We start from the raw sequence: 113795 nt of genomic DNA, 5'->3' as shown, positions 1-113795 counted from the left end.
GCAAGCCGCACATCGTCGTCTCCCGCGTGATGTTCCTCGCCGTCGGCTTCGTCGCCCTCTTCTTCGCCGTCAGCGCCTGGGCCCTCACCGTCGCCACCGGCCCCTCCGAGGTCGTCAAGACCTCCGCCGAGGCCGGCCCCACCCTGCTCTTCCAGCTCACCGAGAGCCGCCTCGGCACCACCTTCACCGATGTCCTGCACGTCCTCTTCGTGACCGGCATGTTCGCGGCCATGCTCAGCTTCCACAACGTGGTCGCCCGCTACGCCTTCGCCATGGGCCGCGAGGGCCTGCTCCCGGCCACCTTCGGGCGCACCAACGCCGGCACCGGCGCCCCGGCCACCGGCTCCCTGCTGCAGACCGGCGTCGCCGCCCTCGTCGTGATCGCCTTCGCGCTCACCGACGACAAGCCGGCCGGCGACCCCACCACCCCCGTCCTGCACCTGTTCACCTGGATGGGCAGCGTCGGCGCCCTCGGCGTGACCCTTCTCATGGCCGCCGCCTCCTTCGCCGTCATCGCCTTCTTCGTCCGCCGCGGCACCGCCGGCGCCCAGGTCTGGCGCCTCGTCGCGGCCGGCACCGCCGGTCTCGCCCTGCTCGCCATCGCCGTCTACACCGTCAAGGACTTCGGCGTCCTGGTCGGCGCCGAGAAGGGCTCCGCCCTCAGCTGGGCGTTGCCCGGCGTCATCGGCGCCGCCGTCGTGATCGGCCTGGTCTACGGAGCCGTGCTGCGCCGCAGCCGCCCCGAGACGCACGCCCGTATCGGCCTCGGGAACGAGGCCTTCCGCCTCGACCAGGCGGCGGAGGACACCCCGGGCGCCTGACCTCGATTTCCAGCCCCTACGAAGCCCCCGACACCCGTTTCCATGGTCGTCGGGGGCTTCTGCGTGCAGGGGGTGCTTTTGGAAGGGAGCGGAGCCTCATGGTCTCCTGTTGCGACCAAACCACCCGGATCGCAGCACAGGGGACACCACCCAGCTCCCCTGCGCGGTGGTCCGGGCGCTGCCTTGTCCCATCCACGAAGGCGAAGTCCCACATGAGTGACCTGAGTGACCGCACCTTGACCGAGGCACCCGCCCCGGCGCCGACCCGCCATGTCGACGCCGGTGACGAGGGCTACAGCAAGGACCTCAAGTCCCGCCACATCAACATGATCGCGATCGGCGGAGCCATAGGCACCGGCCTCTTCCTCGGCGCGGGCGGCCGCCTCGCCGGCGCCGGCCCGTCCCTCGCGATCGCCTACGCGGTCTGCGGAGTCTTCGCCTTCTTCGTCGTCCGGGCCCTCGGCGAGCTCGTCCTCTACCGCCCCTCCTCCGGCGCCTTCGTCTCCTACGCCCGTGAGTTCATGGGGGAGAAGGGCGCCTACACGGCCGGCTGGCTGTACTTCCTGAACTGGTCCACGACCACCGTCGCCGACATCACGGCCGCCGCGACCTACGCCCACTTCTGGTCGCTGTTCACCGACGTCCCCCAGTGGGTCCTCGCCTTCATCGCCCTCGCCATCGTGCTCACCGCCAACCTGATCTCGGTGAAGTACTTCGGCGAGATGGAGTTCTGGTTCTCGCTCGTCAAGGTCGCCGCCCTCGTCGTCTTCCTGATCGTCGGCATCTGGCTCGTCGCCACCAGCCACGACATCGGCGGCGCCACCCCCGGCCTCGCCAACATCACCGACAACGGCGGCCTCTTCCCCGCCGGCGTCCTCCCGATGCTCCTGGTGATCCAGGGCGTCGTCTTCGCGTACGCCTCCGTCGAGCTCTGCGGCGTCGCCGCCGGCGAGACCGAGAACCCCGAGAAGATCATGCCGAAGGCGATCAACTCGATCATGTGGCGCGTGGGCCTCTTCTACGTCGGCTCGGTCGTCCTCCTGGCCCTCCTCCTGCCCTACACGGCCTACAGCTCCGACCAGAGCCCCTTCGTCACCGTCTTCGACAAGCTCGGCGTCCCCGGCGCCGCGGGCATCATGAACCTCGTCGTCCTGACGGCCGCCCTCTCCAGCCTGAACTCCGGCCTCTACTCCACCGGCCGGATCCTGCGCTCGATGTCCCTGTCGGGCTCCGCCCCGAAGTTCACCGGCGTCATGAACAAGGGCAAGGTCCCCTACGGCGGCGTCCTGTTCACCGCCGCCTTCGGCCTCGCGGGCGTCGGGCTGAACGCCTTCATGCCCAAGGACGCCTTCGAGCTCGTCCTGAACTTCGCCTCGCTGGGCATCCTCGGCACCTGGGCGATGGTCATGGTCTGCTCGCTGTTCTTCTGGCGCCGCGCCCAGCAGGGCCTCGTCGAGCGCCCCTCCTACCGCCTGCCCTGGGCTCCGTACACGCAGATCGTCACCCTGGTCTTCCTGCTCACCGTGCTGGTGCTGATGTGGTGCGACGGCGGCGTCGGCCGCACCACGGTCCTGTTCGTCCCGGTCATCGGCGCCGCACTGGTCGGCGGCTGGTACCTGGTCCGCGGCCGGGTCGCCGCCCTCGCCGCCACCCGCGGCTGACCCCACGACCGCCTACGAGGCCCCCCGCGCCGGACACCGTCCCGCGCGGGGGGCCTCGCCCCGTTCCACCCCCGGCGGCCCGTACCGATCAGGACCGGTGGGCCGACGGCCTGCGGCTCAGTGCCAGCAGGCTCAGGGCGAACATCAGCACGCCCAGGGGGACGTGGACCGACGGCACGCGCGCGATGCCCAGGACCACCTGCACCGACGCGAGGACCAGGAAGCCCGACGAGTACAGAATGGGCCGGGGCGACCCACCGCCCGGCCGCCACGCCAGGATCGCGGCGATCACGTACAACATGGTCGCCCCGTACATCACGCGCGCCCCGATGCCGTGCAGCAGCTCGCCGTGGGTCGAGGACAGCAGCATCCCGGCGGTGACCGCCTGGAAGAAGATTCCCAAGGTCTGCAGCCCGACGGCGACCTGCAGGAACGTGAAGGTGCGCGGCTTCTCCGTCGTCAGTGTGGCCATGGTGGCGGTCCCCTCTTCTGCCTCACGGCGTAGATCGATAAGGTCTCGGTAGTCCGACGACGTGGGCCCACGAAATGTGAGGCGAGACGCCGAGGGACGGACCAGGGGGAGCGGTCGTGAGCATGAGTACGTCGTCCACGCGTGGGGGTGGCCGGTCCGATCCGGGCCTGGACGCGATCCTCGAAGAGCGGAGCCACCTCACCAACCTCGCCTACCGGCTGCTCGGTTCGTTGGCCGAGGCCGAGGACGCGGTACAGGAGACCTACGCGCGCTGGTACGCCATGCCGAGGCAGAAACAGGAGGCCGTCCAGTCGCCCGGCGCCTGGCTGACGACGGTCGCCGGCCGCATCTGCCTGGACCTGCTCGGCTCGGCGCGGGCCCGGCGCGAGCGCTACGTCGGTGAATGGGTCCCCGAACCGCTGCCCGACCGCGCGGAATGGATCAGCGGCCCGGCGGGCGGCGGGTCCGGGCCGGTCGACCCGGCCGACCGCGTCACCCTGGACGAGTCGGTCAACATGGCCTTCCTCGTCGTACTGGAGGCGATGACACCGGCCGAACGCGTCGCCTTCATCCTCCACGACGTCTTCCGCTACCCCTTCGCCGAGATAGCCGTGATCGTCGGCCGGACGCCGGCGGCCTGCCGCCAATTGGCCACGTCGGCCCGCAGGCGCGTGAGCGCCGCGCAGGCCCCGACGGCCCCGACGGCCGGCCAGGCCCCGCTGGTGAGGGACTTCAAGGAGGCGTGGGAGGCCAGGGACATCAAGGCCCTCGTCGGTCTGCTGGCCCCCGACGCCGCGATGATCGCCGACGGCGGCGGACTGGTCGGCGCCGCCCTGCGCCCGATCGAGGGCAGCGCGCGCATCGCCGAGTACCTGATCCAGATCGCCGACCGGGCCCCCGGGCTGCAGCTGCTGGAACGCTCGGTCAACGGCCGGCCCGGCCTGGTCGCCCAGCACACGGGGGTCACCGTGACCGTGGCGGCGTTCGAGCTGAGCGGCGATCGCGTCACCCGCATCTGGGCGGTCCGCAATCCGGAGAAGCTCCGCCCCTGGCTGGAGCACGGAGAGGCCTGACCCGGCACGTCCCCGCTGCCGGACCGCGGCCGCCGGCGGGGATCACGGTCGCCACCTGCCGGAGGAAACGAAAGAGCCGGTCGGAGCGATTTCGCGTCGCTCCGACCGGCTCTTTCAGGTCGTCTGACCATGGTGTCCGAGGGGGGACTTGAACCCCCACGCCCGATAAAGGGCACTAGCACCTCAAGCTAGCGCGTCTGCCATTCCGCCACCCGGACAAGGTGTCTGTCTCGCGTCCCTCGCGGGCCGTTCCGACGTGGAAAACATTACCAAACATTCCGGGGTCCTCGATCACACCCCCCGACGACCGAGGATCGCCCTTGGGCAGAGCGTCCCGGAGCGGGAGGATGGGGGTCCGGTACTGATCAGTGGGAGGAAGCAGCGTGAGCGAGTCGAGCACGGGCAGGACCGTCTCCGGCGAGGACGAGGTGGTCGACCTCTGCCGGGACCTCATCCGGATCGACACCAGCAACTACGGGGACCACTCGGGCCCCGGGGAGCGCAAGGCGGCGGAATGGGTCGCCGAGAAGCTCGCCGAGGTCGGGCTGGAGCCGCAGATCTTCGAGTCGCACAAGGGGCGCGCCTCGACCGTGGCGCGGATCGAGGGGGAGGACCCCTCGCGGCCCGCGCTGCTGATCCACGGGCACACGGACGTGGTTCCGGCCAACGCCGCCGACTGGACGTACGACCCCTTCTCGGGCGAGATCGCCGACGGCTGCGTGTGGGGCCGCGGCGCCGTCGACATGAAGGACATGGACGCGATGACGCTGGCCGTCGTACGCGACCGGATGCGCAGCGGACGCAAGCCCCCGCGGGACATCGTGCTGGCCTTCCTCGCCGACGAGGAGGCGGGCGGCATCTACGGGGCCCGGCACCTCGTCGACAAGCACCCGGGCCTGTTCGAGGGCGTCACCGAGGCGATCGGCGAGGTCGGCGGCTTCTCCTTCACCGTGAACGAGAACCTGCGGCTCTACCTCGTGGAGACCGCGCAGAAGGGCATGCACTGGATGCGGCTCACGGTGGAGGGCACCGCGGGCCACGGCTCCATGACCAACAGCGACAACGCCATCACGGAGCTCTGCGAGGCCGTCGGTCGACTCGGGCGCCACCAGTGGCCGGTCCGCGTGACCAAGACCGTACGCAGCTTCCTGGACGAGCTCTCCGACGCGCTCGGGACCCCCCTGGACCCGGACAACATGGACGCGACGCTCGCCAAGCTCGGCGGCATCGCCAAGATGGTCGGCGCCACACTGCGCAACTCGGCTGCCCCGACGATGCTCGGCGCCGGCTACAAGGTCAACGTCATCCCCGGCCAGGCGACGGCCCACGTGGACGGCCGCTTCCTGCCCGGCTACGAGGACGAGTTCTTCGCCGACCTGGACCGGATCCTCGGCCCGCGCGTGAAGCGGGAGGACGTGCACGCGGACAAGGCGCTGGAGACGGACTTCGACGGCCGGCTGGTGGACGCCATGCAGGGCGCCCTGAAGGCCGAGGACCCGATCGCGCGGGCGGTCCCGTACATGCTCTCGGGCGGTACGGACGCCAAGTCCTTCGACGACCTCGGCATCCGCTGCTTCGGCTTCGCGCCGCTGCAGCTGCCGCCGGAGCTGGACTTCGCCGGGATGTTCCACGGTGTGGACGAGCGGGTGCCGGTCGACGGACTGAAGTTCGGTGTGCGGGTGCTCGACCGATTCATCGACAACGCCTGAGATTCGAGAAGGTGTGCGCATTCCACTGAGAAGAGTGAATGCACTCATACGCTCGTAGCCCCGGTGATCCCTCCTCGTTACAGGTGTTGCGGTCCGCGGCTGGGACCGCAATTGCCTACTAGGAGGAACAATGATCAAGAAGGTTGTAGCCGCTGCGGCTGCCACGGGTGGCCTGGTTCTCGCGGGTGCGGGTCTGGCTGCCGCCGACGCCGGTGCGCAGGGTGCGGCCATCGGTTCGCCCGGTGTCCTGTCCGGCAACGTGCTCCAGGTTCCCGTCCACGTTCCCGTGAACGTCTGCGGCAACACGGTCTCCGTGATCGGCCTGCTGAACCCGGCCTTCGGCAACACCTGCGTCAACGCCTGACGCGTCTGAAGTCTTCGGCCCCGGAGCGCATCCCAGCGCTCCGGGGCCACCGGGCTTTTCGGCCCGGATTTCTCTCACTTCCGGCGTACCAGGCGGGGGAGCCAGGACGGCCGGGCCGTCGAAACGACGGCCGAAACGCACACACCAGGGGACGAGTACAGATGCGACGACCGGCACAGGTCACCAGGAAGACCCTGATCACCATGGCGGCCGCGGGGGGTGTCCTCGCGATGGGCGGGGGCTACGCACACGCGGACTCCGGCGCCTCGGGGCACGCCACGAACTCTCCGGGCCTGCTGTCCGGGAACAACCTGCAGGTGCCCGTGGACGCACCGGTGAACGCCTGCGGGAACACGATCTCCGTGGTGGGACTCCTCAACCCGGCCTTCGGGAACCACTGCGCGAACGGATCGGGCCACGCGAAGCCGAAGCCTCCGAAGCCCACGCAGCCGGAGCACCCGGGCGACGACGAACCGTGCGACGACCACCCGGGCAACCCCGGTGGTCCGGGCAACCCCGGCGGTCCGGGTACGCCCGGTAATCCTGGCGGTCCGGGCAACCCCGGCGGTCCCGGTACGCCGGGCAACCCCGGTGGTCCGGGTACGCCCGGCAACCCTGGTGGTCCCGGTACGCCCGGCAACCCCGGCAACCCCGGCGGTCCCGGTACCCCGGGCAACCCCGGTGGTCCCGGTACCCCCGGCAACCCTGGCGGCCCCGGCAACCCCGGCGGTCCCGGTACCCCGGGCAACCCTGGTGGTCCGGGTACGCCCGGTAACCCCGGCGGTCCTGGTACCCCCGGCAACCCGGGTACGCCGACCAACCCCGGCAGCGGTTCCGGCACCCCGGTCACGCACCCCGGTCCCGGGACCGGGAACACCCCGGGGCAGGCCGGCGGGCTCGCCGCCACCGGCTCCGGTGACGTCCTCACTGCCGGGCTGCCGCTCGCGGGCGGCCTGCTGCTCGCCGGCTCGGTGCTCTACCGGCGGGCCCGCAACGCCGCCTGACGGATGTTCACGACGCGGGCCCCGCCCCCGGGGCCCGCGTCACCAGGTCGCTCGGACCTGACGGATGATCCGGCGGCGCAGTCGCACACGACGACTGCCGTCCCGGTACAGGCTCAGCCGGTCGAGTTCCCAGTTCCCGTACTCGGCATGGTCGGTCAGCAGGCGGGTCGCCTCCTTGCGAGGAACACCGCGGGGCACGTACACGTCGACAAATTCGTATTCCGGCATCGCATCTATTGTGCGGGCAGAGCCCTGCTACGGATAGCGTCTGCTCTATGTCTGATGCCGATCTGCCCACTGTTGCCGAGGTACGCGCCGCCGCCGAGGCGGTCAAGGCCGCGCTCGACCGTCACCTCGCCGCGGTCGAGCGCAGGATCGGGGACGAGGATCCGGACGTCTACGCCGCGTTCAACGAACTCGCCGCCGCGGCCGAGGTGTACGACGAACTCCTCTACGACCGCTACGACGAGGTCACCCCCTTCGAGATCCCCACGCCCGAGGACGGCGTCCCGTACACCGGGCCCGCCGAGCCCGCCGCCTTCAGCGTGCTCATCCGCCGCGACTACGCCGTGGTCGAACCGGCCCGGCTGATCGCCCAGGCCGAGCGGGTCGCCGCACACGACCGGGACGCCGAGTTCGTCCAGGACGGCGGCAGCGCCGACGCGCTGGGCGTCCTCTTCGGGGAGTACGAGCCCGACGAGATCGCCTCCCGCTACAAGGACTTCGGGCTGGAGGAGGGGGACTCCACGCTCTGGATCGCGGCCTCCGAGGAGGTACCGGAACCGGGGGAGTGGCTGGGCTCGCCCTTCGCGCACATCGATCCGCAGGACGTGCTGCACCGCTTCGACGTCAGCTCCGTCTTCGACGAGGAGACCGACGAGTTCGACGAGGACGAGGCCGCCGAGCCGGGGCTGACCCCGGCCTGACCCGGCCCGACTCCGACCCCGCAGGTCCCGGACTCCGTGGCCCCCGCCCTTCCGGACGGGGGCCACGGCCGGTTCACCGCTGCTGCGCGCCCGCCGTCGCGAGGGCCGTCAGCAGGCCCGTCAGTCGCGTCGTACGCGGCTTCGCGGGCACCTCGGCCACCGCCTGCGGCAGTGCCTGGTCGACCCCGTGCACCACGGACAGGTGCCGTTCGCCCCGCCCGAACGCCGTGTAGACCCAGTCCCGCGACAACGCCTGCGCCGCGTCACCCGGCAGTACGACGACCACCGCCGGCCAGCGCGTGCCCACGGCCTGGTGTGCCGTGACCGCCCAGCCGTGCCGTACCTGGGACTCGACGAGCTCCTTCGGCACGACGATCCGCACGCCCTCCCGGTCCAGGTGCAGTCCCTCGGCGTCGGCCGACACCACCCGGGCCGCCAGCGCGCGGCCGGCGGAGGGCACGTGCACGACCCGGTCACCGGCGTCGAAGCCGCCGAAGCGGCCCGGACCGGGGTTCAGCCGCTCCTTCAGCGCGGCGTTCAGCGCCCGGGTGCCCGCCGAGCCGCCGTGGCCCGGGGTGATCACCTGCACGCTGTCCGCCGGGATGCCGAAGGCCCGCGGCACCGACTCCGCCACCAGCTGCACGGCCCGGTGCACGGCCTCCCCGGCGTCCTTCACCGGGACGATCACGACCTCCTTGCCGGGGGCGTCGACCTGGTTCAGCTCCCCGATGCCGACCCCGGAGACGAGTTCGCCGAGAGGGCCCGGGTCCGGGGTACGGGAGACCAGCTGCGGGCAGGTACGGGCCGCCAGTACATCGGCGAACACCCGCCCGGCCCCGGCGGACCCGAGCACACCGGGGTCCCCGGAGAGCACCAGCCGGGCCCCGTCCGGCACGGACTCCACCAGCGCGGCCGCGGTCTCCACGTCCAGCTGCGGGGCGTCCAGCACCACCAACAGGTCCAGCGCGAACTGGCCGTCCGCATCCCGCCCGGGCCCCTCGGCCCCGGACAGCAGCCCCGCCACCGTCACCCGGTCCGGGCCGCCGCCGGGGGCGTGCGCGGCCACGCAGACCCGCAGGCCCGACTCCCGGGCCGCGTTGGCCAGGGCCACCGGTTCCGCGCGGGCGGCCTCGCCGCCGGTGTGGGTGACCAGGCCGTGGCCCGCGACCGCGCGGATCAGTTCGGCGGCGGAGGGGCTCGGCGCGGACCCGGCGGCCCGCTCCCAGTCCTCGGACGCGTCGAAGGTGCCGGCGGCCAGCCGGGCCAGGCCGTCGGCCAGGCTCTCCTCGGCCATGGCGGCGCCCTCCAGGCCCACCAGCACCCTGACGGGCTGCTCGGTGTCTTCGGTGTCGTCGGCGTCCTCGGCCGCGGCGGTTCCGGCGACCGGCGGTCCGAGCGGCTCGTGGAAGATCAGCACCGAGCCTTCGGCGATGGCCAGTTCCAGCGCTTCGGCCGGATCCGGTACGCCGTACTGGGCCAGCGCCTTCTCCAGCACCGGAGCCTCCAGCGCGGTGTGCCCCTTCAGCCCGGCCTGGGCCAGCAGCCAGCCCACCAGGACCGTGGTGCGGCGCTCGTCCCCGGGACCCGCCTCGGCGCCCAGCAGCGCCCGGGCGAAGCCGTCGGCCTGGGTCGGACGTACGGCCGGCAGCGACAGGAGCCGCCACGGGTTCTCGGTGAGCTGCCCGGCGGCGTCCTCGCCCAGGGCCGCGGCGGCCTGGCCGGCCAGCGCCTCGGGGGCGCCACCGCGGGCCAGCACGGCCCGTACGCCCTCGACGGTGTCGGCGGAGGGCGCGGGGGTGGCCACCGCGGCCGGGGCGGCGGGGCGCGGGGCCGGGGGCGCGGCCGGCGCCTTGCGGGGGGCGGCCGGAGCCTCGTCGAAGTACACGGTGGGGGGCTTCGCGCCGCCCTCCACGGCCCGTACGGCGGCCAGCAGGTCGGCGGCCTTCCCGCTGAGCTTCGCCCCTGCCTCGACCGGCGCCTCCCGCTCGGCCTTGCGCCGGGCGATCCGCTCCCGCTCGATCTTCTGGGCGGCCAGTTCGGCTTGCGCCTCGCTGAGGGCGGGAGCCGCCGCTTCGCCTGCGGCGGGCCCGGCGGATCCGGCGGCCTCGGCATCCGCGCCCGCTTCGCCTTCGGCGGCCTCGGCGTCCGCTCCGTCCTCGCCTTCGGCGGGGCCGGGACCGTTCTCGTCCTCGGTGGCCATGTCGTGCACCGCGCCGGCCTCGCCTTCGGCCGAGCCCGGACCGTCCTTGTCCTCGGTGGCTTCGTCGATCGGCTCCGCCGCCGGCCCCGTGGCTTCGCCCTCGGCGGGTACCGCGTCCGTGGCCTGCTCCGCTTCCGCTTCGGCGGCTGCGGACGGCTCGGCCTCCGGGGTGGCCGGGTTCTCCGCGGCAGCGGTTTCGGCCTGAGGGTCCGTACTCACAGCGTGCTCCAGTCCTGATCGGGGTAGCGGTGCACCGGAACCGAAACATCGTCCAGCGCCCGGCAGATCTCCTCCGGAAGACTAAGGGCCTCCACCGACAGCGCCGCCGCGAGCTGCGCGGCCGTCCGCGCGCCGACGATCGGCGCCACCACCCCCGGCCGGTCCCGGATCCACGCCAGGGCCACCTGGAGCGGGGTCACGGCCAGCCCTTGGGCCGCCGTCACCACCGCGTCCACGATCCGCCCCGCGGCCTCGTCGAGGTACGGGTCCACCAAGGCGGCCAGCGACTCCGAGGCGCCCCGGGAGTCGGCCGGGGTGCCGTCCCGGTACTTGCCCGTCAGCACCCCGCGGCCCAGCGGGGAGGACGGCAGCAGGCCGATCCCGAGATCCAGCGAGGCCGGCAGCACCTCGCGCTCCACCCCGCGCTGGAGCAGGGAGTACTCCATCTGCGTCGAGGCGATCCGGGTCCGCACCCCGGGAGCCGCGAGCTGCCAGGTCGCCGCCTTCGCCAGCTGCCAGCCGCAGAAGCCCGCCAGTCCCGCGTACCGGGCCCGGCCGCTGCTCACCGCCAGGTCCAGCGCCTGCAGGGTCTCCTCCAGCGGGGTCGCGGGGTCGAAGGCGTGCACCTGCCACAGGTCGACGTAGTCGGTGCCCAGCCGGTCCAGCGAGGCGTCGAGGGCGGTGAGCAGGTGCCCGCGCGAGCCGTCGAACCTGCGGTCGGGGTCCGGCACGCTGCCCGCCTTGGTCGCGATCACCAGGTCCCGGCGCGGGACCAGCCCGCCCACCAACTGCCCGAGGAGGTACTCCGCCTCACCGCCGCCGTACACGTCGGCGGTGTCGACGAGCGTGCCGCCCGCCTCCCAGAACGTCTTCACCTGCTCGGCGGCCGCTTCCTCGCCGGTGTCGCGGCCCCAGGTGAGGGTGCCGAGGCCGATCCGGGAGACGCGCAGTCCGGTGCGGCCGAGATGCCTCTGCTCCATGAGCGCTGAGACTACTGGGGCGCTGACGCGAAGCACCTTGGCGCGCTACAGTCCCCGCACACCAACGTTACTGATCGGTAAACCGGTAAGGGGACGATACATGCGGCTCGGCATCAATCTTGGTTACTGGGGCGCGGGCATGGACGCCGACAACCTCGCCGTCGCCCAGGAGGCCGACCGCCTGGGTTACGACGTCTGCTGGGCCGCCGAGGCCTACGGCTCCGACGCCCCGACCGTGCTCGCCTGGGTCGCCGCCCAGACCGAGCGCATCGACGTGGGTTCGGCGATCCTCCAGATCCCGGCCCGCCAGCCCGCGATGACCGCCATGACCGCGGCCACCCTCGACTCGCTGACCAAGGGCCGCTTCCGGCTCGGCCTCGGCGTCTCCGGCCCGCAGGTCTCCGAGGGCTGGTACGGCGTCAAGTTCGACAAGCCGCTGGCCCGCACCCGCGAGTACGTGGAGATCGTCCGCAAGGCCATGACCCGGGAGCGGCTCTCCTACGACGGCGAGCACTGGACCTTGCCGCTGCCGGGCGGGCCGGGCAAGCCGCTCAAGCTGACCGTCCACCCCGAGCGCGAGCACATCCCGCTCTACATCGCCGCCATCGGGCCGAAGAACCTGGAGCAGACCGGCGAGATCGCCGACGGCGCGCTGCTGATCTTCCCGGCCGCCGAGCACCTGGAGGCCACCGCGCTCACCCACATCCGGGCGGGCCGCGAGAAGGCCGGGCTGACGATGGAGGGCTTCGACGTCTGCCCGACCGTGCCGCTGGCCCTCGGCGAGGACGTGAACGCGCTCGCGGACATGTTCCGCCCCTACACCGCCCTGTACGTGGGCGGCATGGGCAGCCGGAAGCAGAACTTCTACAACCAGCTGGCCCAGCGCATGGGCTACGAGAAGGAAGCCGCCGAGATCCAGGACAAGTACCTGGCGGGAGACAAGAACGGGGCCGCCGAGGCGGTCCCGCACTCGCTGATCGACTCGACCACGTTGCTCGGCCCGGTCGCCCGGATCGCCGACGGGATGCGGGCCTACGCCGAGGCCGGGGTCACCACCCTCACCCTGGCCCCGGCCGGATTCACCCTGGACGAGCGGATCGCCGCCCTGCGCGCCGGCACCGAGGCCATGGAGCTGGCGGGTCTCGCCTGATCGGGTCGATCGCCTGATCCGGCGACCCCGGATGCCGGGCGGGTGGCGCCGGCACAGGTGAACGCTTCTGCGGCCGTGGTGGGGGCTCGGGGGGTCTTCCCCGCCACGGCCGACACAGCCAACAACGCCGGGAACGCCCACCGGGTTACGCACGGCGGCCCACCCCCCGATTTCGTTCATTCGGACGAGTAGTGCGACCTATCGGTTGCCCGCCCCGCCCCCCGGCGTTTGACTCGTTCCATGCTCTCTGCCCGCAGCCTGTTCCAGGAGATCGTCGACAACGACGACTCCTTCCAGCTGTTCTGCTCCATCGCCGCCAGCGGGGAGACCCAGGGCGGCTGGGAGAACGCCCGTATCGCGGCCCTGGTGCCGGACGGCATGCGCCACCTCGCACCCAAGATCACCCGACACGGCGCCGACGAGGACAAGCACGGCCGGATCTTCCACGCCCTGCTCCGCAAGCGCGGCCTGCCCGCGGTCCCGGTACCCCCCGAGACCGACTACACGATGCTGCTGGAGCGTCGCGGCATCGGCCTCGCGCACGAGAAGCTGCGCCGGGAGGTGGCGCTGACCGAGGAGGACATCGTCGTCTACCTCGCGCACAGCCGCGTCACCGAACAGCGCGCCGCCGACCAGATGGACATGCTCGTCAAATACTTCGGCGACCACGTCGAGGTGGGCAAGGCGATCCACATGATCAGCCACGACGAGGACAACCACCTCGCCTACTGCCACGAGGAACTGCTGCGCCTCGCCCGGTCCGGATACGGCCGCACCATCCAGCGGGTGCTCCGCGAGAGCGCGCTCGCCGAGATCTCCGTCTACCGGGACGTGAGCCTCGCCGTCATGAGCCACATGGGACGGCTGCTGCACTGGTCCGCCCCGAAGGCGGCCGCGCTCGCCACCGGCATCCGCGCGATGTACGCCTACGAGCGGTTCAGCGGCTGGCACCGGATGGTCGACCTGCGACTGCCGGAGCGCCTGGACCCCCTCGGCGGGCCGCCGGTCGCCGCGCCCGGACTCGCCCACACCACGCGCGAGCGGGAACTCAGAGCCAGCCCCGGCGCTTGAACATCCGGTGCAGGCCCAGGCACGCACCCGCCATGACCACCAGCACCGCCGGATAGCCCCAGGTGTGCCGTAGTTCCGGCATGTGGTCGAAGTTCATCCCGTAGATGCCCGCCACCATCGTGGGGACGGCCGCCATCGCCGCCCAGGCCGAGATCTTGCGCATGTCGTCGTTCTGCCGCAGACCCATCTGCGCCAGGTGGGCGGCCAGCGCGTCCGACAGCAGCCGGTCCAGGCCCTCGATGTACTCGTTCGCCTTGGTCAGGTGGTCGGCGACATCGCGGAAGAACGGCTGGGCGTGCTCGTGGACGAAGGGGACCTCCCCGAAGGCGAGGCGGTCCATCGGTTGGAGCAGCGGGCTCGTCGCCCGTCGGAACTCCAGCACCTGCCGCTTGAACCCGTAGATCCGGGCGGCGGTGTTCTTGGTGTCCGAGGCGTTCGGGGCGAAGACCTCGGCCTCCAGCTCCTCCAGGTCCGCCTGGAGCTCGGCCGCCACCTCGATGTAGTGGTCGACCACCGCGTCGGAGACCGCGTACAGCACCGCCGTCGGCCCGTGCCGCAACACGTCGGGCTCCTGCTCCAGCCGGTGGCGCACGGCGGCCAGCGGTGCCCCCTCGCCGTGCCGGACCGTGACGACGAACGAGTCCCCTATGAAGACCATCAGCTCGCCCGCGGTCACGGTGTCCGTGTCCTCGTCGTACCGCACCGGCTTCAGGACGACGAACAGCGAATCGTCGTACACCTCCAACTTCGGACGCTGGTGCGCGGTCAGCGCGTCCTCCACCGCCAGCGGGTGCAGCCCGAATTCCTGGCTGACGTGGTCGAATTCCTTCGCCGTCGGCTCGTGCATGCCGATCCACAGGAAGGCGTCACCGGTCGCCCGGGCCTCGTCCAGGGCGTCCGAGAAATCGTCCGGTCCCTCGGTACGGCGGCCGTCCCGGTAAATCGCGCAGTCCACAATCACGCGGGGCATTCTTCCCTGCCCACCGCCCGCCCGCACACCCGCGGCAGCGCATACGCTGGCCCCATGGCCACGCTGATCCTCGTACGACACGGGCGGTCCACCGCCAACACCGCTGGGCTGCTCGCCGGATGGACCCCCGGAGTGGCCCTCGACGAGCGCGGTGCGGAGCAGGCCGCCGCACTGCCCGGCCGGCTGACGGGCGTCCCGCTCACCGCCGCCGTCACCAGCCCGCTGCAACGCTGCCGGGAGACCCTGGCACCCCTGCTGGCCGCCCGGCCGGAGCTGGAACTGCACACCGACGAGCGGATCGGTGAGTGCCACTACGGCGAATGGTCGGGCCGCAAACTGTCCGAGCTCTCCGACGAACCGCTGATGAAGATCGTCCAGCAGCATCCGTCGGCCGCCGCCTTCCCCGGGGGCGAGTCCATGCGCGCCATGCAGGCGCGCGCCGTGGAGGCCGTACGCGACTGGGACGCGCGGATCGAGCAGGAGCACGGCAGCGACGCCGTCTTCCTGATGTGCTCGCACGGCGACATCATCAAGTCCCTTGTCGCGGACGCCCTGGGCATGCACCTGGACCTCTTCCAGCGCATCCACGTCGACCCCTGCTCGGTCACCGCCATCCGGTACACCGCCACCCGGCCGTTCGTGTTCCGGCTCGGTGACACCGGGGACTTCGGCTCGCTCGTGCGGCGCCCCGCCGTACCGGAGGCCGTCGCATCCGACAAAGACACCGAAGACGCCGGGAACGCCGTCGTGGGAGGCGGCGCGGGCGCGGCGTGATCGCCCGGAGCAGTAGGGTGGACGGGCCAACACAAGGGCGCAGACCTGCCCCTGCCGCCGAGACTTGGAGACTGGACGTGCCCCGTCAGGTGTTCCTCTACGACCCCCCGGACCGCTTCGTGGCCGGCACGGTCGGTCTGCCGGGACGCCGTACGTTCTTCCTGCAGGCCTCCTCCGGCCCCCGTGTCACCAGCGTCTCCCTGGAGAAGACCCAGGTGGCGGCGCTGGCCGAGCGGATGGACGAGCTGCTGGACGAGGTCGTACGGCGGACCGGCGGCAACGCCCCGGTCCCGGCCGTCGCCCCCGCCGAGGCCGCCGACACCGCCCCGCTGGACGTCCCGGTCGACGAGGAGTTCCGCGTCGGCACCATGGCCCTGGCCTGGGACGGCGAGGAACAGCGCATGATCGTCGAGGCCCAGGCACTGGTCGAACTCGACGCCGACTCCGACGAGGACCTCGCCGAGGCCGAGGAGCGGCTGCTGCAGGACGAGGAGAACGGCCCGCCGATGCTGCGGGTCCGCCTCAGCGGCGCCCAGGCCCGGGCCTTCGCCAAGCGGGCCCTGGACGTCGTCAACGCCGGCCGCCCGCCGTGCCCGCTGTGCAGCCTCCCGCTGGACCCGGAGGGCCACGTGTGCCCGCGCCAGAACGGCTACCGGCGCCAGGCGTGACGGACACGGGGGAACTGGAGGAACTGCTCGCCAAGGGTGAGCTCACCGTCATAGGTCGGATCCGCGAGGCGTCCAACGCCGTCCTGCTGTGCAGCGTCACGTACGGGGGCGTGAGCGCCGACTGCGTGTACAAGCCGGTCAAGGGCGAGCGACCGCTGTGGGACTTCCCCGACGGCAACCTCGCCCGCCGGGAGGTCGCCGCGTACCTGATCTCCGAGGCCACCGGATGGGGCCTGGTCCCCGCCACCGTGCTGCGCGACGGCCCGTACGGCGAGGGCATGGTCCAGCGGTGGATCGAGGCGGAACAGCCGGACGAGGACTCTCCGCTCGGCGCGCTCCTCGGGCTCGTCGACGGCGAGGAGGCGGGGGAGGGCTGGAAGGCCGTCGCCCTCGCCGAGGTCGGTGAGGGCCGCACCGCGCTGCTCGTGCACGCGGACGACCCCCGGCTGCGCCGGCTCGCCGTGCTCGACGCCGTGATCAACAACGGCGACCGCAAGGGCGGCCACCTGCTGCCCGCACCCGACGGACGGCTCTACGGCATCGACCACGGTGTGACCTTCCACGCAGAGGACAAGCTGCGCACCCTCCTGTGGGGCTGGGCGGGCGAGCCGCTGACCGACGAGGCGCGCGAGGTGTTGGCCACGCTGGCCGCCGGGCTGGCCGAGGGCGCACCGCTCGCCACCCGGCTGGCCGAACTGATCACACCCGTCGAGCTGGCCGCCGTACGGGACCGGGTGGCGGACCTGCTGCGCACCGGGACCCATCCCCGCCCCTCCGGGCAGTGGCCGTCGATCCCCTGGCCACCGGTCTGAATCAGCCACCGGCCGTACGCACAGAACCGGCCAGACCGCAAGAGTGCCGATCAAGACAACAGTGCAGGTCCAGTTCGTTTCCGGAACATCAGTCCGGTTAGGCTCGACACATGCATGCCTGGCCCGCTTCTGAGGTCCCCGCCCTTCCTGGCAAGGGCCGCGACCTCCAGATCCACGACACCGCGACCCAAGGGACGATCACCCTCGCCCCCGGTCCCGTCGCCCGTATCTACGTCTGCGGCATCACTCCGTACGACGCGACCCACATCGGTCACGCGGCGACCTACAACGCGTTCGACCTCGTACAACGCGTGTGGCTCGACACCAAGCGGCAGGTCGTCTACGTCCAGAACGTCACGGACGTGGACGATCCACTGCTGGAGCGGGCGCTGCGCGACAACCAGGACTGGACCGAGCTGGCCGAGCGCGAGACCGCGCTCTTCCGCGAGGACATGACCGCCCTGCGGATGCTGCCCCCGCAGCACTACATCGGCGCCGTCGAGGCCATACCCGGCATCGTGCCGCTCGTCGAGCGGCTGCGGGACGCGGGCGCGGCGTACGAGCTGGACGGCGACACCTACTTCTCGGTCGAGGCGGACCCGCACTTCGGCGGGGTGTCCCACCTCGACGCCGAGGCGATGCGGCTGCTCTCGGCGGAGCGGGGCGGCGACCCCGACCGGCCCGGCAAGAAGAACCCGCTGGACCCGATGCTGTGGATGGCCGCGCGTCCGGGCGAGCCGAGCTGGGACGGCGGCTCGCTGGGCCGCGGCCGGCCGGGCTGGCACATCGAGTGCGTGGCGATCGCCCTCGACCACCTGGGCATGGGCTTCGACATCCAGGGCGGCGGTTCCGACCTGGCTTTCCCGCACCACGAGATGGGCGCCTCGCACGCACAGGCACTGACGGGCGAGTTCCCGATGGCCAAGGCGTACGTGCACGCGGGCATGGTCGCGCTGCACGGCGAGAAGATGTCGAAGTCGAAGGGCAACCTCGTCTTCGTCTCGGCGCTGCGACGCTCCGGGGTGGACCCGGCGGCGATCCGCCTCGCGCTGCTCTCGCACCACTACCGGGCCGACTGGGAGTGGACGGACGAGGTCCTCGCCGAGGCCGTGGCCCGGCTGGAGCGCTGGCGTGCGGCCGTCTCCCGGCCCGACGGCATCCCCGCCGACGCCCTGGTCGAGGAGGTCCGCGAGGCCCTGGCCGACGACCTGGACGCGCCCGCCGCGCTGGCGGCCGTGGACCGCTGGGTCGAGCGGCAGATCGCCACGGACGGCGACGACGAGTCGGCCCCCGGTCTGGTCTCCCGCACGGTCGACGCCCTCCTGGGCGTGGCCCTGTAACACCCGTGGCGATGCCCCCGACCCCATCAGGGTCGGGGGCATCGCCACGTCCGGACACCGGTCCGGGACGGTCCCGCTGCGCGGAGCCGTCCCCTACCCGCCCTTCCACCGTTCCCCGGGCTCTGCCCGGACCCGGTCCTCAAGCGCCGGACGGGCTGATCGTCAGCCCCGGCCGGCCCGGCTAGGGCTCCGGGGTGTCGTCCCCCGGCTCCGCCGGCGGAGCCGCGGGCGGCTCCGGTTCCTCCCCGGAGGGGTCCGGCTTGCGTTTCGGGGGGCGGGGCAGGCCCCCGCTCGTGTCCCGGAGGTACGAGCCGTCGCCCGGTTCCGCGGCCGGCCCCGCCGCCGGGTCACGCCGCCGCAGGTACCGCTCGAACTCGCGGGCGATCGCGTCCCCCGAGGCCTCCGGCAGGTCGGCCGTGTCCCGCGCCTCCTCCAGCGTCTGGACGTACTCCGCCACCTCGCTGTCCTCGGCGGCCAGTTGGTCCACGCCCAGCTGCCACGCCCGCGCGTCCTCCGGCAGCTCGCCCAGCGGGATCCGGATGTCGATCAGATCCTCCAGCCGGTTCAGCAGCGCCAGCGTCGCCTTCGGGTTCGGCGGCTGCGAGACGTAGTGCGGCACCGCCGCCCACAGGGACACCGCCGGGACACCCGCGTGCGTACAGGCCTCCTGCAGGATGCCCACGATGCCCGTCGGGCCCTCGTACTTGGTCTCCTCCAGGTCCATCGTCCGCGCCAGGTCCGCGTCCGAGGTGACCCCGCTCACCGGCACCGGCCGGGTGTGCGGGGTGTCCCCGAGCAACGCGCCCAGGATGACCACCATCTCCACGCCCAGCTCGTGCGCGAAACCGAGGATCTCGTTGCAGAACGACCGCCACCGCATGGACGGTTCGATGCCCCGGACCAACACCAGGTCGCGTGGCTTGGCGCCGCCGATCCGGACCACCGACAGCCGGGTCGTCGGCCATGTGATCTTCCGTACCCCGTTGTCCAGCCACACTGTCGGCCGGTTGACCTGGAAGTCGTAGTAGTCCTCGGCGTCGAGTGCCGCGAAGACCTCGCCCTTCCACTCCCGGTCCAGGTGTGCGACCGCACCGGAGGCCGCGTCACCCGCGTCGTTCCAGCCCTCGAACGCGGCCACCATGACCGGGTCGATCAGCTCGGGCACGCCCTCAAGCTCGATCACCCAGGTCTCCTTCCGAAGTTCCCTTGCGTACGTGGTCAGCCTAAGCCTTGATGAGGCACCGGCCACAGCCCACGACAGAGGGGCGGTTCCCCTCGGAACCGCCCCTCTTCCCCACCTGCGTGGGACCTATGCCTTGCGGCCCAGCATCTCCTCGACGCGGGTCCGGACGGACTCGTCGTCCAGGCCGCGGATCGTCACCGTCGTACGGCGGCGCAGCACGTCGTCGACCGTCTCGGCCCACTCGTTGTCACGGGCGTAGGCGACCTGCGCCCAGATCTCCGGACCGTCCGGGTGGATCCGCTCGGCCAGCGCCGGGTCCTCGTTCGCCAGGCGCGCGATGTCGAAGGCCAGCGAGCCGTAGTGCGACGCCAGGTGACGGGCCGTCAGCGGGTCCATCCGCGTGCCCGGCTCCCGGTCCACCAGCAGGCGGTGCGCGACCGCGTTGGGGTTGGCGACACCGGGCAGCGCGATCCGGCGCACCAGGGACTTCACCGGCTCCATGTCCTCGGTCAGCGGGCTGCCCGGGAGCTTCGCCAGCTTGTCCATGACCACACGGCCGATGTGACGGTACGTCGTCCACTTGCCGCCGGCCACCGACAGCATGCCGCCGGCGCCCTCGGAGACGACCGTCTCGCGCTTGGCCTTCTCGACACCGCCGGGGCCGCCGGGCAGCACCCGCAGGCCCGCGAAGGCGTACGTCATCAGCGAGCGGTCCAGGTCCGCGTCCTTCACCGAGAAGGCCGCCTCGTCCAGGATCTGGGCGATGTCGGACTCGGTGGCACGCACGTCCGCCGGGTCGCCCTCGTACACCTCGTCGGTGGTGCCGAGCAGCAGCTGGTCCTCCCACGGGAGGGCGAAGGTGATGCGGTACTTGTCGATCGGGGTGGCCATGGCGGCCTTCCACGGCGACTTGCGCTTCATGACGATGTGCGCGCCCTTGGAGAGGCGGATCGACGGCATGGAGTGCTTGTCTTCCATGCGCCGCAGGTGGTCCACCCACGGGCCGGTGGCGTTGAGCACGACGCGCGCGTCGACCCCGAACTCGGTGCCGTCGAGACGGTCCTTGAGCTCGGCGCCGGTGACCCGACCGCGCGTCTTGCGCAGTCCGGTGACCTCGGCGTGGTTGAGGACGACCGCACCCGACTCGACGGCCGCGCGGACCGTCATGACGGCGACGCGGGAGTCGTTCATCTGGTGGTCGTAGTAGACCGCGACGGCCTTGAGGTTGTCCGTCTTCAGACCCGGGTTGTCGGCGGCGGCACGGGCCGGGGATATGACCTTGCCCATGCCGTCGCCGAAGGCCGAGAGGGCGGAGTAGGCGAAGACGCCCGCGCCCAGCTTGGCCGCACCCACCGGACCGCCCTTGTAGACCGGCAGGTAGAAGGTGAGCGGGTTGACCAGGTGCGGGGCCACGTCCTTGGCCAGCACCCGGCGCTCGTGGTGGTTCTCCGCGACCAGCTTGACCGCGCCGGTCTGCAGGTAGCGCAGACCGCCGTGGACGAGCTTGGAGGAGGCCGAGGAGGTGGCGCCGGCGAAGTCGCCGGCGTCCACCATGGCAACCCGCAGGCCCGACTGCGCGGCGTGCCACGCCACGGAGGTACCCAGGATTCCACCACCGATGACCAGCAGGTCGTACGTGGCCTTCGACAGCTGCTCACGGGTCTGGGCGCGGCTGACGTTGGCACCGGCGGTCGGGTGCGTGCCCAGTGCGGGAACGCTCTGCAAGCTGCTCATATCTCTCTTAGCTCCTCGTCGATTGACTCAGCTGAGTGCGGTCAGCTGGCGTCTTCGTCGTCGACCCAGCCCATGGAACGCTCCACGGCCTTTAGCCAGCTCTTGTACTCGCGGTCCCGCTGCTCGGCGGGCATCCGCGGGGTCCACTCCGCCGCGCGGCGCCAGTTGGCGCGCAGGGCGTCGGTGTCGGGCCAGAAGCCGACGGCCAGGCCGGCGGCGTAGGCGGCGCCGAGGCAGGTGGTCTCGGCGACCATCGGGCGCACCACGGGGGCGTCCAGGAAGTCCGAGAGCGTCTGCATCAGCAGGTTGTTGGAGGTCATGCCGCCGTCGACCTTGAGGGCCGCGAGCTCGACGCCCGAGTCCTTGGTCATGGCGTCGGTGATCTCGCGGGTCTGCCAGGCGGTGGCCTCCAGGACGGCACGGGCGATGTGCGCCTTGGTGACGTACCGGGTGAGGCCGGCGACCACGCCGCGGGCGTCGGAGCGCCAGTACGGGGCGAACAGGCCGGAGAAGGCCGGCACGAAGTAGACGCCGCCGTTGTCCTCGACCGAGGAGGCCAGGGTCTCGATCTCGGCGGCGGACTTGATCAGGCCCATCTGGTCGCGCATCCACTGGACGAGCGAGCCGGTGACGGCGATGGAGCCCTCCAGCGCGTAGACCGGCTTCTGGTCGCCGATCTGGTAGCCGACCGTGGTCAGCAGGCCGCTGTAGGAGTTGATGATCTTGTCGCCGGTGTTCATCAGCATGAACGTTCCGGTGCCGTACGTGGACTTGGCCTCGCCCTCGGCGAAACAGGTCTGGCCGAAGAGGGCGGCCTGCTGGTCACCGAGCGCCGAGGCGACCGGGACACCGGCGAGGACGCCGTCCTTGACGTGGCCGTAGACCTCGGCGGAGGACCTGATCTCCGGAAGGACGTTGAGCGGGACGCCCATGGACTCGGCGATCTTGTCGTCCCAGGCCAGGGTGTGCAGGTTCATCAGCATGGTGCGCGAGGCGTTGGTGACGTCCGTGACGTGCACGCCGCCCTGCGGGCCACCCGTGAGGTTCCAGATGATCCACGAGTCCATGGTGCCGAAGAGGATGTCCCCGGCCTCGGCGCGCTCGCGCAGGCCCTCGACGTTGTCGAGCAGCCAGCGGACCTTCGGGCCGGCGAAGTAGCTCGCCAGCGGCAGGCCGGTCTCACGGCGGAAGCGGTCCTGGCCGACGTTGCGACCGAGCTCCTTGCACAGGGCGTCGGTGCGGGTGTCCTGCCAGACCAGCGCGTTGTGCACCGGCTCGCCGGTGTGGCGGTCCCACAGGACCGTGGTCTCGCGCTGGTTGGTGATGCCGACGGCCTTGACGTCCGCGGCGGTGATCTCCGCCTTGGCGATCGCGCTCGCCACGACCTCCTGGACGTTGGTCCAGATCTCGGTGGCGTCGTGCTCGACCTGGCCCGGCTTCGGGAAGATCTGCTCGTGCTCCTTCTGGTCGACGGCGACGATGCGGCCGTCGCGGTCGAAGACGATGCAGCGGGAAGAGGTGGTGCCCTGGTCGATCGCGGCGATGAAGGGGCCGGTGCTGGTGGTCATAGTGGCTGCTCCTGGCAGGTCAGGTGAGTAGGCGGAATCAGGAGGGCGGTGCGGATCTTACGATCTTGCCGGTACTGCTGATCAGGCGAACGCGATGTTGTACAGACCGCCGGCGAGCGCGGCACCGACGAGCGGGCCGACCACCGGGATCCAGGAGTAACCCCAGTCGGAGCCGCCCTTGTTGGGCAGCGGCAGCAGGGCGTGCACGATACGCGGACCGAGGTCGCGGACCGGGTTGATGGCGTAGCCGGTCGGGCCACCGAGCGAGAGACCGATGCCGACGACCACGAACGAGGTGATCAGGACGCCGATGACACCGAGGCCCTTGCCGTTGTCCTGGAGGCCCTGGGTCAGGATCGCCAGGACCAGGACCGCGGTACCGATGATCTCGGTCGCCAGGTTCTGCACGACGTTACGGATCTCGGGGCCCGTGGAGAAGATGCCGAGCACCGGACCGGCCACATCGTGCGGGTGCGGGTCCTCGGGACCGAGCTTGGCGTCGCGGATGTGCTCCGGGTCGGCCAGGTGGACGCGGAACTGCCCGTAGTAGGTCACCCACATCAGCACCGCGCCGAGCATCGCGCCCAGCAGCTGGCCGGCGAAGTAGATGGGGGTGTCGCCCCACTCGCCGGTCTTGACGGCGAGGCCGACGGTGACCGCCGGGTTGAGGTGCGCACCGGAGAGCGGCGCCGAGACGTAGGCGGCGATCAGTACGGCGAAACCCCAGCCGAACGTGATGGCGAGCCAGCCCGCGTTGCGGGCCTTGGAGCTCTTGAGTGTCACTGCGGCGCAGACGCCACCGCCGAGCAGTGTGAGCAGGGCGGTACCGATGGTCTCGCCGATGAAGATGTCGGAGCTGGACACCCGCGACTCCTTTGTACGTCCAGGGGTGGGCGGAAACCGGGTCCCTCCGGTGGTTCCGCGCACTCGGTGAGTGCTGCACCGGTCCGTGGCCTTGTCGCATCCTAGCGCGTATTGCCGGTAGGTGTTCGACAATGCCGACCGATGAACGGCAGTTTTCCGCCCAAGTGAAGAACGCGTCAAGGGTCGGCCAGGCCAAAGTGTCGGATCGTTACCCATAGGTGCGATCAGCCAAAACCAGCCATCTCGAGGCCGGGATGTGGCGAAAAACAGGCATAAAGAGGCCAGGGTGTGGCCAGGACCTGTTAAAGGAAGCTCAGAACCGGCCTGCGCCGAGATCGCGTGAAACCGCGCGCGCACAGTCCCGCACCGATGCCACGAGGGCCGCACGGGGCTCCCCGGACTCGCCGCAGACCCGTTCCACGGCGCCCGCGACCGCCACCGCGCCGACCGGCATCCGGCGCCGGTCGTGGATCGGCGCCGCCACCGAGGCGATGCCCTCCCACGTCTCCTCGACGTCGCTGGCCCAGCCGCGGGCCCGGGTCAGGCTCAGGAGGTGCTCGAAGTCGGTGCCGTCCGTGACGGTGCGGGGGGTGAAGGCCTCGCGCTCCACCTCGTGCGCCTGGGTGTGCGCCACCGGGTCGTAGGCGGAGAGCACCTTGCCCAGCGCGGTCGAGTGCAGCGGCTGCATGGCCCCGACCTCCAGCACCTGACGGCTGTCGTCGGGCCGGAACACGTGGTGCATGATCAGCACCCCGCTCTGGTGCAGCACGCCCACGTACACGCTCTCGCCGCTGGCCCGGGCCAGGTCGTCCGTCCACACCAGGGCGCGGGCGCGCAGCTCGTGGACGTCGAGATAGCTGTTGCCCAGGCGTAGCAGCTCCGCGCCCAGCTGGTACCGGCCGGAGGCCGGGTCCTGCTCCACGAAGCCCTCGGCCTGCAGGGTGCGCAGGATGCCGTGGGCGGTGCCTTTGGCCAGGCCCAGCGACGACGCCACGTCCGAGAGTCCCAGCCGGCGCTCGCCGCCCGCCAGGAGTCGCAGCATCGCAGCGGCTCGTTCGAGCGACTGGATGTTCCGTGCCATCGCGCAGCCTCCTGCAGACCTTCGGTATTACTGACCATCTTGACGCGGTTCGACAATGCTGAACAGTATCGGTCGATGCCGACCTTGCGCACCGTCGGACAGCTGTTCGCCGTACCACCGGCGGGACACCCCCCGAGAAGTCCCCGCCACAGAATGCAGTCCGCCACGTGGGACACCCACACCGGGGCGGGTGCCTCGCGGTTACCCTGGCCGCGTGCACCCTTGACACAGAGGGGGTGCAAAGCCGACAGCCGTCGCATCCCAGGGAGCACAACCATGGCTTCGTTGCCCACCTTGCCCGCTGACACCCAGACCCGGGCCGATGCCCTCCGGGAGGCGCTCGCGACCCGCGTGGTCGTCGCCGACGGAGCCATGGGAACGATGCTCCAGGCGCAGGACCCCACCATGGAGGACTTCCAGCAGCTCGAAGGCTGCAACGAGGTCCTCAACATCACCCGCCCCGACATCGTGCGCTCCGTGCACGAGGCGTACTTCTCGGTGGGCGTGGACTGCGTCGAGACCAACACCTTCGGCACGAACTACGCGGCACTCGCCGAGTACGACATCGCCGACCGCAACTTCGAACTGTCCGAGGCCGGCGCGCGCATCGCCCGCGAGGTCGCCGACGAGTTCACCGCCTCCACCGGACAGCAGCGCTGGGTCCTCGGCTCCATGGGTCCCGGCACCAAGCTCCCCACCCTCGGCCACATCACCTACGCGCAGATCCGCGACGCGTACCAGATCAACGCCGAGGGCCTGATCTCCGGCGGCGCCGACGCGCTGCTCGTCGAGACCACCCAGGACCTCCTGCAGACGAAGTCCTCGATCATCGGCGCCCGCCGCGCCATGGACGCCCTCGGGATCACCGTCCCGCTGATCTGCTCCGTCACCGTCGAGACCACCGGCACCATGCTCCTCGGCTCGGAGATCGGCGCGGCCCTGACCGCGCTGGAACCGCTGGGCATCGACATGATCGGCCTGAACTGCGCCACCGGCCCCGCCGAGATGAGCGAGCACCTGCGCTACCTCGCGCGCAACGCCCGCATCCCGCTCTCCTGCATGCCCAACGCCGGCCTGCCCGTCCTGACCAAGCAGGGCGCGCACTACCCGCTCAGCGCCCCCGAGCTGGCCGACGCCCAGGAGACCTTCGTCCGCGAGTACGGGCTCTCCCTGGTCGGCGGCTGCTGCGGCACCACCCCCGAGCACCTGCGCCAGGTCGTCGAGCGCGTCCGCGGCACGGCGATCACCGAGCGCACCCCCCAGCCCGAGCCCGGCGCCGCCTCCCTCTACCAGACCGTGCCCTTCCGCCAGGACACCTCGTACATGGCGATCGGCGAGCGCACCAACGCCAACGGCTCCAAGAAGTTCCGCGAGGCCATGCTGGAGGCCCGCTGGGACGACTGCGTGGAGATGGCGCGCGACCAGATCCGCGAGGGCGCGCACATGCTCGACCTCTGCGTGGACTACGTGGGCCGCGACGGCGTCGCCGACATGGAGGAGCTCGCCGGCCGCTTCGCGACCGCCTCCACCCTGCCGATCGTCCTGGACTCCACCGAGGTCCCCGTCATCCGGGCGGGCCTGGAGAAGCTCGGCGGCCGCGCGGTCATCAACTCCGTGAACTACGAGGACGGCGACGGCCCCGAGTCCCGCTTCGCCAAGGTCACCCGACTGGCCCAGGAGCACGGCGCCGCCCTCATCGCGCTGACCATCGACGAGGAGGGCCAGGCTCGCACCGTCGAGCACAAGGTCGCCATCGCCGAGCGGCTCATCGACGACCTGACGGGCAACTGGGGGATCCGCGAGTCGGACATCCTCATCGACACCCTGACCTTCACGATCTGCACCGGCCAGGAGGAGTCACGTAAGGACGGCATCGCCACGATCGAGGCGATCCGCGAGCTCAAGCGGCTCCACCCGGACGTCCAGACCACCCTCGGCCTGTCCAACATCTCCTTCGGCCTCAACCCGGCCGCCCGCGTCCTGCTGAACTCGGTCTTCCTCGACGAGTGCGTCAAGGCCGGCCTGGACTCCGCCATCGTCCACGCCTCCAAGATCCTGCCGATCGCCCGCTTCGACGAGGAGCAGGTCACCACCGCCCTCGACCTGATCTACGACCGCCGCGAGGGCGACTACGACCCGCTGCAGAAGCTGATGGCCCTCTTCGAGGGCGTCAACACCAAGTCGCTCAAGGCCGGCCGCGCCGAGGAACTCCTCGCCCTGCCGCTGGACGAGCGACTGCAGCGCCGCATCATCGACGGCGAGAAGAACGGCCTGGAGGCCGACCTCGACGAGGCGCTGCAGACCCGCCCCGCCCTCGACATCGTCAACGACACCCTCCTGGAGGGCATGAAGGTCGTCGGCGAGCTCTTCGGCTCCGGCCAGATGCAGCTCCCCTTCGTCCTCCAGTCCGCCGAGGTCATGAAGACGGCCGTCGCCTACCTCGAACCGCACATGGAGAAGACCGACGACGAGGGCAAGGGCACGATCGTGCTCGCCACCGTCCGCGGCGACGTCCACGACATCGGCAAGAACCTCGTCGACATCATCCTCACCAACAACGGCTACAACGTCGTCAACATCGGCATCAAGCAGCCCGTCTCCGCGATCCTCGAAGCCGCGCAGGAGCACAAGGCCGACGTGATCGGCATGTCCGGCCTGCTCGTGAAGTCGACCGTGATCATGAAGGAGAACCTGGAGGAGCTGAACCAGCGCAAGCTGGCCGCCGACTACCCGGTGATCCTCGGCGGCGCCGCCCTCACCCGCGCCTACGTCGAGCAGGACCTCCACGAGATCTACGAGGGCGAGGTCCGCTACGCCCGCGACGCCTTCGAGGGCCTGCGCCTGATGGACGCCCTCATCGCCGTCAAGCGCGGTGTCCCCGGCGCCGCCCTGCCCGAGCTCAAGCAGCGCCGCGTCGCCAAGCGCACGGCGACACCGGGGGGCCCGGACCTCCAGGTCGAGGAGGCCGAGGAGCCCGGCGGACGCTCGGACGTCTCGATCGACAACCCGATCCCCACCCCGCCCTTCTGGGGCACCCGCGTGGTCAAGGGCATCCCGCTCAAGGACTACGCCTCCTGGCTCGACGAGGGCGCCCTGTTCAAGGGCCAGTGGGGCCTCAAGCAGGCCCGCGCGGGCGGGGCCACCTACGAGGAGCTCGTCGAGAGCGAGGGCCGGCCGCGGCTGCGCGGCCTCCTGGACAAGCTGCACACCGAGAACCTGCTCGAGGCCGCGGTCGTCTACGGGTACTTCCCCTGCGTCTCCAAGGGCGAGGACCTGATCATCCTGGACGAGCAGGGCAACGAGCGGACCCGCTTCACCTTCCCGCGCCAGCGCCGCGGCCGCCGCCTGTGCCTCGCGGACTTCTTCCGCCCCGAGGAGTCCGGCGAGATCGACGTCGTCGGCCTCCAGGTGGTCACCGTCGGCTCGAAGATCGGCGAGGCCACGGCCAAGCTGTTCGAGTCGGACTCCTACCGCGAGTACCTGGAGCTGCACGGCCTCTCGGTCCAGCTCGCCGAGGCGATGGCCGAGTACTGGCACGCGCGCGTCCGCTCCGAGCTCGGATTCGGCGGCGAGGACCCGGCGAAGGTCGAGGACATGTTCGACCTGAAGTACCGCGGCGCCCGCTTCTCGCTCGGCTACGGCGCCTGCCCCGACCTGGAGGACCGCGCGAAGATCGCCGACCTCCTGGAGCCGGAGCGGATCGGGGTCCACCTGTCGGAGGAGTTCCAGCTCCACCCGGAGCAGTCCACCGACGCGATCGTGATTCACCACCCCGAAGCGAAGTATTTCAACGCACGCTGAGCTCCACCGACGTACACTTGTCGGTCCCATACAGGCCGGTCGCCTGTTCCCCGGGGTGGTATGCCCGCGGAAGAGGTGACCGGCCTTCTCGTCCCTTCTGAGAGGCATGCGCATGACGAGCACGGTTCCCGCCCCCGTCGCCCGAACGGCCGACGGGTCTGCCCTGCAGGCGGTGCTGCTCGACATGGACGGCACCCTGGTCGACACCGAAGGCTTCTGGTGGGAGATCGAGGCGGAGATCTTCCAGGAGCTCGGACACCGGCTGGAGGACGCCTGGCGGGACGTGGTCGTCGGCGGTCCGATGAGCCGCAGCGCGGCCTTCCTGATCGAGTCGACCGGAGCCGCCATCGAACTCGCCGAGCTGAGCGTCCTGCTCAACGAGCGCTTCGAGGCCCGCATCGCCGACCGGGTGCCGCTGATGCCCGGGGCCGAGCGGCTGCTGAGCGAGCTCGCCCGACACAACGTGCCCACGGCCCTGGTCTCCGCCTCGCACCGCCGGGTCATCGACCAGGTGCTGCTCACCCTCGGCCGTGACCGCTTCACGATGACGGTCGCCGGCGACGAGGTGGCCCGTACCAAGCCGCACCCCGACCCGTACCTGTTCGCCGCGCGCTCGCTGGGCGCGCACCCCTCGCGGTGCGCGGTCATCGAGGACACCCGCACCGGTGTGGCGGCCGCCGAGGCCGCCGGCTGCCGGGTCGTGGCCATCCCCTCGGTCGGCGTGATCGAACCCGCCCCCGGGCGTACGGTCGTCCGCTCGCTGGAGGACGTGGACCTCGCGTTCCTGCGCTCGCTCATCGCCCCGATGAACTGAGAGTGACGACCCGGCCCGCCGGCCGGGCACACACTCCGCCCAAGCGGACACATCGACATGCATAGGCCTACATCGGTATGCATTGCCACGCACCGGAGCCCTGTAAGTACGCTCTGTGCCGAATGGAACCCTGTTTGACCGCCCACTGGCGGAAGGATCTTCCGTCAGTGGCCCCGGAGGCTGAAATTCCATCCTCTCCGGGGCCGTTGCGCAGGGTGACCTTGGTCACCCTGCGCACCCCGGGCGAGTCCACCTCGGGGCCCTTGCGGCTTCCAATGTGTCCACATTGATCAGCCCCTGACCGAATCTGCGCAGCCCTGCGCGTGAACAGGCAGTTCGCTCCGATCACGGTGCGATTACGCCCCAAGTTCGGCCAGTTCCAGCCATCCCGTCCCGGACCACTAATGTCGAAGCGGGCACTACGCCGCACCTCAGCCGTCCCCGACACACACCCCTGTGCCGGGACCGCGTGGACCGATCGTCACACCACCGGCCCGATCGTTCCGCCCTGAACGGGCGACCGTCGCGAAGTGCCCTCTACGCCGCTTTGAACAAGTGCCGGTTACAGGGAGTACTTCCAGCATGAACCGCAAGACCATGGTGCTGACGGCCGCGGCCGGACTGCTCACCCCCGCGCTGGCCGCCTGCGGCAGCGCGAGCGGCGGAGGAGCAGGATCCGGAGCGATCGTCGTCGGAACCACCGATCGGTTCGAGGCCGCAGACTTCGCTCCCGCCCCCTTCGACCCGGCCTACGCCTACGACGCCGGCGCCTGGAACATCCTGCGCCAGACCGTCCAGACGCTGATGCACACCCCGCGCGGCGGCGGCCAGCCCGTCCCCGAAGCGGCCTCCGCCTGCCGCTTCACCGACTCCGGCAACGAGAGCTACCGCTGCACCCTGCGCCCCGGTCTGAAGTTCGCCGACGGTGAGCCCCTCACCGCCAAGGACGTCAAGTTCTCCATCGACCGCGTCCTCGCCATCAAGGACGAGAACGGCCCCTCCTCACTGCTCTCCACCCTCGACAACATCGAGGTCAAGGGCGCCGACACCGTCGTCTTCCACCTGAAGACCCCGGACGCGACCTTCCCCTTCAAGCTCTCCACCCCCGCCGCCGGCATCGTCAGCGAGAAGAACTACGACGCCAAGAAGCTCCGCGAGGGCTTCGCCGTGGACGGCTCCGGCCCCTACACGATGAAGGCCGAGGTCAAGGGCGGCCGACTGGTCCGCGCCGTCTTCACCAAGAACCCGCACTACAAGGGCGACCTCAAGCTGCAGAACGACAAGGTCGAGCTGCGCACCTTCACCGACTCCCCGGCCATGGGCAAGGCGCTCACCGACGGGAAGATCCACATGGTCTCCCGCACCCTGTCGCCCGCCCAGATCACCGAGTTCAGCGCCCAGCCCCCCAAGGGCGTCAAGCTCGTCCCGATGCCCGGCCTGGAGATCCGCTACCTCGGCTTCAACACCGAGGCGCCGGTCGTCAAGGACAAGGCCGTACGCCAGGCGCTCGCCGCCGCCGTCGACCGCAGCCAGCTCATCTCCAAGGTCTACGGCAAGTCCGCCACGCCGCTCTACTCGCTGGTCCCCACCACCGTGACGGGCCACGTCAACTCCTTCTACAACAAGTACGGCGACGCCAACACGCCCAAGGCCGCCGCCCTGCTGAAGGACGCCGGGATCAAGACCCCGGTCAAGCTGACCCTGCACTACACCAGCGACCACTACGGCGACGGCACGGCCGCCGAGTTCGACGCACTCAAGGCCCAGCTGAACTCCACCGGCCTCTTCGACATCACCGTCCAGGGCAGCGAATGGGCGGACTTCCGCCCCGCCCAGAAGAAGGGCGACCACGCCGCCTACGGGCTCGGCTGGTTCCCCGACTACCCGGACGCCGACAACTTCCTCGCCCCGTTCCTGGAGCAGGACAACTTCCTGGGCACGCCGTACGCCAACAGCGCGGTGCGCAACAGGCTCATCCCCGAATCCCGGCGGGCGGTCGACCGTACGATCGCCGTCCCCGCGATCACGGAGATACAGGACATCGTCGCCGAGGACGTGCCCGTCCTGCCCCTGTGGCAGGGCAAGCAGTACGTCGCCGCACGCGACGGGATCACCGGAGTGGAGTGGTCGGTCAACGCCATCTCCGACCTCCAGCTGTGGGAGCTCGGCCGCGGCGTAAGCGGCTGAGCAAGGCATCGACCGGCAGCGGAAGTCGCGAGCCGGACCAACGAAACAGTTCGACTGTGAAGGACGTTCGCGTGAATCGACGTAACCAGTGGCTGGCGGCCCCGCTCGGCGCGGCCACCGCCGCCGCGCTGCTCAGCGGTTGCGGTTCGACCGATGGCTCCAATGCCGGTAGCGGCAAGGGCGTGGTCATGGGCATATCCGACAAGGTGAAGTCCGTCGACCCGGCATCGGGCTACGACCCCGGCTCCTGGCTGCTGTTCAACAACGTCTTCCAGTCGCTGCTGAGCTTCCCCAAGGGCGGCACCACCCCCGAGCCCGACGCCGCCCAGGCCTGCGCCTTCGAGGGCGGCGACAGCAAGCTCTACAAGTGCACCCTGCGCGACGGCCTGAAGTTCAGCAACGGCCACAGCCTCACCTCGAAGGACGTCAAGTTCTCCTTCGAGCGCACCCTGAAGATCAACGACGCGAACGGCCCGGCCGTCATGCTCGCGTCCATCGCGAGCATCGACGCCCCCGACGACAAGACCGTCGTCTTCAAGCTCAAGACCTCCGACGCCACCTTCCCCAGCAAGATCGCCTCGGGCGCCGGCTCCATCGTCGACCACACCGAGTACCCGGTCGACAAGCTGCGCACCGACAACAAGGCCATCGGCTCCGGCGTCTACAAGCTCGACTCCTTCGGCGAGAAGAGCGCCAGCTTCTCCGTCAACGAGTCCTACAGCGGCAAGGCCAAGGCCAAGAACACCGGCGTCACGCTGAAGTTCTTCAACGGTGACCAGGCCGGCCTCAAGACCGTCCTGGAGAGCGGCGACGTCGACTTCGCCTTCCGCGGCCTCGCCGCCAAGGACATCGCCGCCCTCGCCTCCAGCAAGACCGGCGACAACAAGGTCGACGTCGTCCAGGGCACCGGCGCCGAGGTCGAGCACATGGTGTTCAACGTCAACGACCCCGTCGTCGGCAAGCTCCCCGTGCGCAAGGCCATCGCCTACCTCATCGACCGCGAAGCCCTCGTCCGCGACGTGTACGCCGGCACCGCCACCGCGCTCTACTCCATCGTGCCGACCGGCATCGCCGGCCACACGACCCCGTTCTTCGACCGCTACGGCGGCACCCCCCAGGTCGACAAGGCCAAGGCCGTCCTCAAGGCCGCCAACATCACCGGCAAGGTCAAGCTGACCCTGTACTCGACCCCGTCCCGCTACGGCCCCTCCACGGACCAGCAGTTCGAGGTCATCGCCAAGCAGCTCAACGACAGCGGCCTCTTCGACGCCGAGGTCAAGTCCGTCGAGTACGAGCAGTACGAGAAGGACATCCAGGCCGGCAAGTACGGCGTCTACGTGAAGGGCTGGGTGCCCGACTACCCGGACGCCGACAACTTCACGCAGCCGTTCTTCGGCCCGGACAACGTGCTGAGCAACAACTACGACAACAAGGAGATCACCGGGACGATCATCCCGTCGACCTCCGCGAAGTCCGACCGCACCGCGGCCAACACGGACTACAACCGCCTCCAGGACATCGTCGCCGAAGAGCTCCCGCTCATCCCGCTCTGGCAGGGCAAGCAGTACGCCGTCACCCGCCAGAACGTCAGCGGCCTGCAGTGGTCCCTCGACGCCTCGACCGTCTTCCGCTTCTGGGAGATCAGCAAGGGCTGACGCCACCGGAGCCGGACCCGCCCCCAGGGCGGGCCCGGCACCACACGAAGGGGCCGTACGCGCACACGCGTACGGCCCCTTCGCGTACGCGCGCCCGCCGAACCTACTGCGCCCCGGGACGGACCAGCCCGCTCTCGTACGCGTACACCGCCGCCTGCACCCGGTCCCGCAAACCCAGCTTCGTCAGCACATGCCCCACATGCGTCTTGACCGTCGTCTCGCTCACGAACAGATCCGCCGCGATCTCCGCATTCGACAACCCCCGGGACACCAGCTTCAACACCTCGACCTCACGCTCGGTCAACGTCCCCAGCGTGTTCGGCAGGCTCTCCTCACCCGACGGAAGATGCCCCGCATACTTGTCCAACAGCCGCCGCGTGATACTCGGCGCGAGCATCGCCTCACCCGCCGCGACCACCCGGATCGCCTGCACCAGCTCGGTCGCCGGCGCATCCTTCAGCAGAAACCCGCTCGCCCCCGCCCGCAGCGCCTCCACCACGTACTCGTCCAGATCGAACGTCGTCAGCACCAGCACCTTCGCCGGCCCGTCCCGCTCCGGACCCGTGATCTGCCGGGTCGCCTCCACCCCGTCCATCCGCGGCATCCGGATGTCCATCAACACCACATCGGGCTGCAGCGCACGCACCTGGTCCAGCGCCTGCAGACCGTCCCCGGCCTCACCGACCACCGCCAGGTCCTCCTCCGCCTCCAGGATCATCCGGAAGCCGGTGCGCAGCAGCGGCTGGTCGTCGACCAGAAGGACGCGGATCGCCACGGGGTCTACCTCGTATTCGTCGGACGGCTACGGCGGGCCCGACCATTCTGCCCTGACACCGAGATCAGGACTCCGCCGGGCGCTCCGCCCCGGGCCCCACCGGGTTCACCTCCGGGCGCGGGGAGATCACCAACGGGTACGGCGGGGGAGTACCACCGAACTCCGGACACACCGCCTGATGATCACACCAGCCGCACAGCTTCGTCGGCCGCGGCCGCCACTCACCCGACTCCGTCGCCTCCCGGATCGCCTCCCACAACGCGAGCAGCTTGCGCTCCACCCGCTCCAGATCCGCCACCACCGGGTCGTACGTCAACACATCCCCACTGCCCAGATACACCAGCTGCAACCGCCGCGGCACCACCCGCTTCAGCCGCCACACCACCAGCGCGTAGAACTTCATCTGGAACAACGCACCCTCGGCATACTCCGCCCGCGGCGCCTTCCCCGTCTTGTAGTCGACGATCCGCACCTCACCCGTCGGCGCCACGTCCACCCGGTCGATGATCCCGCGCAACCGCAGCCCCGACTCCAGCTCCGTCTCCACGAAGAACTCCCGCTCCACCGGCTCCAGCCGCGTCGGGTCCTCCAACGTGAACCACCGCTCGACCAGCGCCTCGGCCTCCGTCAGCCACCGCGCCAGCCCCGCCCCCTCGTCACCCTCCGGGAACAACCCCATCAGCTCCGGCTTCGACTCCAGCAGCCGCTCCCACTGCCCCGGCAACAACGCCTTCGCCGCCGGCGCCGTCCGCTCCTGCGCCGGATGATCGAAAAGCCGCTCCAGCACCGCATGCACCAACGTCCCACGCGTCGCGGCCGCACTCGGCTTCTCCGGCAACCTGTCGATCACCCGGAACCGGTACAACAGCGGGCACTGCATGAAATCGCTCGCCCGCGAAGGGGAGAGCGAAGAGGGCGCCACAGCGCTCCGCACTTCGGCATCGGCTGCGCCAGGCACAGCACCGGGGCTCGTCGTCATGCACAAAACCCTACGACCCGCCACCGACAGGACGCGCATACCATCGACGCCGACCCCCCTCGCACTGCATGATCGGAGCATCACAACCCGCTACAGCACCACCCCGTACACGAACAGAACACACTGGAAACACCAGCACCGAACGAAGGACAGACGTGGCAGACACCGACGAAACCGACGGGCGCCCAGGCGGCCGCTCCGGACCGGGCGGCGGACTCCTCATGGGCCGCCCCTTCGGCGTACCCGTCTACGTCTCACCCAGCTGGTTCCTCGTCGCCGCCCTCATCACCTGGGTCTTCGGCGACCAGCTCGACCGCGTCCTGCCCGACCTCGGACCCGTCCGCTACCTCGTCTCCCTCTTCTTCGCCGTCGCCTTCTACGCCTCCGTCCTCGTCCACGAACTCGCGCACACCGTCGCCGCCCTCCGCTTCAAACTCCCCGTGCGCCGCATCCAGCTCCAGTTCTTCGGCGGAGTCTCCGAGATCGAAAAGGAATCCGAGACACCCGGCCGCGAATTCGTCCTCGCCTTCGTCGGCCCCCTGCTCTCCCTCGTCCTCACCGGAGCCTTCTACCTCGGCATGCAAGCCGTCGACCCGGCCACCGTCCCCGGCGTCCTCCTCGCCGGCCTGATGATCTCCAACCTCCTCGTCGCCGCCTTCAACCTGCTCCCCGGCCTCCCCCTCGACGGCGGCCGCATGCTCCGCGCCGTCATCTGGGGCATCACCGGCAAACCCATGACCGGCACCATCGCCGCCGCCTGGGTCGGCCGCGGCCTCGCCCTCGCCGTCCTCCTCGGCCTCCCCCTCCTCACCCACACCGGCGCCCTCGGCAACCGCACCTCGGAAATCGGCGGCATGAACACCGTCATGGACGCCCTGCTCGCCGCCATCCTCGCCGGCATCATCTGGACCGGCGCCGGAAACAGCCTGCGCATGGCCCGCCTCCGCGAGCACCTCCCCGAACTCCGCGCCCGCACCCTCACCCGACGCGCCATCCCCGTCGAGAACGCCACCCCCCTCTCCGAAGCACTGCGCCGCGCCAACGAAGCCGGCGCCCGCGCCCTCGTCGTCGTCGACGGCCAAGGCGACCCCACCGCCATCGTCCGCGAAACCGCCATCGCCTCCGTACCCGAACACCGCCGCCCCTGGGTCGCCGTCAGCACCCTCGCCCAGGACCTCACCGACGGCATGAAGGTTTCAGCGGACCTCACCGGCGAAGAACTCCTCGACCACCTCCGCGCCACCCCCGCCACCGAATACCTCGTCCTCGAACCAGGCGGCACCATCTACGGCGTCCTGTCCACCCTCGACGTCGAAAAGGCCTTCGTGAAGGCCATGGCACGGCCCCAGTCCTGAAGCCAATACACTGGTCACATGTCCGAACCGACCGGTGCCGCCCGCCGACGCGGGCCCTTCGAGGTCGGGGACCAGGTACAGCTCACCGACCCCAAGGGCCGCCACTACACGTTCACGCTCGAAGCCGGGAAGAATTTCCACACCCACAAGGGTTCCTTCCCGCACGACGAGCTGATCGGTGCTCCCGAAGGCAGCGTTGTCCGCACCACGGGCAACGTCGCATACCTCGCGCTGCGCCCCCTGCTCCCCGACTATGTCCTGTCCATGCCCCGCGGCGCCGCCGTGGTCTACCCCAAGGACGCGGGCCAGATCCTGGCCTTCGCCGACATCTTCCCCGGCGCACGCGTCGTGGAAGCGGGAGTGGGCTCCGGCTCCCTGAGCAGCTTCCTGCTGCGCGCCATCGGCGACCAGGGCATGCTCCACAGCTACGAGCGCCGCGCGGACTTCGCCGAAATCGCCACCGCCAACGTCGAACGCTACTTCGGCGGCCCCCACCCCGCATGGCAGCTGACCGTCGGCGACCTCCAGGACAACCTGTCCGACACGGACGTCGACCGCGTCATCCTCGACATGCTCGCCCCCTGGGAATGCCTCGAAGCGGTCTCCAAGGCCCTCGTCCCCGGCGGCATCCTCTGCTGCTACGTGGCCACCACCACCCAGCTGTCCAAGACCGTCGAGTCCATCCGCGAGATCGGCTGCTTCGCCGAACCGCAGCCCTGGGAATCGATGATCCGCAACTGGCACGTGGAGGGCCTCGCCGTCCGCCCGGACCACCGGATGATCGGCCACACCGGCTTCCTCGTCACCGCCCGCCGCCTCGCGGACGGCGTCGAGCCCCCCATGCGCCGTCGCCGCCCCGCCAAGGGCGCCTACGGCGAGGACTACGACGGCCCCGGCAGCGACCGCTCCGCATAACGGCCGGCCGGACCCAACACGAAGGCGCTGTGGCGCAGTTCCCCCGACCCACCCGGGAACTGCTCCACAGCGCCTTTTCGTTGTCCCGTGCACCAGCCCCGGACCCAGCCGTTCCACCACCCTGTGAGGTGTGGCACGATGCTGGCTCCCCGTCACCCTTCGCACAGGAGACACCCCGCGTGCCGCACCGCCACGCCGAGACGGCCCCGCTCCCGCACACCCTGGAGCACAGCCGCACCAGGCCCGTCCACTGGCTCGCCACGGCCACCGCCATGGCCGCCGTCATAGCCGCCGCAGGACTCGTCCAGCCCGCCACCGGCAGCCCGGCCACCGACATCACCGGAACAGCCGCGAAAGACCCCGCGAAGGGCCCCCAGGCCACCGCACCCGACCCGGCAGCGGTCACCTACCCCCTCGACTGCAAGGGCGCCCCGCAGACCGTCACCACCAGCGCCCACGGCGACCTCGACGGCGACGGCCGCCCCGAGACCGTGGCGGCCGTCCGCTGCGACGCAGGCTCCGGCACCCCGCCGCACGCCATCTACGTACTCGTCCAGGACCCCGCCGAAGGCGCCCACCCCCGCGTCGTCGCCACCCTGCTCGAAGCCGCCCGACGCCAGACCGCCACCGAGCTCACCGTGCGCGACGGACTCGTCACGGCGACCCTCGTCGGCTACTCCTCACCCGACGTACCCCGCTACAGCCCCGACACGAAACAGCTCGCCAAGTGGCGCTGGCGCGACGGAAAATTCCGCCAGGAGCTGACGGACTCGGCCGCCAGGAGTGTTTGAAACGTCACTCCGCGTCGGGACCGAAGACTTCCACCCTGTCCGAGACGCGCCGCACATGAATGCAGTCACCCGGACATTCCTTCGCCGAGTCCACCACGTCCTGGAGCAACGTCAGAGGAACCGGAGTGGTCGCCCCCGCGTCCTGCAGCAGCTCGTCCTCCGGACTCTTCACGTACGCCAGACCATCGATGTCCAGCTCGAACACCTCAGGCGCGTACTGCACGCAGATCCCGTCCCCGGTGCACAGGTCCTGATCGATCCAGACCTCGAGCGGCTCGCCGGCCTCACCGGCACCGCCCGTCGGAGCCTCCTGCTGCACGGTCATATCTCCTGCCGTTCCCTGCGCTGAGTGATCCATCCCGGTCGAAACCCGCAGCAAGTCGCACGGGCCCTGACGGGTGTTGAACGCTTCGACCTTACAACCGGCTGCTTCCCGAGTTTGATGGGTGGGTATTTCCTTGGCGTGAGGGAGTACGCAAGGGTGAAGATCGGACACACCTCTACCGTCTTTGTGATCTAGGGGTTTCAATCACCACCAGCCCAGGTAGGGTCAGGAAGCGTCCAGCTCCCCTTGGAGGAGGTGAGGACCGTGGCAGCCCACGACGACGACATCAACCGCGGCATCCGGCCCGCGCGAGGGTCCGAGGACCCCGCCGGCCAGGTTGCCTATCTCGAGCAGGAAATCGCCGTCCTGCGACGAAAGCTCGCCGACTCTCCGCGACACACGAGGATTCTCGAAGAGCGGATCGTCGAGCTCCAGACAAACCTGGCCGGCGTATCCGCACAGAACGAACGACTCGCGAATACCCTCCGTGAGGCCCGAGACCAGATCGTGGCCCTCAAGGAAGAAGTCGACCGGCTCGCACAGCCGCCGGCCGGTTTCGGTGTCTTCCTGCAAGCGAACGAGGACGGCACCGTCGACATCTTCACCGGAGGCCGAAAGCTCCGCGTGAACGTCAGCCCCAGCGTCGAACCGGAAGACCTCCGGCGCGGCCAGGAGGTCATGCTCAACGAGGCCCTCAACGTGGTCGAGGCCATGGAATTCGAGCGGGCCGGGGACATCGTCACCCTCAAGGAGATCCTCGAGGACGGCGAGCGCGCCCTGGTCGTCGGGCACACCGACGAGGAAAGGGTGGTGAGGCTCGCCGAGCCGCTCCTGGACATCACCATCCGCCCCGGCGACGCCCTCCTGCTCGAACCCCGCTCCGGCTACGTCTACGAGGTCGTCCCCAAGAGCGAGGTCGAAGAACTCGTCCTCGAAGAGGTCCCGGACATCGACTACGACAAGATCGGCGGCCTGGGCGACCAGATCGAGCTGATCCGCGACGCCGTCGAGCTCCCCTACCTCTACCCGGACCTCTTCAAGGAACACGAACTGCGGCCCCCGAAGGGCATCCTGCTCTACGGCCCGCCCGGCTGCGGCAAGACACTCATCGCCAAGGCCGTCGCCAACTCCCTTGCCAAGAAGGTCGCCGAGGTGACCGGCCAGCCCGCCGGGAAGTCCTACTTCCTGAACATCAAGGGCCCCGAACTCCTCAACAAGTACGTCGGCGAGACCGAGCGACACATCCGCCTCGTCTTCCAGCGTGCCCGCGAGAAGGCCAGCGAGGGCACCCCCGTCATCGTCTTCTTCGACGAGATGGAATCCCTCTTCCGCACCCGCGGATCCGGCGTCAGCTCGGACGTGGAGAACACCATCGTCCCCCAGCTGCTCGCCGAGATCGACGGCGTGGAAGGCCTGGAGAACGTCATCGTCATCGGCGCCTCCAACCGCGAGGACATGATCGACCCGGCCATCCTGCGCCCCGGCCGGCTCGACGTGAAAATCAAGATCGAGCGCCCGGACGCCGAGGCCGCGAAGGACATCTTCGCCAAGTACCTCAAGGCCTCGCTCCCCCTGCACTCGGACGACCTGTCCGAACACCAGGACTCCAAGGACGGCACCGTCCACAGCATGATCCAGACCGTCGTCGAGCAGATGTACGCCGAAACCGAGGAGAACCGCTTCCTCGAGGTCACGTACGCCAACGGCGACAAGGAAGTCCTCTACTTCAAGGACTTCAACTCCGGAGCGATGATCCAGAACATCGTCGACCGGGCCAAGAAGATGGCCATCAAGGCCTTCCTCGAACACAACCAGAAGGGTCTGCGGGTGGCCCACCTGCTCCAGGCCTGCGTGGACGAGTTCAAGGAGAACGAGGACCTGCCCAACACCACCAACCCGGACGACTGGGCCCGAATCTCCGGAAAGAAGGGCGAGCGGATCGTATTCATCCGCACCCTCGTCACCGGAAAGCAAGGCGCGGACACCGGACGCTCCATCGACACGGTGGCAAACACCGGTCAGTACCTCTGACAAAGCGGGGCGGCTGCGGATGCCCACCCCGGGCATCCGCAGCCGACTGCTTTACCCCACCGCTTTACCGGCCGCTTTTCAGCCGGTGACCAGGCGGATCCAATGACGGAAATGATCTCCCCACGAGCGCGCAGTGGTTCTAGGCTCTTCCGTACCGCCGGACGCGCAGTGCGGGGACGGGCACCGCACAGGAACACGCACCGGAGCACCAGCGGTACTTGAGCGCCGCTCCCGAAAGGGGAGCGCCGCCGGGCAAGGAGGGCCGCATGACCGTACGGCGAGTAATGGGGATCGAGACGGAGTACGGGATCTCCGTCCCGGGGCACCCGAACGCCAATGCCATGCTCACCTCGTCCCAGATCGTCAACGCCTACGCGGCGGCGATGCACCGGGCGCGACGCGCCCGCTGGGACTTCGAGGAGGAGAATCCGCTGCGGGACGCCCGCGGCTTCGACCTCGCCCGCGAGGCCGCCGACAACAGCCAGCTGACCGACGAGGACATCGGCCTCGCCAACGTCATCCTCACGAACGGCGCACGGCTCTACGTCGACCACGCACACCCCGAATACAGCTCGCCCGAGATCACCAACCCGCTCGACGCCGTCCTCTGGGACAAGGCCGGCGAACGGATCATGGCCGAGGCGGCCGTACGCGCCGCCCAGCTCCCCGGCGCCCAGCCGATCCACCTCTACAAGAACAACACCGACAACAAGGGCGCGTCCTACGGCACGCACGAGAACTACCTGATGAAGCGGGAAACCCCCTTCTCGGAGATCGTGCGCCACCTGACCCCCTTCTTCGTCTCGCGACAGGTCGTGACCGGCGCCGGACGCGTCGGCATCGGCCAGGACGGCCGCGAACACGGCTTCCAGATCAGCCAGCGCGCCGACTACTTCGAGGTCGAGGTCGGCCTGGAGACCACCCTCAAGCGGCCCATCATCAACACCCGCGACGAGCCGCACTCGGACGCCGAGAAGTACCGCCGGCTCCACGTGATCATCGGAGACGCCAACCTCTCCGAGATCTCCACCTACCTCAAACTCGGCACGACCGCCCTGGTCCTGTCCATGATCGAAGACCAGTTCATCAGCGTCGACCTCGCCGTCGACCAGCCCGTACGCACCCTGCACCAGGTCTCCCACGACCCCGACCTGCACCACCTGATCACGCTGCGCAGCGGCCGGACCCTGACCGCGGTGCAACTGCAGATGGAGTACTTCGAGCTGGCCCGCAAATACGTGGACGAACGTTTCGGGTCCGACGCGGACGAGCAGACCAAGGACGTGCTGGCCCGCTGGGAGGACGTCCTGGGCCGGCTGGAGAGCGACCCGATGAGCCTGTCGGGGGAGCTGGACTGGATCGCCAAGAAGGAGATCCTGGAGGGCTACCGGCGCCGGGACGGGCTGAACTGGGACGCGGCGCGGCTGCACCTGGTGGACCTCCAGTACTCGGACGTACGGCCCGAGAAGGGCCTGTACAACCGCCTGGTGGCCCGCGGCAAGATGAAGCGCCTGGTGGACGAGCCGGCCGTGGAGCGGGCTCAGAGCAAGCCTCCGGAGGACACCCGGGCGTACTTCCGTGGCCGTTGCCTGGAGCAGTACGCGGACGACGTGGCCGCGGCGTCCTGGGACTCGGTGATCTTCGACCTTCCCGGCCGGGACTCGCTCCAGCGCGTCCCGACGATGGAACCCCTGCGGGGAACCCGCAACCACGTCAAGGAGCTCCTCGACCGCTGCCGCACGGCGGAGGATCTGGTGCGGGTGCTTTCGGGGCAGTGAACGCGGCTGAAATGACATCGGTCCGGGAATCATGAAGAGAACCGGACTGTGAAAGTACGGGGACGAATGTCGGACCCTCCTTGTAGGGTCCGACGTAGGGTCTGATCTTGAGAGATCCCGAATCCCGGGGTCTCTCGACATGAGCGTGCGAACCGAGCGGGGTGAGGTAGACATGGCGACCAAGGACACCGGCGGCGGACAGCAGAAGGCGACGCGCTCGACCGAGGAGGTCGAGGAGGCGGCGGTCGAGGAATCGACCGACCTCAAGGAGCGCCAGGAAAAGCTCTCCGACGACGTCGACTCCGTACTTGACGAGATTGACGATGTACTCGAGGAGAATGCTGAGGACTTCGTGCGGTCCTTCGTTCAGAAGGGTGGCCAGTAAGGCCACTTGACCTTCGAATCGAAGGCGTGGGGGGTGGAGGGGTTGTCCGGAGGTGCGAAGCGGTGTTCCCGATGCAAGCGGGACAGGCCGCGGGTGGAATATGCGAGCAACCGCTCCACCGCCGACGGCTTACAGGCGTATTGCCGCGCCTGCTGGGCGGAGTACTACAAGGCGCGCCAAGAGGCGAAAGGGCGGACGGTACGGGTGAAGGTAGCCGTGCCGTCCGGCCACAAACGGTGTCCTCAATGTGGGGAGATCAAGCCGCATTCTGAATGGGAAGCCAACAGAACCACAGCGGACGGATGGTCCAGCTACTGCCGTTCGTGTCGAGCGCAACGCAACAGGGCGAACTATTTCAAACGTAAGTACGGCATCACCGAGGCTCAACGCGACGAGATGATCGCTGAGCAAGGCGGGACCTGCCTGCTCTGTAGGGATGCTTCGGCGGAGCACGTGGATCACGATCATCAGACGGGTAGGGTCCGGGGCGTACTGTGCTTCAGCTGTAACGCAGCCCTGGGGCAGTTCAAGGATCGGCCGGACGTCATGAGGCGTGCAGCCGCTTACGTGGAAGGAAACCTGTGGAACCCAACACTCGTAGCACAGGGCGTCTACCGGCAGCCTTCCTGACGCCGGGGTCGTCGTCCTTCATGGACTTCCTGGGCGCGCACTCGCCCGAAATGCTGCCCGGCAACCGCAAGTTGCCGGAGGGCGTGGTCGAGGCGCCGCACGGGACGACCATCGTCGCCGCCACCTTCCCCGGTGGGGTCGTCCTCGCCGGTGACCGGCGGGCGACCATGGGGAACATGATCGCGCAGCGGGACATCGAGAAGGTGTTCCCCGCCGACGAGTACTCCGCCGTCGGTATCGCCGGTACGGCCGGCCTGGCGGTGGAGATGGTCAAGCTGTTCCAGCTGGAGCTGGAGCACTTCGAGAAGGTGGAGGGGACGACCCTGTCCCTGGAGGGCAAGGCCAACCGGCTCTCCACCATGATCCGGAGCAATCTGGGGATGGCCATGCAGGGGCTGGCCGTCGTGCCGCTGTTCGCGGGGTACGACGAGGCCAAGGAGAAGGGTCGGATCTTCTCCTACGACGTGACCGGCGGCCGCTCCGAGGAGCACGGCTACGCCGCCACCGGTTCCGGTTCGATCTTCGCCCGGGGCTCGATGAAGAAGCTCTTCCGTCCCGATCTGACGGAGGAGCAGGCCACCACCCTGGTCGTCCAGGCGCTGTACGACGCCGCCGACGACGACTCGGCGACCGGTGGGCCGGACCTGTACCGCCACATCTACCCGATCGTCACCGTGATCACGGACGAGGGGTTCCGCAGGTTGACCGACGACGAGTCGCAGGAGCTCGCCCGTACGGTCACCAACCGTCGGCTGGAGCAGCCCGACGGCCCGCGCGCCGCCCTGCTCTGACCATCCGTCGCCCCGTAGGAGCCCAGAAGAAAGGGACGGACAGCCGGTGTCGACTCCGTTCTATGTGTCACCCCAGCAGGCCATGGCCGACCGGGCGGAATACGCCCGTAAGGGCATCGCCCGCGGTCGCAGCCTGGTCGTGCTGCAGTACGCCGACGGCATCGTGTTCGTCGGCGAGAACCCGTCCCGTGCGCTGCACAAGTTCAGCGAGATCTACGACCGGATCGGCTTCGCGGCCGCCGGCAAGTACAACGAGTACGAGAACCTGCGGATCGGCGGTGTGCGGTACGCGGATCTGCGTGGGTACACCTACGACCGTGACGATGTGACGGCCCGTGGGCTGGCGAACGTCTATGCGCAGACGCTCGGCACCATTTTCTCCTCGGCCGGTGAGAAGCCGTACGAGGTGGAGCTGGTGGTCGCGGAGGTCGGTGCGACGGCCGCGGGCGACCAGATCTATCGGCTGCCGCACGACGGGTCGATCGTGGACGAGCACGGTTCGGTCGCGGTCGGTGGCAATGCCGAGCAGATCAGTACCTTCCTGGATCAGCGTCACCAGGACGGGATGACCCTGTCGGAGGCGTTGAAGCTGGCGGTGCAGGCGCTGTCGAGCCAGGCCAACGGCGCGGACAAGGCGATTCCGGCGGAGCGGCTGGAGGTCGCGGTGCTGGACCGTACGCGGGCGCAGCAGCGTAAGTTCAAGCGGATCCGGGGTCGGCAGCTGTCGCGGTTGCTGGAGGCGGATGTGACGGCGGCGGTGCAGGCCGATGCCGTGTCGAACGACGAGGCGCCGGAGGACGACGCCGAGTAGTCGTGGTGTGGGGGAGCCCCGGTTCGCCGTTTCGGTGGGCCGGGGCTTCGTCGTGTCCGGACCGCTACGGCTACGGCTACGGCTGCGGCGTCGGGGCGGGGCCCGTGGAGTCGCGGACGACGAGTCGGACGGGGATGTCGGGCGCGGTCCAGGTGGTGCCTTCGAGGACGGCGAGGAGGGCGGTCATGCCTTGTTCGCCGACGCGTTCGGCGGGGAGGTGGACGGTGGTGAGTTCGGGTTCGACGGCGGTGGCGAGGGCGAGGTCGTCGAAGCCGGTGACGGAGAGGTCCTCGGGGATGCGCAGGCCGAGGCGGCGGGCGGCCTTGCAGGCGCCGGCGGCGAGGATGTCGTCGTCGCAGACGACGGCGGTGGGTCGGCCCTGGGGGGCCGCCAGGGCGGTCTCCATGGCCGTACGGGCGGCGTCGACGGTGAGGGGGGCCCGTACGGTGCGCAGCTCGGCGTGGGGGCCGAGGAGGGCGCTGAGGGCTTCGGCGCGGGTGTGGAAGGTCCAGGTGTCGATGGCGGAGGCGAGGTGGAGGAAGCGGCGGTGGCCGAGGGGGAGGAGGTGTTCGGTGATCTGGCGCATGCCGTCGGCCATGGCGAGGTTGACGTGGGCGGCGGCGGTGCCGGCGGTGGGGTCGCTGTCGAGCATGACGAGGGGGAGGGTGTTGCCGCCGATGGCGTCGAGGGTGTGGGCGGCCATGGAGGAGGCGATGACTCCGTCGAGGGCGGCGCGGGCGGAGGCGAAGGGGTCGCGGGCGGGGCCGGTGCCGTCGGGGGAGGGGTAGAGGACGACGCCGAAGTCGTGTTCGGCGGCGACGCGGGCGGCGCCGGTGTAGACGCGGGCGAAGAACTCGTTGGTGAGGGCGGGGACGACGAGGAGGGCGGTGCGGGTGGTGCCGAGGCGGAGGTTGCGGGCGGCGAGGTTGGGGCGGTAGCCGAGGCGGGTGGCGGTTTCGCGGACGTGGGTGGCGGTGCGTTCGGAGACGCGGCCGGGCCATTTGTCGGCGAGGACGAGGGAGACGGTGGCCTGGGAGACCCCTGCGGCGGTGGCCACGTCGCGGCTGGTGGGTCTCGTCACAGGGGGCTCCTGAACTGCGAGGTCGGGGGGTGTGGTGGGGTCCGCGCCCGGCGGCGGGCTGGACCGGCGGACTGCGGCCATGGTACGTATGACGGATCTAGTTATACGTATTACTACTTTGGTTACTCCCGGCTGGCCCGGGCAGAAGGGGGCGGACATGGCCGCGGGATACGCGGAGCTGCTCAGGACCCGGCACGCCGCGAGGCTGCTGGTGGGCACGCTCGTGGGCCGGCTGCCCAATGCCACGGGGCCGATCGCGATCGTGCTGTTCACGCGTGCCGAGGGCGGCAGCTACAGCCTGGCGGGGGCGTTGGCCGCCGTGTACGGGCTGGCGAACGCGGTGGGTCAGCCGCTGCTGGGGCGGGCTGTGGACCTGTTCGGGCAGCCGCGGGTGCAGCTGCCGGCCGCGGTGCTCTCCGCGCTCGGCATGGTGTGGCTGGCGCTCTCGGGTACGGGGTCGGCGGTGGCCGCGTACGCCGCGGTGGTGGTCGCGGGGTTGTTCACGCCGCCGCTGGAGGGTGGGCTGCGGGCGCTGTGGCCGGGGGTGCTGGGCGGTCGTGAGGAGAAGGTGCACGCCGCGTACGCGATGGACGCGGTGGCCCAGGAGGTCATGTTCACCGTCGGTCCGCTGCTGGTGACGCTGTTCGTGGCGATGTGGTCGCCGGCGGGGGCGCTGCTGGCGCTGAACGCGATCGGTGTGTTGGGCGCGCTGTCCGTGGTGGTGAGTGAGCCGTCGCGGAAGTGGCGTTCGGCGCCGCGGGAGGCGCACTGGCTGGGGGCGTTGCGCTCGCGGGGGCTGCTGGCGCTGCTGGGCGCGTTCTTCTTCGTGGGGATGGCGCTGGGTTCGATCACGGTGGCGGGTGTGGCGTACGCGGACGATCACGGTGGTCAGGCGGTGTACGGCTGGTTGATGGCGGCGCTGGGGCTGGGTGCGCTGATCGGTGGTGTGTTCTACGGTGCGCGGCAGTGGGCCGGTGCGCCCGAGCGGCGGCTGCGGCTGTTGGTGGGTCTGCTGGCGGTCTGCTATCTGCCGTTGATGCTGGTTCCGGGTGCGGTGGCGATGACGGGGTTGTCGGCGTTGTCGGGTGTGTTCCTGGCGCCGGCGTTGGCGTGTGCGTTCATCGTCGTGGACCGGCATGCTCCGGCGGGCACGGTGACGGAGGCGTTCTCGTGGCTGGTGACGTTCTTCGGGGTGGGTGCGGCGATCGGTACGGCGGCCGCGGGGCCGGCGGTGGAGCTTGGTGGTACGGCGGCGGGCTTCGGGGTGGCGAGTGTGGCGGGCTTCTCGGCGCTGCTGGTTCTGATGGTCACTCAGCGGGCGCTGGCGTCCGGTGGGCGAAGCCGGGCTGTGGCGGCCTCGTCTGACGATGTGTCGGAGATGGCCTCCGACGTGCCGTCACAGGCGTCGTCGGCGTCCTGATCGGTGGGTGTGTCGGATGGGCCGATCGGGCCGTGCTCGGGGGGTCGATCGGGGCGTCGATCGGCCCGTCGACGGGACCTGATCGAAACGGCGGTCCCGAACCCGGTTTCAGAAGAGGGCAGAAGGCGTAATGTTCAGTCATGGACCGCCGCATTTTCGGGCTGGAGAACGAGTACGGCGTCACGTGCACGTTCAGGGGACAGCGCCGACTGTCTCCTGACGAAGTGGCGCGCTACCTCTTCCGCCGTGTTGTGTCATGGGGCCGCAGCAGCAATGTCTTCCTGCGGAACGGCGCCCGCCTGTATCTCGACGTGGGTTCGCATCCGGAATATGCAACACCCGAATGCGACAACCTGACCGAGCTGGTCACTCACGACAAAGCAGGCGAGCGCATTCTCGAAGGTCTGCTCGTCGACGCCGAACGCCGCCTGCACGAGGAGGGAATCGCGGGCGACGTCTATCTCTTCAAGAACAACACCGACTCGGCGGGCAACTCGTACGGCTGCCACGAGAACTACCTGGTGGCCCGGCACGGGGAATTCTCCCGCCTGGCGGACATTCTCATTCCGTTCCTTGTCACGCGGCAGCTGATCTGCGGCGCCGGCAAGGTGCTGCAGACGCCGCGGGGTGCGGTCTACTGCGTGAGTCAGCGGGCCGAGCACATCTGGGAGGGTGTCAGCTCCGCGACGACCCGCTCGCGGCCGATCATCAACACCCGGGACGAGCCGCACGCGGACGCCGAGCGCTACCGCAGGCTGCACGTCATCGTGGGCGACTCGAACATGTCCGAGACGACCATGCTGCTCAAGGTCGGGGCGACCGACCTGGTGCTGCGCATGATCGAGGCGGGCACGGTGATGCGGGACCTGACCCTGGAGAACCCGATCCGGGCGATCCGTGAGGTCAGTCACGACATCACGGGTCAGCGCAAGGTGCGTCTGGCGAGCGGTCGGGAGGCCTCGGCGCTGGAGATCCAGCGGGAGTACTACGACAAGGCGGTGGATTTCGCCGAGCGCCGGGGGATCCGTACCGGCGTGGTGGACCAGGTGCTGGAGCTGTGGGGTCGCACGCTGGACGCGATCGACGCGGAGGACCTGGACCGGATCGGGACCGAGATCGACTGGGTCATGAAGTACCAGCTGATCGAGCGGTACCGGGCGAAGCACAACATGACCATGTCGAATCCGCGGGTGGCTCAGATAGACCTCGCGTATCACGACATCCACCGCCGGCGCGGTCTGTACTACCTGCTGGAGCGCAAGGGGCAGGCGGCGCGGATCTGCAACGACCTGAAGATCTTCGAGGGCAAGTCGGTGCCCCCGCAGACGACGCGGGCGCGGCTGCGCGGGGACTTCATCCGTCGGGCGCAGGAGCAGCGGCGGGACTTCACGGTCGACTGGGTGCACCTGAAGCTCAATGACCAGGCGCAGCGGACGGTGCTGTGCAAGGACCCGTTCCGGTCGGTGGACGACCGGGTGGAGAAGCTGATCGCGGGCATGTAGGACCAGTGGAGTGACCGCAGTGTGACATCGCACTCCTCGCCAGGGCCTCGTACGTCTCTCGTACGGGGCCCTGCGCACGGCTTAGAGTGGCGAGCGACCGCTTTGCCGTCTGAGATCTGAGGAACCCGTGCGCCGACTTGCCGGCCTGCTTGTCGTACCCCTCCTGCTGCTGTCGACCGCAGCGTGTGGTGACGACAGCGGCTCCGACTCCGCCCAGATGAAGAACGGGGCCCCCGCGATCACCAAGGGTGGCGCCTTCGGGGAGACGCCCACCCTGTCGAAGGGGAAGGGCGCGCCGCCCAAGGAGCTCAAGGTGGTGACGATCAGCGAGGGCACCGGGCAGGTGCTGAAGAAGAACGACATCGCGCAGGTCCACTACCTCGGCCAGGTGTGGGACGGCAAGGAGCCGTTCGACAAGAGCTTCGGGCGGCCCGCGCCGTTCGACGTGACGATCGGCGCCGGCGCCGTCATCAAGGGCTGGGACCAGGGCCTGGAGGGTCAGAAGGTCGGCAGCCGTGTCGAGCTGGTGATCCCGCCGGAGCTCGGTTACGGGGCCCAGGGCTCGCCTCCGAAGATCAAGGAGAACGCGACCCTGGTCTTCGTCGTCGACATCGTCAAGGGCGCGACCGTCCCGGTCTCGGCCACGGGCAAGGAAGTCGCCCAGGAGAACAAGGACCTGCCCAAGGTCGGCACGAACACGGACGGCAAGGAAGTCTCCGTGACCGTCCCGAAGGACACCGCCGAGCCGACCAAGCTGGTCTCGGACTACGTCATCGAGGGTGACGGTCCGGTGGTCAAGGACACCGACAGCGTCGTGGTCAAGTTCAACGGCAAGACCTGGAAGGACGACAAGTCCTTCGAGAGCACCTACACCAGTGACCAGACGGTCACCTGGCCGCTGGGTGAGCTTTCGGTCAAGGGTCTGAAGGACGGTCTCGTCGGCAAGAAGGCCGGCAGTCGCATCCTGCTGGTCATCCCCCCGGACCAGGGCTTCGGCGACAAGGAGCAGGGCACCATCCCGGCGAAGTCGACGCTGGTCTTCAGCCTCGACATCCTCACCGTGATGTAAGACTGTTCCGGTTGACCATTTCGTACGTATGAGGAGAAGTTCCGTGAGTGACCTTCAGAAGCCCGAGATCGACTTCCCCGGTGGCGAGGCCCCCAAGGACCTCGTCAAGGAGGACATCTGGGTGGGCGACGGCGCCGAGGCCAAGGCCGGCGACATGGTCGCCGTCCACTACGTGGGCGTGGCCTTCTCCACCGGCGAGGAGTTCGACGCTTCCTGGAACCGCGGCTCCGCGCTGCAGTTCAAGCTCGGTGTCGGCCAGGTCATCTCCGGCTGGGACCAGGGTGTCCAGGGCATGAAGGTCGGCGGCCGCCGCAAGCTGGTCATCCCGGCGCACCTCGCGTACGGCGACCGTGGCGCGGGCGGTGCGATCGCCCCGGGCGAGACGCTGATCTTCGTCTGCGACCTGGTCAAGGTCGGCTGACCGCACATCGCGATCGTTCGAGGGGCCCCCGCCGTCCGGCGGGGGCCCCTCGCTTTTTGCCCGGACGCGCCGGGGCGGTACGGTCAACGGTCAACGGGTGTGTCCGCATCGGGCCGCGGCCCGTGTGACGGTCCGACGGATGTGCAGGCGGAGAAGGGCGGAAGGGCGTCGATGGCGATTGCCAAGGCCGAGCGGCTGATGAATCTGGCGCTGTGTCTGCTGGGGACCCGCCGGCCGCTCAGCAAGCGGGAGTTGCGCGGTTCCATCGAGGCCTACATGGAGGCCGGCAACGACGAGTCCTTCAACCGCATGTTCGAGCGGGACAAGGACGACCTGCGGGAACTCGGCCTCGTCATCGAGACGGTGGAGAACCTGGACGGCGAGACCGGCTACCTGGCCCGCCGGGACAGCAACCGACTGCCTCCCGTCTCCCTGGACGCCGAGGAGGCCGCGGCCCTGGGGCTGGCGGCCAAGGTCTGGCAGCAGGCACGGCTGGCGGGCGCCGCCAGCGGGGCCCTGCAGAAGCTGCGCGCGGGCGGGATGCCCGAGGCGGAGGACCCGTACGAGGGGCAGCACAGCGCGATCGAGCCGCGCATCCCGGTCCACGAGGCGGCCTTCGAGCCGCTGATGCTGGCCTGCCGGGACCGCCGGCCGGTGGTCTTCGACTACCGCAAGTCCACCGCTGCCCGGCCCGAGGCCCGGCAGGTGGAGCCCTGGGCGCTGGAGTGCTGGCGCGGCCACTGGTACCTGGCCGGCTACGACCGCGACCGCGGGGCGGAGCGGGTGTTCCGGCTCTCCCGGATCACCGGCAAGGTCCGCTCGCGGGCCGCGAAGTACACCGCCGAGGTGCCGGACGTGGTGACCGTACGGGAGACCGTGGCGAGCTGGGCCGGGGAGAGCGCGGACCGTAGCGCGCTGATCCGGCTGCGGGCCGGGGCGGGCTATCCGCTGCGGGCCAAGGCCACCGCGGTGCGCGAGGGCGGGGGCGGGGACGGCTGGGACGAGCTGGAGATCCCGTACGGGCACGGGCTGGACGCCTGGCTGGTGGAGTTCGGGCCCGACGTCGTCGTGGTGGGTCCGGCCGACCTGCGGGCGGACGTGGTGGACCGGCTGCGGGCCGTCGCCGGGGCCTGAGCGGGCCCGATCCCGGGGCCCGCGGGCCCGGCGGCCGATCCGCGCCGCACCGTTCCACAAGAGCGACATCCACAGACGTGCCCTGAGGGGGAGACGTACCAGCATGGCTGCCAACGCCATCGACCAGACCCGCCGGATGCTGTCCCTGGTGACCTACCTGCGCGAGCGCCCCGGTGCGCACGTCGCGGACGTCGCGCGCGCCTTCGGGATCACCGAGGACGAGCTGATCTCGGACCTCGACGTGCTGCCCATGTGCGGGACGAGCTTCCGGGGCGGGGACCTGCTCGACATCGACACCGACGGGGAGCGCATCTGGTGGCGCAATCCCGACGCCTCGGGGGAGTCCACCGCGGAGCCGCTGCGGCTGGCCGCCGACGAGGCGACCGCGCTGCTGGTGGCCGCCCGCGCGGTGGCCACCCTGCCCGGCCTGCGCGAGAGCGACCGGGACGCCCTGCTGCGGGCCACCGCCAAGCTGGAGGCGGCCGCGGGCGAGGTGGCGGGGGCGAGTTCCCGGCTGTCGGTGACCTTCGAGTCCGAGGGCGGGGTCTTCGCGGACGTCGACCGGGCCATCGCGGAGCGCCGGCGGCTGTGGCTGCGCTACTACTCGCCCGCGCGGGACGAGCTCACCGAGCGCAAGGTCGACCCGATCCGGCTCTTCGCGGTGGGGCACACGTACATGGAGGGCTGGTGCCACCTCTCGGAGGCCCGGCGCACCTTCCGCCTCGACCGGGTCGCGGAGATCAAGTTGCTGGACGAGCGGGCCGAGCCGCCCGCCATCGAGCCGCGCGACCTGTCCGAGGGGCTGGTGCAGCCGGCCGCCGAGGACCCGGAGGTCGTGGTCGAGGTGGGGCCGGGTGGGCGCTGGGTCGCCGAGTACTACCCGCACGACAGCGCGGAGGAGCTGCCCGAGGGCGGTCTGCGGATCACCCTGCGCAGCCCGGACCCGGCCTCGCTGCGCCGGCTGGCGCTGCGGCTGGGCCGGGAGGGCCGGATCGTCGCTCCGGCCGAGCTGGCGGACAGCGCGCGCAGCGCCGCCCGGGAGGCACTGGCGGGGTACGGGGAACAGGTCTGAGGGGAACGCGGTCGATGTCGCCAACGTCCGGACCCGTCGCCTTCAAGGCCTCCTGTCCCGACTGCCGTGCCCGCTTCGAGCTGGACGCGGCCGCCCTGCGGCTGGCCATCGGCGGCAGCCGGCGGACCACGTTCTACTCCTTCACCTGTCCGCGGTGCGGCGCCGCCGTACGCAAGCCCGCCGGCGAGCGGATCGTGGAACTGCTCACCGGTGGTGGCGTGAGCACCCTGCGCAGCATCTGACCCGGCGGGTGGCCTAGGCTCGGCCCATGCTGTGGCCGATGTTCGCAATTGCCCTGGGCTTCCTCGGAGTGGCCGTGCTCGCCGTGCTCGCGGTGCGCGTGTACGTGGAGGTGCGCAGGCTGGCCTCCCAGGTGGCGCTGGCCAGCCGCCGGATCACCGACGCGTCGGCGGATCTGGAGCGGGCGGCCGTCGATCTGGCCCGGGCGGGACACGGCGTACGCCCCTGACGCGGGACGAATGTGCGTGACCGGGGCATTACCGACCTGCCAGGGTGCAAGCGGAAGGATGCCCGGGGATTGCCGAGCGTTAACCCCCTGGGGTTACGATCCTCGGTAGAGCAAGTCCTGGGCGCCCGTCCGGCGTGCTGTGAACATCGGAGAGAAGGAAGATACCCATGGGCAACTTCAGGGGTTGGGAAATCCTCGTCATCGTCGGACTGATCATCCTGCTGTTCGGCGCCAAGAAGCTCCCTGACATGGCCCGCTCCCTCGGCAAGTCGGCCCGTATCCTCAAGAGCGAGGCCAAGGCGATGAAGAAGGACGGCGAGAGCGACGACGCCGCCACCGCCGCGCCCGCGGACCAGTCCGCCCAGCAGCCGGTCGCCCCGCGGACCATCCAGGCCGCGCCGGGTGACGTCAGCAGCTCGCGTCCGGTGAGCGAGCCGAACCGCACCACCCAGGGCTGACACCCGCCGTACACGCCAGTCATCTGCAACGAGACAAGGGACGTGGGTTGCTCAACTCTGCCCGCAAGCAGGAGAAGAAGGAACGACAGGCCAAGGACGCCGAAGGGCGCATGCCTCTCGTCGAGCACCTGCGTGAGCTCAGGAACCGGCTGCTGAAGTCGGTCGTGGCGATCGTGGTGATCACGATCGTCGCCGCGTTCTTCTACCGGGACATCATCAACTTCCTGTTGAAGCCGATGCTGGACTCCGTCGGCTGTACCGACGGTGTGGTGACCCAGCGCAACGGTCGCCCCTGCGCCGACATGACCGTGAACGGTCTGATCTCGGCGTTCTCGATCGCCCTGAAGGTCTCCTTGATGGCCGGTGTGGTGCTCTCCGCCCCGGTGTGGCTGTACCAGCTGTGGGCGTTCGCCGCGCCCGGGCTGCACAGTCACGAGAAGAAGTACGCGCGCAGCTTCGTCGCCGTCGGCGCGCCCCTCTTCCTGACCGGCGCCGTCCTCGCGTACAAGATCCTCCCGCAGACCGCGACGATCATGCTCGAGTTCACTCCCGACCACGCGCGCAACCTGCTGCCGGTCGACGACTACCTCGACCTGGTCACCCGCATGGTGATCGTGTTCGGCCTGGCCTTCGAGCTGCCGCTGCTGCTGATCCTGCTGAACTTCACCGGGGTGCTGACCGGCAAGCGGCTGGCGAGCTGGTGGCGGGGCATGGTCCTCGGCATCACGATCTTCGCCGCCTTCGCGACCCCCACCGGTGACCCGCCGACGATGCTCGCGCTGGCCGTGCCCATCGTGGCCCTCTACTTCGCCGCCCTCGGCCTCTGTCTCCTCAACGACCGCAGGCGCAGGCGCAACGACCCCGACGCGGACCTGAGCGACGACGAGGCCTCCCAGCTGGACCTCACCCCGGCGCCGATCGGCGACCTGGAGTCGGTCCCGGCTCCCGCCGCGCTGCCCGAGCAGGCCGACGGCGGACGTCAGCGGATCAACGGCTACGACGACGCCACCTGACCGGTGCGCCCCCGGCCAGGGCCGGGTGGCGCCTCTCCCGGGGGCGACCGAGATCCGAGAACGGGCTCCGGTACATTCCCGAGGATGAGTCACGAGGTCACCCTCTTCGTCAATCCCACCGCCGGACGCGGCCGGGGCGCGCACGCCGCGCAGCCGGCCGCTTCGGCCGTCCGGGCGGCCGGTTTCTCCGTACGGACCGTCGTGGGCACCGACGCGCCGGACGCGCTGGCCCGGCTCATGGCCGCCGTCCGGGAGGGCACCGGCGCGGTGATCGCGGTGGGCGGTGACGGGGTGGTCTCCCTGGCGCTGCAGGCCCTGGCCGGGACACCGGTACCGCTCGGGGTGGTGGCGGTGGGCACCGGCAACGATTTCGCCCGGGCGATGGGCCTGCCCGTACGGGAGCCGGCGCGGGCCGGGCAGCTGGCCGCCGAGGCCCTCAAGGAGAGCCGGATCCGGGAGATCGACCTGGGTCTGGTGGGCGGCGCCGACTACGAGAAGTGGTTCGGGACGGTGCTGTGCTCCGGCTTCGACTCGCGGGTCAACGACCGGGGCAACCGGATGCGGCTGCCGGTCGGCCGGTTCAAGTACGACCTGGCGATGATCGCGGAGCTGGCCGCCTTCAGGCCGTTCCCGTACCGGATCACTCTGGACGACGGGCCGGTGATCGAGACCGAGGCCACGCTGGTGGCCGTCGGCAACGGCCCCTCCTACGGCGGGGGGATGCGCATCTGCGCGGACGCCGTCCCCGACGACGGGCTCTTCGACGTCACGGTGGTCGGCGACTGCAGCCGGGCCACCCTGCTCAAGGTGTTCCCGCAGGTCTACAAGGGCCGCCACCTCGGCCATCCGAAGGTCACCGTCCACCGGGCCAGGAAGATCACCCTGGAGGCGGCGGGCCTGTCCGCGTACGCGGACGGCGAGCCGCTGGGCGTGCTGCCGGTGACCGCCGAATGCGTTCCGCGGGCCGTCCGGCTGCTCACTTAAATGATCGCGACTGTTGTCAGGGGTGGCGGGTAGGCTCGACAGCAAGATGACCGAAGAACTCTCACCCGCCGAGCGGTACGCCGCTGCCCGGATCCGCGCCGCCGAAGAGGCCTCTGCCCTGGCCCCCTTCCGCGAGATGTACGACTTCGACCTGGACCCGTATCAGGTCGAGGCATGCAAGGCGCTGGAGGCCGGCAAAGGCGTCCTCGTCGCCGCCCCGACCGGCTCGGGCAAGACCATCGTCGGCGAGTTCGCCGTGCACCTGGCCCTCCAGCAGGGCCGCAAGTGCTTCTACACGACGCCGATCAAGGCGCTGTCGAACCAGAAGTACGCCGACCTCGTCAAGCGCTACGGCGCCGACAAGGTGGGGCTGCTGACGGGCGACAACAGCGTCAACTCCGAGGCGCCGGTGGTCGTGATGACCACCGAGGTGCTCCGCAACATGCTGTACGCGGGCTCCCAGTCGCTGCGCGGCCTCGGCTACGTCGTGATGGACGAGGTCCACTACCTCTCCGACCGGTTCCGCGGAGCCGTCTGGGAGGAAGTGATCATCCACCTTCCCGAGTCGGTGACCCTGGTCTCCCTGTCAGCCACCGTGTCCAACGCCGAGGAGTTCGGCGACTGGCTGGACACCGTACGCGGCGACACCGAGGTGATCGTCTCCGAGGAGCGGCCCGTACCGCTGTGGCAGCACGTCATGGCCGGCCGCCGGATCTACGACCTCTTCGAAGAGGAGTCCGACCACGGCGGCCGCGGCTCCACGCGCCGGGAGGTCAATCCCGACCTGCTGCGCATGGCCCGCGACGAGAACAGCCGCACCTACAGTCCGAAGGACCGGCGGCGCGGCAAGATGGTCCGTGAGGCCGACCGCGAGCGCGAGCGGCGCTCCCGCGGCCGGATCTGGACCCCGTCGCGCCCCGAGGTCATCGCCCGCCTCGACAACGACGGGCTGCTGCCCGCGATCAACTTCATCTTCAGCCGGGCCGGCTGCGAGGCCGCGGTCCAGCAGTGCCTGTTCGCGGGCCTGCGGCTCAACGACGAACCCGCGCGGCTGAGGGTCCGCGAGATCGTCGAGTCGCGGACCGCCTCCATCCCCACCGAGGACCTGCACGTCCTGGGCTACTACGAGTGGCTCGAAGGGCTGGAGCGGGGCATCGCCGCCCACCACGCGGGCATGCTGCCCACCTTCAAGGAGGTCGTGGAGGAGCTCTTCGTCCGCGGCCTGGTCAAGGCCGTCTTCGCCACGGAGACCCTGGCGCTGGGCATCAACATGCCCGCGCGCACGGTGATCCTGGAGAAGCTGGTCAAGTGGAACGGCGAGCAGCACGCCGACATCACCCCCGGCGAGTACACGCAGCTGACCGGCCGGGCCGGCCGGCGCGGTATCGACGTCGAGGGCCACGCCGTGGTGCTCTGGCAGCGCGGGATGGACCCGGCCGGCCTCGCCGGTCTCGCCGGTACCCGTACGTATCCGCTGCGTTCCAGCTTCAAGCCGTCCTACAACATGGCCGTGAACCTGGTCAGCCAGTTCGGGCGGCACCGCTCGCGCGAGCTGCTGGAGACCTCCTTCGCGCAGTTCCAGGCCGACCGCTCGGTCGTCGGGATCTCCCGGCAGGTGCAGCGCAACGAGGAGGGCCTGGAGGGCTACCAGGAGGGCATGACCTGCCACCTGGGGAACTTCGAGGAGTACGCGCAGCTGCGCCGTGACCTCAAGGACCGTGAGACGGACCTGGCCAAGCAGGGCGCGGCACAGCGCCGGGTGCAGGCGGCCAGTTCGCTGGAGAAGCTCAAGCCGGGCGACATCATCCACGTGCCGACGGGCAAGTTCGCCGGGCTCGCGCTGGTCCTGGACCCGGGCGTGCCGGCCGGGCGGGTCAACGGGCACCGCGGGCACGAGTACGCCGAGGGCCCGCGCCCGCTGGTGCTCACCGCCGAACGGCAGGTCAAGCGGCTCGCCGCGATCGACTTCCCGGTCCCGGTGGAGGCGCTCGACCGGATGCGGATCCCCAAGACCTTCAACGCGCGCTCGCCGCAGTCCCGTCGGGACCTGGCGTCGCAGCTGCGGACCAAGGCCGGGCACATCACGCCGGAACGCCACTCGCGCGGCCGGGCCGCGGCCGCCGACGACCGGGAGATCGCCCGGCTGCGGAGCGAGCTGCGGGCGCATCCCTGCCACGGCTGCGACGAGCGCGAGGACCACGCCCGCTGGGCGGAGCGCTACCACCGGCTCAAGTGGGACACCCAACAGCTGGAGCGGCGGATCGAGGGCCGGACGAACACCATCGCCCGCACCTTCGACCGGATCCACGCACTGCTGACCGAGCTGGACTACCTGCGCGAGGACGAGGTCACCGTGCACGGCAAGCGGCTCGCCCGGCTGTACGGGGAGCTGGACCTGCTGGCTTCCGAATGCCTGCGTGCCAAGGTGTGGGAGGGCCTGAGCCCGGCCGAACTGGCGGCTTGCGTCTCGGCGTTGGTGTTCGAGGCGCGGCAGTCCGACGACGCGGTGGCGCCGAAGGTGCCGGGCGGCGCGGCCAAGGCGGCGCTCGGCGAGATGGTCCGGATCTGGGGCCGGCTCGACGCGCTGGAGGAGGAGCACCGCATCAACCAGGCAGAGGGCGTGGGCCAGCGCGAGCCGGACCTCGGCTTCGCGTGGGCGGCGTACCAGTGGGCCTCCGACAAGAGCCTGGACGAGGTGCTGCGCGAGGCGGAGATGCCGGCCGGTGACTTCGTGCGCTGGTGCAAGCAGGTCATCGACGTGCTCGGGCAGGTCGCGGCGGCGGCTCCGTCGGCCTCCGGCGACAGCGGGAGCACGGTGGCGCGCAATGCCCGCAAGGCCGTGGACGCGCTGCTTCGGGGTGTAGTGGCCTACAGCTCGGTCGGCTAGGCGGATTTGGGGCTTCCTCCGAGAGTGGGGATGACCCGATCTGATCTCTTGCCATGATCGAATCGGCGTGCTCTGTGCGACGATCGATGCCATGAGCGGGGAAGCGGACGATGGTCCGAGACGGGTCGGTCGGCCACGCGCCGACCGGCTGCGACCGGAGAGCGGCCGGCCGCCGCGCGAGGAACTCCTCTGCGCGGCGGCCGAGTTGTTCGCCGACCAGGGATACGCGGCGACCACCACGCGGGCCGTCGCCGAACGGGCCGGGATGCGCCAGGCCACGATGTACCACTACTTCGACGGCAAGGAGGAACTCCTCGCCGAACTGCTGGAGTCCACGGTCGCACCCTCGCTGGTGCTGGCCAGGCAGCTGCTCGCGGACGACCGGCGCTGCGCGGGGCGGCGGCTGTGGGAGCTGTGCCGCTCCGACGTCCTGCTGCTGTGCGGCGGGCCGTACAACCTGGGGGCGCTCTACCTGCTGCCCGAGCTGGGCGGCTCGCGCCTCGCGCGGTTCCGCCGGATGCGCGGGGAACTCAAGCACGCCTACCGGGTGTTGCTCGCCGGGACCCGTGTCGGCGCCGAACTGGCCGAGGACAGGGCGGGTCTGACGCTCCGGGGCGACCTCGTCTTCGGGCTCATCGAGGGCGTCATGCTGATCCACCGCACGGATCCGGATCGACCGGCGACGGTCTTCGCGGAGGCCACGGCGGACGCGGCCCTGCGCATCGCGGGCGTGGACCTGCCCGGCGACACCACCTGACCGGGCGCTACCGGCCGCCGGATCCCGCCTCCCAGCCCGCGCGGTCGTCCCAGGCCTGGAGGGTGCGGCCGCTCTCGAAGCGGTGCACGCGCGCGGTCACCGGGTCGGTGAACGCGAGTACGCGGGCCAGGAGTTGCAGAGGCCTGCGGTAGTCGTCCGGGGCCGGGTCGGTGACCTGCGGATACACCGGGTCGCCGAGGATGGGCAGGCCCAGGCTGTTCATGTGGACCCGCAGCTGGTGGGTGCGGCCGGTGTGCGGGGTCAGCCGGTAGCGGCCCAGCCCGCCCCGGGAGTCGACGAGCTCGACGAGGCTCTCGGCATTGGGTTCGCCGCCCGGCACCTCGACCGCCGCGATGACCCCGCGGGCCTTCTCGATCCGGCTGCGGACCGTACGCGGCAGGGTGCGGGCGAGCTCCGCGTCGTGGGGCGCGAGGGCCTCGTACTCCTTGTGCACCTCGCGCCGCTGGAAGAGCAGCTGATAGGCGCCGCGGTCCTCGGGCCGGACGCTGAACATCACCAGCCCCGCCGTCAGCCGGTCCAGCCGGTGCGCGGGGCTGAGGTCGGGCAGGTCCAGCTCCGTGCGGAGCCGGGCCAGGGCGGTCTCGGTGATGTGGGAGCCGCGCGGGGTGGTGGCCAGGAAGTGCGGCTTGTCCACCACCAGCAGGTGAGCGTCCCGGTGGACGACGGAGATCGGGAACGGCACCCGCGGCTCCGGCTCCATGTCCCGGTGGAACCACAGGTAGGCGCCCGGCTCGTACGGGTCCTCCGCGCGCAGGACCTGCCCGCCGGAGCCCAGCACCCGGCCCGCGGCCAGCAGAGCGGCCATGGAATCGGCGCCGCGGGTGCCGGCGTAGCGTGCCGCGAGGTAGTCGCCGAGATCCGGCCATGTCCCCTCGGGGTCGGGCGGCAGCCGCAGTCGGACCGGGTCGATGCCGGCGCGCTGGGGGAGGGGCGAGGTCGGTGGCTGGGCTCGGCGTCTCATCGGGGAACAGGCTATGCGGCTACTGCTGGGTGAAGGTGCCCAGGTGTTCGGCGTCGAGGTACTCCACGCGCAGGCTCCCGTCGGTGAAGAACACTCCGGTGCGGCCGATCGCGTTCTCGCCCTGGGTCACGAAGCTGAAGGTGTCCCCGTCGTAGTGGGTCAGCGGGAAGCGTAGGGGCTTGGGGCCGAGGGCCAGGGTGAGTGCGCCCTTGTCGTCGGCGGTCACGGTGGCCTTGCCGTAGTAGGGGTTGTCGTAGGTTCCGGTGTACGCGGCGCTGTCCTGGGCCGGCTGCGCACCCTTGGGCGGGTGGGCGTAGTCGGTGGTCGACGCGCCCGGGGCGGCGAGGGCCGCGGCGTAGGCGGAGGCGGCCAGCGGGAGCCAGTCGGTGGAGACCTTGCCGTGCTCGGCGTAGTCGAAGAAGTCCAGGGCCACGGCGTCGGGCAGGCCGACCGGGGCGCCGTTGGTCAGGACGACGATGCCGAGCTTCTCCAGCGGCAGCATGGTGACGTTGGTGTTGGCGCCGAGTTCGAAGCCGCCGGAGTGGCTCAGGCGCAGGCGGCCGGCCTGGTCGTAGCCGACGTTCCAGCCGAGACCGTAGAAGCTGGTGGTGCCGATGGCGTTGGTCGGCTGGGACACGATCTCGGGCAGGTGGGTCCGGGCGAGGGTGTCGGCGGGGATGATCCGCTTCCCGTCGAGGGTGCCGCCGGCCAGTTGCAGCCGCAGCCAGCGGGCCATGTCGGTGGCGGTGGAGCTGATACCACCGGCCGGGGACTGGGCGTCGGGGTCGCGGACGAAGCGGGGGCTCCAGGTGACGGCGCCAGTGCTGGGGTCGACCGTCTTGACGTGGGTGGAGGCGTGGTCGGGGGCGTTGATGAAGTCGGAGAACTCGGTGCTCGTACGGGTCATGCCGGCGGGCTTGAAGAGCGTGTCGGCGCTGAGCTTCTGCCAGCTGGTGCCCTTGGCGCGGGCGACGGCCTCGGCGGCCGCGGTGAGCCCGAAGTTGGTGTAGGCGTAGCTCGCCCGGAACGGGGCGAGGGGCTCCAGGCGCAGGTGGTCGAGGATGTACGCCTGGTCGTAGCCGAGGTCTTCGAGGAGGTCGCCGGCGTGGTCGGGCAGGCCGCTGCGGTGGGAGAACAGGTCGGCGGCGGTGACGTGGTCGCTCACCCAGGGGTCCTTCAGGGAGAACCCGGGCAGCGTGGTGCGGTTGTCCCACTCCTGGGGGTCGGTCAGCGCACCGGCCACGATCGTGGAGGAGACGGGCTTGGACACCGAGGCGAGCTGGAAGACGGTGTCCGGGCCGACCTTGGCGCTCTCACCGGTCCTGCGGAGCCCGTAGCCCTTGATGTGGACGACCTTGTCGTTGTGGACGACGGCCACGGAGACGCCGGGGACACCGGTGCGGCGCATCATGTCCTCGACGGTGCTGTCGAGGCGGGCCACGGCCCTGTCGACGGCGGCGTCCGAGATCTGAGGCTTCGGGGCGGGCGGTGGGGTGGGCGCGGCCGTCTCCGGCATCGCCACCGCCGCGGCGAGGAGCACCGCGGCCCCGGCTGCCCCCAGGGCGGGGAGCGTACGCATGGAGTCATTGTCCCGCCGGGGGCCGCCGGCCGCCCGTTGCCGTCCGGCGGTGGGCGGGTGCGGCGCCGTGCCGGGGGCGCTGCCCCCGGGCGCCGCGCCTCGAACGCCGGCGGGGCCGGAGAGGTGCCGGTGCGGCTCGAAGTGGCGCCGCCCGGGCTGAAACCTTTAGGCGGCCGCGCGGTGTTCCTGTTCGGCTTCCACCGAGGCGTTCCAGTCGCGCTTGATCGCGCGCCAGCCCTCGTCCGTCTCGCCCAGGCGCCAGTAGCCCGAGATCGACAGGCGCTCGCGCGGGACACCGCGCTCCATGCGCAGGTGGCGGCGCAGCTCCTTGACGAAGCCGGCCTCGCCGTGGACGAAGGCGTGGACGTCCCCCGAGGGGAACTCCATCGAGGTGACGGCCTCCACCAGGGCCTCGCCGACCGGGCGGTCGCCGCGGTGCAGCCAGATCGGGACGACGCCGTCCGGGGTGGCGACCTTCAGCTCGTCGGCCGGGCCGTCGATCTCCACGAGGGCGTGGACCCGTGCGCCCGTCGGCATCCGCTCCATCGCGGCGGCGATCGCGGGCAGGGCGCTCTCGTCGCCGACCAGCAGGTGCCAGCCGGCCACCGGGTCCGGGGCGTAGGCGCCGCCCGGGCCGAGGAAGCGTACGAGCTCGCCCGGCTGCACCCGCGCCGCCCAGGGGCCGGCCAGGCCCTCGTCGCCGTGGACCACGAAGTCGAGGGTCAGCTCCAGGTGCGCCGGGTCCCAGCCGCGTACCGTGTACGCGCGCTGGCGCGGCCACTGCGCCCGGGGGAAGTCCGCGCGGATCCGGTCCAGGTCCCACGGCGCGGGGTAGTTCACGCCGACCGGGGCGAAAAGCAGCTTCACGTAATGGTCGGTGTACTCGCCCACGCCGAACTCCCGGAGGCCCTCACCGCCCAGCACGAGTCGCACCATGTGCGGCGACAGCCGCTCGGTGCGTACGACGACGGCGGTGCCGACGGTGCGGGCGCGTCCTTCTGCCACGGTGACTCCCCTGACTCCACGAAACTTAGCCTTACCTAAGTTATCACCTCATGGGCGCAGCACGCTGCTCAGGCGAGCGACTGCGCCCCCCAGACCCCACCGATGGGCTAGCGCATCCACCAGTTCGGGCTGCGCCGGGGCCGCCGGAAGGGCCGGGTCGAACGTCGGTAGCGGCACGTCGGAGGCCACCTGGACCACCTTCGGAGCCACCGCCAGATAGGGCCGGGACTCGTCCAGCCGCTTGCGCTGCGTCGGGGTCAACTTCGACTTCGGGTCGTCGATCGCCGCGATGATTCCGGCCAGCGTGCCGTAGGCGTCCAGGAGTTTGGCGGCCGTCTTCTCGCCGATGCCGGGGACGCCCGGCAGGCCGTCGCTCGGGTCGCCGCGCAGCAGCGCCAGATCCGCGTAACCGGGCCCGTCCACCCCGTACTTCTCGCGCAGCCACGCCTCGTCGGTCACCTGCAGGGTGCCCACGCCCTTGAGCGGGTACAGCACCCGCCGCTGCCGGGCGTCGTCCACCAGCTGGTACAGGTCCCGGTCGCCGGTGACGATGTCCACCGGCCCGCTCGCGCGGGCCGTGAGCGTGCCGATCACGTCGTCCGCCTCGTACCCGGCGACCCCGACCCGGGCGATGCCGAAGGCGTCCAGTGCCGCCTCGATGATCGGCACCTGCGGGGCGAGCGTGTCCGGGGTCTCCTCCACATCGGGACCGGTCGCGGTCTCCTCGGCCACCCGGTGCGCCTTGTAGGAGGGGATCAGCTCCACCCGCCAGTGCGGCCGCCAGTCGGCGTCCATGCACGCCACCAGATCGTCCGGCCGGTGGTCCTGGACCAGCCGGCCGATGAAGTCGAGCAGTCCGCGCACGGCGTTGACCGGGGTGCCGTCGGGGGCCTTCACCGAGTCCGGCACACCGAAATAGGCGCGGTAGTAGAGGGAGGCGGTGTCCAGAAGCATCAGGCGTCGTGTCGTCACGCAGTCGATGATGCCGCAACGCACGCCGTGGACGCCCCGGCCGCCCGGACGTCCCGCACCGCGACGGACAGTGATCGCGTGGGTACGGGAACAGCCGTGCACGCGAAACCGGAGGCGGTTGCTGCGTAAGGTGCTTACAGCACACCGATGTGCGACAGACATGGGGAGGGCAGCCCCGACATGAACGACAGGGACGGCATCGACGGCACCGATGGCATGGACGGCAAGCTGAACGACAGGGACGACAAGAGCAAGGACAAGGACGGCAAGGAGCCGCTCCGGGTGGGCGTGGCCGTACGCAAGCGGCGCCGCGCGCTCCATCTCACGCTGGCCGCCGTATCGGCGCGCAGCGGCCTGTCGGTGCCCTTCCTGAGTCAGATAGAGAACGAGCGGGCCCGGCCCAGCATGCGCTCCCTGGAGCGGGTCGCGGACGCGCTGGAGACCACGGCCGTCGAGCTGCTGGCCGCCTCCGACACCGCGCGCACGGTGGACCTCGTACGGGCCGGTGACGCCTCCGGGCTCACCCCGTTCCCGGGCGTACGGCCGCTGGTGCGCGGGCACCATCAGCTGCACGCGATGGAGTTCACCGGGGACCAGGACGCCGGACGTGAGTACCAGCACCGCAACGACGAACTGATGTACGTGGTCGAGGGTGCCTGCCAGGTCGAAGCGGAAGGGCGGGCGTACCGGCTGGAGAGCGGGGACGCGCTGTTCCTGTCCGGCGGTGTGCGCCACCGCTGGCGGGCGGTCACCGAGGACACCCGGATCCTGGTCGTCGCGGTGGGCGAGCACATCCACGCGACCTCCGAGCCCCCGTCCCCGGGACACTGAGCGGCGTGCGGCGGGTCGTCTCGCTGGTGCCCTCGCTGACCGAGGCGGTGGCCGTGAGCGCGCCGGGGCTGCTGGTCGGGGTCACCGACTGGTGCACCCACCCCGGGGACCTCGGTGACGCGGTGCGGGTCGGAGGGACGAAGAACCCCGACGTACGGCGGATCACCGAGCTCCGGCCGGACCTGGTGATCGCCAACGAGGAGGAGAACCGGGCCCCCGACCTGGCGGAGCTGCGCGCGGCCGGGGTCGAGGTGCTGGTCACCGAGGTACGGGATCTGCCGCAGGCGCTGCGGGAGCTGGACCGGGTGCTCGTGGGGGCGCTGGGGCTGACGAGGCCGGGGTGGCTGGCGGACGCGGAACGTGCGTGGGGCGGGGCGGCGGCGGTCGGTGCGCGTACCGGCTCCGCCTCCGCCTCCGCGTTCGTGCCGATCTGGCGGCGGCCGTGGATGGTGCTGGGGCGGGACACCTTCGCGGGGGACCTGCTGGCGCGGCTGGGCGTGCGCAACGTCTACGCCGGTCATGCGGAGCGGTATCCCCGGGTGCCGGTGGAGGAACTGGCGGCGGCCGACTGCGATCTGGTGGTGCTGCCGGACGAGCCGTACCGCTTCACGCGGGAGGACGGCCCGGAGGCCTTCCCGGATCTACCGGCGGCCCTGGTCAGTGGTCGGCACCTGACCTGGTACGGGCCTTCGCTGGCGGAGGCGGTGGCGGTGCTGGGCGCGCAGTTGCGGGACGCGGCCGCCGGGCCGTAGCCGCTGCCGGGGCGCTGCGGTGCGGCTCCGCCGGGGCGGTGGTGGCGGGGTGCTGCCCCGGGCCCCGCGCCTCAATCGCCGGCGGGGCTGGGTTCGGCTGCGCGTACCCGGTGGCTCCCGGCAGGGATCGCTTCGGTGTGGGGCGGTGCCCCGGCGGAGTGTCTCCTCGGCTCGCGCGGTACGGCATGTCTCGGCTGTACCCGGTGGTGCGCGCTCGTCCTGCGGGGACACTCCGCCGTGTCCCCGCCCCACGGCGGTGCTTCGACAGTGCCCCGGAATCACCCCGACGCGTGGGGAGCGGGGACGGGGAGGGGTGTCCCCGCAGGACGAGCGCGCAACCACCGACCCACAGCCGAGACGTGCCCGCGTCGCGCGAGCCGAGGAGACACCCCTGCCCGGCCCCGCGGACCCGCCCGCACCGGGATCGGATCCCGCCCGGCCCTGAGGGAGCGGCCCGCACCACCCGGCCCCGCCGGCGATTGAGGCGCGGGCACCGGGGCAGCGCACCGGCACCACCGCCCGGCGGAAGTGGTCAGCCCGCGAGCAGGCGGCCTGAGAGGAGGCCGCGGAGGGTGTGGGCCGCGGCCAGGAGCCAGGCGGTCAGGAGGGCGAGGAAGAGGGCGGTGGCGAGCCAGGCGAAGGCCGTCAGGCCGGTGTGGTGGGCCAGGCCGGTGGCTCCGGTGACGCAGGTGCCGACGGGGAAGGTCAGCGCCCACCAGGTCATCGCGAAGCCCATGCCGCCCCGGGCCGCCCGTACCAGCATGGCCGTGGCCAGGGCCAGCCACAGCAGGGCGAAGCCCATCACCGGGACCCCGTAGACGACGGCGAAGGCGCCCAGCGCACCCGCGTAGGTGCCCTCGATCGACTGGGGGGCGACATCCGCGAGCTGGTTCACGGCGGTGGTGGACTGGCCGAGGGGGCCGAGGACCAGGAACAGGGTCGGGGTCAGGGCCAGGGGGAGGGGGCCGCCCACGATCAGCCGCCCGAAGATCAGGGGGAGCATCGACAGGGTGGCGAGCAGGCTGATGCCGAACATGGCGTAGCAGGCGAGCAGCAGGGTCTCGCGGGGCTGGCCGGCCGGCAGGTGGGGTATCAGCAGCGGGCCGAGGGCGGCGGAGACCATGGGCGGCACCAGGGGGAGCAGCCAGACGGCGGTGGCCTGCTTGGGCTCGACCTTGTGGCGTACGACCATCAGGTAGGGCAGGGCCACGGCCATGACCAGGCCGATCACGGTACCGACGGTGAAGAGCACGGCGTCCACGGCGACCGCGGCGCCCGTCCCGATGAGGTCCTTCCCGACGATGAGGGTGCCGCCGCCGACGGCCAGCAGGGCCATCGAGAGGCAGCCGTAGAACGGGGCGACGGCCGGGTCGAGGAGATGGGCGCGGGCCTGGTCGCGGTGGTGGAGCCAGTGCCCGGCACGGGCGGTGAGCAGCACGGCGAGGAGGACGGCGGACAGCGCCCAGACGAGCTGGCAGGCCACGCGCTGGCCGGGGAGCTGGTACGGGAGGGTCGCGCCGGCGTTGGCGAGGATCGCCGTGCCCATGACGCAGGCGTACCAGTTGGGGCCGAGATGCCGCAGCACGGGGGCCTTGTGGGCCCGGACTGCGGGTGTGGTGTGGGTGCGGGGTCGCACGAGGGTGGTGGCCATGGCTCCAGCCTCGCGCCGGGGCGGACGGGGCGGCAGAGGCCATCTCCCTATGAGGTCATAAACTGACGTTATGGGTAATGAGGAGTGGGTTCCGCTGGCACACCGGGTACCGGACCTGGGCGCGCTGGAACTGCTGCTCGCGGTCGCGCGGGTCGGCAGCCTGAGCGGCGCTGCCCGGCGCCTCGGCATCACCCAGCCCGCCGCGAGCAGCCGGATCCGGGCCATGGAGACCCGGCTCGGCGTGGCCCTGGTGGACCGCTCCCCGCGGGGGTCGACGCTCACGGCCGAGGGCGCGCTCGTCACGGACTGGGCGCGGCGGGTGGTGGAGGCGGCGGAGGCCTTCGACGCGGGGGCGCAGGCGCTGCGCGGGCGGCGGGACTCGCGGCTGCGGGTGGCCGCCAGCATGACCATCGCGGAGTACCTGCTGCCGGGCTGGTTGATCGCCCTGCGGGGGCAGCGCCCGGACACGGCGGTGTCCCTGCACGCCGGGAATTCGGCGGTGGTCGCCGAACGGGTCCTCGCGCACGAGGCCGACCTCGGGTTCGTGGAGGGGCTGACCGTGCCCGAGGGACTGGACTCGGCGGTGATCGCGCAGGACCGCTTGGTGGTGGCGGTGGCCCCCGGTCATCCGTGGGCGCGCCGTACCCGGGGGGTGGTGGCGGCGGAGCTGGCCTCGACCCCGCTGATCCTGCGCGAACGGGGGTCCGGCACGCGGCAGGTCCTGGACGCCGCGCTGGTCTCGGCCGGCGGGCTGGCCGCGCCGCTGTTGGAACTGGCGTCGACCACGGCGGTGAAGGCGGCCGCGCTCAGCGGTGCCGGGCCGTGCGTGCTGTCGGAGCTGGCGGTCGGGGACGAGTTGGGCGCACGGCGGCTGGTGGAGGTCCCCGTGTCGGGCGCGCCGCTGGACCGGGCGCTGCGGGCAGTCTGGCCGACGGGCTCCCGCCCGGCCGGCCCGGCCCGTGACCTGCTGTCCCTTACCCACCGCCGCGTCTAGGTCGGGTTGGTCCGTACGGGCGAGGGCGGATCGATTCGGCGGGGTGGGGGCGGTGACCCGGCTCCGGGACGGCGGAAAGGTGGCTCCTGCACGTTTGTCGCTCTCCCGAGGAGGACCCAGATGCGACTTCGCCATGCCGCCGTCGCCGCCTTCGGCGCTTTCACCCTGTTGCTCACGATCCCGACATCGGCCTCGGCCGCGGAGGGGCAGTTCCAGTACACCGTCACCGGGCTCGACGGCACCCCGCTGCGCGTGGTGCTCGACGACCCGCCGGGCGAGGAGTGCATCACCCTGCCGGAGGTCGCGGACCCGGGGGCCAGCAGCCCGGCGCATTCGCCGCGCAACAGGACCGACGCGACGGCGACGGTGTTCACCGAGCCCGACTGCGAGGGCGACCACTTCACCCTGCGACCCCGCACGGGCTACGGCTCGGAGCGGCTGAAGCTTCGCTCGGTCGTCTTCAGCCGCTGACGGACCAGGCGTCCGCCGGATCCCGGGAGTCCGCCGTCAGGTGGGCTCCTGGGTCGCCCGGGACTGGAGGGACTTCGTCAGGAGCGAGCCCACCACGATCAGGGCGACGCCGAGCCACCACATGTTGTCGAAGATCAGGACGACGATGCCGATCGGTACGAGCAGACCCGCCAGCGGCACCAGGAAGCCGGCCCACGGTGTGGGCTCGGGGGGTAGGCCCGCGGCCTCGCGGGCTCCTCTGGCGCGGGCCACGTCCGGGTACCAGACGGTGAACTTCACCGCGGCGACGATCGCCAGGATCTGGACGACCCAGCCGGTCCAGATGTTGTTCGGGTTGTGCAGGACCAGATCCCCGAAGGCCCCGGCGGCGGCCGCCACGAGGAAGGCGATGCCCCAGGCCCCCGTGATCATGTAGTTGGTCCGTAGGAAGCCGCGGGTGTGCCAGAGCGACGGATCGACCTGCTCGCGGGCGTACTGGAGGGTGAACGGCGTCCGGACCGCCATCGAGCCGAAGGCGATCACCGCCAGCGCGATGTTGGCGACCTCGCCGGCGTAGGTCTCCAGCCAGTTCAGGGTCCCCTCGCTCGCCAAGGCCCCGATCACGGCCATGGTGGCGAAGAAGGTGATGTCGGCCAGCTCCAACAGCTTCCAGGAGCTGCCGCGGTTGACCAGGTGGGTCACCGCGGTCAGGGCGATCGACACCGCGAGGGCCAGTCCGACCGCGAGCTCGAACCGTCCCGGGCCGACCAGCAGCGAGAAGATGATCCACGGCGCCATGCCCACGACCGGGTTCTCCAGGAACCCGGCCACCGGCCCGGACGCCGCCTTGCCGTGTGCCTCGGTACTCACCCATCCAGGGTGCGCGCCCGACGACCGGAGGGCCATTCGTGCGCGGGCAGGGGAGGCGGGAGGGCCGGCCGCGGGGCCCCGGCGCCGGGGAAGGTGCCGGGCCCCCGCGGCCGGCGGTCGGTCAGCCCACCGGTACCGCGGTACGGACGGAGGCCGCCTCGACGAGGGCGGACATCACCCGCGTGTCCTTGTCCCGCTCCGGGTGCCACTGGACGCCCAGCACCCACCGCTCGGGGTCGGGCAGTTCGATCGCCTCCACCGTGCCGTCGACCGCGTGGGCCGAGACGACCAGGCCGCGGCCCAGCCGGTCGACGGCCTGGTGGTGGTAGGTCGGGACCTGCGCCTCCTCCGGGACCAGGTCCGCGTAGCGGGTGCCCGGGACCGGGCGGACCGGGTGCCAGGACATGACGCCCGGGGTGTCGACGTGTCCGTCGATGTGCTGGAGGAGCGTGCCGCCGAGGGCCACGTTCAGGGCCTGCATGCCCCGGCAGATGCCGAGGACAGGCAGGTCGGCGTCGAGCGCCGCCGCGATCAGCGCCAGCTCCCAGTGGTCGCGGACCGTGGCGGGGGCGCCCGTACGGGAGTCGCGTACGGCTCCGTAGTGCAGCGGGTCCAGGTCCGGTCCGCCCGCGACGACCAGGCCGTCCACCCGGCTCAGCACCTCCGCCGCCGACCCGGGCTCGTCCGGCGGGAGCAGCACGGCGGCGCCGCCCGCCGCCTGGACGAGTTCGTGGTACCCGGTCGGTACGAGGGATGTCGGGAGGTCCCACACGCCGTAGCGGGTGGAATCCTCGACGTAGGTGGTGATGCCGATGAGCGGCCTGGGCACGTTCGATACCTCCGGAAGGGGGTGGGGCGGACGGTGACAGGGTTTCAGTCGCGGGTCAGTTCCGCCTCGGCTTCCGCGAGAGCCGCGAACTCCTCCTCCGGGGCCGAGGCCACCAGGTGGTGGCGACTGTAGAAGGCGAAGTAGGCCAGGGCGACGGCGTACACGGCGAGCGCGATGAACGCCGCGTCCTTGTCCACCAGGAAGGTGGCGACCAGGGCCGACAGGGCGAGCGTGAAGGCCACCGAGGAGGTCAGGATCCCGCCCGGGGTGCGGTACGGGCGCTCCAGGTCCGGCTCCCGGCGGCGCAGCACGATGTGCGAGAGGGCCATCAGGGCGTAGGAGATGGTGGCGCCGAACACCGCGATGTTGAGCATGCGGGCGCCGTTGCCGGTGGCTGCGGCGAGGGCGAAGCCGATGGCGCCGGGGATGATCAGCCCCAGGTACGGGGCCTTGCGCTTCGAGGTGAGCGACAGGAAGCGGGGCAGGTAGCCGGCGCGGGAGAGGGCGAAGAGCTGGCGGGAGCCCGCGTAGATGAGGGAGAAGAAGGAGGCCACCAGGCCGGCCAGGCCCGCGTAGTTCACGAAGCGGCTGAGCGCGGTCGGGCCGCCGTCCCCTTCCAGGGCCACGACCAGCGGGTTGCCCGCGGCCTTGACGGCGTCGGCGCCCTGGGCGCCGGTCGCGGCGAAGAAGGTGATCAGGGCGAGCAGCGCGAGGATGCCCATGGAGATGGAGAGGGCCTTCGGCATGGAGCGGACCGGGTCCTTGGCCTCCTCGGCCGCCAGCGGTACGCCCTCGACGCCGAGGAAGAACCACATGCCGAAGGGGAACGCGGCCCAGATGCCCAGCACGCCGAGCGGGAGCCAGGAGTTGGAGCCGAAGGCGTCGGCGTCGACGGGGATGTCGTTCAGGCCGGAGGCGTCGAATTCGGTGAAGGCCCCCACCGCGAAGATCAGCAGCGCGGCGACGGCGATCGCGGTCACGACGAGGCTGAAGCGCAGCGCCTCGCCGACGCCCCAGAGGTGGACGCCGATGAAGATGACGAAGCAGCCGAGGTAGACGGGCCAGCTGGAGGTGAGTCCGAAGAGGCCGAGGGATTCGACGTAGTCGCCGATGAAGATGACGATCGCGGCCGGGGCCAGGATGTATTCGATCAGGATGGCGGTGCCGGTGAGGAAGCCGCCCCACGGGCCGAGCGCGCGGCGGGCGAAGCCGTAGCCGCCGCCGGCCGTCGGCAGGATGGTGGACAGCTCGGCGAGCGAGAAGACCAGACAGGCGTACATCGCGCCCATGAGGACGGTGGCGATGGCGAGGCCGCCGAAGCCGCCCTTGTCGAGGCCGACGTTCCAGCCGGAGAAGTCCCCGGAGACGACATAGGCGACGCCGAGACCGGTGAGGAGCAGCCAGCCGGCGCTGCCGCGGCGCAGCGTCCGGCGCGCGAGGTACTCGTCGGGGCTGCCCCCGCCGTCGGGGGATGTGGTGGGTGCGGGTACGGCGGCGAGCCGTGCCTCGATGTCGTCGGCCATCGTGCGCTCCTGCCTCAGGCAATGGTTGTGGGGCGTACCTTTGCCTTAGAGCGGTGGAGTGCGCAAGACCTCTGCGTTAAACAGAAGTTACGAAACCCTCTCGGGCGGCCCCCCGGTGCCGCTCAGGCCAGGAAGCCTCGCAGCAGCGCCGCCGTGCCGCAGCAGTGCTCGCGCATGGTCTCCCGGGCCCGGGTCGCGTCGCCCGCCAGCACCGCCTCCACCAGCGTGCTGTGCTGCTGCTGGGAGTGCTCCAGGTTGCGTACGAGCAGCGGGATGCAGTCCAGCAGGTCGTTCACGCCGGCCCGGACGGCCGCGTACTGGGCCGTCAGGGTGGCGGATCCGGCCAGTTCGCACAGGGTCAGGTGGAAGAGCGTGTCCTGCCGACGGTAGTCGGCGAGCGGGGCGTCGTGGGTGGCGGCCAGGGCGCCGAGCAGTCGTTCGGTGCCCTCCTCGGTCAGGCCCTGGGAGGCGCACAGCCCGGCCGCTCCCACCTCCAGGACCTCGCGGAACCGCAGGACGTCCTCGATGTCCACCCCCGCGACACGCCGGCGCAGCTCCTCCTCGGCGCCGCCGGCCGGGGTGTCGGGGCGGGGCAGCACGAACGTTCCGCCGTACCGCCCGCGCCGGGCCTCCACCAGTCCCTGGTCCTGCAGCACCTTCAGCACCTCGCGCAGGGTGACCCGGCTGATCCCCATCCGTTCGGCCAGCTCACGCTCGGGCGGCAGCCGTTCGCCGCCCGGCACCAGACCCAGCCGGACCACCTGCAGGATCTGCTCCAGCGCCTCCTCGAAACCGTTGCCCGCCCGCACCTGCCGCAGTACGGGATTCAGTCGCGCGATGGCGTCACCTTCGCTCGCCGTATCGGTCATCTCGGCTCCTCCCCTTCCCAAGCAATGGTTCTATTCAATACCTTAGGCCTCCTCGGCTCACCGAAGGAGAGATTCCAGTGGTAGACCGCAAGCCGCCGCTCGCGCCCGAGGAGCTCCGCTCCCTCGTCGCCAGCGGTGAGATCGACACAGTCGTCCTGGCCTTCCCCGACATGCAGGGGCGGCTCCAGGGCAAGCGGTTCGCCGCACAGTTCTTCCTCGACGAGGTCCTCGAGCACGGTACCGAGGGCTGCAACTACCTCCTCGCCGTCGATACCGACATGAACACCGTCGACGGTTACGAGATGTCCTCCTGGGACCGGGGCTACGGCGACTTCGCCATGCACCCCGACCTGGCCACCCTGCGCCGCATCCCCTGGAACCCGGGCAGCGCCTTCCTGCTCGCCGACCTCGCCTGGAACGACGGCTCGCCCGTCGTCGCCGCCCCCCGGCAGATCCTGCGCCGCCAGCTGGAGCGCCTCGCCGAGCACGGGTACACCGCGATGGTCGGTACCGAGCTGGAGTTCATGGTCTTCCAGGACACCTACGAGCAGGCCTGGAACTCGGGCTACCGCGACCTGACCCCGGCCAACCAGTACAACATCGACTACTCCGTCCTCGGGACCGGCCGCATCGAACCCCTGCTGCGTCGGATCCGCAACGAGATGCAGACCGCGGGCCTGATCGTCGAGTCGGCCAAGGGGGAGTGCAACCTCGGCCAGCACGAGATCGCCTTCCGCTACGACGAGGCGCTCACCACCTGCGACCAGCACTCCGTCTACAAGACCGGAGCCAAGGAGATCGCCTCCCAGGAAGGTGTCTCGCTCACCTTCATGGCGAAGTTCGACGAGCGCGAGGGCAACTCCTGTCATATCCACCTCTCGCTGGCCGACGCCGACGGACGCAACGCGATGGCCGGGGACGGCCCGGGCGGAATGTCACCGGTGATGCGGCACTTCCTGGCCGGCCAGCTGGCCGCGCTGCGCGACTTCTCCCTTCTCTACGCCCCCAACATCAATTCGTACAAGCGTTTCCGGCCGGGATCCTTCGCGCCGACCGCCGTCGCCTGGGGCGTCGACAACCGGACCTGCGCCCTCCGGGTCGTCGGCCACGGCCGCTCCATGCGCTTCGAGAACCGCCTCCCCGGCGGCGACGTCAACCCCTACCTCGCCGTCTCCGGCCTGGTCGCGGCCGGGCTCTACGGCATCGAGAACCGCCTGGAGCTCCCCGAGGCCTGCGGCGGGAACGCCTACACCTCCGACTACGCCCACGTCCCCGCCACCCTGCGCGAGGCCGCGGAGCTCTGGGAGAACAGCGAGATCGCCAAGGCCGCCTTCGGCCCCGAAGTGGTCGCGCACTACCGGAACATGGCCCGCGTGGAACTCGACGCCTACGACTCCGCGGTGACCGACTGGGAGCTGCGCCGCTCCTTCGAACGCCTGTAGCCACCGCACACCATCGAACGAAACTGTGAGGCACCACGTGTCCGATGAGCCGGCCCCCTTCGAACTACGAGTGTTGAATCCGGCCACCGAGGAAACCGTCGCCATCGTCCCGGCCGCCACACGGGACGATGTCGACGCCGCCGTCGCCCGGGCCGCCGCGGCCCAGCGCGCCTGGGCGACGGCCGCCCCCGCCGACCGGGCCCGGCTGCTGCGCCGCTTCGCCGCGGTCGTCGACGGCCACATCGAGGAACTGGCCCAGCTGGAGGTCCGCGAGGCCGGCCACACCATCGGCAACGCCCGCTGGGAAGCCGGCAACGTACGCGACCTCCTCGACTTCGCCGCCGGGGGAGTGGAACGGCTCTCCGGCCGCCAGATCCCCGTCGCCGGCGGCATCGACGTCACCTTCCTCGAACCCCTCGGCGTCATCGGCGTGATCGCCCCGTGGAACTTCCCCATGCCGATCGCCGCCTGGGGCCTGGCCCCCGCCCTCGCCGCCGGCAACGCCGTCATCCTCAAGCCCGCCGAGACCACCCCGCTGACCGCGCTGCGCCTCGCCGAACTCGCCCTCGAGGCCGGGATCCCCGAACACCTCTTCCAGGTGCTCCCCGGCCGCGGTGACGTCGCCGGCGACGCCCTCGTCGAACACCCCGGCGTCGCGAAGATCGTCTTCACCGGGTCCACCCGCGTCGGCAAGCAGATCATGGCCAAGTGCGCCGACCGGGTGAAGCGCGTCACCCTCGAACTCGGCGGCAAGAGCCCCAACATCGTCTTCGCCGACGCCGACCTCGAAGCGGCGGCCGCCGCCGCCCCCATGGCCTTCCTCGACAACACCGGCCAGGACTGCTGCGCCCGCACCCGGATCCTCGTACAGCGCTCCGCCTACGACCGCTTCCTGGAGCTCGTCGCCCCCGGCATCGCGGCCGTGACCGTGGGCGACCCGCTCGACGAGAAGACGCAGATGGGCCCGCTGATCTCACGGACCCAGCTGGACCGCGTACGGTCCTTCGTCACCGACGACCTCACCGCGATCCGCGGCACCACCCCCGAAGGCCCCGGCTTCTGGTACCCGCCCACCCTCGTCACGGACGTCGCCCCCACCGCGCCCGTGGCCACCGAGGAGGTCTTCGGGCCGGTCGCCGTCGTCCTGCCCTTCGAGGACGAGGAGGACGCCGTACGCCTGGCCAACGCGACCGACTACGGCCTCTCCGGCTCCCTGTGGACCCGCGACATCGGGCGCGCGCTGCGCGTCTCGCGCGCCGTCGCCGCCGGCAACCTGTCCGTCAACTCCCACAGCAGCGTCCGCTACTGGACCCCCTTCGGTGGCTACAAGCAGTCCGGACTCGGCCGCGAGCTCGGACCCGACGCCCTCACCGCTTTCACCGAGACCAAGAACGTCTTCATCAGCACGGAGGCCTGAAGCACATGTCCAACGAAGAGATCGTCTGCCGCCGCCTGGTCGGCCGCACCGCCGTCATCACCGGAGCCGGCAGCGGCATCGGCCTCGCCACCGCCCGCCGCCTGGCCTCCGAGGGCGCCAACATCGTGTGCGCGGACATCGACGAGACCGCCGGCAAGGCCGCGGCCGAGGAGGTCGGCGGCACCTTCGTCAAGGTCGACGTCACCAGCCCCGAGGAGGTCGAGGCGCTCTTCAAGACGGCCTTCGACACCTACGGCTCCGTGGACATCGCCTTCAACAACGCGGGCATCTCGCCCCCGGACGACGACTCCATCCTGACCACCGGCCTGGAGGCCTGGAAGCGCGTCCAGGACGTCAACCTCACCTCCGTCTACCTGTGCTGCAAGGCTGCCCTGCCCTACATGCAGCGCCAGGGCCGCGGCTCCATCATCAACACCGCCTCCTTCGTCGCCATCATGGGCGCCGCCACCTCCCAGATCTCCTACACCGCCTCCAAGGGCGGGGTGCTCGCGATGTCCCGCGAGCTCGGCGTGCAGTTCGCCCGCGAAGGCATCCGCGTCAACGCCCTGTGCCCGGGGCCCGTGAACACCCCGCTGCTGCAGGAACTGTTCGCCAAGGACCCCGAGCGCGCGGCCCGCCGCCTCGTCCACATCCCGCTGGGCCGCTTCGCCGAGCCCACCGAGATCGCCGCCGCCGTCGCCTTCCTCGCCAGCGACGACTCCTCCTTCATCAACGCCACCGACTTCCTCGTCGACGGCGGCATCTCCGGCGCGTACGTCACCCCGCTGTAGGCCGCGCCACCACCGCATCCCGACCGGCCGGGCACCGCGAGGTGCCCGGCCGGTCCCTTCGGGCTGTCCCGATCCTCGAAGGAGCAGCATGCGCAGAACCTGGGCAGCACCCCTCGCACTCGTGGCCGTCACCGGATCCGGCCTCCTGGCCGCCCCACCGGCCGAGGCCGCGCACCCACCCTGCCCCCGGGTCACCCTCGGCACCGGCTGGTACGGGGACAACCAGGCCCGCCTCCAACAGCTCATCGACCGGTACGGCGCATGCGGCCCGTACCGTACCGGGCGCACCAAGCCCGTCGCCGTCTTCGACTGGGACAACACCGTCGTCAAGAACGACGTCGGCGACGCCACCATGTTCTGGCTCCTGCGCAACGGCCGGATCCGTCAGCCCGCCGCCCGGGACTGGTCCACCACCAGCCGCCACCTCACCCCCGCCGCCACGAAGGCCTTGGCCGACGCCTGCGCCGGGCTCGCCCGCCCCGGCACCCCCCTGCCCACCGGAACCCCCGCCGGAGCGGCCTGCGCCGACGAGATCAACGCCGTCTACGGCACCGCCGCGACCCGTACCGGAGCCCCCGCCTTCACCGGCTGGGACCGCCGCACCACCGAGCCCTCGTACGCCTGGCTGCCCCAGCTGATGCAGGGCTGGACCGCCCGGGAGATCCGCGGCTTCGCCGCCGCCGCCCGCACCGAGAACCTCGCCGCGCCCGTCGGAGCCACGCAGCGGGTCGGCACCACGACCACCGCCACCGGCTGGGTCCGCTACTACGACCAGCAGAAGGACCTGATCAAGAAGCTCCGGAAGGCCGGCTTCGACGTCTGGATCAGCTCCGCCTCCCCGCAGCCCGTGGTCGAGGTCTGGGCCCAAGGCGTCGGCATCGAGACCGACCACGTCATCGGCATCCGCAACACCACCACGTACGACGGCACGTTCACCGCCCACCTCAAGGGCTGCGGATCCGTCCGGGACGGCGCCGACACGATGATCACCTACATCGACGGCAAGCGCTGCTGGATCAACAAGGAGATCTTCGGCGTACGCGGCGCGGCCGCCGAGCGGATCCAGCCCGCCGCCCGCCGCCAGGTGTTCGCCGCCGGGGACTCCGACACCGACATCTCCTTCCTGCGCGACGCCACCGCCCTACGACTCGTCGTGAACCGCAACAAGAACGAGCTGATGTGCCGGGCGTACGACAACGGCGACGGCCGCTGGATCGTCAACCCCATGTTCATCGAACCCAAGAAGCGCAGGACCGACCCCTACCCGTGCGCGACGACCGGCTACGTCGACCACGACGGCACCAAGGGCCCGGTCCTGCGCGGCGACCGCAGCGTCGTCCCCGACCAGGCCGACACCGTGTACTAGAGGAAGGTCCGCCCCTCGCCACGGTAGGTCGGGACGCTGTCGGTGACCCGATCGCCCTCGATCAGGTGCAGGGTGTCGAACCGCTCGCACAGTTCGCCCGCCTTCGCGTGCCGGAACCAGACCCGGTCGCCGATCAGCAGATCGTCGGCCGGGCTCCCCAGCAGCGGGGTCTGCACCTCGCCCGCTCCCTCCTGGGGGTCGTAGCGCAGCCCCTGGGGCAGGTAAGGGACCGGCAGCCGGTCCGCCCCCGCCGCGCCGGAGGCCGGATAGCCACCCCCGAGCACCGTCACCACACCCACCCCCGGCCTGCGCACCACGGGCTGCGCGAACAGGGCCGCCGGACGCCCGCTGAACGACGTGTAGTTGTCGAACAGCCGGGGCACGTACAGGCCCGAACCCGCCGCGATCTCGGTCACCGCGTCCTCGGCGGCCGTCTGCTGCACACTGCCCGTACCGCCGCCGTTGACGAACTCCAGGTCCGGTACGACGGCCCGCACGGCCCGCACCACCTCGGCCCGCCGCGCCGCCAGCTCCTTGCGGGCCGCACCCTGCATCAGCCGGATCGTCCGGGACCGCAGCGGGCGACCCGCCAGCGAGTCCCCGACCCCGGCGACATGACCCTCGTACGCCATCAGCCCCACGACCCGGAACCCGGGCCGGGCGGCCACCGCGTGGGCCAGCTCGGCCAGTTGCGCGGGCTCGCGCAGCGGAGAGCGGCGGGCGCCGATCCGTACCCGGCCGCCGAACAGCCGCAGCGCCGTGTCCAGCTCCAGACAGACCCGGATCTCCTCGGCGCCGCCGTCCCGGGCCGCGTCGATCAGGTCCAGCTGCGCGAGGTCGTCCACCATGACCGTGACGGCGCCGGCCAGTTTGGCGTCGCTCGCCAGCTCGCCGAAGCCGGCCCGGTCGGCGGAGGGGTAGGCGAGGAGCACGTCCTCGAACCCGGACCGGGCCAGCCAGAGCGACTCGGCGAGGGTGTACGACATGATTCCGGCGAACCCGGGGCGGGCCAGGACCCGTTCCAGCAGCGCACGGCACCGGACCGACTTGCTCGCGACCCGGACCGGCTTGCCGGCGGCGCGGCGGACGAGATCGTCGGCGTTGGCGTCGAAGGCGTCGAGATCCACGATGGCCAGCGGCGCGTCCAGGTGCGCGGTCGCCCGGTCGTACCGGGCGCGGTCGGAGGCGGCGGAGTTCATGGGCGGCAGCTTGCCAGAGGTCTCTACCGGTGGGTAGATCCCCGGCACTTCCTCCGGGCCCTGCGGCGTCTGGCGGAGCCCGAGGCGGAACGGGGCTCCGCCCCGGACCCCGCGCCTCAATCGCCGGCGAGGCTGGATATGGCGCGGCCGAGGCTGGATGTGGCCCGGCCGAGGCTGGATGTGGCGCGGCCGAGGCTCGATGTGGCGCGGGCGAGGCTGGTTATGGCGCAGCCGGTGTGGTTTGACCTGGGCGGTGGTTTGACGTGGGTGGGGCCGGAGTGGGTGCAGGCGGGGGTGTCGGGGACGGGGTGGGGTGTTGGCCGGGACGTAAAACGTGATTTGTTGGCGCGCAGGGGCTCGCACAGGGCCGACAGGGCCGAGGCGCCATAAATCATGCAGTCCCGGCCAACACCCCACCCCGGCCCCGGCACCCACCCCGCCTGCTCTCTCCCCGCCCCGCTCCGTCCCGCACCCGCACCCCCGCCCCCGCCCCCGCCCCGCGCCCGCGCAAGCGGCCCCCGCCCCACCCCGCCTCCGTGACGCCGTAGAGTAAGGGCAGGCAGCCGTACGGAACGGGGGGCGGAGCCGCCGGATGACCACGACGACACCGCGGACCGAGATCCTGGGCGAGCCCGAACCGCCGGAGCACGCGCACGCGTACCCGCACGCACCACACCCCCGCCGCCACCCTGTACGGGCCCTCGCCGCCACGCTCTGCGTCCTCCTCGGCAGCGGCCTCGTCGGCGGAGCCGCCCTCACCACCTGGGCCGAGCACCGCGCCGCCGACCGCCCCCTCCCCGCCGACGCCGCCTACCGCAAGGCCGGCTCGCTGTGGCGCGCCGCCCCCGTCGACAGCCTGTTCCCGCCCGTCCTGACCGGCCCCTCCGCCGGCCCCGGCGGTTCCGACCGCACCTGGACCCGGGTCGCGCTCGCCCCCGACGCCGACTGCTCGGCCGCCCTCGCCGCGGACTGGCAGGCCGTGCTGGCCGCCGCCGGCTGCACCCGCGTGCTGCGTGCCACCTACACCGACGCCACCCGCAGCTCCCTGATCACCGTCGGCATGGTCTTCACCCCCGCCGACGCCCCCACGATGACCGCCCTCGGGGGCCGGATCCCCGCCCCGCCCGCGTACGGGTTCACCGACGCGCAGCGCGCCGCCTGGGCCACCTTCGTACCCCCCGAGGCGCCCGTGGTCGTCTACACCGTCTCCGCCTTCGCCGACGGCCGCCGCCTGGACGCACCCCGCCCCGCCGACGAGCTGATGAAGAAGGACGCCACCGGAGCCGCCGCCCAGGCGGGCCTCGGCCACGAGGCCCGGGCGCTCGCCGACCGCGTCGGCCACGGCCTCGCCTTCCTCGCCGCGCCCCCCGCACCCACCGCGCCCGCCGCGCCCCCCGCACCTCCCGCACGCACCACCCCGACCCCCACCCCGGAGCCCACCCGATGATCCGCCGGGCCTCCGGGCAGGCGGCCGCCGCGCTGCTCGCCGCGACGCTCCTGGTGTCCGCCACCGCGACCCCCGCCGCCGCCGACAACATCCGCGACCGTCAGTGGGGCCTGCTGACCCTGCGTGCCGAGGAGGCCTGGGGCACCACCCGGGGCGCCGGAGTGACCGTCGCCGTCCTCGACACCGGCGTCGACGAATCCCATCCCGACCTCTCCGGCCAGGTCCTCGCCGGTACCGACCTCATCGGCATGGGCGCCGGCCCCGGCGACCGCGCCTGGGCCCGTCACGGAACCGCCATGGCGAGCATCATCGCCGGGCACGGCCACGGTCCCAACCGCGGCCAAGGCGTCCTCGGGATCGCCCCGCAGGCCCGGATCCTGCCCGTCCGGGTGATCCTCGAAGAGGGCGATCCGGGCCGCGCCCAGGCCCGCGACAGCAAGGGCGGTGCCCTCGCCGAGGGAATCCGCTGGGCCGCGGACCACGGCGCCGACGTGATCAACCTGTCGCTCGGCGACGACAGCGACTCCGCCCACCACGAGGCGGGGGAGGACGAGGCCGTCCAGTACGCCCTGGCCAAGGGCGTGGTCGTGGTGGCCTCCGCGGGCAACGGCGGCGAGGCGGGCGACCGCGTCTCCTACCCGGCCGCCTATCCGGGGGTCATCGCCGTCGCCGCGGTCGACCGGCGCGGCAGGAAGGCCAAGTTCTCCACCCGTAACTGGTACGCGACCGTCGCCGCCCCCGGCGTGGACGTCGTCATCGCCGACCCCGACCGCTCCTACTACGAGGGCTGGGGCACCAGCGCCGCGGCGGCCTTCGTCTCCGGCGCCGTGGCCCTCGTCCTGGCCGCGCACCCGGACCTGACACCGGCCCAGGTGAAGAAGCTGCTGGAGGCGACGGCCTCCGATTCCCCGGCCGGCGGCCGCGACGACGCCCGCGGTCACGGGCTGGTCGATCCCGTCGCAGCCCTCCAGGCCGCGGACGAGGTGCGCCCGGAGGCCCTGGTGCCCGCGCCCGCCGCGGCCGGCAGCACCTACTTCGGCCCGGGCCCCGAACCGGTGCGTCCTCCCGAGCGCGGCGCCCACCTGCGCGCCTCGGTGGCAGCCGTCGCGGGGGCGGTGCTGCTCGTACTGGCCGCCGTACTGGCCCGACGCCCCCGCCGGGGTACCCGGGGCCGCGGCCAGGACCCGTACCCGGCACAGTAGGGTCGGGTAACTGTGGCGAACATGGCGAACAAGAACATTCCCGACCCGGGCTTCTCCGACGACGACGGCTCCGCCGATCCCCGGCTGACCGCGGCCCTGGCCGCCTGGTCCGAGGACCGGGCGAAGGAGCCGGAGGTGCTGGCCGCGCTCAAGGGCGCCCGCCTGCTCGTCCCGGTGGTCGCCGTCCTCGGCGAGGTGGAGACCGACCCGGAGACGGGCCTGAAGCGCGAGAAGACCAGCGACATGGCCGTCCCGACCCTGCGGGCGGGCGACCGGCGGGCCCTGCCCGCCTTCACCTCGATCGCCTCGCTCGCGCTGTGGGACCCGGCGGCCCGGCCGGTGGCCGTCCCGCTGCACCAGGCGCTGGCGGCGGCCGCGCACGAGAAGGCCGACACCGTCGTCCTGGACCTGGCCGGCCCCGTCACCTACCAGCTGACCGGCTCCGCGCTGCTCGCGCTCGCCGAGGGCCGCACCGACGCGGGCCCCCTGGCCGACCCCGCCGTACGGGAGGCCGTACGGGCCGCCGTGTCCGCCGAGCCGGCCGTGCTGCGCGCCCACCTCGTCGCGGGCGGCGCCGACTCCGACGGCACCCTGGCGATCGTGCTGGCCGAGGGCGCGCAGGAACCCGCGGCGGCCCGGCGCGTCGCCGAGGCGCTGGCGGCGGACACCACCCTGCGGGCCCGGCTGGTGCGCGGTCTGGACCTGGCGCTGCTGCCGTCGCAGGCTCCGGCCCCGCCCGGCGAGCCCCTGTTCACCCGCTGAGCCGCAGGGGTGCCCGCGCGGACCCCGGACACGACGACGGCCGGTGCGTCCCTCGCGGGGTGCACCGGCCGTCGGTGTCGGTCATGGCCGCCGAAGCGGTACGGGCTCAGCCGAAGACGGGACCCGTGAACTTCTCGCCCGGGCCCTGGCCCGGCTCGTCCGGGACGATCGAGGCCTCGCGGAAGGCCAGCTGGAGCGACTTCAGGCCGTCGCGCAGCGGGGCGGCGTGGAAGGAGCTGATCTCGGTGGCGCTCGCGGTGACCAGACCGGCCAGGGCCGTGATCAGCTTGCGGGCCTCGTCGAGGTCCTTGTACTCGGAGTCCGGCTTGTCCAGGCCCAGGTTGACCGCAGCGGCGCTCAGCAGGTGCACGGCCACCGTGGTGATCACCTCGACGGCGGGCACGTCCGCGATGTCGCGGGTCATGGTGTCGTAGTCGGGGGCGCCGTCGGCAGCGGGTTCGGTGGGGGGTGTCGCGTCAGTCATGCGCCCCACGATATGCCGTGCGGCGGGCTTGCGGCACGGGTGCTAGTATGTACTTCGACCGGCCGGACACTCTTGTGCCCGGCCCACAAGTGGAGGCTCCGTTCTCCCACCTGACTGCCCTCCGGGGCGGCGGGTCACCGGTCAGGCGGCATCCATCGTTCCGTACGGACGATGGAAAGCTGCCCGAGTCTACGCCCCGCGGTTCGCACGCGGCGGTGTTCCGGTTGTTTTGGAGCCCCTGCCTGTGCCCGGCGGGGCTTTTTTGATTCTCCCGCCGCGGTCGGTCTGACGGAAATACACGTCAGCGGCTGTCTGCCAGGCAGCCGTGTGGTGCTACCGAGGAGGATCCATCAGCACCGAGCCCCGCATCAACGACCGGATTCGCGTTCCCGAGGTACGGCTTGTCGGTCCCAGCGGCGAGCAGGTCGGCATCGTGCCGCTTGCCAAGGCGCTCGAGCTCGCGCAGGAGTACGACCTCGACCTGGTCGAGGTCGCGGCGTCCGCACGCCCGCCGGTCTGCAAGCTCATGGACTACGGCAAGTTCAAGTACGAGTCGGCCATGAAGGCCCGTGAGGCGCGCAAGAACCAGGCGCACACGGTCATCAAGGAAATGAAGCTCCGGCCGAAGATCGACCCGCACGACTATGACACCAAGAAGGGTCACGTCGTTCGGTTCCTCAAGCAGGGCGACAAGGTCAAGATCACGATCATGTTCCGTGGTCGCGAGCAGTCCCGGCCGGAACTCGGCTACCGACTGCTGCAGCGTCTCGCTTCGGACGTCGAGGACCTCGGGTTCATCGAGTCGAACCCGAAGCAGGACGGCCGAAACATGATCATGGTCCTCGGTCCGCACAAGAAGAAGACCGAGGCGATGGCCGAAGCCCGCGAGGCGCAGGCCGCCCGCAAGGCGGAGCGCCAGGGTGTCGCCCACACCGAAGACGAGGCTCCTTCCGAGGACGCCGCCGTCGAGGTCGATGACACCACCGAGGTCGCCTCTGCCGAGGCCACCGAGGCCGCTGCCGAAGAGGCTCCGGCCGACGAGGCGAACGCCGAGGCCTGATTCCGAGGCAGCCCGTCTCGGATCACCGACACAACATGACGCTCCCGTCAGTCCGGTCCCGCATCGGACCGGTGGGAGCGCCACCGACGAGGAGATAACGGCGCTATGCCGAAGAACAAGACGCACAGCGGTTCCAAGAAGCGCTTCAAGATCACCGGCTCCGGCAAGGTGCTCCGTGAGCGCGCCGGCAAGCGCCACCTGCTCGAGCACAAGTCGTCCCGTGTCACCCGCCGCCTGACCGGCACCGCGGAGATGGCCCCCGGCGACGCCGCGAAGATCAAGAAGCTTCTCGGCAAGTGACGTCCTCCGCTCCCGGTTCGGGAGCGGGACGTCAAGACCGGGACCCCATCGAATTCGGGCCGTGTGAAGACACCCACGGCCCCGCTACAAGGAGTTAAAAAGTGGCACGCGTCAAGCGGGCAGTAAACGCCCACAAGAAGCGCCGGGCGATCCTCGAGGCGGCCTCCGGCTACCGCGGTCAGCGTTCGCGCCTGTACCGCAAGGCCAAGGAGCAGGTCACCCACTCGCTGGTCTACAACTTCAACGACCGCAAGAAGCGCAAGGGCGACTTCCGTCAGCTGTGGATCCAGCGCATCAACGCCGCTGCCCGCCAGAACGGCATGACGTACAACCGCCTCATCCAGGGTCTGAAGGCCGCCAACATCGAGGTGGACCGCAAGATCCTCGCGGAGCTGGCCGTCAACGACGCCAACGCGTTCGCCGCGCTCGTCGAGGTCGCGCAGAAGGCGCTTCCGGCCGACGTCAACGCCCCCAAGGCCGCTGCCTAAGGGCTAGCCGGCCCGGATCGCACAGGGCCGGCCCCCACGGACCCGCAGGCATTCGCCTGCGGGTCCGTGTGCTTTCCCGCCCCCCGCAGCCGCCCCCGCAGCCCGCCGCCGGCCCCGCCGGCCGCCCCGCGCCGCCGCCGCCGTCCCGTCCCGTCCCGCCCGGAACCCCGAGCCCGGAACCCCGAGAGAGAACCGCAGACACCATGGGTCACCCCGACGAGCTGATCTCCCCCCGATCCACGCGGGTGGCCGCCGCCCGGCGTCTGGCGCGGCGCAACTTCCGCACCAAGGAGCGCCGCTTCATCGCCGAGGGCCCGCAGGCCGTCCGCGAGGCCGTCGAGCACCGCGGTCCCACGGGCGAGTCGACCCTGATCGAGCTGTTCGCCACCGTCGAGGCCGCCGAGCGCTACTCCGGGATCGTCGAGGCCGCCCTGGACGCGGGCGCCCGCGTGCACTACGCCTCCGACGAGGTGCTCGCCGAGGTCTCCCAGACGGTCACCCCGCAGGGCCTGGTCGGTGTCTGTCACTTCCTGGACTCCCCGTTCGAGGAGATCCTGAAGGCCCGGCCCAAGCTCGTCGCCGTCCTCGCGCACGTCCGCGACCCCGGGAACGCCGGTACGGTCCTGCGCTGCGCGGACGCCGCCGGCGCGGACGCGGTGGTGCTGACCGACGCCTCCGTGGACCTCTACAACCCCAAGTCGGTACGGGCCTCCGTGGGCTCCCTCTTCCACCTCCCGGTCGCCGTCGGCGTCCCGGTCGAGCAGGCCGTCGAGGGGCTCCGCGCGGCGGGCGTACGGATCCTGGCGGCCGACGGCGCGGGCGAGGACGACCTCGACGCCGAGCTGGACGCGGGCACCATGGGCGGGCCCTCCGCCTGGGTCTTCGGCAACGAGGCCTGGGGTCTGCCGGAGGAGACCAGGGCCCTGGCGGACGCCGTCGTACGGGTCCCGATCCACGGAAAGGCCGAGAGCCTGAACCTGGCGACGGCCGCCGCCGTGTGCCTCTACGCGTCCGCGCGTGCACAGCGGGCGCCCGGAGGGTGCCGCTCTGTGACCCCCAGCTAGTAATGTGGCGGCCCGGGGGGCCCACTGCGTTACTCGGAGATGTGGGGTACGGGGACATGACCGTCGGAACGAACAGCTCGCCGGGGGCCGGCACGACGGCCGGTGCGTCGGTACCCGCCGGGCCCGGCGCCGCCCAGGCCCCGCCGCAGGTCGAGGGTCTGTCCGGCGTTCCGCCGCAGGCTCCGGTCGGCACCCGCCCGGGCGGGCCCGCGGACACCGCCCAGGGCCCCCGGGCCGATGCCGCACCGCGGGACCGCGCCGCCGGTACGTGGCGCCCCGTACCGCCGCGGACCGCCTCCCCGGCGCCCGCGGCCCGCGGGAGGGCCGGGACGGCCGGGACGACTGCGCACGCGGACGCCCCCGGCGAAGGGCTCGGCTTCGGGATCGACCCCGACTGCCTGCCCGACGGGCTCGTCGTCGCCGACGCCACCGGGCGCGTCATCTGCTTCAACCGGGCCGCCGCCCGGATGACGGCCACCGACCCGGCCCAGGCGCTCGGCACGCCCATCGAGCGGGCCCTGCCGCTGGAGGACCTCGAAGGTCGCCGCTGGTGGGCGCTGACCGATCCGTACGGGGGCCTGGCCACCCGCCGCGGACAGCCCGAGCGGAACCTGCTGCTCCCCGGCGGCCGCGAGGTGCTGGTGTCCGCCAGCTACGTCCGTACGCACCCCACCGGCCCGCTGCGCCGCCTCGTGGTCACCCTGCGCGGCACCGAGGCCCGCCGGCGCACCGAGCGCAGCCACGCCGAGCTGATCGCCACCGTCGCGCACGAGCTGCGTTCCCCGCTGACCTCGGTCAAGGGCTTCACGGCCACCCTGCTCGCCAAGTGGGAGCGGTTCACCGACGACCAGAAGCGGCTGATGCTGGAGACCGTCGACGCCGACGCCAACCGTGTCACCCGGCTCATCGCCGAACTGCTCGACATCTCCCGCATCGACTCCGGCCGCCTGGAGGTGCGCCGCCAGCCCGTCGACATCGCCACCGCCGTCGGCCGGCACGTGCAGGCGCTCACCGCGAACGGGCAGGCCCCCGAGCGGTTCCTCGTGAGCGTCAGCCGACCGCTCCCCGATCTGTGGGCAGATCCGGACAAGATCGATCAGATCCTCGGCAACCTCCTGGAAAATGCGGTGCGCCACGGCGAAGGAACGGTCACCATCGGGGTGTCGCCGCATGAGAAGGGAACCGCCGTCACCGTGACCGACGAAGGCCCCGGGATCCCCGAGGAGTCGATGGGCCGCGTCTTCACCCGCTTCTGGCGGGGGAGCAAGCGCGGCGGCACCGGCCTGGGCCTGTACATCGTCAAGGGCATCGTGGAGGCGCACGGCGGGACCATCACGGTCGGCCGCGGCCCCGGCGGCGGCGCCGAGTTCCGATTTATCCTGCCCGTGAGCGCGCCCGCGTACCTCACGCAGTAGCCCTGCGGAGTATCTCGCCAGGCGGCCCACGGGCTCCTTCGCCCCCAGCGACCTTTAGACTCGTCCTTTGGCACCTTTGTGTCCTTGTGCCGAGCGCGCCCTGCGCGTCGCGCGGGGGACCCAACCAGCCAGCCATCGGAAGTACGGGAAGAGATGTCGGCACCGAACAAGTCGTACGACCCTGTCGAGGTCGAGGCACTGAAACCGGAAGAGATCGAGCGCATGCGGGACGAGGCGCTCGCCGCCTTCGCGTCCGCCGGCGACCTCGACGCGCTGCGTGAGGCGAAGACCGCGCACATGGGCGACCGCTCGCCCTTGGCGCTCGCCAACCGCGAGATCGGCGCGCTGCCCCCGCAGGCCAAGGCCACCGCGGGCAAGCTCGTGGGCCAGGCCCGCGGCGCCGTGAACAAGGCCTTCGGGGCCCGCACGGTCGCGCTCGAGGCGGAGCGCGACGAGCGGGTGCTGGTCGAGGAGGCCGTGGACGTCACGCTGCCCTACGACCGCGTCCCCGCCGGCGCCCGGCACCCCCTGACCACGCTGATGGACCGCATCGCGGACATCTTCGTGGCCATGGGGTACGAGGTCGCCGAGGGGCCGGAGGTGGAGGCCGAGTGGTTCAACTTCGACGCCCTCAACTTCACGCCCGACCACCCGGCGCGCCAGATGCAGGACACCTTCTTCGTCCGGGGCCCCGAGGGCACCCAGGGCGACGAGTCCGGTGTCGTGCTGCGCACCCACACCTCCCCGGTGCAGGCGCGTTCGCTGCTGGAGCGCAAGCCCCCCGTCTACATCGTCTGCCCGGGCCGGGTGTACCGCACCGACGAGCTCGACGCGACGCACACCCCGGTCTTCCACCAGGTCGAGCTGCTCGCCGTGGACGAGGGCCTGACCATGGCGGACCTCAAGGGCACCATGGACCACATGGTCCAGGAGCTCTTCGGCGAGGGCACCACCACGCGGCTGCGCCCGCACTTCTTCCCCTTCACCGAGCCGTCCGCCGAGATGGACATGCAGTGCTACGTGTGTCGCGGCGAGTCGGTGGGCAACCCCGACCGCCCGTGCCGTACCTGCTCCAGCGAGGGCTGGATCGAGCTCGGCGGCTGCGGCATGGTCAACCCCAAGGTGCTCGTCGCCTGCGGTGTGGACCCTGAGAAGTACAGCGGGTTCGCCTTCGGGTTCGGCATCGAACGGATGCTGATGTTCCGCCACAACGTCGAAGACATGCGAGACATGGTCGAGGGTGACGTTCGCTTCACCCGGCCGTTCGGGAGTGAGATCTGATGCGCGTCCCGCTTTCCTGGCTGCGGGAGTACGTCGATCTCCCCGCGGGTGAAACCGGTCGTGACGTGGCGGCCAAGCTGGTCGACGCCGGCCTCGAGGTCGAGACCGTCGAGCAGCTCGGCGGCGGGCTCAAGGGCCCGCTCGTCGTCGGTCAGGTGCTGACCATCGAGGAGCTGGAGGGCTTCCGCAAGCCGATCCGCTTCTGCACGGTCGACGTCGGCTCCGCCAACGGCACCGGTGAGCCGCAGGAGATCGTCTGCGGCGCCCGGAACTTCGCCGTCGGCGACAAGGTCGTCGTGGTGCTGCCCGGCGCGGTCCTGCCCGGCGACTTCGCGATCGCCTCGCGCAAGACCTACGGCCGCACCTCGCACGGCATGATCTGCTCCGGCGACGAGCTGGGCATGGGCGACGACGGCACGCACGGCATCATCGTGCTGCCGCACGAGCACGAGGTCGGCACCGACGCGATCGAGCTGCTCCAGCTCGTCGACGAGGTCCTCGACATCGACATCACCCCGGACCGCGGCTACTGCATGTCCATGCGCGGTGTCGCCCGTGAGGCGGCCACCGCCTACGGCCTGCCGCTGCGCGACCCGGCGCTGCTCGACGTGCCCCAGCCGAACTCGTACGGTTACCCGGTCAAGGTCGACGACCCGGCCGGCTGCGACCGCTTCACCGCCCGCACGGTGACCGGTCTCGACCCCGACGCGCGCTCCCCGATCTGGCTGACCCGCCGCCTGCAGAAGGCGGGCATGCGCCCGATCTCGCTCGCCGTGGACATCACCAACTACGTGATGCTCGAGCTCGGTCAGCCGCTGCACGCCTACGACCGCTCCGCCATCGACGGCACCATCGGTGTCCGCCGTGCCGAGCAGGGCGAGAAGTTCACCACCCTCGACGGCGTCAAGCGCACGCTGGACGCCGAGGACCTGGTGATCACCGACAACAGCGGGCCGATCGGTCTCGCCGGTGTCATGGGCGGCGCCAACACCGAGATCGCCGACTCCGTCACCGACCCCGAGACCGGACAGGTCACGGGGACCACGGACGTCGTCATCGAGGCCGCGCACTTCGACTCCGTGTCGATCTCGCGCACCGCCCGTCGCCTGAAGCTGTCCTCGGAGGCCTCCAAGCGCTTCGAGCGGGGCGTCGACCCGCAGGCCGCCGCCGCGGCCGCGCAGCGGACCGTCGACCTGCTCGTGCTCCTCGCGGGCGGCACCGCCGAAGCGGGCGTCACCGAGGTCCTCGCCCCGGGCGCGCCGCGCACCATCGCCATGCCCGCGGACCACCCGGACCGGGTGGCGGGCATGGAGTACGGCCGCGAGACAGTCGTACGCCGCCTCCAGGAGATCGGCTGCGACGTCTACGGCCAGGACGAGCTCGTCGTCACCGTCCCCTCGTGGCGGCCCGACCTCGCCGCGCCCAACGACCTCGCCGAAGAGGTCATCCGGCTGGAGGGCTACGGGAACCTCCCGTCGACCCTCCCGCAGGTGCCCTCCGGCCGCGGTCTGACCGCTCGCCAGCAGCTGCACCGCCGGGTCGGCCGCGCGCTGGCCAGCTCCGGCTACGTCGAGGCGCTCAGCTACCCGTTCATCGGTGAGGGCGTCTTCGACCAGCTCCAGCTCCCGGCGCACGACGTCGCCCGCCAGGTGGTCAAGCTGGTCAACCCGATCTCCGACGAGGAGCCGGCGCTGCGCACCACGCTGCTGCCGGGTCTGCTCGGCGCGCTGCGCCGCAACGACAGCCGGGGCAGCCACGACCTCGCGCTCTTCGAGACCGGTTCGGTCTTCCGGGCCGCCGCGCAGCCGGGTGTCGCCGTACGGCTGCCCGCCGACCGGCGTCCCACGGACGAGGAGATCGCCACCCTGAACGCGGCCCTGCCCGCGCAGCCGCGGTACGCCGCGGTCGTGCTGGCCGGTGCGCGCGAGCAGGCCGGCTGGTGGGGCAAGGGCCGCCCGGCCGACTGGGCGGACGCGGTCCAGGCCGCCCGCGCGCTGGCCGTGGAGGCCGGTGCCGAGCTGGTGGTCCGCCAGGGCCAGTACGGCCCCTGGCACCCCGGCCGCTGTGCCGAGCTGGTCGTCACCCTCCGCGGGGTCGAGCAGGTCATCGGCCACGCCGGTGAGCTGCACCCGCGCGTGGTCAAGGCGATGGGCCTGCCGGCCCGCACCAGCGCCATGGAGCTCGACCTGGACCGCCTCGCGGCGGCCGGTGGCGAGGCCCTCCAGGCGCCGCGGATCTCCTCCTTCCCGGTGGCGACCCAGGACGTGGCGCTGATCGTCGACGCGTCGGTCCCGGCGTCCTCGGTGGAGGCCGCGCTGCGCAAGGGCGCGGGCGAACTCCTCGAATCGCTGCGGCTGTTCGACGTGTTCACCGGTGAGCAGGTCGGCGAGGGCAAGAAGTCCCTGGCCTACGCGCTGCGCTTCCGCGCGGCCGACCGGACGCTGACCGCCGAGGAGTCCACGGCCGCGCGCGACGCGGCGGTGGCCCTGGCGGGCGAGCGGACCGGGGCGGTGCTCCGGGGCGCGTAGTCGCTTCGTACGCAGGTGAGGGGCAGGTCCGGTGGTCCGGACCTGCCCCTCACTCGTTCGGGTGAGAACCCCGATGGCCCGTGTCCTGGGCGCCGGTCGGTCGACACAATCGATCCGGCCGGAGGGGAGTCCTACGGATGATCACGCGTGGGGAGATGCCCCTGGTGCGCCGGGTGTGCGTCCTGGCCTGGGCCGGCGCCGCCGTGTCCTGGGAGCTGTCCACGCCGGGGCGGTTGGTCCCGAGCCTGGCCACCTGCGCGGCCTTCCTGCTGCTGGCCACCGGGTGCGCGGTGCACATCCGGCGTGAGCTGCTGGGCGAGCTGCGCCGCTCGCAGGAGATCGCGGGCGCCGCGCAGCGGGCCCTGTTGCGGCCGTTGCCGGGGCGGATCGACGGCCTGACGCCGGCCGCGGCGCAGCTCTCGGCGAGCCGGGGTGCGGCGGTGGGCGGGGACCTGTACGAGGTCGTGCCGACGGCGTACGGGATCCGGGTGGTGATCGGGGACGTACGGGGCCACGGGCTGCCCGCGCTGGGCGCGGCCGCCGCCGTGCTCGGGGCCTTCCGCGAGGGGGCGTACGACGAACCGTCGCTGGACGGTGTGCTGCGGCGGATGGAGCGTGCGCTGGGTCGCCATGTCCGGGACCGGGCCGAGTCGCAGCCCGCGGCGGCGGAGGAGTTCGTGACGGTCCTGCTCCTGCAGATCGCCCGCGACGGCGCCCTGCTGGCCCTGAACTGCGGACATCCTTGGCCGTACGTGATCGCCTGCGAGCTGGAGTCGGAGTCGGAGCCGGAGCCGGAGCCATGCGCCGCGCACAGCCGGGGATCCGCCCCGGACCCCGCGCCTCGATCGCCGGCGGGGCGGGTGCTTCCGGCTCGTCCGGTGTGCGAGGACCGGGTCCGGGCGGAGTCGGCAAGCTCCGCGCAGCGGCCCACGCGGGTACAGGCGCTGGCCGGGGGCGAGACCTTACCGCCGCTCGGGGTGGTGTCCGTGCCGGCGGACATGTGGCCGCAGACCTGCGGGGAACTCCGGCCGGGGGAGACGCTGTTCCTGTACACCGACGGGGCCGAGGACGCCCGCGACCGGGCCGGGCGGTTCTTCGATCTGGCGGGCGTCCTCGCGCAGGAGGCGGCGGCCACGCCCACGCGGCTGGTGGCGGGCGTGCACGCCGCCCTGCTCCGGCACACCGGTGGGCGGCTCGTCGACGACGTCGCCCTGCTGGTGCTCCGCAACGACCGGTCCTGACCGCCGGCCCCGCGCACGGCCCCGGACACGCGCGCCGGGCCCGGTGGATGAGCCCGGCGCGCGCTCTCGACCCGGCCCCTGCCGGGGCGCGGCGACCAACCGGGCGCCGGCGGGGCCGGAACGCGCCGCCCGCCTGCCATGGAGTGTCGGGCAGACAGCAGAACGGGCGGCGCGGTGACGGGTCGTCGCACTGTACGAGGGGGAGCCGACGACCCGAGCTACCTCTTGGCGAGGCTCTTCAGTGAAGCGCCTCCACGGGTCCGCGCGGCAGAGTGCGCATCGCATTTATGCGCGTACACGGTTCACACCCCGTGTGAACCGCGCACCCACTAGCCTGAGACCGACGAGCCCTTGGAGCGGCCCATGCAGCCCAATGTCCTGCTCGACGCCCTCCTCGCCGAGGCGGGCATGTCCCACGCCGGACTCGCCGCGTACGTGAACCAGGCAGGCCGCACCCGCGGTCTCGCCCTGCGCTACGAACACACCGCCGTCACCCGGTGGTTGAAGGGACAGCGGCCCCGAGGTCAGGTCCCCGACCTGATCTGCGAGGTGCTCGGCGGGCGGCTGCGGCGTCCCCTGGGGCTGGACGACATCGGCCTCGGCGCGGCGGACCGGCCCGTCCCACTCCACGCCTCGCCGCTCAGCGGGTTCGTGGACCGGGCCGCCGCCCTGTGGCGTTCCGACGTCCAGGCCCGGCCCCAACTGCTGGCCGCCGAGGCGGTCACCGGGACGCCCGCCGTCATCCCGGTGTGGGAGTGGGAGAATCCGCCCGAGGACGCCGACGTCTCCCGCGAGGGCTCCCATCCGGTCGGTCCCGAACACATCGAGATCCTGAAGTCCGCCCGCGCCCACTACGAGCTGATGTACCGCCGGGCCGGGGGGATGGCGACGCGGGACCGGATCGTCCGCTTCCTGGGCAGTGAGACCGCGCCCATGCTGCGCGGGAGCTACTCCGACGACCTCGGCCGCCGGCTGCACCGGGCCACGGGGTCCCTGGTGGCGGTGGCGGGGATCTGCGCGTACGACTCGGACGCCCACGGCCTGGCCCAGCGCTACTTCCACCAGGCCCTGCGGCTGGCCAAGGCGAGCGGGGACCGGGGGCTCGGGGCGTACGTCATCGCGCTGATCGTCAACCAGTCCCTGCACCTTCGGGAGTACCGCCAGGCCGTCGCCTTCGCCGAGGCCGCGTTGCGCGCCGCGGGGCGGCACACCACCCCGGCACTGGCCGCCGACCTGTACGCGATGCAGGCCAAGGCGTACGCGCAACTCGGCGACACCGGGGCCGCCATGGCCTGCATCCACAAGGCGGAGGCGGCCGCCGAGCGGATCAGTCCGGGCAGCGAACCGGACGAGACCGGCTACGTACAGCCGGGGCTCGTCAACGTCCAGGTCGCCGAGGCACTGCTCAGTCTGGGCGATCTGGAAGCCGCGCGGATCCAGGCGACCGCCGCCGTCGGCACTCCGGCGCACGACCGCGGTCGGGTGCACCGGCTGGCGATGCTGTGCGAGATCCAGCTGCGTCAGGGGGAGGCGGACCGGGCCGCGGCGTCCGCGGCCGAGATGGCCGAGCGGGCCAAGGGGATGGAGTCGCTGCGGCTGCGGGACCGGTTGCGGGCGGTCCGCGAACAGCTTCTGACCAGCGGTTGTACGGGCGCGGAGGAGACCGCGCGGCTCATCGACGGGGCGCTGCGCGTTCCGCTGTGACGGTCCGAGCTGCTGCCATGTTGCCACCTACTCGAACGGAAGGTGGCACAACCGTGCAGTGGATGAACCTGAGTGAGCAGACCGTGTACAAGAACCGTTGGTTCGACGTGAACCTCGCCGATGTGGAACTTCCCGACGGCCGGCACCTGGACCACTTCGTGATCCGGCTGCGGCCGGTCGCCGTCGCCACGGCCGTCAACGAGGCCAACGAGGTGCTGCTGCTGTGGCGGCACCGCTTCATCACCGACAGCTGGGGTTGGGAACTGCCCGCCGGGGTCGTCGAGGACGGCGAGGACATCGCGGTCGCGGCGGCCCGTGAGATGGAGGAGGAGTCGGGCTGGCGACCCGGCCCGCTTCACCACCTCATGACCGTCGAGCCGTCCAACGGACTGACCGATGCCCGCCACCACCTCTACTGGGCGGACGGGGCCACCCACATCGGGCATCCCGAGGACGACTTCGAGTCCTCGCGCCGCGAGTGGGTGCCGCTGAAGCTCGTGCCGGACATGATCGCCCGGGGAGAGATCCCGGCCGCCAACATGGCGGCCGGGCTGCTCCTGCTGCACCACCTGCGCCTCGGCCAACCGTAGGCACCGGCCGTAGGGACCGACCGTAGGAGCCTGCGGTAGCGGCCTGCCGAGGGGATCAGCCGTACGGGTCAGCCGTACGGGTAGAAGCCCGCGCCCGTCTTGCGGCCGAGGCGGCCGGCGTCGACCATGCGCTGGAGCAGCGGGGGAGCGGCGTACAGCGGCTCCTTGTACTCGGCGTACATCGAGTCGGCGATCGACGCGATGGTGTCCAGGCCGATCAGGTCGGACAGCTTGAGCGGGCCCATCGGGTGGGCGCAGCCCAGCTCCATGCCGTTGTCGATGTCCTCGCGGCTGGCGATGCCCGACTCGAACATCCGGATCGCGGAGAGCAGGTACGGGACGAGGAGCGCGTTGACGACGAACCCGGACCGGTCCTGGGCGCGGACCGCGTGCTTGCCCAGCACGTCCCGCACCAGGGCCTCGGCCCGCTTGACCGTGTCCTCGCCCGTGGTCAGCGCCGGGATCAGCTCGACGAGCTTCTGCACCGGGGCCGGGTTGAAGAAGTGGATACCGATGACCTGGTCCGGCCGCGAGGTCGCGACGGCCAGCTTGACCAGCGGGATCGAGGAGGTGTTGGAGGCCAGGATCGCGTCCGGGCGGGTGATCACCTGGTCGAGGACCTGGAAGATCTCCGTCTTGACCTGCTCGTTCTCGACGACCGCCTCGATGACGAGGTCACGGTCGGCGAACTCGCCGAGGTCGGTGGTGAAGGTGAGGCGGGCCAGGGTGGCATCCCGCTCCTCTTCGGTGATCTTGCCGCGTTCGGCGGCCTTGGTCAGGGAGTTGTGCAGCCGGGTACGGCCGATCTCCAGGGCTTCGCCGGTGGTCTCGGCGACCTTGACCTCAAGGCCACTGCGGGCGCACACCTCGGCGATACCCGCGCCCATCTGGCCACAGCCCACTACGCCGACCCGTGTGATGTCGGAAGGGAGGTCAGTCACTTCGTGCCTTTCGCAGCTCATCCGTCGGCGGGTCCCCCGTACGATTCCGGCGCCCGCCACGCCCCCCGACGTTACTCCCGACCTTGCGCCGGGCGGCGGGCCGGGGCGGGCATGCTGGGCGGACACCGCGCAATGTCACTCAGTGAAACGGAGTAGTCACATGACGTACATCGCTCGACGGGCCCTGCTGGCCGGAGCCGTGGGGGTGATCGCCGCCGCCACGGCCGGGTCGGCGGCCGCGGCGCCGCGGACCTCCGCGAGGATTCCCGGGGGGCGGGCCGGCGCCACCGACTTCCGCGGAATGTGGATCGCCACGGTGTCGAACGTGGACTGGCCCTCCGGGAGCGGACTCTCCGCGTCGCGCCAGCGCGCGGAGCTGCTCGCCCTCCTCGACACGGCGGTCGCGCGGCGCCTGGGCGCGGTGGTCCTCCAGGTCCGACCGGCGGCGGACGCGCTCTGGCCCTCGAAGCTGGAGCCCTGGTCCCAGTGGCTGACGGGGGAGCAGGGCGTCGATCCCGGCTGGGACCCGCTGGGCACGGCCGTCAAGGAGGCGCACGCCCGCGGGCTGGAGCTGCACGCCTGGTTCAACCCGTTCCGCGTGGCCAACCACACCGACCTCGACCGGCTGGCGTCCTCGCACCCCGCGCGACGCAACCCCGACTGGACGGTGGAGTACGGCGGCAAGCTCTACTACAACCCCGGAATGCCCGAGGTGCGGCGCTTCGTCCAGGACGCCATGTTCGACGCCGTCTCCCGCTATCCGCTGGACGCCGTGCACTGGGACGACTACTTCTACCCCTACCCGGTGGCGGGGGAGTACTTCGACGACGACGAGGCCTTCGAGGAGCACGGAGCCGGCTTCGCCTCGCGCGCCGCCTGGCGCCGCGCCAACATCGACACCCTGGTCCGCGAGATGTCCGTCCGGCTGCGGGCGCTGGGGACGGCTCCCCGCTTCGGGATCAGCCCGTTCGCCGTGTGGCGCAACTCCGACCGGGACCCGACCGGTTCACCGACGCGCGCGGGCCTCGGGACGTACGACGACCTGTACGCGGACACCCGCAAGTGGGTCAGGGAGGGCTGGATCGACTACATCGTGCCGCAGGCGTACTGGCACATCGGGCACCCGACCGCCGACTACGCCGACATCGTGCCCTGGTGGGCGCGGACCGTCGCCGGTACGGGCGTGGAGCTGTACGTGGGGGAGGCGCTGTACCGCTGCGACGAGGACAGCCCCACCGAGGCTTGGCGCGACCCCGGGGAGCTGTCGAAGCACCTGACCTTCGCCGCCGGCTACCCGGAGGTCCACGGCCACGTCTACTTCTCGGCGAAGCAGGTGGCCGCGGACCCCAACGGGGCGATGGCCCGGGTGGTGGCCGACCACTACCGGTCGGCGGCGTCCCGGCGCTGATTCAGTGAGTGGGCTCTGAGGGGTGGCGGACCGTGCAGTCGGGTCCGGGAGCCATCAGTGCCTCGTGTCCGTCCTGGAAGCGGACCCGGTACGGGGGGGTTCCGTTCTCGCCCAGGACCTGGGTGATCTCGCCCACCTTGTCATGCTGTCCGACGATCCTGCCGTGCTGCACCAACTGGTCGCCCTCGGTCGCGCGCATAACTGACCTCCTCGGTGGCGGTCCGATCCGGTGCTTGCAGTTTAGGTCGTCATGGGCTTATTTGACCCGTTGGGTCACCGCGATGCAGACGAGGACGCCACAGGCGGCGGCCGGTGCGGCGGGGGAGAGGTGCTCGCCCAGCAGGGCCACCGACCAGACCAGCGTGAGCAGCGGTTGGGCGAGCTGGAGCTGGCTGGCCCGCGGTGCGCCGATCTCGGCCATCCCCCGGTACCAGACGTACAGGCCGAGGAAGGTGGAGCCGGCCGCCGCCCAGATCAGCCCGGCCAGTCCGTGGCCGGTGAGGTGCACCGGCTCGTACGCGAGTCCGACCACGGAGCCGGCCAGGCTGAGCGGCAGGCACAGGACCAGCGCCCAGCCGATCACCTGCCAGCCGGGCAGCATCCGGGCGAGGCGACCGCCCTCGGTGTACCCGGCGGCGCACACCAGCAGGGCTGCGAACAGGTAGGCGTCGCCCGCCGAGAGGGCGCCGCCGCTCTGCGCGAGCGTGCCGTCGGACACCACGAACGCGATCACGACCGCGGCCCCGGCGAGGGCCGCGGCCCAGAAGGCGCGCGAGGGACGGACCCCGGTCCGCAGCGCGGACAGCGCGGCGGTGGTGAGCGGCAGGAGACCGACCACCACGGCGGCGTGCGAGGTGGTGGAGGTGGTCAGCGCGAGGGTGGTGAGCATCGGGAAGCCCACGACCACCCCGGCCGCGACGACGGCGAGCCCCGCCCAGTGCGCACGGGCCGGCAGCGGTACCCGGCGGGCCAGCAGGAAGGCCCCGGCGATGGCGGCGGCGAGGACGCTGCGCAGCGCGACCAGCGACCACGGACCGAAGCTCTCCAGTCCCCAGGCGGTGGCGGGGAAGGTCAGCGAGAAGGCGACGACGCCGAGCAGGGCGAGGGCGGTGCCCCGGCGTACCGGGTTCTTGACCGCTATCGTGGTCGGGAGAGTAGCGCTATTCTGTGCTGTCATGTACGAGCGTAGCAGTGTGGCGGAACTGGCCGAATCCCTGCGAGTTGAAATCAACCGCTACCCGATAGGTGGAAAGCTCCCGTCGAGTCGGGCCCTGGTCGAGCGCTACCGGGTCAGCCCCGTCACCGTCTCCCGGGCCCTCGGGCAGCTCGCCGCCGAGGGTCTCGTCGTCACCCGGCCCGGGGCGGGGGTCTTCCGCGCCGCACCGCGTACGGCGGCCCCCGCGCCCGGGGACACCTCCTGGCAGGAGGTCGCGCTCAGTGCCGAAGGGGCCGGGGAGATCGTCCCGCGCTCCGTCGACGCCACCGGGGTGCTGGGCTCGCTGGCCGCGCCGCCGCCCGGGGTGATCGAGCTCAACGGCGGCTACCTGCACCACTCCCTCCAGCCCGAGCGGGCCATGGCGGCCGCGCTGGCCCGGGCCGGACGGCGCCCCGGAGCCTGGGGGCGGCCACCCCTGGAGGGACTGCCCGAGCTGCGCGACTGGTTCGCCCGGGAGATCGGCGGCGCGGTCGTCGCCGCCGACGTCCTGGTCACCGCGGGCGGGCAGAGCGCGCTGGCCACCGCCCTGCGGGCGCTCGCGCCGCCCGGCGCGCCGATCCTGGTGGAGTCCCCGACCTACCCCGGGCTGCTGGCCATCGCCCGGGCCTCCGGCTGCCGGCCCGTGCCCGTCCCGGTGGACGCCGAGGGGGTCCGGCCGGAGCTGCTGGCCGCCGCCTTCGAAGCGACCGGCGCGCGGGTCTTCGTATGCCAGCCCCTGTTCCAGAACCCGACCGGCGCGGTACTGGCCCCGGGGCGGCGGGCGGAGGTGCTGCGCATCGCGCGGGCCGCCGGGGCCTTCGTGGTCGAGGACGACTACGCCCGGTCCCTGGTCCACGAGGGCGCGGGTCCCCTGCCCGCGACCCTGGCCGCCGAGGACGCGGACGGGGTCGTGGTGCACGTCCGATCGCTGACCAAGGTCACCTCGCCGAGCCTGCGGGTCGGCGCCCTGGCCGCCCGGGGCCCGGTGGTCGACCGGCTGCGCGCCATCCAGATCGTGGACTCCTTCTTCGTGCCCCGGCCGCTCCAGGAGGCCGCCCTGGAACTCGTCGGCGCCCCCGCCTGGCCCCGCCACCTGCGGACGGTGGCCGGCGAACTGCGCCACCGGCGGGACGTGCTCGCGGGGGCCCTGCGCCGGGAGCTGCCCGCGCTGGAGCTGCCGCATCTGCCCTACGGCGGATACCAGTTGTGGGTGCGGCCGACCGGGGGCGGCGACGACACGGCCTTCGCGGCGGCCGCGCTGCGCGCCGGGGTGGCGGTGGCTCCCGGTCGCCCGTACTTCTGCGCGGAGCCGCCCGGTCCGCACGTCCGGCTGAGCTTCGCCGGGGTGTCGGGCGCCGGCGAACTGGTCGAGGCGGTCCAGCGGCTGCGCACCGGCCTGGCGGACGGCCTCGGTCCGGACGCTTGACCCGGTGCGGTATGCGGCTCACCATCACCGCATGCATGTTCGGGTCTCGCTCGTCGCCGCAGCCCGTAGTTCCTCGCTGCTCGCCGAGCGCTTCGACGACGACCGCCCGCTGGACGGAGCCGGCTGGCGGTCGGTGGAGTCCGCCGCGCAGGGCCTCGTACCCCTGGGCTCGGCCGAGCTGCGCTACTGCTCGCCGACCCCGCGCAGCCGTGCCACGGGCCAGGCCCTCGGATACGCGCCCCTCGCGCAGCCGGCCCTGCGCGAGTGCGACATGGGCCGCTGGCGGGGGCTCACCCTGGCCGAGGTGACCGCCCACGAGCCCGGGGCGGTGGACCTGTGGCTCAGCGATCCGCGGTCCGCCCCGCACGGCGGCGAGTCCCTGCTCGCCTTCATCTCCCGGATCGGCGGCTGGCTCGACACCCGACCGGCCGACGACGGGGGCCGGATCGTGGCGGTGGCGGAGCCCTCGGTGGTCCGGGCGGCCCTGGTGTACGCGCTGAAGGCGCCCCCGCTGACCTACTGGAACGTGGACGTCCGGCCGCTGTCCACGATGACCCTCACGGGCTGGTCCGGGAGCTGGCACCTGTCTCTGCAGGCCCCGACGTAATCCGGTTGTGGGGGCCCGGACACCCTCCTAGCCTGCGGGAATGACCGAGATTCGCATCACCACGCTCGCCGAGCGCCCCGAACTGGCGGACCGGCTCGGGGACATGGACGACCCGTGGCCCGAGTTCGCCACCCACGACTCCCTCGCCTGGCTGCTGTACCCACGCATGGAGGCCGAGCTCGCCGACTACGTCCTGGTCGCCACGGACGGGGACGCGGTGGTCGCCCGCGGGTACAGCGTGCCCTTCGCCCTGCACGTGGCCGGCCGCGACGGCGCTCTGCCCGCGCAGGGCTGGGACCGTGCGCTCATGTGGGCCTTCTCCGACCTGCGCCGCGGGGTGCGTCCCGACACGGTGAGCGCGATCGAGATCACCGTCGCCCGCGACCGGCAGGGCGAGGGGCTCTCCGGGCGCATGCTGGCCGCGATGCGGGACAACGCCCGGTCCCGCGGCTTCTCCGAAATGGTGGCGCCGGTCCGGCCCAGCGGGAAGCCGGCCGAGCCCGACACCCCGATCCAGGAGTACGCGTACCGCATGCGCGAGGACGGTCTCCCGCACGACCCGTGGCTGCGCGTCCACGTCCGCGCGGGCGGGGTCATCGACTCGGTCGCGCCGCTGTCCATGACCATCACGGGCTCGCTCGCCCAGTGGCGGACGTGGACCGGGCTGCCCTTCGACGTCGCCGGACCCGTGCGCGTACCGGGTGCCCTCACGCCCGTGCGGTGCGAGCCGGAGCAGGGCTATGCGGTCTACGTGGAGCCGAACGTATGGGTCAGGCACGGGCTGACCGAGGAGGCGGGGTCCGGTCGCCGTCCATGATGATCGAAGCGGGCGCCCGAATATCGAACCGGGCGTCCGAATCGACCGCGGAGCACGACCTTTCCTGCTAGACATCTTCCAGTGGACGCAGTCGTACGCCTCCCTCGCACACGTCCCGATCCACATCCTGGCCATTGCATAAACGTGCAGCAGTACGTATAGTCATGCCATCGATGAGGAGGGTCCGATGGTGGTACGTGTAGCGGTGGCCGGTGCGAGCGGGTACGCGGGTGGGGAAGTCCTGCGCCTCCTGCTCTCGCACCCCGAGGTGGAGATCGGCGCCTTGACCGGCAACTCCAACGCCGGACAGCTCCTCGGCTCCCTGCAACCGCACCTCGTGCCGCTCGCCGGACGCACCCTGGAGGCGACCACCTCCGAGGTCCTCGCCGGCCACGACGTCGTCTTCCTCGCCCTCCCGCACGGCCAGTCCGCCGCCGTCGCCGCCCAGCTCGGCGAGGACGTCCTCGTCGTCGACATGGGCGCCGACCACCGGCTCAAGGACTCCGCCGACTGGGACGCCTTCTACGGTGCCCCGCACGCCGGAACCTGGCCCTACGGACTCCCCGAACTGCCCGGCGCCCGCGAGGCCCTGGCGGGCACCAGGCGCATCGCCGTCCCCGGCTGCTTCCCCACCGCCGTCTCCCTCGCGCTCTTCCCCGCCTACCAGGGGAAGTTCGCCGAGCCCGAGGCCGTGATCGTCGCCGCCACCGGCACCTCCGGCGCGGGCAAGGCCCTCAAGCCGCACCTGCTCGGCGCCGAGGTGATGGGCACCGTGACCCCGTACGGCGTCGGTGGCGGACACCGCCACACGCCCGAGATGGTGCAGAACCTCAGCCCGCTCGCGGGAGAGCGTGTCTCGGTCTCCTTCACGCCGACCCTCGTGCCGATGGCGCGCGGCATCCTCGCCACGTGCTCGGCCAAGGCGCTCCCCGGCACCACCGCCGAATCGCTGCGCGCCGCGTACGAGAAGGCCTACGCGGACGAGCCCTTCGTCCACCTGCTGCCCGAGGGCCGGATGCCGTCCACCAAATCCGTCCACGGTTCCAACGCCGTCCACGTCCAGGTCGCCTACGACGAGTCCGCCCGCCGGATCATCGCCGTCAGCGCCATCGACAACCTGACCAAGGGCACCGCCGGTGGCGCGGTGCAGAGCATGAACATCGCCCTGGGGCTCCACGAGAGCCTGGGTCTTTCGACGATCGGAGTCGCACCGTGAGCGTCACGGCAGCACAGGGATTCACGGCAGCGGGCATCGCCGCCGGGATCAAGGCCAACGGCAACCCCGACCTGGCCCTCGTGGTCAACAACGGGCCGAGTCTGGCCGCCGCGGGCGTCTTCACCTCCAACCGCGTCAAGGCCGCCCCCGTGCACTGGTCCGAGCAGGTCCTGCGGGGCGCCGCCATCAGCGCGGTCGTCCTGAACTCCGGCGGCGCCAACGCCTGCACCGGTCCCAAGGGCTTCCAGGACACCCACGCCACCGCGGAGAAGGTCGCCGCCACCCTCAACGAACTCGGCGGCGACTTCAACGCCGGCGAGATCGCGGTCGCCTCCACCGGCCTGATCGGCGTCCTGCTTCCCATGGACAAGCTGCTCCCCGGCATCGAGACGGCCGCCGCGGCCCTGTCCGCGGACGGCGGCGAGGCCGCCGCCATCGCCATCAAGACCACCGACACCGTGCACAAGACGGCCACCGTCTCGCAGGGCGGCTGGACCGTCGGAGGCATGGCCAAGGGCGCCGGCATGCTCGCCCCGGGCCTGGCCACCATGCTCGTCGTCATCACCACCGACGCCGACCTGGACAGCGCCACCCTCGACAAGGCGCTGCGCGCCGCCACCCGCACCACCTTCGACCGCGTCGACTCCGACGGCTGCATGTCCACCAACGACACGGTGCTGCTGCTCGCCTCCGGCGCCTCCGGCCAGGTGCCGGCGTACGAGGAGTTCGCGGAGGCCGTGCGCAAGGTCTGCGACGACCTGGCCCGTCAGCTCATCGGCGACGCCGAGGGCGCGAGCAAGGACATCCGCATCGAGGTCATCGGTGCGCTGACCGAGGACGACGCGGTCGAGGTCGGCCGCTCCATCGCCCGCAACAACCTGCTCAAGTGCGCCATCCACGGCGAGGACCCGAACTGGGGCCGGGTGCTCTCCGCGATCGGCACCACCCGGGCCGCCTTCGACCCGGACCGGCTGAACGTCGCCATCAACGACGTCTGGGTCTGCCGCAACGGATCGGTCGGCGACGACCGTGACCTGGTCTCCATGAAGGGCCGCGAGGTCCGGATCACCGCCGACCTGTCGAACGGCAGCGAGTCCGCCGTGATCTGGGGCAACGACCTGACCGCCGAGTACGTCCACGAGAACAGCGCCTACTCCTCATGAGCGACGAGAAGGCCGGCCTGCCCGGCACCTCCGGCGGCACCGCCCGCAAGCACACCGCCCTGCCCAAGGCGCAGATCCTCATCGAGGCCCTGCCCTGGCTCACCCGTCACAATGGCAAGATCGTCGTCATCAAGTTCGGCGGCAACGCCATGATCGACGAGGACCTGAAGGCCGCCTTCGCCCAGGACGTGGTCTTCCTGCGCCAGGCCGGCCTCAAGCCGGTCGTGGTGCACGGCGGCGGCCCCCAGATCAACGCCCAGCTCGACAAGCAGGGCCTGGTCAGCGAGTTCAAGGCGGGCCTGCGCGTCACGACCCCCGAGGCCATGGACGTCGTACGGATGGTGCTGGCCGGCCACGTCCAGCGCGAACTGGTCGGGCTGCTCAACCAGCACGGGCCGCTCGCCGTCGGCATGACCGGCGAGGACGCCCGCACCATCATCGCGACCAAGCACAGCCCGCAGATCGGTGGCGAGTCCATCGACATCGGCCGCGTCGGGGAGATCACCTCCATCGACACCGGCGCCATCGAGGCCCTGCTGGCGGACGGCCGGATCCCGGTCATCTCCTCCATCGCGGGCAGTGCCGACGACCACCACGTCTACAACGTCAACGCCGACACGGCGGCCGCGGCGCTCGCCGCCGCGCTCGGCGCCGAGACGCTGATGGTCCTCACCGACGTCGAAGGCCTCTACGCGGACTGGCCGAACAGCGACGAGGTCATCAGCAAGCTCACCGTCGGCGAGCTGGAGAAGCTGCTGCCCGAGCTGTCCAGCGGCATGGTGCCCAAGATGGAGGGCTGCCTGCACGCCGTGCGCAACGGCGTGAACACCGCCCGCGTGCTCGACGGACGGGTCCAGCACTCGATCCTGCTGGAGATCTTCACGGACTCCGGCATCGGCACGATGGTCGTGCCCGACCACCAGTCAGGGGGAACGCAATGACGAAGGGCACCGGCAACCAGGAGTACGGCGCACGCTGGCAGCAGGCGCTGGCCAACAACTACGGCACCCCCGCGGTCGCGCTGGTACGGGGCGAGGGCGCCCAGGTCTGGGACGCCGACGGCAAGCAGTACACCGACTTCGTCGGCGGTATCGCGGTCAACGCCCTCGGGCACGCCCACCCGGCGATCGTGGCGGCCGTGACCGAGCAGATCTCCACCCTCGGCCACGTCTCCAACCTCTTCATCTCGGAGCCGGTCGTGGCGCTGGGCGAGCGGCTGCTGCAGCTCTTCGGCCGCCCCGGCAAGGTCTTCTTCTGCAACTCCGGCGCCGAGTCCGTCGAGGCCGCCTTCAAGATCGGCCGGCTGACCGGGCGGACCCATATGGTCGCCACCGACGGCGGCTTCCACGGCCGGACCATGGGCGCCCTCGCGCTCACCGGCCAGCCCAAGAAGCAGGAGCCCTTCCGGCCGCTGCCGGGCGACGTCACGCACGTGCCGTTCGGTGACGTCGAGGCGCTGCGGGCCGCCGTCACCGAGGAGACCGCGCTCGTCGTCATCGAACCCATCCAGGGCGAGAACGGCGTCGTCGTACCCCCCGCCGGGTACCTGACGGCCGCCCGCGAGATCACCCGCGCCACCGGCACCCTGCTGGTCCTCGACGAGGTCCAGACCGGCATCGGCCGGTGCGGCCAGTGGTTCGAGCACCAGGCCCACGAGGACGTCGAGCCGGACATCGTCACCCTCGCCAAGGGGCTGGGCGGCGGTCTGCCGATCGGCGCGGTGGTCGCCTTCGGCCCCGTCGCCGACCTGCTGCAGCCGGGCCAGCACGGCACCACCTTCGGCGGGAACCCGGTCGCCTGCGCGGCCGGCCTCGCCGTCATCGACACGATCGCCACGGGCGGGCTGCTCGACCAGGTCAAGGCCCGGGGGGAACGGCTGCGCTCCGGGATCGAGGGCACGGGCCACACCCTGGTCTCCCACGTCCGCGGCTCGGGACTGCTGCTGGGTATCGTGCTGACCGAGCCGCTCGCCGCCCGGGTGCAGCAGGTGGCTCAGGACGCCGGCTTCCTGGTCAACGCGCCCGCCCCCGACGTCGTACGGCTCATGCCCCCGTACGTACTCACCGAGGCCGAGGCGGACGCGTTCGTCCGGGCCCTGCCCGGCATCCTTGACGCAGCAGGCGGGGACGGATCCGGAGAATGAGACGACGATGAGTCAGGCGCAGGACAACGAGCAAGGCGGCCAGGCCGTCCCGCAGACCCGCACCGCGCGACACCGCCGGATCGTGGACATCCTCAACCGGCAGCCGGTCCGCTCCCAGAGCCAGCTGGCCAAGCTGCTCGCCGACGACGGGCTGAGCGTCACCCAGGCGACGCTCTCGCGCGACCTCGACGAGCTGGGCGCGGTGAAGATCCGCAACACCGGCGGCGAGCTGATCTACGCGGTGCCCAGCGAGGGCGGCTTCCGCACCCCGCAGGCCCCGCTCGGCGAGTCCGCGAAGGAGGAGCGCATGCGGCGCCTCTCCGGGGAGCTGCTGATCTCGGCGGAGGCCTCCGCGAACCTCGTGGTCCTGCGCACCCCGCCGGGTGCGGCGCAGTTCCTCGCCTCGGCCATCGACCAGGCCGAGCTGCGCGCGATCCTCGGCACGATCGCGGGCGACGACACCCTGATGCTGATCAGCCGGGACCCGGCGGGCGGCCAGGCCCTCGCCGACCACCTGCTGCGCCTGGCCCAGAAGGAGGGCTAGGCCGTCCCTTCCGGATCTTGCCGGGCCTGACGAGATCCGGAAGAGATGGCCTGGGCCCGCTGCGGCGGTCGGGCCGGACCCGGCTCAGTACCGGGTCACGGCCAGGTCCCCGGACTCCGTGCCGATCGCGATGTGCGGACGGCGACGCGGGTCCGCCCAGCGCAGGATCGTCCGCATGGCCGACTCGGGCACCGATACGCAACCGGCCGTCGCGCCCTTGCCGTTGACGTGCAGGAAGATCCCGGCGCCGCGGCCGCGCACGGGCCGGTCGTAGTTGAAGCCGATGACCAGGGCGTGCGCGTACTGCTTCTCGTACGTCACCAGGTGCTCGGCCTCGCCCGGCGCGCAGTCCGCGGGCAGCGGCTCGACCCAGCGGTTGTAGTGGGCGGACGCGTTGTCCTGGCACCACCAGGAGTCGGCCGTCACCCGCCGATAGAGGTGGTCCGTGCCGGCGGGCGCCCGCCGGATCCCGAAGGCGTAGGGGAGTGCGAACAGGCCGGTCGGCGTGGTGTTCGTGCCCTGGGTCCGCGACGCACCCTCGGTGAGGCCGTTCGCGCCGAACCGGGCGGGCGCGCTCCCGGACCGGTGCCAGCGTCCCGCCCACCGCTCCCACCAGATCACCCGGCCGGTGGTGGATCCGGGCGTCGGCGCGACGGCGGTGATGAGCTGGCTTCCCCCGCCGGTGTCGGCGAGCCGGTCGGGCAGGGGGGCCGCCGACGGTGCCTGCGGAAGCAGGGTCGTGACGATAAGTGAGACGGCGACTACAGCGGTACGCAGCACATGTCAGACGGTACGGGGCGGAAGGGGCAGCGGCAGCGCAGGCAGGCCGTCGACGCTCGATCCGATGAACTCCTTCTTCTCGCAGTACGCGGCGAACTCCTCGTCCGTCTTGCGGCCGAAGTACTCCGCGTGCAGCGTCCGCTCGCCCTGGTACTCCATCAAGGGGACGGCGTATCCGCAGACATCCGCGATCCGGCGGGCGTGGACCAGGATGACGGCCCGCGCCGACGGCCCGTCCGCGTCACCGAACAGGGCGATCAGTTCGCCCCAGCGCGGATCGTCGCGGAAGACCGCCTCGCCCTCGCCGTGGATGCGCACGATGTTGGGCGGTCCCGAGAACGCGCACCACATCAGGGTGATCCGGCCGTTCTCCCGGACGTGGGCGATGGTCTCGGCGCCGCTGCCCCCGAAGTCCAGGTAGGCCAGGGTCTGCTCGTCGATGACGACGAGGGTTCCGGAGCGGCCCTTGGGGGAGAGGTTGACATGACCGTCACCCGTGAGCGGGGCGGTCGCGGTGAAGAAGATCGGCTGCTCCTCGATGAACTTGCGCAGCCGGCCGTCTATGCGTTCGTAGAGCTTTCCCATGCCGATCAGTATGCGTCCGTGCGCGACGGGTCCGCCGTGACCGGGAGCCCGAGCCGGGAGCGCATCTGCCGCATGACGTAGTCGCTGAACAGGTGCGTGCACCGGTCCAGGAGAGCGCCGACCTCCGGGTCCCGCACGGGCAGGTCCGGTGACCGGTCCGGGCTCCACATGCTCTGGACACGCTGCCCGGCGATCCTCCGCAGACCCGGGTCACGGTCCGTCAGCAGCTCGACGGAAGCGCGCAGTCCGACCACTCCACCCCGGGCGACCAGCAGCCGGTAGGCGGCCCGGCGGGTGTGCGGGGGCCGTTCGGGCGCGATGCGGGCCATCAGCCAGTCGACGGGCAGCCGGTCGGCGGAGCCGCCGAGACCGCGGGCGACCTCGCGGGCCACCGCAGGCGCCGGATCGTCCAGCAGCGGCCGCAGCAGCTCGACGTCGGTGACGTCCAGCAGGCGCAGACCGGCGACGGCGGCGGCCCGCACCTGACCGCCGGGGTGCGTCAGCAGCGCGCGCAGCAGCGGCGCGTCCTCGCGGAGCGCGCACTCGGCGAAGCCGGTCACCTGGTACGGGCTCACGCGGGCGGGGTCGGCCGGCAGTTCGCGGCACAGCGCGCGCGGGTCGCCGCCGCCCTGGCGGACCAGCCACCGGGCGCAGGCCCGGACCGTCCCGGAGCGGTCGCAGAGGTGATCCGCGGCCTCGGCGCCCCGGCCGGCCCCGCGCAGGGCGGTGACCCCGGCCGCGCGGACCATCTGGCCGTGCCCGCCGAGCAGCGTGTCGACGGCCTCGTCGTCCGGCCCGTCGGCGGCCAGGGCGGCCAGCGTCGCGTCCGTCCACAGCCCGCTCGTCGGCGGATCCTTCTCCGCCGCGGCCAGCGCGGCCAGCTCCCGTACGTCCAACAGTCCGGCGTCGAGGGTCAGCCGTGCGGCGAACCGACGGGTCTGCGGGTCCGGGCTCCCGCGCAGTGCCCCGAGGAGCTCAGGGTCCTCTGTGAGCAGGTCCTCGAAGCGCTCCCGTGCCCAGGCGCCCTGCTCGCGCCGCCCCAGCCGTACGACGAGCGGCGTCAGCCGGCGCAGCGTGCCCGCGGGGTCGTCCGCCAGGGCCGTGGCCAGGACCCGCCGGGCCCGCTCCCGCACGGGTGGCACCCAGTCCGCGCAGCGGATCGCGACGAGCTCCGGCAGCAGCGACAGCAGTGGAGTCGGCGTCCGTAGTGCCGCCTCGCGGACCCGACCGTCGACATGGCACAGCTTCACGGCGTCCGGGGTCTCCAGAGGGCTCGCGTACGACCAGGAGGAGGTCCGCCGGACCGCGCGGTCGAAGGCGATCCACTCGGCCGCCGGGCCCCCCGGTGCGGGCAGCCGTGTCTTCGTGTCCGTGTCCATACGTCCTCCCCTGGCGTTGTCGAGGCTGATCGTAGGCACTCGGGCCGCCGACTCGCCTCCCATATACCCGCAGGTCAGGCTGGAGACGTGAGGGTGCGAGGCGCGCACCCCCCGAGTCGATTGACGAAACATACGGAGTAGTGCATAGTTATGCCTGTCGTTGAATGCACCGTAAGGAGAAACCCGTGACCGAGCGCGTCGTACTCGCCTACTCGGGCGGCCTGGACACCTCCGTCGCCATCGGCTGGATCGCCGAGGAGACGGGCGCCGAGGTCATCGCCGTTGCCGTGGACGTCGGCCAGGGCGGCGAGGACCTGGACGTCATCCGCAAGCGCGCGCTCGACTGCGGTGCGGTCGAGGCCGAGGTCGCCGACGCCTCCGACGAGTTCGCCAACGAGTACTGCCTCCCGGCGATCAAGGCGAACGCCCTCTACATGGACCGGTACCCGCTGGTCTCGGCGCTCTCCCGGCCGGCCATCGTCAAGCACCTGGTCGCCGCCGCGAAGAAGCACGGCGCCACGACCGTGGCCCACGGCTGCACCGGCAAGGGCAACGACCAGGTCCGCTTCGAGGCGGGCATCGTCGCCCTCGCACCGGACCTCAAGTGCATCGCCCCGGTCCGTGACTACGCGATGACCCGGGACAAGGCGATCGCCTTCTGCGAGGAGAAGCAGCTCCCGATCGCGACCACCAAGAAGTCCCCGTACTCCATCGACCAGAACGTCTTCGGACGCGCCGTCGAGACGGGCTTCCTGGAGGACATCTGGAACGCCCCGATCGAGGACATCTACGAGTACACCTCGAACCCGGCCCTGCCGCGCGAGGCCGACGAGGTCGTCATCTCCTTCAAGGAGGGCGTCCCGGTCGCCATCGACGGCAAGCCCGTCACCGTGCTGCAGGCCATCCAGCAGCTCAACGACCGCGCCGGAGCCCAGGGCATCGGCCGGATCGACATCGTCGAGGACCGCCTCGTGGGCATCAAGTCCCGTGAGGTGTACGAGGCGCCGGGCGCGATCGCGCTGATCACGGCCCACCAGGAGCTGGAGAACGTCACCGTCGAGCGCGAGCTGGCCCGCTACAAGCGGCAGGTCGAGCAGCGCTGGGGCGAGATGGTCTACGACGGTCTGTGGTTCTCCCCGCTCAAGCGCGCCCTGGACGGCTTCATCAACGAGGCCAACCAGCACGTCACCGGTGACATCCGGATGACCCTGCACGGCGGCCGCGCCGTCGTCACCGGCCGGAAGTCCGACGAGTCGCTGTACGACTTCAACCTCGCGACCTACGACTCGGGCGACACCTTCGACCAGTCCAAGGCCCAGGGCTTCATCGAGATCTTCGGTCTCTCCTCGAAGATCGCGGCCCGCCGCGACCTCGCCTGACCGACCAGCAGTTCGGACCGCCTCCCCGTTACCTCCGCGGCGGGGAGGCGGTTGCACATCCGGAGCCCCGCCGGCCGTCCGGGCCGGGCGGCCCCCTCCGGAGCCTTACCAGCAGTCCACGCCATGCAGTCTTGAGGAGCAGTAGCTGTGAGCAGCAACAAGGGTGACGTCCGGCTCTGGGGCGGCCGGTTCGCCGACGGTCCTTCGGAGGCGCTGGCCCTGCTGTCGGCGTCGGTCCACTTCGACTGGCGCCTCGCGCCGTACGACATCGCGGGCTCCCGCGCCCACGCCCGCGTGCTCCACAAGGCCGGCCTGCTCACGGCCGAAGAGCTCGACCGCATGATCGCCGGGCTCGACCAGCTGGAGGCCGACGTCGCGAGCGGCTCCTTCACCGGCACCATCGCCGACGAGGACGTGCACACCGCCCTGGAGCGCGGCCTGCTGGAGCGGCTCGGCGCCGAGCTCGGCGGCAAGCTGCGCGCCGGCCGGTCCCGCAACGACCAGGTGGCCACCCTCTTCCGGATGTACCTGCGCGACCACGGCCGGATCATCGGCGGCCTGATCGCCGACCTCCAGGACGCGCTGGTCGGTCTCGCCGAGACTCACCACGACGTGGCGATGCCGGGCCGGACCCACCTGCAGCACGCGCAGCCGGTGCTCTTCGCCCACCACGTACTGGCCCACGTGCAGTCCCTGTCCCGGGACGCGGAGCGGCTGCGGCAGTGGGACACCCGGACCGCCGTCTCCCCGTACGGCTCGGGCGCCCTGGCCGGCTCCTCGCTGGGGCTGGACCCGGAGCAGGTCGCCGCCGACCTGGGCTTCGAGCGGGGCTCGGTCGGCAACTCGATCGACGGCACGGCCTCGCGCGACTTCGTCGCCGAGTTCGCCTTCATCACCGCGATGATCGGGATCAACCTGTCCCGGATCGCGGAGGAGATCATCATCTGGAACACGAAGGAGTTCTCCTTCGTGACCCTGCACGACGCCTTCTCCACCGGGTCGTCGATCATGCCGCAGAAGAAGAACCCGGACATCGCCGAGCTGGCGCGCGGCAAGTCGGGTCGGCTCATCGGCAATCTGACCGGCCTGCTCGCCACGCTCAAGGCGCTGCCCCTGGCGTACAACCGGGACCTCCAGGAGGACAAGGAGCCGGTCTTCGACTCCTGCGACACCCTCGAGGTCCTCCTCCCGGCCTTCACCGGCATGATGGCGACCCTCACGGTCAACCGGGAGCGGATGGAGGAGCTGGCCCCGGCGGGCTTCTCGCTCGCCACCGACATCGCCGAGTGGCTGGTCAAGCAGGGCGTGCCGTTCCGGGTGGCGCACGAGGTGGCCGGCGAGTGCGTCAAGGTCTGCGAGGGCGAGGGCATCGAGCTCGACCAGCTGACGGACGAGCAGTTCGTGAAGATCTCCGAGCACCTGACCCCCGAGGTCCGGACCGTCCTGAACGTCAAGGGCGCGCTGGCCTCGCGCAGCGGCCGGGGCGGCACCGCCCCGTCGGCGGTCGCCACCCAGCTCACCGAGCTGAAGGCCGACCTGGTCATCCAGCACGCCTGGGCGACCCACAAGCAGTAGTCGAGACGCCCGGAGGGGCGGTGGGAGCCCGTCGGCCCCCGCCGCCCCTCCGGCATGTCGGGGTGTCAGCAGACGACGTTGATCGAGAACGGCCGGTCACTGTCCACGGCGGCGTTGCCGGGCTGGGACGGCGTCGCGGTACGGATGAAGAGGGTGTTCCCGTTCACCTGCCCGACCAGGATGGACGAGCTGCCCGGCCCGGGGTCGTTCCCGCCGTTGGTGTTGATCGTGCCCAGGAGGGCGCACCCGTTGAGGCCGGACGACGTGGTGATGTTGTAGCGGCCGATACCGAACTTGTTGATCCCGGTGATGCCCTGCCCGCCCAGGACCTGTCCGTTCGCGGCCACCTTCGCCCAAGCCGTGGTGACGGCCGCCGCCTGCCGTGCCTCCCTCGACTCGGCCGACGCCGAGGACATGGCGACGACGCCGCCGACCGTCGTCAGCGCCAGCGCGGCCGCGCCGATGGCCAGCTTCCGTGATGCGTTCATGATTCTCTCCCTGCCGAAGACGGAATACCTGCAGGTGAACCCGCCCCGGGTATGGGCTCACGGGGGAGAGACTCCCGGGTCCCGGGTCCTCGGCGGAAGGCTCCCGGGGGCACCGTCACTCCAAATGATCACAGTTCGCATCAGCCCGACCGACACGGGTAGTCATGATCGAATCACCATCAGTAGTCGATCGGTGACGGTGTGGCCCATGCGGCCAGAGTGTCGAAGTCCGCGCGGACCAGTCCGATCCGCTCGTCGATGCGCATCAGCAGGGTCTGCGCGGGGTGGCGCTGGTCGACGTACTCGCGATCCATCGTCGTGATGTCGTCGTCGATCCACGCGAAGGACCGCTCGCCCACGTACTCGAGGATGTACTGGGTCTTCCAGAAGGTGCCGCGGGGCGCCCGGCCGTGCATCACGGGCCAGTCGATGAACGGAAGCCTCGGCAGCCCCAGGTGCGGGCCTATCCAGTCGTTGGCCTCGTCCTTCCAGGTGGTGGCCCAGATCAGCTCGTAGACCTCCGCGAGGGCGAGCAGCTCCGCTCCGTGGTCGTGATTGAGCCAAACCCGCAAGGGCTTCGCCTGCTCGGCCTCCGTCCAGCCCGTCGGGCGCATCCGGTGGGTGGCGTACCCCTCGGGGCGGCGCTGCGCCTTGGTGGCGTAGGGGTTCAGCGGGCCGTCGACGTCGATCAGCAGCAGTGGCTTCATGGCGGCAGGATTCCGTTCCGGCTGCCCGCGGGCAGCCCATTTTTTCGCTTTAATGAGACACTGACGTCTCATTCGGGGTATGCTTGTCTCATGGCCATGGATCGTGACCAGGTGCTCCGCGCTGCGGCCGCCCTGCTTTCCCGCAAGTCGACCGCGACGATGGACGAGGTCGCCCGCGCCGCCGGAATCGGCCGCGCGACCCTCCACCGGCACTTCGCCGGACGCGACGCCCTCGTACGGGCCCTCGAAGACCTCGGCATCCGCGAGTTCGAGGTGGCCTTCGACAACGCCCGCCTCGACGAAGGCGCGGCGGTCGAGGCGATCGGACGCCTCGTCGCCGAGGCCGAGCCCAACGCCCAGCTGCTGGCCTTCCTCGTCACCGAGAACCAGCTGTTCGAGGGCGACGAGGTCAACGAGGGCTGGGCCCGGCTCGACGCCCGGGTCGGCGCGCTCTTCCGGCGCGGCCAGGAAGAGGGCGACATCCGGATCGACCTGAGCCCCGCATGGCTCACCGAGGCGCTCTACGCCCTCGTCGGGGCCTGCGCCTGGGCCGTGATGGACGGCCGGGTCGCCGGCAAGGACTTCCAGTACATGATCACCGAGCTGTTGCTCGGTGGCGCCAGACGGAGTGTGGAGAAATGAGCACGACCCAGCAGCTGAACAGCCCGATCGGGACGGAGACCAGGAGCCGCGGCCGCTGGCTCGCCCTGGGCGTGCTGGTGCTCGCCGTGCTGCTGGTCGCCGTCGACGCGACCGTACTCGGCCTCGCCACCCCCGCACTCTCCGAGGACCTCAAGCCGTCCGGCACCCAGCTGCTGTGGATAGGCGACATCTACTCCTTCGTCATCGCCGGACTCCTGGTCTCCATGGGCAGCCTCGGTGACCGCATCGGACGCAAGAAGCTGCTGCTCACCGGCGCCGCCGCGTTCGGTGCCGTGTCCGTGCTCAACGCCTACGCGACCAGCCCCGAGATGATGATCGTCGCCCGGGCCCTGCTGGGCGTGGCCGGCGCGACCCTGATGCCGTCCACCCTCGCGCTGATCCGCAACATCTTCCACGACCCCAAGGAGCGCAGCCTCGCGATCGGCATCTGGGGCGCCACCGCCTCGGCCGGTGCGGCCGTCGGCCCGGTCGTCGGCGGAGCCCTCCTCCAGCACTTCTGGTGGGGCTCGGTCTTCCTGATCAACCTCCCCGTGATGATCGCCTTGGTCGTCGTCGGAATCAAGCTGCTTCCCGAATCCAAGAACCCGGTCGCCGGTCCCTGGGACCTGGTCAGCGTCGGCCTCTCCCTCATCGGCGTGATCAGCGTGGTCTACGCCGTCAAGGAAGTCGCCACCCACGGCCTCACCTGGGAGGTCGCGGCCACCGCGACACTCGGCGCGGGCGCCCTGTACGCCTTCGTCCGCCGCCAGTTCAGCCT

Annotated in this window: 106 protein-coding genes and 1 tRNA gene (2 of these 107 cut by a window edge); 73 read left to right on the top strand and 34 right to left on the bottom strand. The window is 71.3% G+C overall.

What is annotated here, in order from left to right:
* Positions 1-821 carry the 3' portion of an APC family permease gene (locus BCL76_RS20780; RefSeq protein WP_109780941.1) on the top strand. The gene continues 724 nt to the left of window position 1, outside the view, so 821 of the gene's 1545 nt are visible here — the last part of the coding sequence; the start codon falls outside the window, past its left edge; the stop codon is at positions 819-821.
* Between the two features lie 221 nt (positions 822-1042).
* On the top strand, positions 1043-2482 hold the full coding sequence (locus tag BCL76_RS20775) for an amino acid permease (RefSeq protein ID WP_109781057.1): 1440 nt from the start codon (positions 1043-1045) through the stop codon (positions 2480-2482).
* An 88-nt stretch (positions 2483-2570) separates the two neighbouring features.
* Here BCL76_RS20775 and BCL76_RS20770 read toward each other — a convergent pair whose 3' ends face one another.
* The gene (locus BCL76_RS20770) at positions 2571-2954 is read right to left on the bottom strand and encodes a hypothetical protein (RefSeq protein ID WP_109780940.1); all 384 of its coding nucleotides are present in this window, start codon (positions 2952-2954) and stop codon (positions 2571-2573) included.
* A 122-nt stretch (positions 2955-3076) separates the two neighbouring features.
* Here BCL76_RS20770 and sigJ point away from each other — a divergent pair, with 122 nt between their 5' ends.
* Positions 3077-4027, top strand: a complete 951-nt coding sequence (gene sigJ / locus BCL76_RS20765; protein WP_109780939.1) for an RNA polymerase sigma factor SigJ — start codon at positions 3077-3079, stop codon at positions 4025-4027.
* A gap of 130 nt (positions 4028-4157) precedes the next feature.
* Here the strand turns inward: sigJ and BCL76_RS20760 are convergent.
* A tRNA-Leu gene (locus BCL76_RS20760) sits at positions 4158-4245 on the bottom strand.
* Positions 4246-4410: 165 nt separating this feature from the next.
* Here BCL76_RS20760 and BCL76_RS20755 point away from each other — a divergent pair.
* The 3 genes from BCL76_RS20755 (at position 4411) to BCL76_RS40370 (ending at position 7104) form a co-directional block, all read left to right on the top strand.
* Positions 4411-5736, top strand: a complete 1326-nt coding sequence (locus BCL76_RS20755) for a M20/M25/M40 family metallo-hydrolase (protein WP_030768322.1) — start codon at positions 4411-4413, stop codon at positions 5734-5736.
* Between the two features lie 130 nt (positions 5737-5866).
* Positions 5867-6100 (top strand): chaplin ChpH, encoded by a 234-nt coding sequence (gene chpH / locus BCL76_RS20750; RefSeq protein ID WP_030723300.1) that lies wholly within the window; start codon positions 5867-5869, stop codon positions 6098-6100.
* Positions 6101-6261: 161 nt separating this feature from the next.
* A complete protein-coding gene (locus tag BCL76_RS40370) occupies positions 6262-7104 on the top strand; it encodes a chaplin (RefSeq protein ID WP_309136858.1) in 843 nt (280 codons plus the stop codon).
* A 39-nt stretch (positions 7105-7143) separates the two neighbouring features.
* Here the strand turns inward: BCL76_RS40370 and BCL76_RS20740 are convergent, their stop codons facing one another.
* Entirely contained in the window at positions 7144-7332 is a 189-nt protein-coding gene (locus tag BCL76_RS20740; protein ID WP_030009118.1) for a DUF5703 family protein, read from the bottom strand.
* 47 nt (positions 7333-7379) lie between these two features.
* Between BCL76_RS20740 and BCL76_RS20735 the strand changes: the two genes are divergently transcribed.
* Positions 7380-8030: a hypothetical protein gene (locus tag BCL76_RS20735; protein WP_109780938.1), complete on the top strand. Its 651-nt coding sequence runs from the start codon at positions 7380-7382 to the stop codon at positions 8028-8030.
* A gap of 73 nt (positions 8031-8103) precedes the next feature.
* On the opposite strand, the gene BCL76_RS20730 is transcribed toward BCL76_RS20735, so the two are convergent.
* On the bottom strand, positions 8104-10449 hold the full coding sequence (locus BCL76_RS20730) for an ATP-binding domain-containing protein (protein ID WP_258309812.1): 2346 nt from the start codon (positions 10447-10449) through the stop codon (positions 8104-8106).
* Positions 10446-11429, bottom strand: a complete 984-nt coding sequence (locus tag BCL76_RS20725; RefSeq protein WP_109780937.1) for an aldo/keto reductase — start codon at positions 11427-11429, stop codon at positions 10446-10448. Before BCL76_RS20725 ends, BCL76_RS20730 begins: the two co-directional genes overlap by 4 nt.
* A gap of 100 nt (positions 11430-11529) precedes the next feature.
* Here BCL76_RS20725 and BCL76_RS20720 point away from each other — a divergent pair, with 100 nt between their 5' ends.
* Positions 11530-12579 carry an LLM class F420-dependent oxidoreductase gene (locus BCL76_RS20720; protein ID WP_109780936.1) on the top strand — a complete coding sequence of 350 codons (1050 nt, stop codon included), beginning with the start codon at positions 11530-11532 and terminating at the stop codon, positions 12577-12579.
* Positions 12580-12819: 240 nt separating this feature from the next.
* Positions 12820-13650, top strand: coding sequence for a hypothetical protein (locus BCL76_RS20715; protein ID WP_109780935.1), 831 nt, complete (start codon positions 12820-12822; stop codon positions 13648-13650).
* On the opposite strand, the gene corA is transcribed toward BCL76_RS20715, so the two are convergent.
* A complete protein-coding gene (gene corA / locus BCL76_RS20710; RefSeq protein WP_109780934.1) occupies positions 13628-14620 on the bottom strand; it encodes a magnesium/cobalt transporter CorA in 993 nt (330 codons plus the stop codon). The genes BCL76_RS20715 and corA overlap by 23 nt on opposite strands.
* Positions 14621-14674: 54 nt before the next feature.
* On the opposite strand from corA, the gene BCL76_RS20705 reads away from it, so the two are divergent.
* The 4 genes from BCL76_RS20705 (at position 14675) to mshC (ending at position 18214) form a co-directional block, all read left to right on the top strand.
* Positions 14675-15394 (top strand): histidine phosphatase family protein, encoded by a 720-nt coding sequence (locus tag BCL76_RS20705; RefSeq protein WP_109780933.1) that lies wholly within the window; start codon positions 14675-14677, stop codon positions 15392-15394.
* Positions 15395-15471: 77 nt separating this feature from the next.
* Positions 15472-16062: a DUF3090 domain-containing protein gene (locus BCL76_RS20700; protein WP_033223913.1), complete on the top strand. Its 591-nt coding sequence runs from the start codon at positions 15472-15474 to the stop codon at positions 16060-16062.
* Positions 16026-16874, top strand: a complete 849-nt coding sequence (locus BCL76_RS20695) for an SCO1664 family protein (RefSeq protein WP_109780932.1) — start codon at positions 16026-16028, stop codon at positions 16872-16874. The genes BCL76_RS20700 and BCL76_RS20695 overlap by 37 nt, the downstream gene beginning before the upstream one ends.
* Positions 16875-16984: 110 nt before the next feature.
* Complete coding sequence (gene mshC, locus BCL76_RS20690) at positions 16985-18214, top strand: cysteine--1-D-myo-inosityl 2-amino-2-deoxy-alpha-D-glucopyranoside ligase (RefSeq protein ID WP_109780931.1); 1230 nt, start codon at positions 16985-16987, stop codon at positions 18212-18214.
* 181 nt (positions 18215-18395) lie between these two features.
* Here the strand turns inward: mshC and BCL76_RS20685 are convergent, their stop codons facing one another.
* The 5 genes from BCL76_RS20685 to BCL76_RS20665 form a co-directional block, all read right to left on the bottom strand.
* Positions 18396-19397 carry a PAC2 family protein gene (locus BCL76_RS20685; protein WP_109780930.1) on the bottom strand — a complete coding sequence of 334 codons (1002 nt, stop codon included), beginning with the start codon at positions 19395-19397 and terminating at the stop codon, positions 18396-18398.
* A 126-nt stretch (positions 19398-19523) separates the two neighbouring features.
* Positions 19524-21131 carry a glycerol-3-phosphate dehydrogenase/oxidase gene (locus BCL76_RS20680; RefSeq protein WP_109780929.1) on the bottom strand — a complete coding sequence of 536 codons (1608 nt, stop codon included), beginning with the start codon at positions 21129-21131 and terminating at the stop codon, positions 19524-19526.
* Positions 21132-21172: 41 nt separating this feature from the next.
* A complete protein-coding gene (gene glpK / locus BCL76_RS20675; RefSeq protein ID WP_109780928.1) occupies positions 21173-22699 on the bottom strand; it encodes a glycerol kinase GlpK in 1527 nt (508 codons plus the stop codon).
* Between the two features lie 81 nt (positions 22700-22780).
* Positions 22781-23563, bottom strand: coding sequence for an MIP/aquaporin family protein (locus BCL76_RS20670; RefSeq protein WP_109780927.1), 783 nt, complete (start codon positions 23561-23563; stop codon positions 22781-22783).
* Positions 23564-23876: 313 nt separating this feature from the next.
* Positions 23877-24644, bottom strand: coding sequence for an IclR family transcriptional regulator (locus tag BCL76_RS20665; protein WP_109780926.1), 768 nt, complete (start codon positions 24642-24644; stop codon positions 23877-23879).
* Positions 24645-24920: 276 nt separating this feature from the next.
* Between BCL76_RS20665 and metH the strand changes: the two genes are divergently transcribed.
* The 4 genes from metH (at position 24921) to BCL76_RS20645 (ending at position 33101) form a co-directional block, all read left to right on the top strand.
* Positions 24921-28445 (top strand): methionine synthase, encoded by a 3525-nt coding sequence (metH, locus tag BCL76_RS20660; protein WP_109780925.1) that lies wholly within the window; start codon positions 24921-24923, stop codon positions 28443-28445.
* 112 nt (positions 28446-28557) lie between these two features.
* Positions 28558-29259 carry an HAD family hydrolase gene (locus tag BCL76_RS20655; protein WP_030768372.1) on the top strand — a complete coding sequence of 234 codons (702 nt, stop codon included), beginning with the start codon at positions 28558-28560 and terminating at the stop codon, positions 29257-29259.
* A gap of 582 nt (positions 29260-29841) precedes the next feature.
* Positions 29842-31446 carry an ABC transporter substrate-binding protein gene (locus BCL76_RS20650; RefSeq protein ID WP_109780924.1) on the top strand — a complete coding sequence of 535 codons (1605 nt, stop codon included), beginning with the start codon at positions 29842-29844 and terminating at the stop codon, positions 31444-31446.
* A 71-nt stretch (positions 31447-31517) separates the two neighbouring features.
* Positions 31518-33101, top strand: coding sequence for an ABC transporter substrate-binding protein (locus tag BCL76_RS20645; RefSeq protein ID WP_109780923.1), 1584 nt, complete (start codon positions 31518-31520; stop codon positions 33099-33101).
* Between the two features lie 103 nt (positions 33102-33204).
* On the opposite strand, the gene BCL76_RS20640 is transcribed toward BCL76_RS20645, so the two are convergent.
* Both BCL76_RS20640 and BCL76_RS20635 read right to left on the bottom strand, forming a co-directional pair.
* The gene (locus BCL76_RS20640) at positions 33205-33876 is read right to left on the bottom strand and encodes a response regulator (RefSeq protein ID WP_030768388.1); all 672 of its coding nucleotides are present in this window, start codon (positions 33874-33876) and stop codon (positions 33205-33207) included.
* Positions 33877-33940: 64 nt separating this feature from the next.
* A complete protein-coding gene (locus BCL76_RS20635) occupies positions 33941-34855 on the bottom strand; it encodes a RecB family exonuclease (protein ID WP_109781053.1) in 915 nt (304 codons plus the stop codon).
* A 68-nt stretch (positions 34856-34923) separates the two neighbouring features.
* On the opposite strand from BCL76_RS20635, the gene BCL76_RS20630 reads away from it, so the two are divergent.
* The 3 genes from BCL76_RS20630 to BCL76_RS20620 all read left to right on the top strand — a co-directional run bounded on the left by BCL76_RS20630 (position 34924) and on the right by BCL76_RS20620 (position 37916).
* Positions 34924-36210: a site-2 protease family protein gene (locus BCL76_RS20630; protein WP_375137944.1), complete on the top strand. Its 1287-nt coding sequence runs from the start codon at positions 34924-34926 to the stop codon at positions 36208-36210.
* Positions 36211-36228: 18 nt separating this feature from the next.
* A complete protein-coding gene (locus BCL76_RS20625) occupies positions 36229-37125 on the top strand; it encodes a tRNA (adenine-N1)-methyltransferase (RefSeq protein WP_030016358.1) in 897 nt (298 codons plus the stop codon).
* Between the two features lie 179 nt (positions 37126-37304).
* Positions 37305-37916 carry a hypothetical protein gene (locus tag BCL76_RS20620; protein WP_109780922.1) on the top strand — a complete coding sequence of 204 codons (612 nt, stop codon included), beginning with the start codon at positions 37305-37307 and terminating at the stop codon, positions 37914-37916.
* Positions 37917-37920: 4 nt separating this feature from the next.
* Here BCL76_RS20620 and BCL76_RS20615 read toward each other — a convergent pair whose 3' ends face one another.
* On the bottom strand, positions 37921-38241 hold the full coding sequence (locus BCL76_RS20615) for a ferredoxin (protein WP_030723362.1): 321 nt from the start codon (positions 38239-38241) through the stop codon (positions 37921-37923).
* A 264-nt stretch (positions 38242-38505) separates the two neighbouring features.
* Here BCL76_RS20615 and arc point away from each other — a divergent pair, with 264 nt between their 5' ends.
* From arc to prcA, 6 genes are all read left to right on the top strand, one after another.
* Positions 38506-40272, top strand: coding sequence for a proteasome ATPase (arc, locus tag BCL76_RS20610; RefSeq protein WP_030768399.1), 1767 nt, complete (start codon positions 38506-38508; stop codon positions 40270-40272).
* A gap of 266 nt (positions 40273-40538) precedes the next feature.
* A complete protein-coding gene (gene dop / locus BCL76_RS20605) occupies positions 40539-42050 on the top strand; it encodes a depupylase/deamidase Dop (RefSeq protein ID WP_109780921.1) in 1512 nt (503 codons plus the stop codon).
* 172 nt (positions 42051-42222) lie between these two features.
* On the top strand, positions 42223-42435 hold the full coding sequence (locus BCL76_RS20600; RefSeq protein ID WP_030016348.1) for a ubiquitin-like protein Pup: 213 nt from the start codon (positions 42223-42225) through the stop codon (positions 42433-42435).
* A 396-nt stretch (positions 42436-42831) separates the two neighbouring features.
* The gene (locus BCL76_RS40365; protein ID WP_309136859.1) at positions 42832-43065 is read left to right on the top strand and encodes an endonuclease VII domain-containing protein; all 234 of its coding nucleotides are present in this window, start codon (positions 42832-42834) and stop codon (positions 43063-43065) included.
* Positions 43017-43856, top strand: coding sequence for a proteasome subunit beta (prcB, locus tag BCL76_RS20590; protein WP_030233611.1), 840 nt, complete (start codon positions 43017-43019; stop codon positions 43854-43856). Before BCL76_RS40365 ends, prcB begins: the two co-directional genes overlap by 49 nt.
* 46 nt (positions 43857-43902) lie before the next feature.
* Positions 43903-44667 carry a proteasome subunit alpha gene (gene prcA / locus BCL76_RS20585; protein WP_030723373.1) on the top strand — a complete coding sequence of 255 codons (765 nt, stop codon included), beginning with the start codon at positions 43903-43905 and terminating at the stop codon, positions 44665-44667.
* A 76-nt stretch (positions 44668-44743) separates the two neighbouring features.
* On the opposite strand, the gene BCL76_RS20580 is transcribed toward prcA, so the two are convergent.
* Entirely contained in the window at positions 44744-45748 is a 1005-nt protein-coding gene (locus tag BCL76_RS20580; RefSeq protein ID WP_258309811.1) for a LacI family DNA-binding transcriptional regulator, read from the bottom strand.
* Between the two features lie 157 nt (positions 45749-45905).
* On the opposite strand from BCL76_RS20580, the gene BCL76_RS20575 reads away from it, so the two are divergent.
* The 13 genes from BCL76_RS20575 (at position 45906) to BCL76_RS20515 (ending at position 58934) form a co-directional block, all read left to right on the top strand.
* The gene (locus BCL76_RS20575; protein ID WP_109781052.1) at positions 45906-47168 is read left to right on the top strand and encodes an MFS transporter; all 1263 of its coding nucleotides are present in this window, start codon (positions 45906-45908) and stop codon (positions 47166-47168) included.
* A gap of 140 nt (positions 47169-47308) precedes the next feature.
* Positions 47309-48670 carry a Pup--protein ligase gene (pafA, locus tag BCL76_RS20570; protein WP_030768414.1) on the top strand — a complete coding sequence of 454 codons (1362 nt, stop codon included), beginning with the start codon at positions 47309-47311 and terminating at the stop codon, positions 48668-48670.
* A 127-nt stretch (positions 48671-48797) separates the two neighbouring features.
* A complete protein-coding gene (locus tag BCL76_RS20565) occupies positions 48798-49739 on the top strand; it encodes an FKBP-type peptidyl-prolyl cis-trans isomerase (RefSeq protein WP_109780918.1) in 942 nt (313 codons plus the stop codon).
* 28 nt (positions 49740-49767) lie between these two features.
* A complete protein-coding gene (locus BCL76_RS20560) occupies positions 49768-50160 on the top strand; it encodes an FKBP-type peptidyl-prolyl cis-trans isomerase (protein ID WP_109780917.1) in 393 nt (130 codons plus the stop codon).
* A gap of 171 nt (positions 50161-50331) precedes the next feature.
* The gene (locus tag BCL76_RS20555; protein WP_030723385.1) at positions 50332-51294 is read left to right on the top strand and encodes a helix-turn-helix transcriptional regulator; all 963 of its coding nucleotides are present in this window, start codon (positions 50332-50334) and stop codon (positions 51292-51294) included.
* Positions 51295-51397: 103 nt separating this feature from the next.
* Positions 51398-52366, top strand: coding sequence for a helix-turn-helix transcriptional regulator (locus BCL76_RS20550; RefSeq protein WP_109780916.1), 969 nt, complete (start codon positions 51398-51400; stop codon positions 52364-52366).
* Between the two features lie 14 nt (positions 52367-52380).
* Positions 52381-52608, top strand: a complete 228-nt coding sequence (locus BCL76_RS20545; RefSeq protein WP_109780915.1) for a hypothetical protein — start codon at positions 52381-52383, stop codon at positions 52606-52608.
* 26 nt (positions 52609-52634) lie between these two features.
* Positions 52635-52835 (top strand): hypothetical protein, encoded by a 201-nt coding sequence (locus BCL76_RS20540; RefSeq protein ID WP_109780914.1) that lies wholly within the window; start codon positions 52635-52637, stop codon positions 52833-52835.
* Between the two features lie 167 nt (positions 52836-53002).
* On the top strand, positions 53003-53293 hold the full coding sequence (tatA, locus tag BCL76_RS20535; RefSeq protein ID WP_030768435.1) for a Sec-independent protein translocase subunit TatA: 291 nt from the start codon (positions 53003-53005) through the stop codon (positions 53291-53293).
* A gap of 47 nt (positions 53294-53340) precedes the next feature.
* Positions 53341-54306, top strand: a complete 966-nt coding sequence (tatC, locus tag BCL76_RS20530; protein ID WP_109780913.1) for a twin-arginine translocase subunit TatC — start codon at positions 53341-53343, stop codon at positions 54304-54306.
* An 84-nt stretch (positions 54307-54390) separates the two neighbouring features.
* Positions 54391-55290: a diacylglycerol kinase gene (locus tag BCL76_RS20525; protein ID WP_109780912.1), complete on the top strand. Its 900-nt coding sequence runs from the start codon at positions 54391-54393 to the stop codon at positions 55288-55290.
* Positions 55291-55336: 46 nt separating this feature from the next.
* Complete coding sequence (locus BCL76_RS20520) at positions 55337-58177, top strand: DEAD/DEAH box helicase (protein ID WP_109781051.1); 2841 nt, start codon at positions 55337-55339, stop codon at positions 58175-58177.
* 91 nt (positions 58178-58268) lie between these two features.
* Entirely contained in the window at positions 58269-58934 is a 666-nt protein-coding gene (locus BCL76_RS20515; RefSeq protein ID WP_109780911.1) for a TetR/AcrR family transcriptional regulator, read from the top strand.
* Positions 58935-58941: 7 nt separating this feature from the next.
* Here BCL76_RS20515 and BCL76_RS20510 read toward each other — a convergent pair whose 3' ends face one another.
* From BCL76_RS20510 to BCL76_RS20495, 4 genes are all read right to left on the bottom strand, one after another.
* Positions 58942-59916 carry an RluA family pseudouridine synthase gene (locus tag BCL76_RS20510; RefSeq protein ID WP_109780910.1) on the bottom strand — a complete coding sequence of 325 codons (975 nt, stop codon included), beginning with the start codon at positions 59914-59916 and terminating at the stop codon, positions 58942-58944.
* Between the two features lie 19 nt (positions 59917-59935).
* Complete coding sequence (locus tag BCL76_RS20505; protein ID WP_109780909.1) at positions 59936-61495, bottom strand: serine hydrolase; 1560 nt, start codon at positions 61493-61495, stop codon at positions 59936-59938.
* Between the two features lie 165 nt (positions 61496-61660).
* A complete protein-coding gene (locus BCL76_RS20500; protein ID WP_109780908.1) occupies positions 61661-62500 on the bottom strand; it encodes a siderophore-interacting protein in 840 nt (279 codons plus the stop codon).
* A 48-nt stretch (positions 62501-62548) separates the two neighbouring features.
* Positions 62549-63454: a 5'-3' exonuclease gene (locus BCL76_RS20495; RefSeq protein WP_109780907.1), complete on the bottom strand. Its 906-nt coding sequence runs from the start codon at positions 63452-63454 to the stop codon at positions 62549-62551.
* Between the two features lie 234 nt (positions 63455-63688).
* Here BCL76_RS20495 and BCL76_RS20490 point away from each other — a divergent pair, with 234 nt between their 5' ends.
* Both BCL76_RS20490 and BCL76_RS20485 read left to right on the top strand, forming a co-directional pair.
* Entirely contained in the window at positions 63689-64303 is a 615-nt protein-coding gene (locus tag BCL76_RS20490; protein ID WP_051774094.1) for a helix-turn-helix domain-containing protein, read from the top strand.
* Positions 64300-65055, top strand: a complete 756-nt coding sequence (locus BCL76_RS20485) for a helical backbone metal receptor (protein WP_109780906.1) — start codon at positions 64300-64302, stop codon at positions 65053-65055. The genes BCL76_RS20490 and BCL76_RS20485 overlap by 4 nt, the downstream gene beginning before the upstream one ends.
* 532 nt (positions 65056-65587) lie before the next feature.
* On the opposite strand, the gene BCL76_RS20480 is transcribed toward BCL76_RS20485, so the two are convergent.
* Positions 65588-66706, bottom strand: coding sequence for a TDT family transporter (locus BCL76_RS20480; protein WP_109780905.1), 1119 nt, complete (start codon positions 66704-66706; stop codon positions 65588-65590).
* A gap of 70 nt (positions 66707-66776) precedes the next feature.
* On the opposite strand from BCL76_RS20480, the gene BCL76_RS20475 reads away from it, so the two are divergent.
* Together BCL76_RS20475 and BCL76_RS20470 are read left to right on the top strand one after the other, a co-directional pair.
* Positions 66777-67700 (top strand): LysR family transcriptional regulator, encoded by a 924-nt coding sequence (locus BCL76_RS20475; RefSeq protein ID WP_109780904.1) that lies wholly within the window; start codon positions 66777-66779, stop codon positions 67698-67700.
* Positions 67701-67820: 120 nt separating this feature from the next.
* Positions 67821-68171 carry a hypothetical protein gene (locus BCL76_RS20470; RefSeq protein WP_109780903.1) on the top strand — a complete coding sequence of 117 codons (351 nt, stop codon included), beginning with the start codon at positions 67821-67823 and terminating at the stop codon, positions 68169-68171.
* Between the two features lie 36 nt (positions 68172-68207).
* Here BCL76_RS20470 and BCL76_RS20465 read toward each other — a convergent pair whose 3' ends face one another.
* From BCL76_RS20465 to BCL76_RS20450, 4 genes are all read right to left on the bottom strand, one after another.
* Entirely contained in the window at positions 68208-69020 is an 813-nt protein-coding gene (locus BCL76_RS20465) for a hypothetical protein (RefSeq protein WP_258309810.1), read from the bottom strand.
* 121 nt (positions 69021-69141) lie between these two features.
* Positions 69142-69849: a gamma-glutamyl-gamma-aminobutyrate hydrolase family protein gene (locus BCL76_RS20460; protein WP_109780901.1), complete on the bottom strand. Its 708-nt coding sequence runs from the start codon at positions 69847-69849 to the stop codon at positions 69142-69144.
* A gap of 44 nt (positions 69850-69893) precedes the next feature.
* Positions 69894-71372 (bottom strand): ethanolamine permease, encoded by a 1479-nt coding sequence (gene eat / locus BCL76_RS20455; protein ID WP_258309809.1) that lies wholly within the window; start codon positions 71370-71372, stop codon positions 69894-69896.
* A gap of 122 nt (positions 71373-71494) precedes the next feature.
* Positions 71495-72241, bottom strand: a complete 747-nt coding sequence (locus BCL76_RS20450; protein WP_109780900.1) for a FadR/GntR family transcriptional regulator — start codon at positions 72239-72241, stop codon at positions 71495-71497.
* A gap of 77 nt (positions 72242-72318) precedes the next feature.
* Here BCL76_RS20450 and BCL76_RS20445 point away from each other — a divergent pair, with 77 nt between their 5' ends.
* From BCL76_RS20445 to BCL76_RS20430, 4 genes are all read left to right on the top strand, one after another.
* Entirely contained in the window at positions 72319-73683 is a 1365-nt protein-coding gene (locus tag BCL76_RS20445; protein ID WP_109780899.1) for a glutamine synthetase family protein, read from the top strand.
* A gap of 37 nt (positions 73684-73720) precedes the next feature.
* Positions 73721-75100 (top strand): aldehyde dehydrogenase family protein, encoded by a 1380-nt coding sequence (locus BCL76_RS20440; RefSeq protein WP_109780898.1) that lies wholly within the window; start codon positions 73721-73723, stop codon positions 75098-75100.
* A 5-nt stretch (positions 75101-75105) separates the two neighbouring features.
* Entirely contained in the window at positions 75106-75891 is a 786-nt protein-coding gene (locus tag BCL76_RS20435) for a 3-oxoacyl-ACP reductase (RefSeq protein WP_030765496.1), read from the top strand.
* Between the two features lie 88 nt (positions 75892-75979).
* Positions 75980-77257, top strand: coding sequence for a haloacid dehalogenase-like hydrolase (locus tag BCL76_RS20430; RefSeq protein WP_109780897.1), 1278 nt, complete (start codon positions 75980-75982; stop codon positions 77255-77257).
* Here BCL76_RS20430 and BCL76_RS20425 read toward each other — a convergent pair.
* Complete coding sequence (locus BCL76_RS20425; protein ID WP_109780896.1) at positions 77254-78456, bottom strand: amino acid deaminase/aldolase; 1203 nt, start codon at positions 78454-78456, stop codon at positions 77254-77256. The two genes, BCL76_RS20430 and BCL76_RS20425, sit on opposite strands and share 4 nt — an antisense overlap.
* A gap of 592 nt (positions 78457-79048) precedes the next feature.
* Between BCL76_RS20425 and BCL76_RS38590 the strand changes: the two genes are divergently transcribed.
* The 3 genes from BCL76_RS38590 to BCL76_RS20405 are packed head-to-tail and all read left to right on the top strand — an operon-like array spanning position 79049 to position 81867.
* Positions 79049-79903: a hypothetical protein gene (locus BCL76_RS38590; protein ID WP_146228408.1), complete on the top strand. Its 855-nt coding sequence runs from the start codon at positions 79049-79051 to the stop codon at positions 79901-79903.
* Positions 79900-81105 carry a type VII secretion-associated serine protease mycosin gene (mycP, locus tag BCL76_RS20410; protein ID WP_109780894.1) on the top strand — a complete coding sequence of 402 codons (1206 nt, stop codon included), beginning with the start codon at positions 79900-79902 and terminating at the stop codon, positions 81103-81105. Before BCL76_RS38590 ends, mycP begins: the two co-directional genes overlap by 4 nt.
* A gap of 21 nt (positions 81106-81126) precedes the next feature.
* Positions 81127-81867 (top strand): SseB family protein, encoded by a 741-nt coding sequence (locus tag BCL76_RS20405; RefSeq protein WP_109781049.1) that lies wholly within the window; start codon positions 81127-81129, stop codon positions 81865-81867.
* Between the two features lie 106 nt (positions 81868-81973).
* On the opposite strand, the gene BCL76_RS20400 is transcribed toward BCL76_RS20405, so the two are convergent.
* Positions 81974-82351, bottom strand: a complete 378-nt coding sequence (locus tag BCL76_RS20400) for a DUF1844 domain-containing protein (RefSeq protein WP_109780893.1) — start codon at positions 82349-82351, stop codon at positions 81974-81976.
* A gap of 325 nt (positions 82352-82676) precedes the next feature.
* Between BCL76_RS20400 and infC the strand changes: the two genes are divergently transcribed.
* The 10 genes from infC to BCL76_RS20345 all read left to right on the top strand — a co-directional run bounded on the left by infC (position 82677) and on the right by BCL76_RS20345 (position 94022).
* A complete protein-coding gene (infC, locus tag BCL76_RS20390; protein WP_030012386.1) occupies positions 82677-83411 on the top strand; it encodes a translation initiation factor IF-3 in 735 nt (244 codons plus the stop codon).
* 105 nt (positions 83412-83516) lie between these two features.
* Positions 83517-83711, top strand: coding sequence for a 50S ribosomal protein L35 (gene rpmI, locus BCL76_RS20385; protein WP_030387121.1), 195 nt, complete (start codon positions 83517-83519; stop codon positions 83709-83711).
* A gap of 101 nt (positions 83712-83812) precedes the next feature.
* Complete coding sequence (rplT, locus tag BCL76_RS20380; RefSeq protein WP_007263143.1) at positions 83813-84199, top strand: 50S ribosomal protein L20; 387 nt, start codon at positions 83813-83815, stop codon at positions 84197-84199.
* Positions 84200-84402: 203 nt separating this feature from the next.
* On the top strand, positions 84403-85263 hold the full coding sequence (locus BCL76_RS20375) for a TrmH family RNA methyltransferase (protein ID WP_109780892.1): 861 nt from the start codon (positions 84403-84405) through the stop codon (positions 85261-85263).
* 56 nt (positions 85264-85319) lie between these two features.
* Positions 85320-86678 (top strand): ATP-binding protein, encoded by a 1359-nt coding sequence (locus BCL76_RS20370; protein WP_109780891.1) that lies wholly within the window; start codon positions 85320-85322, stop codon positions 86676-86678.
* Positions 86679-86831: 153 nt separating this feature from the next.
* Positions 86832-87959: a phenylalanine--tRNA ligase subunit alpha gene (pheS, locus tag BCL76_RS20365; protein ID WP_109780890.1), complete on the top strand. Its 1128-nt coding sequence runs from the start codon at positions 86832-86834 to the stop codon at positions 87957-87959.
* Positions 87959-90487 (top strand): phenylalanine--tRNA ligase subunit beta, encoded by a 2529-nt coding sequence (pheT, locus tag BCL76_RS20360; protein ID WP_109780889.1) that lies wholly within the window; start codon positions 87959-87961, stop codon positions 90485-90487. The genes pheS and pheT overlap by 1 nt, the downstream gene beginning before the upstream one ends.
* Before the next feature lie 137 nt (positions 90488-90624).
* Positions 90625-91728: a PP2C family protein-serine/threonine phosphatase gene (locus tag BCL76_RS20355; RefSeq protein ID WP_109780888.1), complete on the top strand. Its 1104-nt coding sequence runs from the start codon at positions 90625-90627 to the stop codon at positions 91726-91728.
* A 363-nt stretch (positions 91729-92091) separates the two neighbouring features.
* Positions 92092-93432, top strand: a complete 1341-nt coding sequence (locus tag BCL76_RS20350) for a transcriptional regulator (RefSeq protein WP_109780887.1) — start codon at positions 92092-92094, stop codon at positions 93430-93432.
* A gap of 62 nt (positions 93433-93494) precedes the next feature.
* A complete protein-coding gene (locus BCL76_RS20345) occupies positions 93495-94022 on the top strand; it encodes an NUDIX hydrolase (protein WP_237545486.1) in 528 nt (175 codons plus the stop codon).
* 68 nt (positions 94023-94090) lie between these two features.
* Here the strand turns inward: BCL76_RS20345 and BCL76_RS20340 are convergent, their stop codons facing one another.
* Positions 94091-94984 carry a 3-hydroxybutyryl-CoA dehydrogenase gene (locus BCL76_RS20340; protein ID WP_051782388.1) on the bottom strand — a complete coding sequence of 298 codons (894 nt, stop codon included), beginning with the start codon at positions 94982-94984 and terminating at the stop codon, positions 94091-94093.
* Between the two features lie 139 nt (positions 94985-95123).
* On the opposite strand from BCL76_RS20340, the gene BCL76_RS20335 reads away from it, so the two are divergent.
* Positions 95124-96371, top strand: coding sequence for a glycoside hydrolase family 10 protein (locus BCL76_RS20335; RefSeq protein WP_109780886.1), 1248 nt, complete (start codon positions 95124-95126; stop codon positions 96369-96371).
* Position 96372: 1 nt separating this feature from the next.
* Here BCL76_RS20335 and BCL76_RS20330 read toward each other — a convergent pair whose 3' ends face one another.
* Complete coding sequence (locus tag BCL76_RS20330) at positions 96373-96570, bottom strand: DUF1918 domain-containing protein (RefSeq protein WP_030010502.1); 198 nt, start codon at positions 96568-96570, stop codon at positions 96373-96375.
* Between the two features lie 57 nt (positions 96571-96627).
* Positions 96628-97548, bottom strand: coding sequence for a DMT family transporter (locus BCL76_RS20325; RefSeq protein WP_109780885.1), 921 nt, complete (start codon positions 97546-97548; stop codon positions 96628-96630).
* Between BCL76_RS20325 and BCL76_RS20320 the strand changes: the two genes are divergently transcribed.
* The 8 genes from BCL76_RS20320 (at position 97547) to BCL76_RS20285 (ending at position 105482) form a co-directional block, all read left to right on the top strand.
* A complete protein-coding gene (locus tag BCL76_RS20320) occupies positions 97547-98992 on the top strand; it encodes an aminotransferase-like domain-containing protein (protein WP_109780884.1) in 1446 nt (481 codons plus the stop codon). The two genes, BCL76_RS20325 and BCL76_RS20320, sit on opposite strands and share 2 nt — an antisense overlap.
* Positions 98993-99023: 31 nt before the next feature.
* Positions 99024-99599: a histidine phosphatase family protein gene (locus BCL76_RS20315; protein WP_030765532.1), complete on the top strand. Its 576-nt coding sequence runs from the start codon at positions 99024-99026 to the stop codon at positions 99597-99599.
* A gap of 40 nt (positions 99600-99639) precedes the next feature.
* Entirely contained in the window at positions 99640-100416 is a 777-nt protein-coding gene (locus tag BCL76_RS20310; protein ID WP_109780883.1) for an N-acetyltransferase, read from the top strand.
* 187 nt (positions 100417-100603) lie between these two features.
* Positions 100604-101632: an N-acetyl-gamma-glutamyl-phosphate reductase gene (gene argC / locus BCL76_RS20305; RefSeq protein ID WP_109780882.1), complete on the top strand. Its 1029-nt coding sequence runs from the start codon at positions 100604-100606 to the stop codon at positions 101630-101632.
* Entirely contained in the window at positions 101629-102795 is a 1167-nt protein-coding gene (argJ, locus tag BCL76_RS20300; RefSeq protein WP_109780881.1) for a bifunctional glutamate N-acetyltransferase/amino-acid acetyltransferase ArgJ, read from the top strand. The genes argC and argJ overlap by 4 nt, the downstream gene beginning before the upstream one ends.
* The gene (argB, locus tag BCL76_RS20295; protein ID WP_109780880.1) at positions 102792-103736 is read left to right on the top strand and encodes an acetylglutamate kinase; all 945 of its coding nucleotides are present in this window, start codon (positions 102792-102794) and stop codon (positions 103734-103736) included. The genes argJ and argB overlap by 4 nt, the downstream gene beginning before the upstream one ends.
* The gene (locus BCL76_RS20290) at positions 103733-104938 is read left to right on the top strand and encodes an acetylornithine transaminase (RefSeq protein WP_109780879.1); all 1206 of its coding nucleotides are present in this window, start codon (positions 103733-103735) and stop codon (positions 104936-104938) included. The genes argB and BCL76_RS20290 overlap by 4 nt, the downstream gene beginning before the upstream one ends.
* A 7-nt stretch (positions 104939-104945) precedes the next feature.
* A complete protein-coding gene (locus BCL76_RS20285) occupies positions 104946-105482 on the top strand; it encodes an arginine repressor (RefSeq protein ID WP_030765547.1) in 537 nt (178 codons plus the stop codon).
* An 84-nt stretch (positions 105483-105566) separates the two neighbouring features.
* Here BCL76_RS20285 and BCL76_RS20280 read toward each other — a convergent pair whose 3' ends face one another.
* Genes BCL76_RS20280 through BCL76_RS20270 form a run of 3 tightly spaced genes read right to left on the bottom strand, consistent with a single transcriptional unit; the run spans position 105567 to position 108226 of the window.
* Complete coding sequence (locus BCL76_RS20280) at positions 105567-106259, bottom strand: L,D-transpeptidase family protein (RefSeq protein ID WP_109781048.1); 693 nt, start codon at positions 106257-106259, stop codon at positions 105567-105569.
* 6 nt (positions 106260-106265) lie between these two features.
* Entirely contained in the window at positions 106266-106847 is a 582-nt protein-coding gene (locus BCL76_RS20275) for a pyridoxamine 5'-phosphate oxidase family protein (protein ID WP_109780878.1), read from the bottom strand.
* Positions 106848-106852: 5 nt separating this feature from the next.
* Positions 106853-108226 (bottom strand): HEAT repeat domain-containing protein, encoded by a 1374-nt coding sequence (locus BCL76_RS20270; protein ID WP_109780877.1) that lies wholly within the window; start codon positions 108224-108226, stop codon positions 106853-106855.
* Between the two features lie 185 nt (positions 108227-108411).
* Here BCL76_RS20270 and BCL76_RS20265 point away from each other — a divergent pair, with 185 nt between their 5' ends.
* Complete coding sequence (locus BCL76_RS20265; RefSeq protein ID WP_030009472.1) at positions 108412-109605, top strand: argininosuccinate synthase; 1194 nt, start codon at positions 108412-108414, stop codon at positions 109603-109605.
* A 147-nt stretch (positions 109606-109752) separates the two neighbouring features.
* Complete coding sequence (gene argH / locus BCL76_RS20260; protein WP_109780876.1) at positions 109753-111180, top strand: argininosuccinate lyase; 1428 nt, start codon at positions 109753-109755, stop codon at positions 111178-111180.
* A gap of 65 nt (positions 111181-111245) precedes the next feature.
* Here argH and BCL76_RS20255 read toward each other — a convergent pair whose 3' ends face one another.
* Both BCL76_RS20255 and BCL76_RS20250 read right to left on the bottom strand, forming a co-directional pair.
* Positions 111246-111668: a hypothetical protein gene (locus BCL76_RS20255; protein ID WP_109780875.1), complete on the bottom strand. Its 423-nt coding sequence runs from the start codon at positions 111666-111668 to the stop codon at positions 111246-111248.
* A gap of 179 nt (positions 111669-111847) precedes the next feature.
* Entirely contained in the window at positions 111848-112375 is a 528-nt protein-coding gene (locus BCL76_RS20250; RefSeq protein ID WP_109780874.1) for an HAD domain-containing protein, read from the bottom strand.
* A gap of 90 nt (positions 112376-112465) precedes the next feature.
* Between BCL76_RS20250 and BCL76_RS20245 the strand changes: the two genes are divergently transcribed.
* Both BCL76_RS20245 and BCL76_RS20240 read left to right on the top strand, forming a co-directional pair.
* Positions 112466-113017: a TetR/AcrR family transcriptional regulator gene (locus BCL76_RS20245; protein ID WP_109780873.1), complete on the top strand. Its 552-nt coding sequence runs from the start codon at positions 112466-112468 to the stop codon at positions 113015-113017.
* Positions 113014-113795, top strand: partial view of an MFS transporter gene (locus BCL76_RS20240; protein ID WP_109780872.1) — the 5' portion only. Its footprint extends 763 nt past the window's final position; 782 of the gene's 1545 nt are visible here — the first part of the coding sequence; the start codon lies at positions 113014-113016; its stop codon lies off the right edge, out of view. The genes BCL76_RS20245 and BCL76_RS20240 overlap by 4 nt, the downstream gene beginning before the upstream one ends.

Origin of the sequence: Streptomyces sp. CG 926, assembly GCF_003148825.1 — a bacterium.
Classification (GTDB): Bacteria; Actinomycetota; Actinomycetes; order Streptomycetales; family Streptomycetaceae; genus Streptomyces.
This window is presented reverse-complemented; position numbering and strand designations above follow the sequence as displayed.

Coding starts and splice junctions, on each gene's coding strand:
- BCL76_RS40370 (WP_309136858.1), top strand. CDS start 6,262: ATGCGACGACCGGCACAGGTCACCAGGAAGACCCTGATCACCATGGCG.
- BCL76_RS20575 (WP_109781052.1), top strand. CDS start 45,906: ATGGCCGCGGGATACGCGGAGCTGCTCAGGACCCGGCACGCCGCGAGG.
- BCL76_RS20435 (WP_030765496.1), top strand. CDS start 75,106: ATGTCCAACGAAGAGATCGTCTGCCGCCGCCTGGTCGGCCGCACCGCC.
- BCL76_RS20720 (WP_109780936.1), top strand. CDS start 11,530: ATGCGGCTCGGCATCAATCTTGGTTACTGGGGCGCGGGCATGGACGCC.
- BCL76_RS20550 (WP_109780916.1), top strand. CDS start 51,398: ATGGCTGCCAACGCCATCGACCAGACCCGCCGGATGCTGTCCCTGGTG.
- argB (WP_109780880.1), top strand. CDS start 102,792: ATGAGCGACGAGAAGGCCGGCCTGCCCGGCACCTCCGGCGGCACCGCC.
- rpmI (WP_030387121.1), top strand. CDS start 83,517: ATGCCGAAGAACAAGACGCACAGCGGTTCCAAGAAGCGCTTCAAGATC.
- BCL76_RS20635 (WP_109781053.1), bottom strand. CDS start 34,855: ATGACGACGAGCCCCGGTGCTGTGCCTGGCGCAGCCGATGCCGAAGTG.
- BCL76_RS20475 (WP_109780904.1), top strand. CDS start 66,777: ATGGGTAATGAGGAGTGGGTTCCGCTGGCACACCGGGTACCGGACCTG.
- pafA (WP_030768414.1), top strand. CDS start 47,309: ATGGACCGCCGCATTTTCGGGCTGGAGAACGAGTACGGCGTCACGTGC.
- metH (WP_109780925.1), top strand. CDS start 24,921: ATGGCTTCGTTGCCCACCTTGCCCGCTGACACCCAGACCCGGGCCGAT.
- BCL76_RS20425 (WP_109780896.1), bottom strand. CDS start 78,456: ATGAACTCCGCCGCCTCCGACCGCGCCCGGTACGACCGGGCGACCGCG.
- BCL76_RS20665 (WP_109780926.1), bottom strand. CDS start 24,644: ATGGCACGGAACATCCAGTCGCTCGAACGAGCCGCTGCGATGCTGCGA.
- BCL76_RS20330 (WP_030010502.1), bottom strand. CDS start 96,570: ATGCGCGCGACCGAGGGCGACCAGTTGGTGCAGCACGGCAGGATCGTC.
- BCL76_RS20350 (WP_109780887.1), top strand. CDS start 92,092: ATGCAGCCCAATGTCCTGCTCGACGCCCTCCTCGCCGAGGCGGGCATG.
- BCL76_RS20540 (WP_109780914.1), top strand. CDS start 52,635: ATGCTGTGGCCGATGTTCGCAATTGCCCTGGGCTTCCTCGGAGTGGCC.
- BCL76_RS20555 (WP_030723385.1), top strand. CDS start 50,332: ATGGCGATTGCCAAGGCCGAGCGGCTGATGAATCTGGCGCTGTGTCTG.
- BCL76_RS20325 (WP_109780885.1), bottom strand. CDS start 97,548: ATGACAGCACAGAATAGCGCTACTCTCCCGACCACGATAGCGGTCAAG.
- BCL76_RS20740 (WP_030009118.1), bottom strand. CDS start 7,332: ATGCCGGAATACGAATTTGTCGACGTGTACGTGCCCCGCGGTGTTCCT.
- BCL76_RS20655 (WP_030768372.1), top strand. CDS start 28,558: ATGACGAGCACGGTTCCCGCCCCCGTCGCCCGAACGGCCGACGGGTCT.
- BCL76_RS20270 (WP_109780877.1), bottom strand. CDS start 108,226: ATGGACACGGACACGAAGACACGGCTGCCCGCACCGGGGGGCCCGGCG.
- BCL76_RS20495 (WP_109780907.1), bottom strand. CDS start 63,454: ATGCTTCTGGACACCGCCTCCCTCTACTACCGCGCCTATTTCGGTGTG.
- BCL76_RS20255 (WP_109780875.1), bottom strand. CDS start 111,668: ATGAACGCATCACGGAAGCTGGCCATCGGCGCGGCCGCGCTGGCGCTG.
- BCL76_RS20510 (WP_109780910.1), bottom strand. CDS start 59,916: ATGAGACGCCGAGCCCAGCCACCGACCTCGCCCCTCCCCCAGCGCGCC.
- BCL76_RS20515 (WP_109780911.1), top strand. CDS start 58,269: ATGAGCGGGGAAGCGGACGATGGTCCGAGACGGGTCGGTCGGCCACGC.
- pheT (WP_109780889.1), top strand. CDS start 87,959: ATGCGCGTCCCGCTTTCCTGGCTGCGGGAGTACGTCGATCTCCCCGCG.
- BCL76_RS20405 (WP_109781049.1), top strand. CDS start 81,127: ATGGCGAACAAGAACATTCCCGACCCGGGCTTCTCCGACGACGACGGC.
- tatA (WP_030768435.1), top strand. CDS start 53,003: ATGGGCAACTTCAGGGGTTGGGAAATCCTCGTCATCGTCGGACTGATC.
- BCL76_RS20490 (WP_051774094.1), top strand. CDS start 63,689: ATGGACGGCAAGCTGAACGACAGGGACGACAAGAGCAAGGACAAGGAC.
- BCL76_RS20275 (WP_109780878.1), bottom strand. CDS start 106,847: ATGGGAAAGCTCTACGAACGCATAGACGGCCGGCTGCGCAAGTTCATC.
- BCL76_RS20245 (WP_109780873.1), top strand. CDS start 112,466: ATGGCCATGGATCGTGACCAGGTGCTCCGCGCTGCGGCCGCCCTGCTT.
- BCL76_RS20725 (WP_109780937.1), bottom strand. CDS start 11,429: ATGGAGCAGAGGCATCTCGGCCGCACCGGACTGCGCGTCTCCCGGATC.
- BCL76_RS20315 (WP_030765532.1), top strand. CDS start 99,024: ATGCATGTTCGGGTCTCGCTCGTCGCCGCAGCCCGTAGTTCCTCGCTG.
- BCL76_RS20355 (WP_109780888.1), top strand. CDS start 90,625: ATGATCACGCGTGGGGAGATGCCCCTGGTGCGCCGGGTGTGCGTCCTG.
- BCL76_RS20290 (WP_109780879.1), top strand. CDS start 103,733: ATGACGAAGGGCACCGGCAACCAGGAGTACGGCGCACGCTGGCAGCAG.
- sigJ (WP_109780939.1), top strand. CDS start 3,077: ATGAGTACGTCGTCCACGCGTGGGGGTGGCCGGTCCGATCCGGGCCTG.
- BCL76_RS20615 (WP_030723362.1), bottom strand. CDS start 38,241: ATGACCGTGCAGCAGGAGGCTCCGACGGGCGGTGCCGGTGAGGCCGGC.
- BCL76_RS20310 (WP_109780883.1), top strand. CDS start 99,640: ATGACCGAGATTCGCATCACCACGCTCGCCGAGCGCCCCGAACTGGCG.
- BCL76_RS20335 (WP_109780886.1), top strand. CDS start 95,124: ATGACGTACATCGCTCGACGGGCCCTGCTGGCCGGAGCCGTGGGGGTG.
- BCL76_RS20545 (WP_109780915.1), top strand. CDS start 52,381: ATGTCGCCAACGTCCGGACCCGTCGCCTTCAAGGCCTCCTGTCCCGAC.
- chpH (WP_030723300.1), top strand. CDS start 5,867: ATGATCAAGAAGGTTGTAGCCGCTGCGGCTGCCACGGGTGGCCTGGTT.
- BCL76_RS20650 (WP_109780924.1), top strand. CDS start 29,842: ATGAACCGCAAGACCATGGTGCTGACGGCCGCGGCCGGACTGCTCACC.
- BCL76_RS20600 (WP_030016348.1), top strand. CDS start 42,223: ATGGCGACCAAGGACACCGGCGGCGGACAGCAGAAGGCGACGCGCTCG.
- BCL76_RS40365 (WP_309136859.1), top strand. CDS start 42,832: ATGATCGCTGAGCAAGGCGGGACCTGCCTGCTCTGTAGGGATGCTTCG.
- BCL76_RS20320 (WP_109780884.1), top strand. CDS start 97,547: ATGTACGAGCGTAGCAGTGTGGCGGAACTGGCCGAATCCCTGCGAGTT.
- mycP (WP_109780894.1), top strand. CDS start 79,900: ATGATCCGCCGGGCCTCCGGGCAGGCGGCCGCCGCGCTGCTCGCCGCG.
- BCL76_RS20345 (WP_237545486.1), top strand. CDS start 93,495: ATGAACCTGAGTGAGCAGACCGTGTACAAGAACCGTTGGTTCGACGTG.
- BCL76_RS20375 (WP_109780892.1), top strand. CDS start 84,403: ATGGGTCACCCCGACGAGCTGATCTCCCCCCGATCCACGCGGGTGGCC.
- BCL76_RS20285 (WP_030765547.1), top strand. CDS start 104,946: ATGAGTCAGGCGCAGGACAACGAGCAAGGCGGCCAGGCCGTCCCGCAG.
- BCL76_RS20705 (WP_109780933.1), top strand. CDS start 14,675: ATGGCCACGCTGATCCTCGTACGACACGGGCGGTCCACCGCCAACACC.
- BCL76_RS20630 (WP_375137944.1), top strand. CDS start 34,924: ATGATCGGAGCATCACAACCCGCTACAGCACCACCCCGTACACGAACA.
- BCL76_RS20735 (WP_109780938.1), top strand. CDS start 7,380: ATGTCTGATGCCGATCTGCCCACTGTTGCCGAGGTACGCGCCGCCGCC.
- BCL76_RS20525 (WP_109780912.1), top strand. CDS start 54,391: ATGAGTCACGAGGTCACCCTCTTCGTCAATCCCACCGCCGGACGCGGC.
- corA (WP_109780934.1), bottom strand. CDS start 14,620: ATGCCCCGCGTGATTGTGGACTGCGCGATTTACCGGGACGGCCGCCGT.
- BCL76_RS20560 (WP_109780917.1), top strand. CDS start 49,768: ATGAGGAGAAGTTCCGTGAGTGACCTTCAGAAGCCCGAGATCGACTTC.
- BCL76_RS20370 (WP_109780891.1), top strand. CDS start 85,320: ATGACCGTCGGAACGAACAGCTCGCCGGGGGCCGGCACGACGGCCGGT.
- BCL76_RS20340 (WP_051782388.1), bottom strand. CDS start 94,984: ATGAGCTGCGAAAGGCACGAAGTGACTGACCTCCCTTCCGACATCACA.
- mshC (WP_109780931.1), top strand. CDS start 16,985: ATGCATGCCTGGCCCGCTTCTGAGGTCCCCGCCCTTCCTGGCAAGGGC.
- glpK (WP_109780928.1), bottom strand. CDS start 22,699: ATGACCACCAGCACCGGCCCCTTCATCGCCGCGATCGACCAGGGCACC.
- dop (WP_109780921.1), top strand. CDS start 40,539: ATGACCGTACGGCGAGTAATGGGGATCGAGACGGAGTACGGGATCTCC.
- BCL76_RS20505 (WP_109780909.1), bottom strand. CDS start 61,495: ATGCGTACGCTCCCCGCCCTGGGGGCAGCCGGGGCCGCGGTGCTCCTC.
- argC (WP_109780882.1), top strand. CDS start 100,604: ATGGTGGTACGTGTAGCGGTGGCCGGTGCGAGCGGGTACGCGGGTGGG.
- BCL76_RS20770 (WP_109780940.1), bottom strand. CDS start 2,954: ATGGCCACACTGACGACGGAGAAGCCGCGCACCTTCACGTTCCTGCAG.
- BCL76_RS20470 (WP_109780903.1), top strand. CDS start 67,821: ATGCGACTTCGCCATGCCGCCGTCGCCGCCTTCGGCGCTTTCACCCTG.
- BCL76_RS20430 (WP_109780897.1), top strand. CDS start 75,980: ATGCGCAGAACCTGGGCAGCACCCCTCGCACTCGTGGCCGTCACCGGA.
- BCL76_RS20715 (WP_109780935.1), top strand. CDS start 12,820: ATGCTCTCTGCCCGCAGCCTGTTCCAGGAGATCGTCGACAACGACGAC.
- pheS (WP_109780890.1), top strand. CDS start 86,832: ATGTCGGCACCGAACAAGTCGTACGACCCTGTCGAGGTCGAGGCACTG.
- BCL76_RS20480 (WP_109780905.1), bottom strand. CDS start 66,706: ATGGCCACCACCCTCGTGCGACCCCGCACCCACACCACACCCGCAGTC.
- BCL76_RS20680 (WP_109780929.1), bottom strand. CDS start 21,131: ATGAGCAGCTTGCAGAGCGTTCCCGCACTGGGCACGCACCCGACCGCC.
- BCL76_RS20450 (WP_109780900.1), bottom strand. CDS start 72,241: ATGACCGATACGGCGAGCGAAGGTGACGCCATCGCGCGACTGAATCCC.
- BCL76_RS20520 (WP_109781051.1), top strand. CDS start 55,337: ATGACCGAAGAACTCTCACCCGCCGAGCGGTACGCCGCTGCCCGGATC.
- BCL76_RS20250 (WP_109780874.1), bottom strand. CDS start 112,375: ATGAAGCCACTGCTGCTGATCGACGTCGACGGCCCGCTGAACCCCTAC.
- BCL76_RS38590 (WP_146228408.1), top strand. CDS start 79,049: ATGACCACGACGACACCGCGGACCGAGATCCTGGGCGAGCCCGAACCG.
- BCL76_RS20400 (WP_109780893.1), bottom strand. CDS start 82,351: ATGACTGACGCGACACCCCCCACCGAACCCGCTGCCGACGGCGCCCCC.
- eat (WP_258309809.1), bottom strand. CDS start 71,372: ATGGCCGACGACATCGAGGCACGGCTCGCCGCCGTACCCGCACCCACC.
- BCL76_RS20625 (WP_030016358.1), top strand. CDS start 36,229: ATGTCCGAACCGACCGGTGCCGCCCGCCGACGCGGGCCCTTCGAGGTC.